This is a genomic window from Comamonas sp. 7D-2, assembly GCF_022749555.1.
Taxonomy (GTDB): domain Bacteria; phylum Pseudomonadota; class Gammaproteobacteria; order Burkholderiales; family Burkholderiaceae_C; genus Comamonas; species Comamonas thiooxydans.
In genome coordinates, this window is the sequence record NZ_CP094238.1 from 3,715,780 (window position 1) to 3,831,122 (window position 115,343).

Genomic DNA, 115,343 nt, shown 5'->3' on the forward strand with positions numbered 1-115,343 from the left:
AGATCAGCGCGCCCACTGCCTGGCTATGTCAGCCGCACGCTCGCGCGCTCGCTCATCGAGCGCCATCAACTCATCCAGACTGCCAACGACACCGGGTTGCACGGATTCCAGCGTCTGCAGATTGACGGCATGAATGCGGTCAAATGACAGCCGACGCTCCAGGAATGCGGCGACAGCCACTTCGTTCGCTGCGTTGAGCACCGTGGTCGTACCCTCGGGCGCGCGCAGCGCCTGCCAGGACAGATGCAGGCCCGGAAAGCGATGCGCATCCGCCTCCTCGAAGGTCAGCGCCGCCAGCTTGGCGAAATCCAGCACAGGTGCGCCGCTCTCGATGCGCTCTGGCCAGGCCAGACCACAGGCAATCGGCACACGCATATCGGGCGTTCCCAGCTGGGCGAGAACGGACGCATCCTTGAACTGCACCATGGAATGCACGATCTGCTGGGGATGGATCACCACCTTGATTTTCTCGGGCGCCATATCGAACAGCCAGCGCGCCTCGATCACCTCCAGCGCCTTGTTCATCATGGTGGCCGAGTCCACCGAGATCTTGCGTCCCATGGAAAAATTGGGATGCGAACAAGCCTGCTCGGGCGTGATTTCGGACAATGTCGCCGGATCGCGCTGGCGGAACGGACCGCCCGATGCCGTCAACAGCAAGGAGTCGACGCGATCAGCCCAGGTGTTGCTGTCTTCGGGCAGGCACTGGAAGATGGCCGAGTGCTCGCTGTCGATGGGCAGCAAGGTGGCACCATGACGCTTGACCGTGTCCATGAACAGCGCGCCGCCCACCACCAGGGCCTCCTTGTTGGCCAGCAGCAGACGCTTGCCGGCCCTGGCGGCCGCCAGACAGGGCGCCAGACCGGCCGCTCCGACAATCGCCCCCATGACGGCATCCACATCCGGGTGCGACGCAATCACTTCAAGAGCATCCCGCTCCTGGAGAACCTGTGTCTGAAGCCCGTTTTGCTTGATTGCCTCGGCCAGTTGACGAGCATGAGGCGCACTGGCCATCACAGCGAACTGTGGCTTGAACTGCGCACATTGCCTGAGCATCAGATCCACCTGCGTGGCTGCGCTCAGCGCGAAGATTTCGTATTGTTCAGGGTGGCGCGCCACCACATCCAGGGTATTGGTTCCGATGGAACCGGTAGAACCCAGAACCGTGATTTTCTGCTTCATGGATGCACAAAGGATGAGAGCATCATCGCCAACGGCAGTGTGGGCAGGAGGGCATCAATGCGATCCAGGACACCACCATGGCCGGGCAGCAAGCCGCTGCTGTCCTTGACACCGACGCTGCGCTTGATGAGGGATTCGACCAGGTCGCCCACCACACTCATCGCAGCCATAAACACCGCAGCCAGCAGCAGGAACCAAAGTCCGTGCGACTGCAGCACCGAATAGAAACTGGGAACACCGGCGCCGTAGTGACGATCTGCCCAGCTCCAGACCAGAGCCAGCACAATCACCCCCAGCATGCCGCCCCAGACACCTTCCCAGCTCTTGCCGGGACTGATGGAAGGAGCAAGCTTGTTCCTGGTGAATTTCAGGCCGAAAGTGCGGCCTGCAAAATAGGCGAAGACATCAGCCACCCAGACCAGCACCAGCACCGACAGCAGGAAGTTGATGCCGATATTGCGCGCCTGCACCACGGCCAGCCAGGCCAGCCACAATGCCAGCACGCCGCCGACCAGACGAACGGCAGCCGGAATATGCGGCCAGCCCGCCACGCCAGCGCGCAGCAGCAAAACGCCCCCCAGCACCCAGAGGGAACCTGCAATCAGCCACACCGTGTGCAGAGGCTGATCCACCCAGCCGGCCCACCAGGAGCCGGCGCACAGCGCCGTACAGACAGCACCCAGGCCCAGTGAGCCTGCCTGTCCAAAACCATTGAGTCGCCCCCACTCCCAGGCACCAGCCGCCATGAACAACAGCATCAGTGCGGCAAAGGGCACGATGCTGGCCGTATAAAACAGTGCCGGCAGCAAAATGGCCAGCAAAATCAAGGCGGTAATGACGCGCTGCTTGAGCATGGCACCTCTTATGGTTAAACCGTCAAGGTGACGGTGGATGATGGTTGAATCTGCTCGGAAGTCTGGCCGAAGCGGCGCTCACGACCGCCAAACACGGCAATGGCCTCGTCAAGAGCCGCCTCATCGAAATCAGGCCACAGGGCATTGCTGAAAAAAAGCTCTGTATAAGCAGCCTGCCAGAGCAGGAAATTGCTGATGCGGGTCTCGCCACCGGTGCGGATCATGAGATCCGGATCCGGCACATGGGCCAAGGCCATGGCCCTGTCCAGATTCTCGGGAGTCAACTCCAGCCCCTGGGCCACCAACTTCTGTGCAGCCTGGGCTATATCCCAGCGGCCACCGTAGTTGAAGCAGACGTTGAGAACCAGACGCGTGTTGTGAGCGGTGATGCGCTCGGCCTCTGCCAAGCCTTCCCGAACCTTGTCGCTCAGCCCCTGACGGTCGCCGACAAAGTACAGACGCACGCCGTCGCGGCTGAGTTGAGCGACTTCCTTGGCCAGGGCATTGGCCAGCAGGCTCATGAGGCCCGAGACCTCTTCCTGAGGCCTGTTCCAGTTCTCGGAGGAAAACGCAAACACAGTGAGCACCTGCACGCCACGCTCGACGCAGGCGCGAGCGCAGCGGCGCAGGGACTCCACCCCCTGCTTGTGACCGGCAAGACGTGGAAGCAGACGGCGCTTGGCCCACCGCCCGTTACCGTCCATGATGACGGCGATATGGCGCGGAACCGCGCCGTTTTTCTTGGATGTCAAAAGTGCAAGTCCTTTGGAAAGACTCAGACCGCCATGATGTCCTGTTCCTTGGCCGCCACCAGCGTATCGACCTCGGCAATATGCTTGTCGGTGATCTTCTGGATTTCGGCTTCGGAGCGCTTCTGATCGTCTTCAGAGGCTTCCTTGTCCTTGACCAGCTTCTTCACGCCTTCATTGGCATCGCGACGCAGGTTGCGAACGGCAATCTTGGCGTTCTCGCCTTCGTTGCGCGCCAGCTTGGTCATTTCCTTGCGGCGCTCTTCGCTCATGGGAGGCATGGGCACGCGAATCAGATCGCCCATGGAAGCGGGATTCAGACCCAGATCGCTCTCGCGAATGGCCTTTTCCACCTTGGCAGCCATGTTCTTTTCCCAAGGCTGCACGCTGATGGTGCGGGAATCCAGCAAAGACACATTGGCCACCTGGGACAGAGGCACCATGGAGCCGTAGTACTCGACATGAATGGCATCCAGCAGCGCGGGATTCGCACGGCCGGTACGCACGCGAGCCAGATTGTTCTTCAGAGCCTCGATGGACTGACCCATCTTGGTTTCGGTGTTCTTTTTGATTTCAGCGATCGTCATGTTCTTGTTCCTTTGCGGGCATGTGGCGGCAAAACGCTCAAGCGTACACCAGAGTGCCTTCGTCTTCACCCATGACCACGCGCTTGAGTGCGCCGGGCTTGACGATGGAGAACACGCGAATCGGCAGCTTCTGGTCGCGGCACAGCGCGAAAGCCGTGGCATCCATGATGCCCAGATTGCGCGAGATGGCCTCATCGAAAGCCAGCTTGTCGTAGCGTGTGGCCGAAGGATCCTTGACCGGGTCAGCCGTGTACACGCCATCCACCTTGGTGGCCTTGAGCACGACTTCGGCGCCAATTTCAGCACCACGCAGCGCAGCGGCCGTGTCGGTGGTGAAGAAGGGATTGCCCGTACCGGCAGCGAACACCACGACCTTGCCCTCTTCCAGGTACTGCAGCGCCTTGGGGCGCACATAGGGCTCGACCACCTGCTCGATACCAATGGCCGACATCACGCGCGCCGTCAGGCCCTGCTTGTCCATGGCATCTGCCAGAGCCAGGGCATTCATCACCGTGGCCAGCATGCCCATATAGTCGGCAGTCGCACGGTCCATGCCGACCGAGCCGCCCGCCACGCCGCGGAAGATGTTGCCGCCGCCGATCACCACGGCAACCTGCACACCCACCTTGGTCACTTCCACGATCTCAGCCACCATGCGCTCGATGGTTGCACGGTTGATGCCGAACTGGTCATCTCCCATTAACGCCTCCCCCGACAGCTTGAGCAAGATGCGCTTGTGGGCTGGAATGGCGTTGGACATGGTGTTTCTCCGATGGAAGTTGAATGAGTATGAAAACGGGAGGGGAATAAATCAATCGCGGCTCTAGGCCGCGATTGTTGCTAAGGCTTAGGTTTAAGCACCAGCCTTGGCTGCTGCCACCTGGGCAGCCACTTCAGCGGCGAAGTCATCAGTCTTCTTCTCAATGCCTTCACCCACGACATACATCGTGAACGCCTTCACATTGGTGTTGGCAGCCTTGAGCATCTGAGCCACTGTTTGCTTGCCGTCAGCAGCCTTCACGAAGACCTGGTCGGCCAGGGACACTTCCTTCAGGTACTTCTGCACGGAGCCTTCCACCATCTTGGAAACGATGTCGGCAGGCTTGCCGGATTCGGCTGCCTTGCCTTCGGCCACAGCGCGTTCCTTGGCGATCAGGTCAGCAGGCACGTCAGCGGAAGTCAGAGCCACGGGCTTCATGGCGGCCACGTGCATTGCCACGTCCTTGGCAGCAGAAGCGTCGCCGTCGAACTCGACCACCACGCCAATGCGGGTGCCGTGCACGTAGGCAGCCAGGCCAGCGCCGCTGAAAGCCTTGAAGCGACGGAAGGACATGTTTTCGCCGATCTTGCCGATCAGACCCTTGCGCACATCTTCCAGAGTGGGGCCGTAGCCGTCTTGTTCGTAGGCCAGAGCGCCCAGAGCGTCCAGGTCAGCGGGATTATGCTCGGCGACCAGCTTGGCAGCGGCATTGGCCATGGCCAGGAAGCTGTCGTTCTTGGACACGAAGTCGGTTTCGCTGTTCACTTCGATCAGGCCGCCCTTGCCGCCGTCGATGAAAGCAGCCACAACGCCTTCAGCAGTCACGCGGGAAGCGGCCTTGCCAGCCTTGGTACCCAGCTTGACGCGCAGCAGCTCTTCAGCCTTGGCCATATCGCCATCAGCTTCGGTCAGAGCCTTCTTGCATTCCATCATGGGGGCGTCGGTCTTGGCGCGCAGTTCGGCGACCATGCTTGCAGTAATTGCCATCGTATTTCTCCAGTATCAGTTCGATTCGTTACAGGATTCCGGCTAAAAAAACGGGGCTACCTAGAGCCCCGCTTTTTCTCGCGATGCGGTCGCGCAGCCGGACTTCGCTTAGGCGGCGGATTCTTCCACTTCCACGAACTCGTCGCCGTTCTCACCGGCAGCAGCCTTCACCACGTCGTTCAGACGAGCTTCACGGCCTTCCAGGATTGCGTCGGCAATGCCTTGGGCGTACAGCTGTACAGCCTTGGCGGAGTCGTCGTTACCAGGGATCACGTAGTCGATGCCATCGGGGTTGTGGTTGGTGTCAACCACGCCGATCAAAGGAATGCCCAGCTTCTTGGCTTCAGCGATAGCGATCTTGTGGAAGCCCACGTCGATCACGAAAATGGCGTCGGGCAGACCGTTCATGTCCTGAATGCCGCCGATGTCCTTTTCCAGCTTTTCCAGTTCGCGAACGAACATCAGCTGTTCCTTCTTGGACATGGATTCCAGACCGGCTTCTTGCTGAGCCTTCATGTCCTTCAGACGCTTGATGGAGGTCTTGACGGTCTTGAAGTTGGTCAGCATGCCGCCCAGCCAGCGCTGGTCAACGAAGGGCACGCCAGCGCGCTTGGCTTCTTCAGCCACCAGCTCACGGGCTTGACGCTTTGTACCCACCATCAGGATGGTGCCGCCGTTAGCAGTCAGCTGCTTGGCGAACTTCTGGGCTTCCTGGAACATCGGCAGGGACTTTTCCAGGTTGATGATGTGGATCTTGTTGCGGGCACCGAAGATGAACGGAGCCATCTTGGGATTCCAGAAACGAGTTTGGTGACCGAAGTGGACGCCGGCTTCCAGCATCTCGCGCATTGTTACTGCCATGTTAATTACCTCAAAGGTTGGGTCTAAAATCCGGCCCAACGATTGCAGCCGCCTTGAAAAAAAGCGAGCGCAACACCTTGAATAGGCCGGTTTGCTATTTGCCTTGCCGACTTAAAAGCAATTGCTGCAACACACAAAAAGCCATCACATCAACCACTTTCAGAGCTTTTCAAGTCAATCCTCACGGACTAACCCTTAGCAAAGCCGCAAAATTTTAGCACACTGCCATGCAACTCGACCTCAGTCACGTCGCTCTTGAGATCCGCGAAGGCCGCCAAAGCGCTGCAAACCTCATGCAAATGAGCATTGCTGCCGCGCAAAGCCCCTTGTGCGCCAACGTTTTCAGCCAGACTTTTTTTGACGAGGCACGCTGGGCTGCTGCAGAAACGCCACCCACTACACCCCTGGCTGGCCTGGCCATCTCGGTCAAGGATCTGTTCGACACACAAGGCGCGCGCAGTGCCGCCAGCTCCCTGGTGCTGCAGGATGCGCCCCTCGCCCGAGCAGACGCCACGGCCGTTGCCCGCCTGCGCGCGGCAGGCGCGGCCATCATCGGCCGTACGCATATGGTCGAGTTCGCTTTTTCCGGCGTTGGCGTGAACCCGCATTTCGGCACCCCCGCCGCGCTGGATGCCCGCCACCCCGCCAATCCTCAGCTGGCGCCCACATGGCCGGCCCGCATTCCGGGCGGCTCCTCGTCAGGCGCTGCTGTATCCGTCGCCAGCGGCGCCGCCTGGGCGGCTCTGGGCTCGGACACCGGGGGCTCCATCCGCATTCCCGCTGCACTCAATGGCCTGGTTGGCTTCAAAAGCACGGCCAGGCTGGTTCCCACCGAAGGAACCGTGCCACTCTCGCCCACACTGGACACTGCCTGCGCCATTACGCGTAGCGTGCGCGATGCCGTGCTGCTGCACGAGATTCTGGCCGAGCGCAAAGTCACCAAGGACGAACGCAGCCTGAGCCAGTGGCGCCTGGCAGTGCCACGCCCCGTCTTCTTCGATCAGATCGAGCCCGCCGTGCGCAACGCCTTCGAACGCAGCATCGCCAAGCTGCAGGCCGGCGGCGCACAGATCGAGTGGATTGACCTGCCCGAGCTGGAGGAGCTGGACGGGGTCAACATCATCGGGGGCTTCTCGCCCACCGAAAGCTATGCCTGGCACCGGCGCCATCTGCAGGACCCCGCCAAGGCCGCGCTCTACGACCCCCGAGTACGCTCGCGCATAGAGCGCGGCGCGAGCATGAGCGCTGCCGACTATCTGGATCTGCTGGCCGCGCGCAAGCGCTGGATTGCCAAGATGGAGAGTGCCATAGTCAGCTATGACGCCCTGCTCTCGCCCACCACGCCGATCACGGCACCCACGATTGCATCCGTCGCCCCGACCAACGGTTTCGACGCCGCAGCCGACGCCAAGCGTGACGAGGAATTTTTCCGCGTCAACGGCCTGCTGCTGCGCAATACCAGCGTGGTCAATATGCTGGACGGCTGCGCCCTGTCACTGCCGTGCCACAACCCGAACGAGCTCCCCATGGGCCTGATGATCTGGCATGCCGCCCTGCACGACGATGCCATCCTGAATATCAGCGCGGGCATCGAAGCCGTGCTCAATCGCGACTGACTTCAATTTCCGTAGCTATAACCGCTTATGGCTATTGAATTAAAAGGCAAAAATCATCAAAACCCACAAATGCGCAGCCGGAGGCTATCCTCGGGCCATGCTGCGCATTTCTCCCTCCGACACCTCGCCCGCCTCCATTTCCGCTGGTCAAGGCTGGCCGCTGTTCAGCACCGCCGCCACACGTCAGATTGAGAAGGCTTGCGCCGACCGCCTGCCGCCTCACAGGCTGATGGAACGCGCAGGCCTTGCCATCGCCAAGCTGGCAATGGCAATAGCCCCGCACGCGCAACGCATCTGGATTGCCTGCGGCCCTGGCAACAACGGCGGCGACGGCTTTGAGGCGGCAGCTCAGCTCAGGGCCATGCTGCCCCATGCGCGAATCATGGTCAGCGAAGTGCGCGCACCTGCCGAACTTCCGTCCGATGCACAGATTTCCCGGAACAAAGCCTTGCAGGCTGGCGTGCAGCGGCTCGATGACGCCCCCGTCGATCTGGGACCACAAGACCTGTGCGTTGATGCACTGCTGGGCATAGGACTGAGCCCGCGCACTTTTGGCAAGACCTCGGCTGCCGATCAGCGCCTGCTGCAGTTGCTGGCCCAGGTTCAGCATTGCACCTGCAACGTACTCTGTGTAGACGTTGCCTCAGGCCTCGATGCCGATACCGGTCAATATCTGAGGGAATTCGCACCCGGCCACATCTCCGCCGACCAACGACGCCACACGCTTGCCTTGCTGACCCTGCAGCCCGGCCTGTTCACCGGTCAGGGCCGCGATGCCTGCGGACAAATCTGGTGGGACGACCTGGGCTGCGGCATTGCCAGCGCTCCCGACGTACCGCACTCGCCCGCCCTAGTCGCTGCAGCACAGCCCACGGCATATCTGAGCAACCCAGGCCTTGCCTCCTCAAGAGCACGCCCGCACGCCAGTCACAAAGGCAGCTTTGGCGATGTGGCCGTGCTCGGCGGCGAAGGCCTGGGCATGCGCGGCCTGTCGATGACGGGCGCTGCCTGGCTGGCGGCACTGGCGGCACTGCACACAGGAGCCGGTCGCGTCATGCTGGCCTTGCTGGACGAGCAATCACCGCAAGGCACTGCGCCTTGGCCGGAAATCATGTTGCGCCAACCCGCCGCGCAGGACTGGAGCCAGGCCACCGCGGTCTGCGGCTGCGGTGGTGGCGAAGCCGTGCAGGCCTGGTTGCCTCACATACAGGCACAAGCGCCACAACTGGTGCTGGATGCCGACGCACTCAACGCCGTTGCGGCCAGCCCGGCACTGGCACAGCAGCTGAGCCAGCGCGCCGCACGCCAGCAAACCACGGTCTTGACCCCCCACCCGCTGGAGGCCGCGCGCCTGCTGCAAACCAGCACCGCTCAAGTACAAGCCAACCGCCTTCAAGCCTGCCTGCAGCTTGCCAGCAAATTTCAGTGCACGGTGCTGCTCAAGGGCTCGGGCACGGTCGTTGCCAATCCACAGCAGCAAGTCTGGATCAATGCCAGCGGCAATGCCCGCCTGGCCACGGGCGGCACGGGCGATGTGCTGGCCGGATTGATAGCGGCGCTATGGGCACAGGGTCAAAGTGCCGATATGGCAGCGACTCAGGCTGCCTTCCGCCATGGCCACATTGCAGATTGCTGGCCAGCAAACCTCCCATTCAGCGCCAGTGCACTGGCTCTGCGTCTGGGCAATCAATAAACTGCAAAAAACAAAGGCCTTGCCATTATCTGGCAAGGCCTTTCAGCTCTTGATAGGAGAGCAATCAGCGCTCGGTCTTGCGCTTGCTGGTTTTGCTTGCCGGTGCAGCCTTGGTACCTGCCGCAGGCTTGGCAGCAACCTTTACGGCTTTGGGAGCCGACTTCGCCACAGACTTCGTTGAGACCTTGGTTGCGGGCTTTGCGACCGATTTTGATTCGGGCTTGACCGCAGCCTTGGCAACAGAGATGGCCGGAGCATCAGGCGCAAGCAGAGCTGCAACCTTTTTCCTGCCTGCCGCCTTGCGAGGCTTGGCTTGCTGCACCGCAGTCACGGACTCCGTCACAGGCTCAGGCTTAGGCGCGGCGTGCTCTTGTGCGTACTCTGCCTCCAGTGCGGCCAGGTTCACGCTTTTCAGCATGGCCTTCTTGGCTGCCTTTCGGCCCTGCTTGGCGCGATCGGGCTCAGGTGCAGAAGCAGGCCCCGCAGCGGCATTGCGCTGCGCACGATTGGCCTTGGCATCGCGACGACTCCACTTGTCGGCATAGCCGCCCGCACTGCGTTCGTCACGTGACTCGCGACGGCCACGCCCCTCATCCTTGGCCTGGCCACGACCGCTGCGTGGTGTTTGTACCAAGCCATCCTCGCCATCACGAACCAGGCGGAAGTCGATGCGACGGCCGTCCAGATCCACGCGACTGACCTGCACCCGCACTCGTGCGCCGATGCCATAGCGAACACCCGAGCGCTCGCCACGCAACTCCTGCCGGGCTTCGTCGAAGCGGAAGTAGTCGCCGCCCAGCTCGGTGATATGCACCAGCCCTTCCACATACATGGCATCCAGCGTCACAAAGACTCCGAAGGTCGTGACCGAGGAAACCGTGCCCGCGAACTCCTCGCCCAGATGCTCGCGCATGTATTTGCACTTGAGCCAGGCCTCCACATCGCGACTGGCTTCATCGGCGCGGCGCTCGTTGGCGCTGCAGTGCAGGCCGGCAGCCTCCCAGGCCTGGAATTCCTTGGCCGCCGAGCGCTTGCGCGGCTTTTGCCCCGGCTCGACCACACGCGAGGAGAGGCGCTTGGCCATCTTGGCTTCGGCTTCACCCGGCGTGGGCAGGCTGGGCAGCTTGTAGTGTGTGCCGTTCAACTCAGCCTTGATCACGCGGTGCACCAGCAAGTCCGGATAACGACGAATCGGGCTGGTGAAGTGGGTATAGGCCTCAAAGGCCAGACCGAAGTGGCCCGAGCCTTCCGGCGTATAGAAAGCCTGCATCATGGAGCGCAGCAGCATGGTGTGAATCTGCTGCGAGTCAGGCCTGTCCTTGGTGGCATTGGCAATCTGCTGAAACTCCTTGGTCGAAGGGTTTTCGCTAATGCTCATGCTCACACCCATGGCCTTGAGGTAATTGCGCAGAATTTCCTGCTTTTCCAGCGAAGGCTTGTCGTGCACGCGGAACAGACCAAGCTGCCCGCTTTGGTCGATGAAATCTGCGCTGCAGACATTCGCCGCCAGCATGGCTTCTTCAATCAACTTGTGCGCATCATTGCGAGTGCGTGGCACGATTTTTTCGATGCGTCCGTTGTCGTCGCAGACGATTTGCGTCTCGGTCGTCTCAAAGTCCACGGCACCGCGCGCCTCGCGAGCCTTGAGCAGGGACTGGAAGACGCCATACAGATTCAGCAAATCCTGCACGCGCTCCTTGCGCTTGGCTGCTTCAGGGCCGCGCGTATTGGCCAGGATTGCAGCCACCTCGGTATAGGTGAAGCGCGCATGGCTATGCATTACTGCCGGGTAGAACTGATAGGCGTGAATCTCACCTTGCGCCGTGATCAGCATGTCGCAGACCATGCACAGCCGATCGACGTCGGGGTTCAAGGAGCACAGCCCGTTGCTGAGCTTTTCCGGCAGCATGGGAATCACTCGGCGCGGGAAATACACGCTGGTGGCGCGATCGTAAGCATCCACATCAATGGCGCTACCTGTGGTCACATAGTGACTCACATCCGCAATCGCAACAAGCAGACGCCAGCCCTTGCTGCGCCCCACCTTGGCGGGCTCGCAATACACGGCATCGTCAAAGTCGCGCGCATCTTCGCCGTCAATGGTGACCAGAGGAATATCGGTCAGATCAATGCGGTGCTTGTAGTCTGCGGGTCGGACTTTTTCGGGCAGCGCCTTGGCTTGCTCGAGACAGGCGTCGGAGAAGATATGCGGCACGCCATACTTGCGCACCGCAATCTCGATTTCCATGCCTGGGTCATCCACCTCACCCAGCACTTCGGTAATGCGGCCCACAGGCTGACCAAACAAGGCCGGAGCCTCTGTCAGTTCCACCACCACCACCTGGCCCGGCTTGGCCGCGCCTGTGGCGTTGGAAGGAATCAGAACATCCTGACCGTAGCGCTTGTCTTCAGGGGCCACAAGCCACACACCGCTTTCCTGCAGAAAGCGGCCAATGATGGGCTGATCGGGACGCTCCACGATTTCCACCACACGGCCTTCGGGGCGACCGCGATGGTCATGACGGGCGATACGCACCTGGACCTTGTCCTTGTGCAGCACCGCTCGCATTTCATTGGGGGGAAGGTAGATGTCACGCTCACCATCGTCACGGACGACAAAGCCGTGTCCGTCGCGGTGGCCCTGCACAGTGCCCAAAATTTCTTCGTTCATATCGGCAACTTTTGCGCGAGGGTTCATTTTCTTGATATACAATCTATGTCTTTCCTGAGATGCCCAGGTGGCGGAATTGGTAGACGCACTAGTTTCAGGTACTAGCGGGTAACTCCGTGGAGGTTCGAGTCCTCTCCTGGGCACCAAGTTTAACGACAACCTGCAAGGGTTGAAACAAACTTGGGAAACATTCCTCAAGGGAATGTTTGCAAGCCAGACGGCATCTTAGAAAATTTGAAGATTCAGATTGAATGCAAAAAATGCATTACAATACGAAGCTTCCCTGAAAGCCCAGGTGGCGGAATTGGTAGACGCACTAGTTTCAGGTACTAGCGGGTAACTCCGTGGAGGTTCGAGTCCTCTCCTGGGCACCAAACACGACAAGCCGCTGCATGCAAATGCAGCGGCTTTTTCGTTTTGGAAGCCACCTCAGCTGCCACGCAAAGTTTTCTGAAAAATCCGCGCAAACCGGCATGAGCAGTACTCAAGCCGCTATATAATTCACTCACTCTGAAATGCCCAGGTGGCGGAATTGGTAGACGCACTAGTTTCAGGTACTAGCGGGTAACTCCGTGGAGGTTCGAGTCCTCTCCTGGGCACCAAACACGACAAGCCGTTGCATGCGAATGCAGCGGCTTTTTCGTTTTGGCAGCCACCTTGGCAGCCGCACAAAGTTTTCTGAAAAATCCGCGCAAACCGGCATGAGCAGTACTCAAGTCGCTATATAATTCACCCACTCTGAAATGCCCAGGTGGCGGAATTGGTAGACGCACTAGTTTCAGGTACTAGCGGGTAACTCCGTGGAGGTTCGAGTCCTCTCCTGGGCACCAAACACGACAAGCCGTTGCATGCAAATGCAGCGGCTTTTTCGTTTTGGCAGCCATCCCGGCTGCCGCGCAAAATTTTCTGAAAAATCCGCGCAAACTGGCATGAGCAGTACTCAAGCCGCTATATAATTCACCCACTCTGAAATGCCCAGGTGGCGGAATTGGTAGACGCACTAGTTTCAGGTACTAGCGGGTAACTCCGTGGAGGTTCGAGTCCTCTCCTGGGCACCAAATACAACAAGCCGTTGCATGCAAATGCAGCGGCTTTTTCGTTTTTGCACCGCGCCTTTGAACCACGTACACCAGGAGCGAGACACTGGCGCAAGCTGCCCCCCCTCGTCTGCCGCACTCCAAATCCTGCGAGCCGAGGAAAATAGCTCAAGCCCTAGAACACTCTGCCGGCAACTTGCACAAAAAAGTGCCTCAACTCGCCTGGCAGCCACTTTGAACGCTATATAATTCGATCCACTCTGAAAGCCCAGGTGGCGGAATTGGTAGACGCACTAGTTTCAGGTACTAGCGGGTAACTCCGTGGAGGTTCGAGTCCTCTCCTGGGCACCAAACACGACAAGCCGTTGCATGCAAATGCAGCGGCTTTTTCGTTGCCCCCCGACAGTAAGCAGCACATACGAAAAAGGGAGCCCAACGGCTCCCTTTTTCTTTAGCAACCGCCTCCCACGAGGCGACATGTCGCTTACTTGCGCAGCAATTGCTTGAGTGCGGTCTGCAGGCGACGGGCAGATGCCTCATCGCTGGCACTGCCCAGCACAGTGGCCACGTCCTGACCCCAGGTCTGCTGGGGCGAAGGATCGTTGCGACGGGTCAGCATCTGCAGCTGCAGCGCACGGCGTGCCGCCAGCTGATCGGCAGGAGTGTGCACATCGGCAGCCATTTCCAGGCGCAGCAGGGCCTCTGCAGCATTGCCCTTGGGTGCAGCAGCCACAGCACCAGACCAGGAAGAGCGCACAGGCGCCGTCACCTTGCTGCCCAGTTGCTGAGCCGATGGCAGCTGCGCAGCATCACGAGCCTGCCAGGCACCGAGCAGCTGAGTCAGCGCTTCGCCGTGCGCCTGTGCCGCCAGCTTGCGCAGAGCTTCCTGGGCATGCTCCACGGCATCACGCTGGGCGCGGAAGGCCGGATCGGCCAGGCGCGGTCCGCGCTCCTCTCGCGTGAACTCGCGACGGCCACGGCCGGCATCACGGCTGTCGCGACCATCGCGGCCACCGCGCTCGCCGCGCGCTGCATCGCGTCCACGGCCGCCATCCTTGCGATCACCAGGACGACCACCTGCAGCAGCTGCCGCTTCCTTCCTCATGCCAGGGCGGTCATCGCCACGCACAGCCACCACGGGGCGTGCAGGCTTGGCCACTGCAGCGGCTTCGCTCGCTTGCGCCTCAACAGCTTCAGACGCTTGCTCTGCCTGGCCCTGGGGCTGGTTTTCATCAGACTTGGCGGGCTGAGCCTTGATGGCCGCTTCGAGCTCGGCCAGCGCTGCGTGAATCTTTTGCGCATCGCCGCTGGCATTGGCCGCCTCGACCGCCTTGGACGCATCCAGCACCCGACGATCATGCTCGGACAACTCAACCGCCACCTGGCTGCGACCACCACGCTCCACACTCTTGCGATTGAAGGCATCGTCCAGCGGCTTGCGGAATGCATCCCAGAGCTTTTGCTCATGCTTGCGATCCAGCGGCACCACCTGGGCTTCAGCCTGCCAGCGCTGCTGCAGCGCCTTCACTGCGTCGATGCGCAGGCTGGGAGCCGCCCCCAAGGCCGTGGCTTCATTGATCATGGCATGGCGACGCTCCAGGCTGGCCTTTTGTGCAGCCTGCAGAGGCGCTTCGGCAGCAGCCATGGCCTGCTTGAACAGGGGCTGCAGTTCGGCAAACAGCTTTTCGCCGATATGGCCGCTTTCACGCCAGCGCTCGCCAAACTGGCGCAGCGCGCGCAACATGCTCTTCCAGTCCTGGCTGGCCGCATTGCTTGCAGCCCAGGCCTTGATTTCTTCGATCAGCGCCAGACGCTGCGCCTTGGCCTGCGTGCTGTCCTGACGAATCTTGTCGTGCCAGGACTCGACCACCTTGTAGGCTGCGTTGCAGGCCTCGTCAAACTTCTTCCACAGCGCATGATTGGCTATGGCACCTTGGTCGGCCTGCTTCCATTGTTCGCGCAGGCTGCGCAGGGTTTCCTGGATCTTGCGACCACCCAGTGCCTGGCCTTCGGGACGGTTGAGCAAGGCTTCGGCCTTGGCCACCAGGTCCTCGCGCAGTTTCTCGGCCAGTTGGCGCTGCCAACCCTCGGCCTCACCGGCGGCCAACAGGGCGTCATGCACTTCGCCCACCAGCGCTTCGTCCACAAAACGGCCATGGGCCTTGATGGCTGCGCGCATGGCTTGCACGGCTTCGGAGCCGGCCTGGCTGTTGCCAGCTGCAGTTTCTGCCTTCAGCGCCTGCAGGGCCTGGCCCAGGCCAACCTTGGCTGCTTCCACCTGCTCGGGCGTGGGCTTGCCACGGCCGGCGGCGGCTGCGCGCGGTGCAGCGGGCTTGGCCACTTCCACAGCAGCGGCTTCGGGAGGCAGACCACGGGCCACGCGGATTTCGTCGGCCCAGACGGGGACCGTGGGCAACGGTGCTGCCTCGTCGGCGGCAGCAGCCTCGGTCTGTGCCAGTGCAGACTGGAAAGCATCCCAAACCAGCGCCAGTTGTGCAGAGGCTGCTTCCAGCTGAGGCGGGAAACGGCCGTCCACGCTGCCCCAGCTGGCGTCGCCGGTCAGCTCCTTGGCCTGCTCCTGCCAGCGCGCGACATCGACTCCCAGGGCTTCCAGCACCGCCTTGGCATCCTTCCAGGACTTTGTGGACAGCACTTCGATGCGCTGCGCCAGCAGCAGCGCCACTTCGCGCTGCACCTGGGTGCGATGCTGCAGGTCTTCCACAGCCTTCACGCGCTCGCCCAATCGGGCCTTGAACTGCGACAGAGGCTCGCGCGACAGCGCGGCACCGGCCTTGGCGGCATCACGCTGCCAGGCAGCTGCAGCCGCGGCATCGAAGGGCTCTGCAGCCAGCAGTGCCTGAGCCTTCTCGGCCCATTCCACGGAAATTTTTTCCTGATTCGCGGTGCGACGGATTTCGTCAAGGCGCTCGCGCACGGCACGGGCAGCACTCTTGTCGCCCTTGCTCAGTTCCTTGTGAACGTCCTGGAGTTGCTCGACCGTGGGCTGAGTCGCCAACCAGTCGCGAATGCGCGCGGCGCGATCACCCGACGTCTCGGCGGAGAAAGCACCACCCGTCAATGCATCCAGCGGATGTTGCTCAGTATTCTTGGCAGAGGCCGGGTTCACTTCAGATGCATCAGACATGGTGCTGCTAGGAGAAATAGATGTCATGTAAGGGTCAGAAAATGCTTGGCAGCCAGCGCAGTCAACGCTGCAACGGGCCAGTGCCAACCCACATGAGGGCAGACTTTCCAAGCGCAAGCCCAGGCACATGAGCACCTGGGCAAACCGGTATTTTCGCCTTTATTTAAAGGCAAGCCAAAAAATGCGAAATCGCAAGGTGTTTCGCAGCACTTTCATCACTGCGCAGACAGGCTCAACTGGGCACGTGGCGTCCAGTCCTTGTCCTGCACATCCAGCTTGGGAGCGCCCAGGAACAGGCGCTCCAGCGGCAGCTGTTGCGTGGCCAGATAGTCCCGCACAGCCACACCGCGCGCCAGCGCCAGCTCGCGCATGGCATCGTCAGGCACCTTGATGCTGGCCACCAGCAGCGCCGTCATCTGGTCGACAGGCAAATCCTTGGCCATTCCGACCATGTTGCGGGGCTTTTTGATATCGGCACGACCGTAAACGGCCTTGAGCAGAGCCGGGCGCTCGGCTTCGCCAAACTCCATCACCTCATCGCCACTCTTGCCTTCGCGAATCACGTTGCGGCGCTTTTGGGCCAGCAGCAGACGATTCAGCTCTTCAGTCTTCCAGGCCTCCTTGTCTTCGGCCTCACGCGACTCGCCCACCACAGTCATCTTGAGCGCGGGGCGGTCGTTGAGTGCCTTGACGATCTTGGCCAGTTGCTCCCTGGCCTTGCCGTCGAGCTTGGCGCTGCCCGGCGCAAAGTTGACTGCGCCTGACTCGTCGCCACCCGAGAACGCCCCCGACAACAGCGCAAACGGCGCGGTCACTGCCTTCATGATGATGTTGCCAATCACCTTGAAGATGATGGGCGCCAGACGGAACTGCGGGTCGTTGAGCGAGCCGCTCAGAGGCACATCGAGATCGATCACGCCGTTGCGGTCGGACAGCAGGGCCACCGCCAGCTTGACGGGCAGCGATGCGGGCGCGCCCTCCACCTTGTCGCCAAAGGTCAATTGGCGCAGCACCAGCTTGTTCGATGCCGTGAGCTGCCCATCAGGCTGCACCTTGTAGTTCACATCCATATAGAGCTTGCCGCGCTCTATGCCATAGCCCGCGTACTTGATGGAATATGGCGACAGCGGCGACAGCTCCAGGTCATTCATCTGGGCACGCACATCCAGTGCCAGAGGCTTGGCCAGCGGGTTGACCTTGCCGCTGATATCGAGCTTCGCCGTACCCTGGGCCTTGCCCTTGATTTCAAGATCGGCCATTTGCGGCTCGACCTGGCCTGCAGGAGCCTGCGAAGAGAAGGTGCTCAGACGGCCGTTCAGCTCACTCAGATCGGCCGAGTAGTTGGGCTGAATGAAATAGTCGGAAAACTGCACCTTGCCGCCCGTCAGCACAATGGGCCCGACCTTGATGATGGGCGCGGGGCCGACATCTTCGGGCTTTACGGGCTCAGCCACGGGTCTGCTGAGCTCGGGCTTCTCGCCAGCAGCCGCCTGGGCGTTCGCCTCTTCGTTCTGTGCGACGGACTGCTCGGACTTTTCGGTCTTCACAATGTCCTGCAGATTGATGCGGCCGTTGCGCTGCACGATGACGCGCGCAAAAAAGTCGCTCAGCGCGGTTTCGCGCACGCTCACCCGCAGCGGCTGAGCCGGTTGCATATTCAGGTCCAGGCCGCGCACCATCAGCGTTTTCCAGGCCAGCAAATCATCGCCCAAACCCAGACCTGTGCGCGCAGCCAGTGCCTTGGCACGGTCTGCCGTTGAGTCATTGAGCACTGCCGTCAGCGCGCCCTTGGCGGTACTGGGCTTGCCCACCTCTTCCTGCACCGGGGCCGCAAGCGTAGAGCGTACGCGCAGGTCGTTGAGCTCCACATCGCCCGACACAGACAGCTGAGGCCCCTTGGCATGGGCCAGATAGTTAAGCTTGCCCCGGAAGTTGCCGTCGGCACGCACCAGATCCACATTGAGCTTGTGACCGAAATACGGCTCCAGCGCATGCAAGGGCACAGCACGGGCCTGCAACTGCCCCTGAGCCGAAACAGGGGTCAGACCCAACTGCCCCTTGAACTGAATATGACCAGCCTGCACACGGCGACTGGCAGCCAGCTGAGCCGAGACCTCCAGCGGAGTCGGCGCTGCCTTGGCCGCCAGAGGCTCGAAAGCCCCCAGGCGTATGCGCAAGGCGCTCACATCCAGCTGCACGGGCCGTGCATTCCCGCCTTGCACAGGTGCTGCATCGCGAAACTGCAGCGCACCGCCATCCACGGCAATCGCTGCCAGCTTGACCGACCAGGGTTTGCCCGGCTCCACCTTGCTGCCCTGCGTTGCCGGCCTGGCTGCAGGCGATGCCACGGGCAACCAACGCTCGTACATCCAGTGCCCTTGTGCGTCACGCAGGGCCGCGAGTTGCGGCTTCTGCACGGCAATGGCCTCCACCTGCACCTGCCGGGCAGCAAGATCGACCTGAACGCCGCTGACCTTGATCTGTTCGATATTGACAGGGGCCTGCTTGTCCTGCAGCTGCAGCTTGTCGGCAGTCAGCTCGGCCACCTCTGCCACGACTCCGCCCTCACCCCAGGAAATCCGGGCATCGGTATTGAGCATGGCGCTGAGCTGCGGCTTGAAGTGCGCTTGCATATAGGGCTGCACCCATTGCAGCGGCAACTGCTCGAGCTTGAGATTGAGCTTGCCCGCCTTGTCCGTGGCTTCTCCATCCACAGCCAGCCTGGCAGCCCCTTCCACCCGGGCCTGCTCAGCCGTTTGCAAACCTGCAGTGGCCGTCAGTTGCAAAGGCGCATTCATGGGCCAAGCCAGATTCTTGGCCTGCAGCATCAAAGGAGCCAGGGTCAGCGCCGCAGGCGCCGCGCCTGTAGCAGCATCCCTCCAATGCACTGTAGCGCTATCAATATCGAACTGTTTCACGCTCACTGCGAGGGACTGGGCGGGCGCCTCGGCCTTGGTGCCCGCCTGGACCGAAGCCTTGGCGTCGGAGGAATCAGACTCAGGCTCTGCATTTTCGGCGGGCGCTGCTGCAGCAGTGGACGGCGCATTCAGCCCCAGCCAGTTGATCACGCCCTGCGCATTGCGGCTGGCATGAACCTCGGGCTTGACCCAGCGCACCGATTCGAGCGCAATCTGGTTCTGCAGAGGCTGAACATTCTTGAGCTGCACCTCCAGCGCCTCAAAGTTCAGCAGCGGCGCACTCTGGCGATCCTGCACCGCGACATTGCTCAAGGCCAGCTTGCCGCTGATGCTGACCACAGGCTGGTCTTTTTGCTCGAAGCTGATCTGCAGATCCGTGTCCAGCACGCCAGACAGAGGCTGCACGGGAACGCTGGCAGGCACATAGCCCAGATAAGGGGCCAGATCGATGTGCTCCCATTTGAGTTGCATCGCCGTCTGGCGGGTGTCAGTGAACGGCGTGCTCTCGCCCGAGGTATCGAACTTGCTGCCGTTGAGATCGAAAGCCAGATGCGGCAGCACCTTGATCTCGCGCTTGGAGGCCAGATTGCTGATGAAAGGAATGCTCAGCTGCAAGTCCTTGAGCTCGTGCTTGCGCTGCACGAACTCGTCATTGAGCTCGATACGGCCGTCGCGCAAGGCAATGTTGTAGAGCGCAAAGCTCAGGGGCTTGGACGGCTCCTCGTCATCGGGCTCGGAGAGCTTGGCAATCACATCGTCGATATCGAGCTTGCCCAGTGAATGCTGGGTCAGGCGCACCACCGGCGCATCGACCTCGACCGCATCCAGCACAGGAGCGAGCCTGAACAAGGACTGCGCGCTGGCATTGATGAAGATGCGCTTGATCTGCAGCTGTGGCTCGGCGGCGGATTTCAGATCTTTCTGAGCCACAGAGTTCTCTGCATCAGCGGTTTCAGCTACTTTTTTTATAGCCTTATCGATCACCAGTTCATGCAGGGTGATGGACATGGCCCAGGGCGCAAACTCGATCTTGCCCACATGGACGCCGCGCCCCAGTTTCTCGGCAGCCCGTTTTTCCAGCTGGCTTTTAGCCACCCAGGGCACTACCGCCCAGAGCAGCAGCCATAACAGCAAAAGAGCAAGAACAGACCAGATCAGCCGGCGAAGCCAGCGATTCGATGTGAGCAAGGACATGGGCAATTGTTATTGATGCAGAGATTGAAAGCCTTCCAAGACTCTCAGGGGCGGGACCCGCCGCGCGCCCGGAACACCACTGTACCTTGAGCGCACCCTGGTGTATCTAGATTGCGCTCTATATATAGATAGAGGCAAGAGGCGTTTCCAGGGAGAAGTTTGCGCCATAGGAATGCCGACCAGAGGCAGATGAGCGCGAAAAATGCAAACAATGCGCTGCAGAGAAAAGACAACGCCGGAAATGACAAAGCCCGGAAATGGCGAAACCGACTTCCGGGCTTTACGGCCGGTACCAGACCGGGCCGTTTTTCGCGGATCAAGGAGGGTGTGGTCCTTGCCGCTGGAAGCAACGATTGCTCCCTTTTGTGCCTCAAGCGAAGATAAAGAGCAAGTGCCAACAGCCCATGGAATCAAAGGCCTCGGCGGAATTTGCTTTTCCTTTCCTTTGGCAAGCACCTGCAACGTGCAGGCAGATTCACTATATCTGTGCTCGCGTAGGGCTACCAGGCTTTTTGCACTTTATTTCGCCTTGATGACAAATAAAACGATGTGAGCGTATACACCTCTTGAATCCGTGATTTTTTGCTGTAATTTTTTGAGCAAGCTGTACATTCATACAGTTTTTATATAATTTTAAAATCTAAAAAGTATTTTTGTTAGTGTTGACTGAATATTTAGGGCGCTTCTAGAATCCGCCAGCGCTCGAAATGAGCGTTTTTTGTTTCCGCTGCCTCACGACTGAGCAGACCGATCGGCGCCCCAAGGGGCGCTTTTAATCGGCCCGCAGCAAACCTCATCGGCCAGTTGTCCTGGTTGTACCGCGAGATTGATCCGGTGCGACCTCGGGCGATAGCCAAGAAAGGACAAGCTATGCCAGCGTCAGGAAAATTAATCGCCTCTGCGCGAACGTTGGGCCATAAGACGGCCCACGGTTTTCTTGCTCTTACTCACAACGGTTTCGCCCTGCTGGGCTTGGCCGTGGCCATTTCGGCCCTGATTCTGATCTCTCGTCCGGACCTGCGTCTGGCCGGTGCAACCGAGCTGCGCGAGTGGCTCGACACACGCCTGCCCGCCAGCACCGTGGTGGCTGCCGCCGAAGTGGAGGAAGCCCCTGCTTCCGCCAACATCGTCGTCGCCAGCGACCGCGCCACGGCCGTCAACCCCAAGAACCTGCCCAAGGAGCAGGCGGCTGTGGCCTATTGGCTCAGCAAAAAATACCGGGTGGCGCCCGAGCCGATTGCCGCCCTGGTCAGCGAAGCCTATGTCCAGGGCAAAGCCAACAAGCTGGACCCGACGCTGATTCTGGCCATCATGGCCATTGAATCGAGCTTCAACCCGTTTGCCCAAAGTTCGGTCGGTGCCCAGGGCCTGATGCAGGTGATGACTTCCGTGCACACCGACAAGTACGAAAGCTTTGGCGGCCAGCACGCTGCCTTCGACCCAGTGACCAATCTCAAGGTCGGCGTCAAGGTGCTCAAGGAATGCATTGCCCGCGCCGGCTCCATCGAGGGTGGCCTGCGCTATTACGTGGGTGCAGCCAATCTTCCTTCGGACGGCGGCTATGCCGCCAAGGTGCTTGCCGAACACCAGCGTCTGCGCCAGGGCGTGGGCCTGCAGGCCAGCCCGCTGATGACGGCCAAGTCCGACGAAGCCACCAAGGTCTCTCACGCTCAGCAAGTGGCACTGGCCAACTCCAACCTCTAAGCGACAGACCCCTGCATTTCTCAAGCTGGCTCCGGCCAGCTTTTTTATGCCCCGGCCAGGTCCTGCGGGAAAAACGGGCATAGGTTCTTCAGCCATGCCAGCTCAGCTACACTAGCGGGTGTACGCAACTGGCGATAGGCGCAGAATTTTCTGCCGCTGACGTGGAATCCGGCAGACTGCAAGGTCTGTGAACCACCGGGGAGCGTACCGCCCAGGGTCGCAGCGACTGCAGCCTGCAAGCGTTTCAGCCGTTCGCCTGGGCAGCCCTTGGCCTCAAGGGAATTTCTAAGTTCACAGGACTGCCATGTTTCAACGCACCGATACCGTCGCGAAAGTCGACCCCGAACTGTTTGCAGCTATTGAAGCTGAAAACCATCGCCAGCAAGAGCACATCGAGCTGATCGCCAGCGAGAACTACTGCTCGCCCGCAGTGATGGAAGCCCAGGGCTCCCAGCTGACCAACAAGTACGCCGAAGGCTATCCCGGCAAGCGCTACTACGGTGGCTGCGAGCATGTGGACGTGGTCGAACAGCTGGCCATTGACCGCATCAAGCAGATCTTTGGCGCCGAAGCCGCCAATGTGCAGCCCAATTCCGGCTCTCAGGCCAACCAGGCTGTGCTGATGGCTTTCGCCAAGCCAGGCGACACCATTCTGGGCATGAGCCTGGCCGAAGGCGGTCACCTGACCCACGGCATGGCGCTGAACATGTCCGGCAAATGGTTCAAGGCCGTCTCCTACGGTCTGAATGCCGACGAAGCCATCGACTACGACAAGCTCGAAGAGCTGGCCCGCGAGCACAAGCCCCGCATCATCGTGGCTGGCGCTTCCGCCTATGCCCTGCGCATCGACTTCGAGCGCTTCGCCAAGATCGCCAAGGAAGTCGGCGCCATCTTCTGGGTGGACATGGCCCACTATGCCGGCCTGATTGCCGCAGGCGTGTACCCCAACCCCGTGCCCCATGCCGACGTGGTCACCACCACCACCCACAAGAGCCTGCGTGGCCCCCGTGGCGGCGTGATCCTGATGAAGGCCGAGCACGAGAAGGCCATCAACAGCGCCATCTTCCCCGGCCTGCAAGGCGGCCCCCTGATGCATGTCATCGCCGGCAAGGCCGTGGCATTCAAGGAAGCCCTGACTCCCGAGTTCAAGGCCTACCAGGAACAGGTCGTGAAGAATGCCAAGGTGTTTGCCGAAACGCTGACCGAGCGCGGTCTGCGCATCGTCTCCGGCCGCACCGAAAGCCACGTGATGCTGGTGGACCTGCGCGCCAAGGGCATTACCGGCAAGGCTGCCGAAGCGGCCCTGGGTCTGGCTCACATCACCGTGAACAAGAACGCCATCCCCAATGACCCCGAAAAGCCTTTCGTGACCAGCGGCATCCGTATCGGCACGCCCGCCATGACCACCCGTGGTTTCGGCGAGGAAGAAGCCCGCATCACCGCCAATCTGGTGGCCGATGTGCTGGACAAGCCCGAAGACGAAGCCAATCTGGCTGCCGTGCGCGCCAAGGTGGCCGAGCTGACCGCCAAGTTCCCTGTCTACAGCAAGTAATTCCAGCTGCGCTGATCTGTCATGAAGTGCCCCTTCTGCAACCATCCGGACACGCAGGTTGTTGAGACCCGCGAGTCCGAGGACGGGGGCTTCATCCGCCGCCGCCGCCGCTGCGGGGGCTGCGACAAGCGCTTCACGACCTACGAGCGCCCCGAGGTCAGCTTTCCCACCGTGGTCAAGAGAGACGGCCGCCGTATCGAATACGAGCGCGCCAAGCTGCAAGGCTCTTTTCAGATCGCGCTGCGCAAGCGTCCCGTGAGCACCGAACTCATAGATGCCGCCATAGAGCGCATTGAGGACAGGCTGCTCAATCTGGGCCAGCGTGAAATCGATTCCAGCCGCCTCGGCGAGTTGGTGATGGATGAACTCAAGGGCTTGGACAAGGTCGGCTATATCCGCTTTGCCAGCGTCTACCGCAGCTTCGAGGATGTGGACGACTTCAAGAACATCATGGATGAGGTTCGCAGCCCCAAGGCCAAGGCCGCCAAAAAGCCCTAGCCCTGACCGCCGTGCCTTGCCATGCCAAAAGCCACCCTTGGGTGGCTTTTGTTTTGCGCGCTTGATGGCAGGCATAAGCTATGAACTAATGAGCATCTAGCGCCTGATCTAAAAGGAAATCAGACAAGTTTTTATCTGATCTCCTTAATGAACACGCGTAACACGCTCCTTCAAAGGTAGCGCCATCGGCCCGCTGCGGCTTTGTTCGTGTACATGCTCCGCCAGTGCATCCAGATCCAGCATGCCGCCCACCACGTCGATGCCTTGCGTGAAAATGCTGAAATTGTCGCCGCCACTGCCCAGGTAGCTCTGCAGTCCCACGCGGTAGCGCTGTGACATCTTGAGCAACCGGCCGTTGAGGCGCAGCTCGCTCACGCGCCGGCCCGCGGGCAGGCGACGGTCAAAGCGGTAGCTGAAGCCCTCGGAGACCTGCAGGATGCGTGGCGCATTCACGGTGTTGCTGCCGCTGTCGAATTGCTGCTCCAGCGCCTGGCGAATCTGCTCGCCCGTCAGACTCATCACCATCAGCGTATTGCCGAACGGCTGAACGCTGAACAACTGTCCATAAGTCACGCTGCCGTCGGCCGCGGGCAGCAGGTCGGCGCGCACACCGCCGGGGTTCACAAAGGCCAGCTGTGCCCCGCCCGCGGCGACATCGCGCGTGGCCGCAAGTATGGCGTCGGCCACGATGCGCCCCATCACGCTTTCGCCATTGGCTTGCGGCACGCGGCTGACAGGCCCGGCCAGCTGCCCTGCAACGGCCTCGGCCAGCGGCCGCGCCGCAGCCTTGTAGCGCGCCACCAATGCAGCAACAGGGGCATCTGCGTCAAAGACGGGGAATTCGGGCTGCAGGCTCACCAGACCGGCAGGGCTGCGATAGGCCTCACCCTGCACGATATGCTGGTGCGCCGATTTGCGGCTCACGCGGGCGGTGCGCGCATCCACCGTGAGCCGGATTTCGGTCAGCAGCGTGCCGTACTGACCCGCGCTGGTCAGCAAGAACGGCTTGCGGGCATTCACCCTGGCGTAATCGCACACATAGGAGCGGTGGGTATGACCGGAGATCACCACATCGACCTCGCCGGAGAGCTGCTCCAGAATCGGCACGATGGCGCCAGACAGCCCTTGGCAGCTATCGTCCTGCAGGCCCGAAGTGGTGGCCCCGCCCTCATGGATCAGCACCACGATCACATCGGCGCCCTGCGCCCTCAGCTGCGGGATCAGCGCATTCGCCGTCTGCGCCTCGTCGGCAAACGTCAGCCCCTCGACCCCGCTGGGGCGCACCATATGCGGCGTGTTCCTGAGTGTCATGCCGATGAAGCCCACGCCTATGCGCAGACCGTCCTGCTCGAAGAACTTCAGCCCGGTCGCAGGAAACAGCGGCCGGCCGTCTTCACGCAGCGTATTGGCCGCGAGAAACGGGAACTCCGCTCCCTTGAAGGGCTGGCTGATCTGGCATGGCTGCTTGCTGGTGAACTTCTCGCAGCCCCCATGCTGCATGCGCAGCAGCTCGGCCACGCCCTGGTCGTATTCGTGATTGCCGGTGGCCGCAAAGTCCACCCGCATGAGGTTGAGAACTTCTATCGTCGGCTCATCGAGAAACAGTGCAGAGACCATGGGCGAGGCCCCTATCATGTCCCCGGCTGTGACCAGCGCCACATGGCGGCTGGCCTGGCGACGCTGGGCGATGGCCCGGGCCATATAGGCCACGCCGCCGGCGGGCACGGCAACGTTCTGTCCCTGCGCGTTCTGGGCCGTCACGGCCAGTCTGGGCGGCTCCAGATGGCCGTGCAGGTCATTGAAGCCCAGCACGGTGATCTCCATGCTGGCAGGCCTTGTCACACCACCGCTGCATGCGCTCAAGCCCAATGCGAGCAGCGTAGCGCAGAGAGGAGCGGAGACCTTGCGAAAAGCACAACGCCAGCCTGGCGACAGGGCGCGAGACTGGCGTTGATCCGGTTTTTTGTCAGTTGCAACCATCAGACTCTCCTGAGTCAGAGGTTTTAACGCACAAAAAGGTCTGGGTGATGTCAGCTGGCCGAGGCAGGAATCGGAGCCAGGCCAGAATCCACATCGGCATTCTGCGCACGGTGACGCAGCGCATGGTCCATCACCACCAGCGCCAGCAGCGCCTCGGCAATCGGCGCAGCGCGGATACCCACGCAGGGGTCGTGGCGCCCCTTGGTGATGACTTCGGTGCTCTGGCCGTGCACATCAATGGACTCACGCGGCGTGATGATGGAGCTGGTGGGCTTGATGCCGATACGCACTTCCAGATCCTGGCCGGTGCTGATGCCGCCCACGATGCCGCCCGCGTTATTGCTGCGGAAACCCTCGGGGCTCAGCGAATCGCCATGCGTGGTGCCACGCTGGGCCACGCTGTCAAAGCCTGCGCCGATCTCCACGGCCTTGACGGCGTTCAGACCCATCATGGCGTAGGCGATGTCGGCGTCCAGGCGGTCATACAGGGGCTGGCCCAGGCCGACCGGCATATTGCTGGCGTTCACACGCAGCGCCGCGCCGCAGGAATCGCCGCTCTTGCGCAGCTGCTCCATGTATTCCTCGAAGCGGCTCACATCGGCCACAGGCGCGAAAAAGGGATTGTGCGGCACATGCTCCCAGCTCTCGAAACCTATGGACAGCTCGCCTATCTGGGTCATGCAGGCGCGGAACTCGGTGCCGAACTTTTCCTTGAGCCATTTCTTGGCCACGGCACCCGCTGCCACCGTGGGCGCTGTCAGGCGTGCCGAGGAGCGGCCACCGCCGCGCGGATCGCGGATACCGTACTTCTGGAAGTAGGCGTAGTCGGCATGACCGGGACGAAAGCTCTGCGCGATATTGGAGTAATCCTTGCTACGCTGGTCGGTATTGCGGATCAGCAGCGCAATCGGCGTACCCGTGGTCTTGCCTTCGTAGACGCCGGAGAGAATCTCCACGGCATCGGGCTCGTTGCGCTGCGTGACGAACTTGCTGGTGCCGGGGCGACGTCGATCCAGATCATGCTGGATGTCCGCCTCGCTCAAGGCCATGCCCGGAGGGCAGCCGTCAATCACACAGCCAATGGCCGGGCCGTGGGACTCACCGAAATTGGTGACCGTGAAAATTGTGCCGAAGGTATTGCCGCTCATAGGCTGCTGATTATCGTTGAAGTGATGATTGACGGCTGCACACTGTCCTGCCTAAAGTCTTTTCACCATGCTCAAACTTGCGTTTATTCTGGCCTCGGCCCTGGTGTCCGTGGTGATCGGCGGCGTCGGCGGTCTGCTGTTCTTCGAATTTGCACCGTCGCGCTGCGCGGGCCAGTATGCCTGCGGCTACGGCAAGGCCGTGATCGGCATGATGGTGGGCCTGGGTGTCGCCTTGCTGTGCTTTGTGGGGCTGCTGCTCAAGGGTCTGCGCAAGGCAAAGCCGCCAACAACTGTATTGCAGAGCCCGCACAGCCCAGCCGACCGACAGCCATAAGGCAGCGCTGCGTCGCCTGCAGAGCACATCAGGCTGGACATGAAAAACCCCGCCTCGGCGGGGTCTGCAGCAAAAGCTGGCTTATTCAGCGCCCTGGCGCTCGCCTTCGGGCCAGTCGCGGATATAGGCCTTGAGCATGCGGTTCTCGAAGTTCTGGCTGTCCACCACGGCCTTGGCCACGTCGTACAGCGAGATCACGCCCATCAGCATGCGCTTGTCCATCACGGGCATGTAGCGCGCATGGCGGTCCAGCATCATGCGGCGCACCTCGTCCATATCGGTTTCCATGGTGCAGGTCATGGGCGCGTCGTCCATGGCGCCGCGCACGGAGATGTTCTCCACGCCGCCGGTCTTCACAAAGCCCTGGATCACTTCGCGGAAGGTGAGCATGCCCACCACATCGCCGTGATCCATCACGACCAGCGAGCCAATGTCCTTCTCCGACATCACCTGCACCGCCGCGGCCAGGCTTTCGTCGGGCGACACCGTGTACAGGGTATTGCCTTTGACGCGCAGGATGTCACTAACTTTCATTGCTGTTCTCCGAAATCTGTTTGGCACGCTGTGGCAGCTTTTGTCCTGCATGTGTCAGCACATGCGGCATCGCTTTGCACAGAATGCAGGTGCGTGCACAAATATAGCCCACAATGGCTTGCATTGAGAAAAACTAAATCAATGACGAAACATATGAATTTCCACATATTCATTCGTCTATCCGACCAAATCGATATTTGATTGCGTGCTCGATCACACATTGCGTCGATCAAAACCAGCCATGGAGACAAAACATGCCCGGCTACTCTGACCCCGGCTTTGACACCCTGAGCCTGCATGCAGGCGCCCAGCCCGACCCCGCCACCGGCGCACGTGCCGTACCCATCCACCTGACCACGTCCTTTGTCTTCGAATCCAGCGACCACGCGGCAAGCCTGTTCAATCTGGAGCGCCCCGGCCACGTCTACAGCCGCATCTCCAACCCCACCAATGCAGTGCTCGAGCAACGCGTCTCGGCCCTGGAAGGCGGCGTGGGCGCGATTGCCGTGGCCAGCGGCCAGGCGGCGCTGCACCTGTCGATTGCCACGCTGATGGGCGCGGGCAGCCATATCGTGGCCAGCACGGCCCTGTATGGCGGCTCGCAGAACCTGCTGCACTACACGCTGGCGCGCTTCGGCATAGAGACTACCTTCGTCAAGCCAGGCGACATCGATGGCTGGAAGGCTGCGGTGCGCCCCAACACCAAGCTGTTCTTTGGCGAGACCGTGGGCAACCCCGGACTCGATGTGCTGGACATTCCCACGGTCAGCCAGATCGCCCACGAAGCCGGCGTGCCGCTGCTGGTGGACTCGACGCTGACCTCGCCCTGGCTGATCAAGCCTTTCGAGCATGGCGCGGACATCGTCTATCACTCGGCCACCAAGTTCCTGTCCGGCCACGGCACGGTGATCGGCGGCATCGTCGTCGATGGCGGCAGCTTCGACTGGGAAAAATCGGGGCGCTTTCCCGAGCTGACCCAGCCCTATGACGGCTTTCACAACATGGTGTTCAGCGAGGAGTCCACCACGGGTGCCTTTTTGCTGCGCGCTCGCCGCGAAGGCCTGCGTGACTTCGGCGCCTGCATGAGCCCGCACAGCGCCTGGCTGATCCTGCAAGGCATAGAGACTCTGCCGCTGCGCATGGAGCGCCATATGCGCAACACCGAAAAAGTGGTGCAGTTCCTCGCCAGCCACCCGCTGGTCAGCCGCGTGGGCCACCCCATGCTGGAGACCCATGCCTCGCACGCCCTGGCCAGGAAGCTGCTGCCGCGCGGCGCCGGCTCGGTGTTCAGCTTTGACATTGCCGGCAACCGCAACCAGGGCAAGAAGTTCATCGAAACGCTGAAGGTCTTCAGCCATCTGGCCAATGTGGGCGACTGCCGCTCGCTGGTGATCCACCCTGCCAGCACCACGCATTTCCGCATGAGCGACGAGGCCCTGGCCCAGGCCGGCATAGGCCAGGGAACGATCCGCCTGTCGATCGGCCTGGAAGACGCCGACGACCTGATCGACGACCTCAAGCGCGCGCTGAAGGCGGCCGAGAAAGCAGCCTGAGAGACCTGAACAAACATGGTTGCCACAACTTCTGCATCGCTGGACTGGAAGCAGTTTGAACAGACTTTATTCAGCATCTACTGGCAAGATGCTCAGGCGTTCCTGGCCGCGAACCCTCAAGAAAGCATCTACGCACTGGCACTGAACGGCCTGTACCGCGAGGAGGACGGCCCCATTTACCTGCCCACGCTGTCTGCCAATAGCGAGCAGGCTTATTCACAAATGGTGAATGCCCCCGAGCCGCAGGGTCGCTTGTCCGAATTCGACCTGGATACCGGCCAGTTGGGCACTCTGCGCTGGAACCCGCCGGATTGGGAATGGGAGGAGCTGGATTCAGCCTCGGACTCTCAGGATTTGGAGCAACTGGAACAAGCCTTGCTGGCCGAGGCCAATAAAAGCACGCCTGCCCACTGGTTGCGTACCGAGGCGCAGCTGATCAAGGCGCTGATCCGCATCTGCAAGCAACTGACCAAAGCCTGCCAAAAATCGCCCTGGTCCGGCCAGCTCACTCCAGAGTTTGCGGTGCTGATCTATGTGGAAGACACTCAGGAATGCGAAGCCATGGCACGCGAGAGCATGGGGGAGGCACGCTTTCTTGCATTGTTTCCCGGCCATGACCAGCAAGCGCAAAGACGCGCCAGAGTTGCCGCGCTCTCCCCCGCTCAACAGCTGCAATACCATCTGAGCTGTCTTGAAGGTATCGGGTGCCCGGAACTGGGACTGAGCCCAAAAGAGGCGCAATTGCTGGGGGAAGAGGCCGAGACTGCGCTGCTTGCCATGAATCACAGCCAGGTGGCCCATGCGCTGCTGCCCATGCTGAATCGGCCTGGCAAACAGTGGCGCGCGGCCATGTTGCTGGCCCAGATAGCTTACCGGGACGAACAGGTACTGACTGCACTGCGCCAACAGGTTCAGGCCCCCATCCGCAGCACCCGGGAAGAAAGCGAGCGAGGCTGGTGCGCCAGTGCCTTGGGGTCGCTAGGTGACCAGGAATGGCTGCAGCAGCAAATAGGCACCACGGCCGTGCCTGTGGACAGAATCGCGCAAGGCATTGCCTACCCCTACCGCGCCTGGAACAGCAAGCCAGGAACCACGGCCCTGCACCTTGACTATGCGCCACTGGAGCGGGCACTCGACCTCAAGCATCCGGCCTTGACCCGGGCGCTGAATGAAGAGCTATCACCCGGAACCGGTTATTGCAGCCTTCGGGTTGAGGATTTGGAGCAAGCCCTGCTCGCTCTGCAGTCCGTTCACGCTCTGGTGCGCGTTCATGCGGCATGCATCATGGGAGAGCGAAGCCTTGGGGCCGCCGCGGGCAGGCGCATCACTCCTGTACTGGCACAAGCCCTGAGTCACGACCGCAACGAAGGCGTACGTTATCAGGCCATGCTGGGCCTGCGGTATTGGAAAAAAGCCAGCGCAGCGCAGCGCGCCACGATTGAGCATGCCGCTGAACACGATGCCAGCGACGACATACGCGAGCTGGCTCAGCAATGGCTGAATGAACACTGCTGAATCACAAAGAACAGAACCGGAGACAAACATGCAAATCAATGTGCAAGGCGCAGACATCTACGCCTACACCGGCGGCAAGGCTTTCGACGCGGCCAAGCCCACGGCCATTTTCATCCACGGCGTGCTCTGCGATCACAGTGTCTGGGCGCTGCAAAGCCGCTACATGGCCAATCACGGCTGGAACGTGCTGGCCATCGATTTGCCTGGCCATTGCAAAAGCGGCGGCCAAGCACCGGAATCCGTCGAGGAGGCTGCAGGCTTCATAGGCGCGCTGATGGATGCGGCAAACCTGCAGCAAGCTGCGCTGATCGGCCATAGCTGGGGCAGCCTGATTGCCATGGAGACCGCGGCCAGGCTAAATAACCGCATCAGCCATCTGGTGCTGGTGGGCACGGCCTTTCCCATGAAGGTCTCGCCCGCGCTGCTGGAGTCGGCCCTGAATACGCCCGAGAAAGCTATCCAGATGGTCAACACCTTCTCGCGCGCCACGCTGGCACCGCCCAATGGCGCAGGCAGCTGGGTGTTTGACGCCGGCGTGGCCCTGGGCCGCCGCGTGCTGGCCAGCAACGCTCACACGAATCTGCTGCATGCAGGCTTCAAGGCCTGTGACAGCTATGCGGGCGGCGAAGCGGCCATGACGCAGGTCAGCTGCCCGCTTCTGTTTTTGCTGGGCGAGCAAGACCAGATGACACCACCCAAGGCTGCAAAAGGCTTGATAGAAGCCGCCAAAGGCGCGGGCAAAACGGTGAGCGTGCAGATCATTCCCAACGGCCACAACCAGATGACGGAGTCGCCCGACGCGACGCTGTTTGCGATTCGGGATTTTCTGGCTGCATGAGCCATTAAGCTTGGGCCATGAGCCAAACCTTCCAGCACCACGGCCAACTGGCTGCCGCCTGCGCCGAATGGGCCAAGATTTCACTGACCGGTTTGCAGCCCCGGCGCAATCTCAATCTGAGCGATAAAAAAGCCGACTGGAAGGAAGCACTGAGCGCGCTCAAGCGCTTTGCCAACAGCGATAGCTATAAAGCTCACCAGGATTTCCAGGCACATGCCGCGCTGGAGAACTACTGGAAATGGAAGGAAGCGGGCGAGCAGGCGCGCTGGCTGCTGATCTATGGTATCGATCTGGGCCTGAACGGCGATGTGCTGCGCCCCATCTACCAGGAAGTGACCGCGCTGTGGATTGATGCCGCCTCGGTGGCCGAGCATGCGCGCGCCAGCATGGCGCAGGAGACTGGCGAGGACTATGGCGTAGGTGCGCCCATCAACACACGCGCTGACGACTACGCTGTTGCCGTGACCCTGCTGTCGCTGGCCACACTGCTGGATGCACAGGATGACGTACCGGCGATTGATGAGCATGTGCTGGCCTTCGATACGGACCAGCTGCTGGATTATCTGTGCGCAGGCGGTCTGCAGTTGCAGCAGGTCAGCGAGGAGCTTTTCCACAAACGCCCTTACGGCGCCATGAAGCCTTTTTTTGAACAGCTCGAAGCCCTGCCTGACCCGCTGCTGCCCTACCTGCAAACCCAGTACCAGGAGTTTCTCAAGCTCTCGCCCAAGCAGCAGAAGAAAGGCAGTCCGTGGCTGGGCACGGGCTACTGGGCACTGGAGGTGGCCGCCTTGGCCGTGCTCTATGGCTGGGATGACAGCGCTTTGCGCAGCAGCCCGCACTACCCGGCCGATCTGGTCGACTACGCCCGCGGGCGCCTGGCTCAAACAGAGTCAGGCGATTCTTGACAGAAAACCGGCGATGCGGCTGCTGATGCGATCAGGCAGCTCGCGGTGCGGCACATGGCCGCCGCCGGCAATGATTTCCGCTTCGCAAGGGCCCTGCGCCCAGGTGCAGATGTTCTCCGGATGCACGAGGGAGCCGAATTCATCAAGCTCGCCGTGGATCGCCAGCACCGGGCAATGCACCTTTTTCAAGGCCGCATCCAGCCGGTAATGCGCGAAAGGTGGGCTCAGCCAGGTGTCCACCCAGGCTGACAGCACCCAGGCCGCCTTGTCGCCATGGTAGCGGGCAAGCCGCTCCAGTTGGCCGGGCTGGGCAAAGTTGTCGCGCGCCGCCCTGATGCCCTGCAAGGTGCGGTCTTCGACAAAGCTCTGGGCCGATTCGGTAATCAACGCCTGGCATTGCCGTCCATACGCAGCTGCCACCATGGCCGCCATGCCGCCGCCCACGCTGTGTCCCAGCATCACGAAATCGCCCAGGCCCAGCGCCTGATGAAGCGGCGTGAAGCCGGCCTCGACCTCGCTTTCCACAAAACTGGGTTGAAGCCGATGCGGATTGGGGTCCGAATGACCGAAGCCCAGGCGGTCATAGGCAATGACTTCACGCCCGGTGGCCGCGGCCAGCTGCGCGGGAAATTCGCGCCACAGATCCACGCTGCCCAGAGAGTCGTGCATCAGCACCAGCGGCGCCTTGGCCGCCCCGCCCTGCGCTTGCCAGCGTTTGACATGGAGCTGCCCGTCGGGCGCCTGAACACGGGTTTCACTGGAGCTGATCACAACGGGCGGCATGGTGTCGTCAAACATGGGCAGGGTCTGGGTTGAATGGCGATGAGGTGCACGGTCACCTTAGCAAGAGAACGCTCATGGCAGCTTAGCCAGAAGCTGGAGTGGCCGCAAAGATGACGAATCTGGCCGATTTTGCGCAGTCTTACCGTATATAGCCTGTCGTTCAGGTGACGAAGACCTCCGGCAGCAAATTGCCAGCACTCGCTAACCCGCTGGCCTGGCCTTGCTGTCGGCAGTATAAAAACAGCATCAACTTCACCGGGGTTCGCCATGTCACAGACCACGACCTCAGAACCGGACGACGCTGTCAAAGCCAGTGTGGACCCGCGCCAGTTCAAGAGCTTTGCCGAGTTCTACCCCTTCTACCTGGGCGAGCACAGCAACGCCACCTGCAGACGGCTGCACTTCATCGGCACCAGCCTGTCGCTGGTGTTCCTGCTGGCGCTGTTTTTGACGGGCGACTGGTGGTATTTGCTCGCAGGCCTGATCTGCGGCTATGCCTTTGCCTGGGTGGGGCATTTCGGCTTTGAGAAAAACAAGCCAGCCAGCTTCAAGCGTCCGCTCTACAGCTTTCTCGGCGACTGGATGATGTGGCGCGACATCTTGCTGGGCCGCATCAAGATGTAGTGCCACTCCCCCTCTGAAGCGCGCCCGCTGGCCTGCTTTGCAGGCAGCGAATCGGCGGCCCGATCTTGAGCGCAGATATTCATAGATATCCGCCCACAGCCATCAAATTCTATGAATATTGCCTACAGGCGCGGCAATCAGCTCGGCCATGGTCATGGAATCGAGCTGGGCACGCTGCCACAGCGGCCGCACGGCCTCTGAGGGCTCGAGCAACAGGCTCTGCACCAGGGGCTCGACCCGCGTGGCATGCGGATCGACCAGCAGCACATAGCGCGGCTCGGTGCTCTCAAGCGACACATAGGCATCGGGCGGCTGCACGGCCCCGACCCAGTCCAGCTTGGCCAGCGCCTGCAGCACGGGTTGAATCTGAGAGGCTTCCACGCGCAGGCGCCGCGAAAGCTGGTGCACATACAGGCCCTTGTGCGGCAGCTCGCGCTCCTTGGCCAGGCATTGCAGTACCTCGACGGCCAGCTCGAACTGCCAGCCCCGATGTCCTGTCAGCCGTTCCACCCCGGCAAGCACCGTGGGCAGATAGGCCGTGACCAGAGCCCCCAGCAGCACAATGCTCCAGGCCACATACATCCAGATCAGCAAGATGGGCAGCGTGGCAAACGCGCCGTAGATCACCGAGTAGGTCGGCACGGACGACAGATACAGGCCCAGCACCTTCTTGGCCACTTCCATGAACACAGCCACAAACACGCCCCCCACCAAGGCATGGCGCCAGCGCACCGGCGTGTTGGGCACATAGTGGTAGAGCCCGGCCATGCCGGCGGCCAGCACCACGAACTCTATGGAATCAAAGACAAAGCGCAGGCTGCCGGGCAGCGCATTGACCATGCCCTTGGAGGCCGACATCACATAGGACGACAGCACCAGGCTCAGGCCCAGCAGCAGCGGCCCCAGCGTGATGGCGGCCCAGTAGATCAACACGCGCTGGCCCAGCGGCCTGAGCTGGCGCACGCGCCAGATGTTGTTGAGCGTGCGGTCTATGGTCAGGATCAGCGCAATCGCCGTGACCATCAGTATGGAAAAGCCGACCAGGCCCAGTTGGCTGGCCTTGGAGGCAAACTGCGTGAGATAGCCCAGCACCTGGCGCGCAATGGTCTCGGGAATCAGGCTGTCCATCAGCCAGCGCTCCAGCACCTTCTGCGCCTTGCCAAAGATCGGGAAGGCCGTGAACAAGGCCAGCGCCACGGTAAAAAATGGCACCAGCGCCAGCAGCGATGTGAAAGTAAGACTGCTGGCCGTCACGCCCAGGCGGTCTTCCTTGAAGCGTGCCAGCAGCACCTGGGCCGTGTTGTGCCAGGGGAAGGTACGCAGGCGCTGCTGCGCACGGCGGCTTCTGCGGCGCAGCTCAGTCCTGAGCTCCTGCTGGCTGGGCATCTGGGGCTTGGGGATACGCCCGGCCAGATCCTTGCAGCTAGCCGCCAGCGCCCTGGCCTTGTCGAGTCTGCTGCTGCGCGGGCTCTCGGCAACGCGCTGCGAGCTGTCGTCAGGACTGTCGGTCACTCCTGAAACGCAAGCATGCACCGCTTTCTGTTCCTGAGCTGGCGTCGTATTCGGCGTGGAATAGCTGGTCCAGCCCTGAGCTGCCGTGCTGAATGCCGCCGCAGGCGTCGCGGCAGGAGCTGGCACGGGTTCGTGCCGAGCCAGATCGTTGCCAAGATCGGGCAAGGGTTCGAACACTGGCTCCAGCGGTAGGCCCGGACCATCGAGGCTGGGTTCCTGGCGCTGCTCTACCTGTCTGGGCTCGGCGGCAACGTTCGCGGCAGCAGTTGCGGCTGTCGACGCCGGCGATACCACACGGTCCCGATCTTCCGTCACCGGCCTGGCTTGCTGCGCCTTGCCTTCCAACGCAGCCCAAAAGCCGGCACGCTCGTTTTTCTTCATGACGGCACTCCTTCACGAACGCAAAAGGAGGACGGGTGCTGCGCAACATCAAGCGCAGAACGCAAAACAAAACGACCGGATTCAAACAGAGCTGGCATGACCGATATGATGCCACTGCTATGACCGACGCCCTCTCGCCCCAAGCCGCCGAAAACACTTCTTCACCAATCCAGCAGCCCGGCTCCGATGTGGCCGCCACGCGCTGGCTGGCCGTGGGCAGCCTGCTGGCACTGATGCTGCTGTGCGTGGCCTGGGAGTTGTGGCTGGCACCGCTGCGCGAAGGCGGCACCTGGCTGTTTCTCAAAGCCCTGCCGCTGGCGTTCGCCGTGATCGGCCTGCTCAAGCGCCGCATGTACACCTATCGCTGGCTCAGCCTGCTGGTGTGGCTGTACTTCACCGAAGGCGTGGTGCGGGCATGGAGCGATGCCGCACCCAGCCGCTGGCTGGCGCTGGCAGAGGTGGCGCTGTGCGTGCTGCTCTTCATCGCCTGCGCAGCCCATGTGCGCCTGCGCCAGCGTGCCGTCAAGGCGGCCCGGCTCAATCAGGCGTAATGCCTTCGAACTGCGCCAGCGTCCGCACCTGCGCCGCCAACGCATCGAAAAGCAGCTGCGCGGCCGGTGACAGCGCACGGCGCGGGCGCTGAATCAGCAGCGTGCGGCGCAGAATGCGCGGCTCGTCCAGCAGGCGAAAGCCCAGATCGCCCTGCAGGCCCAGCGAAGGGTGGCGCGCCGTCAGCGCCGGAACGATGCTGACGCCCAGACCCAGGCTCACGGCCTCGAACAGCAATTGCGGATTAGACAGGCGCAGCGGTGTCTGCAGCAGGTTCTGCGGCATGCCCGGTGCCGAAGCCAGCAACTGGCTGATGGCGGTATCGGTGGTCAGCCCCACAAAAGCCAGATGGGGCAGCTGGGCCAGATCGGCCGCCGTCAGTCGCCCCGCCTGCAGCAAAGGCTCATCGAGCCTGGCCACCAGCCCCATGGCATCGCTGATCAGCGGCTGGGTCAGCAAATCGCCGCCAGCCGGGTGTGCCGCTCCCACGCCGAAATCCACACTGCCGGCCTGCACACGCTGGGCGATGCCTTCGGCGCTGTCCTCGATCAGATCCACCTCGATGCCCGGATGCCTGGCCCGCAAGGCCGGCAGCACCGGCAGCAGCAACACTGCCAGCACCGACGGAGCGGCAGCAATGCGCACCTTGCCGCGGCGCAGTGCGGCCAGATCGCCAAGGTTCTGAAATCCCTGCTCCAGGGTCTCGAAGGCCTGGCGCACATCGAGCAAAAAGGCCTGGCCGGCAGCCGTCAGCCCCACGGTTCGCGTGGTGCGGTCAAACAGCCGCAGGCCCAGGGCCTCTTCCAGCTGGCGAATGGATTCGGACAGGGCCGACTGCGTCAGGCACAGCTCGCGTGCCGCGGGGGCAAACGCGCCCTGGCGCGCCACCTCGTCAAAGGCACGCAATTGGCGCAGGCTGACATTATTCGGAAAAACTGGCATAACCAAGCAATTTATTTCGATTGTCCCGTAGTCTGCCATGCTCTACGCTTGCAGCTTCATGGTTTTCCTGCCGCCGCCCCGTGCCTGGCTTAGGATTTCCGTCTGTCCCCCTCTCTGCCGCCCCTGCTGCGGCCTGCTTGTCATGACTTCCACCGCTTTGCTTGAATCCCTGCGCCAGATTGTGGGCGCTCCCCATGTGCTGACCGACGGCGACCTCAGCGCCTACGAACAGGACTGGCGCAAGCGCGTGCACGGCAAGTCCCTGGCCGTGGTACGCCCCGGCAACACGGCCGAAGTGGCCGGCGTGGTCAAGGCCTGCGCCGCAGCCGGCGTGCAGATCGTGCCCCAGGGTGGCAATACCGGGCTTTCCGTAGGCTCCACCCCCGACGACAGCGGCCGGCAGGTCGTGCTCAGCCTGACGCGCCTGAACGCCGTGCGCCATATCGACAAGGACAATCTGACCTTCACCGTCGAAGCCGGCTGCATTTTGCAGAACCTGCAGGAGCTGGCCGATCAGCAAGGCCTGCTGTTCCCCCTGTCGCTGGCCGCCGAAGGCAGTTGCACGATCGGCGGCAATCTGGGCACCAACGCGGGCGGCACACAGGTGGTGCGCTATGGCAACACCCGCGATCTGTGCCTGGGCCTGGAAGTAGTGACGCCTCAGGGCGAAATCTGGGATGGCCTCAAGGGCCTGCGCAAGGACAACACCGGCTATGACCTGCGCGATCTGTTCATCGGCAGCGAAGGCACGCTGGGCATCATCACCGCCGCCACCATGAAGCTGTTCCCGCAGCCGGCCGCCCAGCTCACGGCCTTTGCCGCCGTGCCCTCCATGGAAGCCGCCGTGCGCCTGCTGGGCCTCGCGCACCAGCACCTGGGCGCGGGACTCACGGGATTTGAAGTCATGGGCCAGTTCGCACTGAGCCTGGTCGTCAAGCACATGCCGCAGTTGCGCGTGCCCTTTGCCGACATGGGCGACGAAGCCCCTTATTGCGTGCTGCTGGAGAACAGCGACAGCGAGTCCGAGCAGCATGCGCGCCTGCGCTTTGAACACCTGCTGGAGCTGGCCTTTGAGGACGGCTGCGTGGTCAACGCCGTGGTGGCGGAGAGCCTGACCCAGGCCCATGACCTGTGGCATATCCGCGAGAGCATTCCTCTGGCCCAGGCCGAGGAAGGCCTGAACATCAAGCACGATATCTCGGTCGCAGCCTCGCGCATTCCGGCATTTGTCGAGCATGCCGACGCCGTGCTCAAGCGCGAGATTCCCGGCGTGCGTCTGGTCAACTTCGGCCATCTGGGCGACGGCAATCTGCACTACAACGTGCAAGTACCCGAGGGCGAGGACGGCAAGGCCTTTCTGCGCGACAAGGAAGCCCTGGTCAACCATCTGGTCTACGAGGCCGTGGACGCCTTCGGCGGCTCGTTCTCGGCCGAACATGGCGTGGGCGCACTCAAGACGGACAAGCTCGAAAAATACCAGTCCCCCGTTGCGCTGCAGATGATGCGCGCCATCAAGAATGCGCTGGATCCCCAGGGCCTCATGAACCCCGGCGTGGTGCTGACGCGCGGCTGATCCTGGCATCGCCGACAAAAAAGCCCTGCATTGCTGTGCAGGGCTTTTTGCATTGACCAGGGCTTTAGCGAGAGGCCACGATATTGCGCAGCATGTTCTCAACCGCGCTGGGCCAGGGGATGTCTGCGCCATCCACATCGGTGAACACGGTCTGCCTGCCCTCGCTGAGCAACCAGACACGCAAGCCGTTGCGCACAGGATCAATCACCACGGCTGCCATTTCCTCGCCCCCTTGATGCTGGCGATTTCCCATCACATAGAGCAGCCCTGCAGAGGGCTCCAGCGGGCCCAGGGCCTGCAGATTCTTGAGCAGCGTCTCGTACTGACTGCCGCCCATCAGCGTCTTCAGCCGCTGGGCCAGCACGCCGTCCTTCACATAGTCCACGCCATCCCAGCGGTACTTGCCCTGCAGCGGCTTGAGGCTGTCCAGGCTTGGCTCGCCGTCCTTGACCACATGGGGAACGCGTACTTCCTCGATGGAGACCGTGGCCGCCTCCTCGATCTGCGCCGTGGCAGCGGGCTCTTGGGTCTGGGGCATGGCATCGGGCGGGGCGGCAGCCGCAGCGGCCGCTGCCCGGGCATCCGCTGCAGCGGCGGTGGGAGATGGTGCCTTGGTCTTGTCGCAGGCAGCCATCAAGGCCGCAATCGCCAGCGCAACAGCCGCAGTGCTCACAAAATTGCGTGACATGAACTCACTCTCCTTGTTCGGCTCGGTTGTTTTCCATGACATTGTGAAGCCAGCGGCGGCAGATTTGAGACTGACAGGGCCGCAGGACGGGTCATTGACAGCGGGCAACTCGGCATGCTCCGGCACGTGGCACACTTCGGCTATCGCGGCCCTCGGGGCCCACCCTCTTCAAGAGCTGCGGCACCTTGTGTACGCTGCCAGCACAGCCAGTCTTTGCCAGTCTTTGACCGCTTTTTGCACCATGAACTCCAGCACCTGCACCCTGCGCCCCGTGCGCTGCCAGTACGAAACCTTTATGCGCCATGTGTACGAGCACGGTGCATCCAAGACCGACCGCACGGGCACGGGCACGCGCAGCGTTTTCGGCTATCAGATGCGCTTCAACCTCAATGAAGGCTTCCCCCTGGTCACCACCAAGAAGGTGCACCTGAAATCCATCATTCTGGAGCTGCTGTGGTTTCTGCGCGGCGACAGCAATGTGAAGTGGCTGCAGGAACGCGGCTGCACCATCTGGGACGAGTGGGCCGACAAGCAAACCGGCGACCTGGGCCCGGTGTATGGCGTGCAATGGCGCAGCTGGCCCAAGGCCGACGGCACGCATGTCGACCAGATTGCCGAAGTCGTCAAGCAGCTCAAGAGCAATCCCGACAGCCGCCGCATCATCGTCAGCGCCTGGAACGTGGCCGAGCTGGACCAGATGGCGCTCATGCCCTGCCACTCCTTCTTCCAGTTCTATGTGGCCGACGGCAAGCTCAGCTGCCAGCTCTACCAGCGCAGCGCCGACATCTTCCTGGGCGTGCCCTTCAACATCGCCAGCTATGCGCTGCTGACCCATATGCTGGCCCAGCAATGCGGCCTGGAAGTGGGCGACTTCATCTGGACCGGCGGCGACTGCCATATCTACAACAACCACTTCGAGCAGGTGCAGACCCAGCTGTCTCGACAGCCCTTCGCCTATCCGACGCTGAACATCAAGCGCAAGCCCGCATCCATCTTCGACTACGAGTACGAAGACTTCGAAGTGCTGGACTATCAGCACCATGCCGGCATCAAGGCGCCTGTGGCGGTCTGAGCTGCACTCCTGCGGATCACTATAAAAATCAAAGCTGCTTGCGCTTGCCATCCTGCGATTTCAAATACTTTCATATCTGAAGTCAATGAATAGCAAGCGCCAGCAGCTTCTTTATTGATAGCTATGGCCATTCAACTCATTTACGCCCGCGCAGCCAACGGCGTCATCGGCAAGGACAACACCATGCCCTGGCATCTGCCCGAAGACATGGCGCATTTCAAGGAACTGACCCGGGGCTGCGCCGTCATCATGGGCCGCAAGACCTGGGACTCGCTGCCGCCGCGCTTTCGTCCCCTGCCGGGCCGCAGCAATATCGTCGTCACCCGCCAGGCCGACTGGCAAGCCGAGCCGGCGTCCGATCAGGTCCTGCGCGCCGCCAGCCTGCCAGAAGCGCTGGAGCTGGGCCACAAGCTCTCGCAAGACGTCTGGGTCATCGGCGGCGCGCAAATCTATGCCCAGGCTCTGCCGCTGGCCGATGCCGTGGAAGTGACCGAAATCGGCCGCGACTTCGAAGGCGATGCCTTTGCCCCCGAACTGGGCGAGCAGTGGCAAGCCGTGAGCCGCAGCGAGCATGTCTCCGCCAATGGCCTTCCCTACTGCTTTGTGCGCTTCGAGCGCCGGGGCTGACCCTTGTCTCGTGCCGTGCGGGATCGCATCCGCACGGGGCGGCCAGCAGTCCGGCAAGAGACAAAACTCTCTTGCCTTCGCGGTGTTGCGTTGCAACAATTGTCAGCTTCATTGCATGACTGCCGTATGACAATGGCAAGGCAGCCTGCTGCAGCCTGAGCCCTCAAAACCCGCAAGCCTATCGCCCTTCATCATGAGCCTAGTCCAGCCCCTGCCCCCTGGCGCCCTCGATATCGTTGGCGATATCCACGGCGAATACGCCGCGCTGGTGCAATTGCTGGGCCATCTGGGCTACGACCTGCAGGGCAATCACCCCGAAGGACGGCGACTGGTGTTTGTCGGCGACTTCTGCGACCGTGGGCCGGACAGCCCTTCCGTGCTCGCGCTGGTCGGCGCCATGCTGGCCTCGGGCACGGCCCATGCGGTGCTGGGCAACCACGAAATCAATCTGCTGCGCGAAGATGCCAAGGATGGCTCGGGCTGGTTCTTCGACAGCCGCATCGACTCCGACCAGCCCAAGTACGCGCCTTTTGCACGCATGCCGGCCGAGCAGATTCCCGCCATGCTCGAGCGGCTCGGCCAGTTGCCGATCGCACTGGAGCGTGAGGATCTGCGCATTGTTCACGCCGCCTGGAGGCCCGAACAGATCGCCATGATTCGCCAACTGCCCAGCGGCAGCGCACGCGCCGCCTACGACCACTTCGAGACAATTGCCGAAGAACAGTCCGTCGCTCAATGCGTGGCCGAACGCATGCGCCAGGAAGAACTGAGCTGGCCCTACAGCCTGGAAGACTATCGCCACGAGCCACCCTTTTTGCAAGCGCACAGCGAGAACGAACTCAACAAGGCCATGGTCAACCCTTTGAAGGTGCTGACGGCCGGCGTGGAGCGCGAATGCCGCAACCCCTTTTACGCGGGCGGCAAATGGCGTTTTGTCGAACGCGTGGGCTGGTGGAATGAATATGAAGAAGCGCCCGCCGTCATCGTCGGCCACTATTGGCGCCGCCTGCGCCCGGCTGACGCACCGGCGCATGGCTCGCAGTTTGAAAACCTGTTTGGCGCAACGCCCCCGCTGTCATGGCACGGCCTGCGCGGCAATGTGTTCTGCGTGGACTATTCGGTGGGCGCCCGCTGGCTAGACCGCCTGCGCGGCGACAACCCTGTGCAGCGCAGCAAGCTCGCCGCCATGCGCTGGCCCGAGCGCGTACTGGTCTTTGACGACGGCACTCAGGCCATATCGGAAAATTTCGAGCACTCCGTGGTGCTGCGCGATTGAAGCCAGCTTCCACGCCTGCCAGGCCTCGCGGCATCAAGGCAGCTCTGGCCTGAGCAGCGCCTTGCCACTGCCTGAATTCAGGTCTGGGCCTAGACCTATTTCGCGGGCGGCTGCCGCGCGTGCTGCACCCATTCCTCAAAAGCAGAGCCGTCAGGCAGCACGCAGGTATTTCGATCAGCATCCGCCCCCTTCTCGGTGCGCAGCACGCCGCCCTGCTTTTTGCAGTTGGCTTCCGAGGGGTTGCCAAAATTGACCGAGACCGACTGCGCGCAGCCACCGGCTGCCGCCACGACGATCATCATCCCTGCCAGGCTTGAAGCATGTTTCATGGGCTCAATGTAGCAAACCCCTGCAGGCCCGCTTGTGAGCAATTTGCTTTTCGAAGGCATCAAGAAAGACCATGTTCCTTCGGAAAGTCCAGCCTCCCGAAGCCCTGAAAGGGATCGCTGCAAACCACCCTGCCTGCACCAGATCTTGATCTGCTGCCAGCCACAGGCTGAACCAGGTTTGAATCGCCACGCACCCCGTGGACAGTTGGCAGGCTCGCCTGTCGGGTGGCTGGAGAGGGGTCCAGCTCGCGTGAGTTTCGCAGGGGGAACATGCCCGAACTCACCATTTGCGTGCACAGCATTGATGCGCCAGATACCTATTCTGGTGTACTCCCACTCCTGCATCTGCGGCCCTCGCTATCGACCAGGGCCCCTCTATCCTTCGTCTTTTAGCTGTTTTAGCTGTGAAAGAACTGCTTGAGCCTTTCATAGAGGAAATCATTGAGCAACTTGATGCGCCGGGGCGTGTGTTCGCGCTGGGGAATGAAAACATGCACGTCGAGACGAGGACCGCTGTAGCCAAGGGGGAGCTCTACCAGCGCTCCGCTGGTGATGAGAGGTCGCGCAAAGTAATCTGTCAGTTGGCCGATGCCTGCCCCCTGCAGCACGAGCTGCCGCTGTACGGCAGGGTCCTGCGTGATGAAGGAGAACGGCGGCTCCAGCATCGTCTGCCGGCGCGTCGATTGAAAGGTCCAGGGCCAGATGCGGTTGGTGCGTGGGTGCCTCAGGCCGATGCAGCAGTGCTGCAGCAGTTCCTGCGGGCTCTTGGGTGTCCCCTTGGCAGCCAGATAGGCAGGCGCAGCGCAGAGCATGTGAGTGAAGCGCCCGACTCTGCGCGCGACCAGCGATACGTTGAGCAGTGGTCCGCCGATCACACCGATGTCCATGCCCAGGTCCACCGTGTCAGGCCAGGGGTTCTGCGTCACGAGTTCGATGCGGATATCGGGATAGCTTTCATTGAACTGTGCCAGCAGTGGCGCCACCAGCAACTGCCCGAGACTCAGGCTTGAGGCCACCTTGATCGAGCCGGTGATGCCGCTTGCGCGGTCGCGCAATTCGCGCTCGCCCTGGTCGATCGACTGAAGACCGACACGGCAACGTTCATAGAACACACGGCCGTCTTCCGTCAATGCCATGCGGCGCGTGGAGCGGTGGAACAGGCGCACGCCCAACCACGATTCGAGCTGTGATATTTGCAGACTCACAGCCTGTGGCGTCAGGTGCAGCGATTGCGCGGCACGGCTGAAATTCTCTGCCTCAGCCACGTTCATGAATGTGGTGATGAGTCTAAGCCTGTCCATGGATTTACAAATTCTGCTTGAAGCTGTTTCAATCTTGCACCCACTGTGACAGCACGCGGGCGCTAAGTAAAGTTTGGCAAACATTCAAAATCGCCGGAGACACACAGATGCCCCACCTGCTTGGACAACTATTACTTCCCCTTTGCCTCGGCCTCGGCGGGGCAGCTTGGGGCGCGGCCGCGCAAACCGGCATGCCCACACATCCGGACAGGCCCATCACCTTGGTCGTCTCGTTCCCGCCAGGAGGAGCTCCCGACCAGATAGCCCGCCTGTTGGCGCCCCAGCTTCAAGCCCGCTGGAAAAATCCCGTCATCGTGGTGAACAGGGCGGGAGCGTCGGGCAACCTGGGCAACGACTCCGTAGCCCGCGCCGAGGCCGACGGCCACACCCTGCTGGTGACACCGAATACCTTCACCATGGTCCCTCACGTGCTGCCGGCGGGCGGGCAGCATGCCGATGTCGTCAAGGACTACACTCCGATCGCTCTGCTCTCATCAGCCTCCATGCTGATGCTCGCCAACCCCAGACTCGGTGCAAAAACGGCGGGCGATGTGGCCCGGATAGCGAAGACACAGCCCGACCTGGGCTACGCCACTTCGGGCAATGGGTCTCCCATGCATATCGTGGGAGAACTCTTCAACAAGGTAGCTCGCGTGCAATTGCGCCATGTGCCCTACAAAGGCACGACACCGGCGATCAATGACGTGCTGGGCAGCCATGTGATGCTGACCTTCCTCGGCATGCCTGTTGCCAAGCCCCTGATCGATGCGGGACGCCTGGTACCGCTGGCCGTGGCAGACAAGGCCCGCAGCTCTTTTCTGCCCAGCTTGCCAACCATGCAGGAACAAGGCTTTGCAGGGGTGGAGGTCGACATTTCCTTCGGCGTCTATGGCCCCCGCAACATGGACCCGGCGCTGGCTGACGATATCAACAAAACCTTGCGCGAGATTCTGGCCAAGCCCGAGGTCGCAGCCCAGTTCAGAAACCTGTACCAGAGCGTGGAAAACCAGCCACGCAGCGCTTTCGCCGAAAAGACCCGCGCCGACTACAAGCGCTACGGCAAGCTTGTGAAAGAACTTGGCATCACTGCCGACTGAAAGCCGGCCTCATGACGAACAAGACTCCCAACGTGCTGCTGATCGTCACCGACCAGCAGCGTGCCGACCACCTGGGCTGCGCGGGCAACACGCTGCTGAGGACGCCAAACATCGACCGCCTGGCCCGCACCGGCGTACGCGCCAGTAACTTCCATGCGGCCAGCACCACCTGCATGTCCAATCGCGCCACGCTGATGACCGGACGGCTGCCATCGCTGCATGGCGTGGTGCACAACGGCATCAGTCTCTCGCGCGATCACACTACCTTTGTGGAACTGCTGCGCGCAGGAGGCTATGCCACGGCACTCATAGGCAAGTCTCACCTGCAGTCTTTTGGCTATGACGGCCCGGCACGCCGTCGCTGGAGCCATGCTGACCAAGGTGTCGCGCCGCCGCTCGAGCTACTGGACGCACGAAAGCGCCAGCGTGACGGCGACGGGTATTTGAACGAATGGACGCCCGATTGGCGCAGTGGCAAGCGCATGGCGGTGACCACCCCTTACTACGGCTTCGAACATGTGGAGCTGGCTACGTTCCACGGCGACCAGGTCGACGGTGACTATGCCCGCTGGCTGGCCCAACGCCACCCCGCAGCCGACAGTCTGCGCGGCCGTGCCAACGCCCTGCCTTCACCAGGCTACAGCGCGCCGCAGGCATGGCGCACGGCCATGCCCGAGGCACTGTACCCCTCGGCCTGGGTGGGGGAGCGCGGCTGCAACTGGCTCAGAAAACATGTGCAAGGCTCGTCCGGCAAGCCGTTCTTTCTCAACCTGTCCTTTCCCGATCCGCACCATCCGTTCACCCCTCCGGGACGGTTCTGGGATATGTACCAGCCTGAGGACATGCCATTGCCGCCCAGCTTCGGCAAGCCCGGCAACTCTCAACTGCTGGTCGACGTGCACCGCTACACCAGAGAGGGAGGCTCCCGCGAGGGTTACGGCGCCTACGCCGTAACCAGCCGTGAATGCCAGGAAACGCTGGCCCTGACCTACGGCATGGTCAGCATGATCGACGAGCAGGTCGGGCAGTTACTCCAGACTCTTCAGGAGTTGGGCATAGAGGACGACACGGTCATCATCTTCACCAGCGACCACGGCGACATGATGGGCGACCATGGCATCGTGCTCAAGGGCGCCATGCATTTCAGTGGGCTCACGCGCGTACCCTTCATCTGGAAGGACCCATGCAGCCGGGCCGCTCCTCCAGTCCTGGATCTGCCATCCGGAACCATCGACATTGCCAAGACCGTGCTGGCGCGCTGCGGGCTCGCCCCCTACAACGGGATCCAGGGACTCAATCTGCTGCCCTGGCTGGACGGGCAATCGCAAACAGTCCCATCGCGCCCTGGTGTCATTGTCGAAAGCGAGCCCGTGGTGCTGCCGCACGGAAGAACGCGCCGCTACCGCCTTCGCAGCCTCGTCAGCGAAGAATGGCGCCTGACCTTGAGCAACTTGCCCGAGCTGTGCGAGCTCTACGACCTGCACGCCGATCCGCTCGAGCAACACAACCTGTGGCATGAGCGCGCTGCCGAGCGCGGACAGTTGTGTATGCAGTTGCTGATGGAGCTCAGCGAACAGGCTGATTGCTCACCACTGCCAACGGCTATCGCCTGAGGTACGTGCGGAAGTTGGACCGCAATGCTGGAGGAGACCCCGATGAACAAGCAATTTTTCTGTGCCGCTGCATTCCTGTGGTTGGGAGGCGCCTGTCATGCCCAACCAAGTATCACGATCTATGGGTTGCTCGACACCGCTGTCGAGCACATCAACCATGTGGGCGCCACTGGTTCTGGGCTCACGCGCATCCCCAGCAATGCGGGCAACATTCCATCCAGGCTGGGATTTCGTGGCCGTGAAGATTTGGGTGGCGGAATAAGTGCCCAGTTCGTTCTCGAAATGGGCATCGCACCTGATTCGGGCGTCTTGAACCAAGGTGGGCGCGGGTTTGGGCGACAGTCGTTTGTTGGCCTGAACGGCCCCTGGGGTCAGGTTGGCCTGGGCCGGCAGTACACGATGCTGTTTTGGTCGATGCATGACGCCGATGTCATCGGGCCGGGTATGCACAGCATTGCGAACTTCGACAGCTATTTTCCGAATGCACGCGCCGACAACGCCATCTCCTACAAGGGCACATTCTCAGGACTGACCGTGGGCATGACTTACAGCTTTGGGCGCGATGCGGTCAATGCTGGCCCTAGCCCCGCCGGCACAAATTGTGCCGGCGAGAGTGGCACCGACAGGAACGCTTGCCGCGAATGGTCGATGTTGCTCAAGTACGACTCCGCCAGTTGGGGAACTGCGCTGGCTCATGACGTGCTCAAAGGAGGCTCAGGTGCATTTGGTAGTCTCAGCCAAAGCGGCATGAGTGACAAGCGCACCATGCTCAACGGTTATGTGAAATTCAACGGAGTCAAGATTGGAGCGGGATTTCTGCGCCGCGACAACGATGGCTACAAGGTCTCCCCCCGCAGCGACCTGTGGTTCGTCGGCCTTTCGTATCCCGCAGGAGCATGGACTTTCGACACCCAGTACTACCGGCTCCAGTACAAGTCCAATAGCGACAAAGGCCAGTTCATGGTGCTGCGTGGCACCTACCACTTCTCCAAACGAACCGCCGCCTACGCGTCACTGGGACACATGAAGAACAGCGGCAATGCCACATTCAGCGCTAGCAGCGGCCAGGCTGGCAGCCTGCCGGTCGCCGGAATCAACCAGACAGGCTTCGGCGTCGGTATACGTCATATGTTTTAGCCAATGGCACTCGCCCAAATACGAGCCTGACGGAGATGCCGAACCTGCCTTGTTGCTGTGACATGGCTCAACCACCTCGCTGATACAAGCCGTCAAGGCCCTGGAGCGTGTGCGTAGCCTGATCGCACTCTGGCTGTAACACCGGCACATGCACGTGATGCCACATGTGCGACGGCTCAAAGGCATGTTCATCACTCATAGGCTTGCGACTGCAACTTGGCCACCTTATTCCAAAACGCGCTCGCTCAGCGGGAACTATGTGGCTGATACGATAGAAGGAGCTGAAAGCACGACCATCTTTTGAACACCTTTTTTGGGTAGCTAGCTGGGCAGCTGGAGCTAGAAACCTAAAAATCAGATACGCAACCCATTGAAATCAAGTGGGCTTATATGACAATGAAAATTGCCACCTGGAATGTGAACTCCTTGTCCGTACGACTGCCGCAGGTGCTGGACTGGCTTGCCGCCAACCCCGTCGATGCGCTGGGACTGCAGGAGCTCAAGCTCACCGACGACAAGTTCCCGCACATGGCGTTCGAGGAAGCCGGCTACAAGGCAGTCAGCCACGGCCAGAAGACCTATAACGGCGTGGCCTGGATCACGCGCGACACGGGGCGCGATGTGGTGCGCAACATCCCTGGGCTTGACGACGAACAGGCCCGCATCATTGCCACGACCATAGACTCGCCGAACGGTGAAATTCGTCTGATCAACGGCTACTTCGTCAACGGCCAGGAACCTGGCTCGGAAAAATTTGCCTACAAGATGCGCTGGCTGCAGGCGCTGCAAGACTGGGTCAAGGAACAGATGGCCTTGCATCCGCGCCTGGTGCTGGTGGGGGACTTCAACGTGGCTCCCGAAGATCGCGACTCCTACGACCCCGTCGGCCTCAAGGACACGATCCACCACACAGTGGAAGAGCGCGACCATTTCCAGCGCCTGCTGCAGCTGGGCTTGAGCGATGCCTTCCGCATGTTCGAGCAGCCGGAAAAAAGCTACTCCTGGTGGGATTACCGCATGCTGGGCTTTCAGAAGAATCGCGGCCTGCGCATCGACCATATTCTGGTCAGCGAGGCTCTCAAGAGCAAGGTCAGCGCCTGCAGCGTGGACCGCGCTCCGCGCAAGAACAAACAGCCCAGCGACCACGCCCCCGTGGTCGTTACACTGGACTGAGGCGGTACGGATCAGACGGCGCCATGGCTCAGCCACTGCAAGGCCTGCAGCTGGCCACGCAACAGCATCACATGGCGTTTGAGCAGCTTGGCGACTTTGACCGGCAAATCCAGCTGAACAGTGTGCTCGGTGCGCTCCAGCCAGGTCTGCAAGCGCCGCAGCACATCCAGCCAGGTTTCGGCCACCGTTTCTCCCAGATAGTCAAGCCAGGTCTTGCGCACCCGCTCCAGCAGACCGCCCTCATCCAAGGCCATGGATAGCGGGGCCGCCGGAACACCATCAAGCAGCTCCTCCAGCTCGGAAACCAGCTTGTGTGAATCCTGCGAGAAGCGGCGCAGGGCATCAACAGCCATGCTGGCGTCCGCAGTCGTCAAAAACAGTCTGGAGCTTTGCGCGAAACGCAGTCCTGCCTGCAACGCCAGAGCAAGACTGTTCTTCGCCATCTGGCCCAGTACGGCCTCCGCGCAAGGCTTGGACGCGGGTGGAACAATCGCACGGCGCCAGGCTGCCTTGACGGCTGCTCTGACCTGAGACCAGTCCAACAGGCTGCCCCCGCAATGCAGCGACCAATGCTGGCGCAGCTCGGCCTCCAGGGATTCGAAACTCCTGCTCCCCCCCGAAGCCGTCTGCCGAGCCCGATATCTGCCGGCCTGCCAGCCCAGCAGATAGGCGGGGTAATACTGATCAAAGCTACGCCCTGGGACAAAGTAAGGCTCGCACATATAGCGCTCGTGCCAGAAGGCCTCCTCGGCCTCCGGCATCTGCAGCAATGGCGACAAGGCGTTCGCATCCCGCGGAAAAGACTCCGGTGCAGGTGGGAAAGAGATGGATAAAGGCAAGGCAGACAACGCAAACAGTCCAATCAACAAAAGGCCTGTTGATTTTTACCCCTGCGCCATCTGCCTCATGTCGTCAACCGTGATTGCACCATGTAGGACGGATAAAACCCACCGCGAGAGCGAGTGGCCACTTCACTGCTTCAGTCGAAATTCTCGTTTTCCAATCCCAGCTCCTGCAGCTTCCGGGTGATGGTGTTGCGGCCAATCCCCAGCCGGCTGGCAGCTTCCACTCTGCGACCATGCGTGGCTGCCAGAGCCGTTCGCAGCAACTGTGCCTCGAACTGATGGGACAGCTGATCCCATACATCGTGGTGGCCTTGCGACAACAGTTCCTCGGCCTGCTTGCCCAACCCTTCCAGCCAGCCCTCGGTCAATGTCGGAGCTTCGGTCAAAGGAGCTGCCGCAGTGCCAGGCACGGACATGGACGCCGCCTCCGGCAGGTTTACCTTGGACTGGTCAAGGCCCACACCACTGCTCAATGCGCCGGCAAAGACTGCTGTGCTCACCGATGCAGAGCTGCCTAGCACTTCGGGCGGCAAGTCCTTGAGTGCAATCTGCTGGGCCGGAGCCATGACGGTCAACCAGTGGCAGATGTTTTCCAGCTGGCGCACATTGCCCGGGAAGTTGAAGGCCTGCAGGCGGCTCATGGCGGCCGTGCTCATGCGTTTGGGCTCAACCCCCAGCTGACGCGCGCTTTGCTGCAGGAAATGCTGAGTCAGCATGGGGACGTCTTCCTTGCGCTCGCGCAGCGCGGGCAGGCGCAGGCGGATCACATTCAGACGATGGAACAAGTCCTCGCGGAAAGCACCGTCCTTGACGCGCAGCTCCAGATCCTGGTGCGTCGCCGCAATCACACGCACATGGGCCTTGACGGCCTGATGTCCGCCAACCCGGTAGAAATGGCCGTCGGAGAGCACCCGCAGCAGACGCGTCTGCAGCTCGAACGGCATGTCGCCGATTTCATCGAGAAACAGCGTACCGCCTTCGGCCTGCTCGAAACGCCCCCTGCGCTGGGTCTGCGCGCCGGTAAAGGCGCCGCGCTCGTGGCCGAACAGCTCGGACTCCAGCAGATCTTTCGGAATGGCTGCGGTATTGATGGCCACAAACGGTCCGCCGGCAACCGGAGAATGCTTGTGCAGCGCCCGTGCCACCAGCTCCTTGCCGGCACCGGACTCCCCGGTGATCAGCACCGTGACATGACTCTGGCTCAATCTGCCGATGGCACGAAACACGTCCTGCATGGCGGGTGCCTGACCCAGCATTTCCGCCTGCACCGGAGCCTGCACATCGGCCACCTCCTCGCGCTGGCTTTCCTCGACGGCGCGCCGGATCAACTCCACGGCCTTGGGTACGTCAAATGGCTTGGGCAGATACTCGAAGGCCCCGCGCTGGAATGCCGAGACTGCACTGTCCAGATCGGAATAGGCCGTCATGATGATCATGGGCAGCCCAGGCTGCTGCGCCCTGACCTGCTCCAGCAGCTCAAGGCCCGAGCCGCCAGGCATGCGTATATCGCTGACCAGCACCTGTGGAGCCTGACGCTCGGGATCGCTGTTGTCCACATCAGCCAGGGCCTTGAGCACATCGCGCGGCTGGGTAAAGCTGCGAATGGGCCAGCCTTCACGCCCCAATGCCTTTTCAAGCACAAAGCGGATGGAAGGGTCGTCGTCCACAATCCAGATTGGCTTCATTCGTGCAACATCCTTCCCTTCTTCTGCATATTGATAATGTCAGGCTTTATGGCAGCGGTATCAGGATTCGGAAATCCGTCCTCCCCGGCTGGCTCTCGCATTCGATCAGGCCATGGTGACGCTGCACAAAGGTCTGAGCCAGCGTCAGCCCCAGGCCGGATCCGCCGTCTCTGCCTGAGACCAAAGGATAGAAAATCCGCTCCTTGATGGCATCTGGCACGCCTGACCCGTTGTCGATTACATGCAATTCCAGTGCCAATCTGTAGCGCTCACGCCCCAGAGTGACCTGTCTGGCCACACGCGTCCTCAGAATGATCTCGGCATCGCCCTCTGCAATGCGCCGCCCCAGCGCCTGGGCCGCGTTCTGAACGATATTGAGCAAGGCCTGTATCAGCTGTGCGCTGTCGCCTCTGAACTCGGGGATGGAGATGTCATAGTCGCGCGTGATCCTGAGCCCCTGGGGGTGCTCGACCAGCACCAGCGAACGCACGCGCTCGCAGACCTCGTGGATGTTGACGTCGCCCACCTCATGCGGGTGGCGATGCGGGGCCAGCAATCTGTCCACCAGCGCCTGCAGGCGATCTGCCTCGTGAATGATGACCGTGGTGTATTCCAGCAACTCGGGCGTGACCAGATCCATCTGCAGCAACTGGGCCGCGCCGCGAATGCCGCCCAGCGGATTCTTGATCTCGTGCGCCAGATTGCGGATCAGTTCCTTGTTCGCCAGAGCCTGCTCTCGGATGCGCTCCTCGCGATCCTGACGGGCCTGCTGTTCCAGCGGCCACATCTCCACCATGACATGGCCGGCCTTCTCGGCCAGCGAAACCGCCGCATGAATCGGCAAGGGCTCCTGCCCCAGGCGCAGCAGGCTGGCCTCGAAGCGCAGCGCAGCAAAGTCGTTGGAACGGGCGCCGCTGAGCGCCTTGTCCAGCAAGGCAGGCTCGGCAAAGCAGGTGGCGAAGTCACTGCCCACCATGATGCGGCGCGACTGGCCCAGGGCGTTTTCCAGCGCCGCGTTGACGAAGCGCACCATGCCGTACTCGTCAAGCACGGCAATCAGGGTGCAAAGCCAGTCCAGCGACTGGTAGCCGTGAGCATTGGCCTGATCCGGATCAGGCCTGGGGATATCGGGGAGCGGGGCTGCAGTGGAACTCATTCGATAGACCAAAAATGACCAGCCCCAGGGGCCGGATTAATTGACCGCAGGCAGCCGGTCCAGCTCTCGCCTGATGCCTGCGATATCACTTTCCTGGCGTGTGATATCGGCTTTCAGCTTGGCCACCCGCTCCGGGTAGCCCTGAGGATTGCGCAGCTCCAGTGCCGTGCGCACGGGGTTGCCATCGTTGTACTCCGCCTTCAGCTCGGACAGTCTGGCCTGGGCCTTGTTCAGCTCGCCTTGCAGGATGGCTCGTGCATCGGAGTCACGCGCTTTCTGCGCGGCACTGTCGCTACGGGCCGTGGCCGGCGCGCTCGATGCAGAGCTACTTGCCGGCTTGGGCTTGACCGAAGCCGCAGCGGCATTGCCACCCGAGGGCCTGGTGCCGTGAATCACCGTCACGCCACTGCCATCGACCGGCTTGCATCCCTTGGCCTTGGCCTGCGAAACATTGTTGGTGTACTCATTGCCGCAGCGGTAGATCACATCCTGGGCAGAAACCAGCCCGGATGCAAGACACAGCAACGACAACACATAAAACTTCTTCATTCGGTCCTCTCAGGCAGACGGCGGCCGCAAGTCCGCAATACCCTGAGTATCGCTCCAAGCCTGCGGCTTTTATTGACTACTTGACCGCCACCAACCCGTTTGGTTCCTTTGCTGCCACGCCCGCCGCAGCGGGCGCTCAATAAAAAAGGCGGCTTGCGCCGCCTTTTTTGACCTCTGCTTTACAGCGAGAAGTACATATCGTATTCGACAGGGTGCACCGACTGGCGATAGCGAGTCACTTCGCCCATCTTCAGCTCGATGTAGGCATCCAGCATGCTGTCGGAGAACACACCGCCCTTGGTCAGGAACGCACGGTCTGCGTCCAGGGCTTCCAGAGCCTGATCCAGGCTGTGGCAGACGGTAGGCACCAGCTTGTCTTCCTCGGGGGGCAGGTGGTAGAGATCCTTGGTCGCGGCTTCGCCGGGATGGATTTTGTTTTCCACGCCGTCCAGGCCGGCCATCAGCAGAGCTGCGAAACCCAGGTAGGGGTTCATCAGAGGATCGGGGAAGCGTGCTTCCACGCGACGAGCCTTGGGGTTGCTGACGTAAGGAATACGGATGGAGGCCGAGCGATTCTTGGCCGAGTAAGCCAGCTTCACGGGCGCTTCAAAGCCGGGAACCAGACGCTTGTAGCTGTTGGTGCCAGGGTTGGTGATGGCGTTCAGCGCACGAGCGTGCTTGATGATGCCGCCGATGTAGTACAGGGCGAAGTCGGACAGGCCGGCATAGCCGTCGCCGGCAAACAGGTTCTTGCCATCCTTCCACACGGACTGGTGCACGTGCATACCGGAGCCGTTATCGCCAGCGTAGGGCTTGGGCATGAAGGTTGCCGTCTTGCCGTAGGTGTTGGCCACGTTCCAGATGATGTACTTCTGCAGCTGTGTCCAGTCGGCACGCTCGACCAGGGTCGAGAAGCGTGTGCCGATTTCGTTCTGACCGGCGCCGGCCACTTCATGGTGGAACACTTCGACAGGGATGCCGACCGCTTCCAGCAGCAGCGACATCTCTGCACGCATGTCCTGGGTGCTGTCGACAGGAGGAACTGGGAAGTAGCCACCCTTGACGCGAGGACGGTGACCACGGTTACCGGTCTCGAACTTGGTGCCGGTGTTCCAGGGAGCCTCATATTCTTCGATTTCGAAGAAGGGGTTGTGAGGCTCGGTACCCCAGCGCACGCCGTCGAAGATGAAGAATTCGGGTTCGGGACCAAAGTAAGCGGTATCGCCCAGGCCGGAAGCCTTCAGGTAGGCTTCAGCACGCTTGGCAATGGAACGGGGATCGCGGTCGTAGGCCTTGCCATCACCGGGTTCGATCACATCGCACTGCAGAATCAGTGTGGTTTCTTCGAAGAAGGGATCGATATTGGCAGTGTTGGGATCAGGAACCAGCTGCATGTCCGAGGCTTCGATACCCTTCCAGCCGGCAACGGAAGAGCCGTCGAAAGCATGGCCCGAGGCGAACTTGTCCTCGTCGAAGTGCGACACGGGCACGGTCACGTGCTGTTCCTTGCCGCGGGTATCGGTAAAGCGCAGGTCCACGAACTTGACCTCGTTATCCTGCACCATCTGCATCACGTCTGCAACGGTCTTCGCCATTAGATCTCTCCTGCCAACTTTGGCTGATCAAATAAAGAATGAATAGTATCTAGCAGTTTGCGTGCCAACTCGACCTCGGCGCCTCACAACAACATCTGCGCACCGAAACCGAGCCTTGGTGTAAAGATATTCGGCACAAGACATAAGCACTTACCAGAGCTGCATCTGCAAACTGCACCAAACAGACGCGCATTGTCTCACTGCCAGAGCACGCCACACAATTGCACCATCTTGGTGAATTAATTAGCACCAATTTGGTGCATTTCCGAAACAAGGTTGTTTTTGGTGCATGGCACCTGATTCAACCTGCTGCAGACGCTTTTCAGCGAGCCACCGAAGCTGCACCATCCGAATCATCTGCACCAGGTGCAAACGGGACCTGCGGGTCGGCAGCACTCGGCATGGTCTGCGCCCTCATCTGCTCCAGCGCCGCCAGACAGAAGTGGGCAAACCACAGTGCAGAGAAGGCAAATACCAGCGCATAGATCCAGATGGCAATGGGCACAAGAATCCAGAAGGCGGCCAGGAACAGCAGCCCGGAAATCCAGACCACACCGGGCGCTGCGCCCAGATAGCCGCAGATCACGCCCATCAGAATGAGCGACATGCGATGACGGGCAAACAGGGCCCGGCGCTCGTCCTTGCTGGCATGCTCAGACAAGGCGTCAAATGCCATGACCCTGTAGGTGAGCCATCCCCAGATCAAAGGCGCCACCACCAGCATCAGCGGCGGGAACACCCATAACGGCAGAGTGACAAACAAGGCCAGCAGCGCAATCAGCGTGGAGCCGCCCGACCAGACCAAGCTGGCCATGGTGGAGCCGCCATGCTTTTTCTCGAGACCGACAAAGCGTTTCTCGGCCACCAGCTGGGTGAGCACTGGTGCCATGAACAGGCCCACCAGCAGCAAAACCAGCACCACGAGTACAGGCATTGCTCCCAACACAACAAAAATGGAAGCCACCACCTCCGAGGCATACCCAAGGCCCAGCCCTTGCAGCCATAGCCACAAGGAATGCAGCCAGCCCACCCCGTCCAGCAGGCTTTGCACCTTGAGGACCGCATCGGCCCAGAAGAAGTAACCCAGAAGCCAGGCCATCAAGGCCATGGCCAGCAGCGGCAAGAGTGACCAGACAATGACCCGCTTATGCAGGCAATACGCCATGGCACGCCAAAAAGAGTCAAGTAGCAAGCTCATGCTGGCAAGCATACTCAAGGATTGACTTATGCGCGACCCATCAATCGCAGGACAGCCAGCCACTGCTGCGCCCAGAAGCCACGGCCATAGTCGCGCAATTGACCTTTTGCATTCGCTTGCACCTGATCGCGAATACCCGTGGGGTCATAGCGCAGATCAAAGTTGGCCGTGCCAAACAATATGTCCCACCAGGGCAACAATACGCCGAAATTGTTTCCATGCACCTTCTTGTTGCGCACGGGCGCCATGGGTTCGTGGCCAATACCGATGGCGTGGTGGCGGCGGTGAAAGCGTGGACTGATCCACAGGCGTTCGCCCAGTTGGCCAAACCAGATGCGCACGTTGGCATGCTGAAAGCTCTCGCTGAGCTGGGTCAGGGCCACGATGGCCACGAACTGCCCCGGAGCCACGCCAATCAGCTGTGCCACCAGCACGATGATGGCGTCATGGATCACGTCGTCGAGCAGGTGATTGCGGTTGTCGCTCCACACCGTCATCTGGCGCTGCGAGTGGTGCACGGCATGCAGCTTCCACCACCAGGTAAAACCGTGCTGACCTCGATGAATCCAGTACTCGACCAGATCGAAGACGACCAGATACATCAACAGACTGACCCAGGCGTTGTCCGTCACGCCCGGCCAGATATCGTCAAGATGAAAGCCAGGCATGCCCAAGACATGAAGCCTGCCCATGAGGGCATCCCACAAGGGATCGATCGTGAAGAACAATGCCAGCCGGAAAAATCCCAGCCGGTGAATCAGCGTGTAGAGGATGTCCACGCGAATCGCCTGGCGGTCCACCACGGGCTCGACCGGCCTCCATCGCTGCAGCGGCACGATCACCGCGACCATGACCGCTATCTGCAGCAGCCCCACCAGCAGCCAGCCCGTGGCCGTGTAGCCATCTTCGAGCAGGTTCGCCATGCCGAAATGGAACAGAAACGGCTGAACCACGCCTTCAAACAAGCGTTGCTGCGCCTCTCCAAACATCTGAACCAACCAATCCACAACTCACTCCTCTTGCCGCACTCAGCGGTGCTGCGCAATCCAGCCCTGGTACGCCGGATGCTCGGCCAGCGTACGAAAGCAAAAACCCTTATCCAGCAGACCGACGATCAGCGGCTCCAGCACCGCCGGGGCCCAGGGGTCCTGGCGCGACCAGATGCCGAGGTGGGCCAGCAAGATATCGCCACCGCCTATGCTTTTGAGTGCCTGGGCCAGCAAGCGTTCATTGGGATACCTGTCGCTGGGCAACTCGTCGCCCAGAAAGCCTGCCGGCGCCCAGCCCACATGCTGAAAGCCGCCCTGCTGCGCTGCGGCAATCAGCGCTGGCGATGTCTTGCCGCCCGGCGCACGATACAGCGGCAAGGTCTTGCGACCCGTGATCTGCGCCAGCCTCTGAGCGGAGCGGGCAATCTCCTGGCGGTACTCATCGGCAGACACCACATAGCTCTGACCGGCTCTGGGCCCGGCCGATGGCTTGACCTTGAAGTGCGTGACCTGGCCCGTGGCCTTGTCGCGGATATCGGCCAGCCAGTACATATGGTCGAAGGTATGGGATGCGAGCTGGTGACCTTCGTCGGCACGCGCCTTCCACCAGGGCGCCCAGAAGTCGCTCAGACTGCTGCCCCCCTCCTTCGTGGCCTCATTGGCCGCAAAGAATGTGACGGGCACCTTGTGCTTTTGCAGAACCTGGGCGACAAGCTGGGCTATGCCCATATGCCCGGTGTCGAAGGTCAGGTAGACCGCCTTGGAGCAAGCGCCTGAAGCCATCTTCCTTGCAGCTTCGGCAGCAAAGGCTGGGATGGCAGGCAGGCCGCCGACCAGCGAGCCGAGCATGAAACAACGTCTTTGCATCCACCCTCCTTGAGGTGGTCAACACGGAGACCAAGCCATCCCTGCCGTTTCGATGCAGCAGGGACAAGCACCTTAGCGCGCAGCGTGGGACAGCGTCCAGACACCGTGAGGCGACTTGCCCACATTGACCTGATTGACCACCTTCTTCTCCACCGTGTCGATCACCGACAGCTTGCGGGCCCAGCGCGAGGCCACGAAGATGTAGCGGCCGTCGGCCGAGACATCCATGCAGTCGGGGCCGCCAGGCGCCGGGTAATTGGCAACGACCTGGCTGCTGAGCATATCGATCTTGCTGATGGTATTGGCCACGCGATTGCTCACGTACAGATGGCGGTCATCGCCGGCGGCGCGGAAGGCATGGGCGCCGGCTGCCGTCTTGATCTGACCCAGGCTGCGTGGTTCGGGACCGGTGATGTCGAACACTTCGACACCATCGCGGCCCGTCAGGCCGACAAACAGCTTTTTGCCATCAGGGCTGCCATAGACGTCCGCAGGCATGGGGCCTGTGGGCACTCGGGCCTTGATGGTCTGGGTGGCGATATCGATGGCCACCAGGGCGTCGCTGTCCTGCATGGTGGAGTACAGCGTCTTGCTCTGCGCGTCGATGAACAAATGGCTGGGCGTCTTGCCGGTGGAGACGCGCTTGACCAGCGTCGGCGTCTGCGTGGCCGCATCCCAGCGGTAGAAATCGATGTGGTTGAGGCGGTTGGCCGCCGTGACAAACCACTTCATATCCGGCGAAAAGCGCAGGTGGTATGGGTCCACGATATCGCGGATCACGCGCTGCACGGCACCCGTGCGCGGATCCACCAGAGTCAGCGAATCGCCCAGCGCATTGGCCACCACCAGTGATTTCTCGTCTGGCGTCAGATACAGGTGGTGAGGCTCCTTGCCCGTGGGAATGCGCGACTGCTCCTTCCAGGTCTGCGGATCGATCACGCTGATGGATGCATCCAGGGAATTGAGCACAAAGATGGGCGTCGGGCCTTGCACGGCACGCGCTGCCTGTGCCGGCTTGACAGCAGCTGGCGGCAAAGGTGCACCGGTTGCAACCGCCGCCGCGGGCGCGACCACAGGAGCGGCAGGGACCGCCGGTGCGGCTGCCTTGGCAGACTTGAAACCGGGCAAGGCCGAAGCCCCCAACCATGCCGCAGCGCCCACGCCCACGACCAATGCCACAGCAGCGCCAGTGCGCCCAATAGAAAGACGTCCCACAACCACCACCTTCTCAGAATCCATGCAGTGTAGCTGCGTCAATGCAGCCGCTGCCAACACAAGCCTTCTGGTTTACAAAGCTTGTTGAAATGCCGCGCCAAGCTTGCCTGATCGGCGCAGGCCGCATCATGACAACAATTCAAAAACAGGAGCAGCTAGCTCCTGCTTTTATTACGGTACAGCTTTAAAAAAGCTTGAAACCGTTGGAATAAAGGCACATGACGCTCATCCATTGATGAACATCATTGCTCTATAAAAAAAGGAGCCCCAAAAGGGCTCCTTTGCCAACGTCGGTGACGGGTCCTCAGACCTTCCACTTCTCCGCCAGCTTTTCGGGATTCAGCGTGTCATAGCCTTCGAAAGGCTGGTGAATCCAGGGGTTGGTGGCCAGGAAGTCCACCGAATAGTCAGGCTCGAAGGTCGACACGCCCTTGGTCCAGATCACGGCGCTGCGCAGCTCCGTAATAGGTGCGTAGTTGGTCTTGAGCATGGCGATCACGGCCTTGAGCGTGGCGCCCGAGTCCGCCAGATCGTCCACCAGCAGCACGCGGCCGGAAATGTCGCCCTTGGGCGTGGCGATGAAACGGCCGATGTCCAGATGGCCCTGCACCGTGCCGGCTTCGGCGCGATAGGAGCTGGTGGACATGATGGCCAGGGGCTTGTCGAAAATGCGGCTCAGGATGTCGCCGGGACGCAGACCACCGCGTGCCAGGCACAGGATGGTGTCGAATTCCCAGCCGGACTGGTGGATCTTGATGGCGAGCTTTTCGATGAGACCGTGGTACTCGTCGTAGCTCACATACAGGTGCTTACCGTCTTCTGTCAGCATGGGCACAGTTCCTTTGAAAGTTCAGTAAAACCCAGCCCGATCAGGCGGCGCTGTACGGGTTGTGCATCAGGATGGTGTGATCGCGGTCGGGGCTGGTGGACACCATGGCGATGGGCACACCGGTCACTTCGGCAATACGGTCCAGATAGCGGCGGGCATTCACGGGCAGCTTGTCGTACTCGGTCACACCCACGGTGGAGTCGGTCCAGCCGGGAATGGATTCGTAGATGGGCTTGCAGCGCTCGATATCGTCCGCGCCCAGAGGCAGCAGGTCGATCGTCTCGCCGTCGAGCTCGTAGCCCACGCACAGTTGCAGCTCTTCGATGCCGTCCAGCACGTCCAGCTTGGTGATGCACAGGCCGGACAGACCGTTGATCTGGGCCGAGCGCTTGAGCAGCGCAGCGTCGAACCAGCCGCAGCGGCGCGAACGACCGGTGGTCACACCCTTCTCAGCGCCCACGGTGGACATGACCCAGCCGGGAGTGCCTTCCTTTTCCCATTCCAGCTCGGTGGGGAAGGGGCCGCCGCCCACGCGGGTGCAGTAAGCCTTGGTGATACCCAGGATGTAGTGCAGCAGACCTGGGCCCACGCCAGCGCCTGCGGCGGCATTGCCGGCCACGCAGTTGGACGATGTGACATAGGGGTAGGTGCCGTGATCCACGTCTAGCAGCGTGCCTTGCGCGCCTTCGAACAGCAGGTTGCCGCCTTCGGCGTGCACGGCATTGAGCTCGCGCGAAACATCGGCAATCATGGGCTTGATCAGCTCGGCATGACGCATGGCTTCTTCGTACACGGCGTCGAACTGAACTTCGCCGTCCTTCATGTAGGGAGCCAGGCCGGCGCCGAAGTCGAAGTTCTTGGAGCCCAGCACATTCACCAGAATGTGGTTGTGCAGGCTCAGCAGCTCGCGCAGCTTGGTGGCGAAGCGCTCGGGGTGCTTCAGGTCCTGCACACGCAGGGCACGGCGGGCGATCTTGTCTTCGTAGGAGGGGCCGATGCCCTTGCCGGTGGTACCGATCTTCTGCACGCCACCCTTTTCACGGGCCGCTTCACGGGCCACGTCCAGAGCCTGGTGGAAAGGCAGGATCAGCGGGCAGGCTTCGGACACGCGCAGACGCTCACGCACCTGCACGCCAGCCTTTTCCAGGCCTTCGATTTCTTCAAACAGCTTGCCCACGGAGAGCACCACACCGTTGCCGATGTAGCACTTCACGCCGGGACGCATGATGCCGCTGGGAATCAGGTGCAGAGCCGTCTTCACGCCGTTGATGACCAGTGTGTGACCGGCGTTGTGACCGCCCTGGAAACGCACGACGCCGTTGGCGCTTTCGGTCAGCCAGTCAACCAGCTTGCCCTTGCCCTCATCACCCCACTGGGTGCCGACGACGACCACATTGCGACCTTTGGATGTATTCATATTCCAATCCGATAAATCGAAGAATTAGTCAAATGCCTTAAATGGCTTGCACGACCCATTGCCCGCCGACATTGGCAAGCTCACGGTCGCAGTGGAACTCATCCACTTCGCTTTCATGCCCTGGCAGCACGCAGACCACCGTCTCGCCCTGCTGGCGCAATGCGGCAATGGCGGCAGCCACTTGCGCGTCATCACCCCAGGGGGCGCGAATGGCAGCCTTGAGCGGACGCTCGGGCACGACAGCCACCAGTTGTTTGATATCGAGACTGAAGCCGGCAGCGGGACGATTGCGCCCGAACACTGCACCGACTTCGTCGTAACGGCCACCGCGCACCAGGGCATCGCTGCCACCGGGCACATAGATCGCAAAGCGCGTGCCGCTGTAGTAGGAGTAGCCACGCAGGTCGGCCAGGTCGAAGCTGACCTTGACGCCATCCAGATGCTGCACCAGCCAGCGCAAATGTGACAGCACATTGCGCACGCCGGCAGTGCGCTCCAGCAGCTTTTCAGCTTGATCGAGCACTTCCATGCCGCCGTACAACTGCAGCAGCGCCATCAGGCCTTCACGCGAGGCTTCGGGGAAATCGCGGGTCAGCTGAGCCAACTCGGTTGCATCCTTGGAGGCCAGGGCCGCATGCACGCCACGCAGCACCTGCTCGTCCACCATCACGCCAGCCAGCAGGCTGCGCACAATGCGCACATCGGCCAGATCCACGATGACGTCCTTGACGCCCGCTCCCTTGAGGCAGTCGAGAGCCAGATGCAGGGCTTCGAGGTCGGCTTCCAGGCCTTCATGGCCGTAGATTTCAGCACCGAACTGAAACGGCTCACGCGTGGCACGCGGACGATCGGGGCGCGCATGAACGACAGGACCGCAGTAGCACAGACGGGTTACGCCCTTGCGATTGAGCAAATGTGCATCAATGCGTGCCACCTGCTGCGTCATGTCTGCACGCAGGCCCATGGTGCGACCGGAGAGCTGGTCAATCAGTTTGGAGGTTTGAAGGGCAAGAGCTTCGCCTGTACCCGTCAGCAAGGACTCCAGATACTCCAGCATGGGTGGCATGACAAGCTCATAGCCATAGCTGCGCGCAGTATCGAGCAATCCTCGACGCAATTCTTCGATGTGCCGTGCCTCGGAGGGCAAAACATCGGCAATGTGATCCGGCAGGACCCAAGCAGACATGGAGAAATGGGGAGGCTGTTAAAAATGCGATTCTACCGGCTTTGCCAGCCCTGCCCAATTTGACCGCTAAGGCCTAGCCAGTATCGGCAGTATTTAAAGCAGCACCAGCATGATGGCGCCTGCTGCGATACAGAGCAATCCGCAAAAGCGCAGCTGCCCATCCCTGAGTTGCAGCAACTGGGAAAACAGCTGGCGCCACAGCCCGGGCGCGAACAGGGGCAGCAGCCCCTCCAGCACCAGCAACATGGCGATCGCCAGTCCCAGGATCTCCCACCAGTCCATTGCCATCTCCCAATAGAAAATGGCCCTCAAGGGGCCATTGCTTGTATCGTTGTCAGAGCTTTCCGAACTTGCGCAAACAAGGATGCACAACAGGCATTTCTATCGGCAAAACACCATGCCTGATCCGAATTTGCGCAAGCCAAGGCCTATTTGCCAGCGGAGCCGCCACTGCGATAAGCCTTGAAGAAGTCGCTTTGCGAAGGATCTAACACCAGCACATCGCTCTTCTTGGAGAAGCTCTCCTTGTAAGCATCCAGACTGCGATAGAACTGCGCAAACTGCGGATCCTTGCCAAAGGCTTCTGCGTAGACCCGTGCCGCTTCAGCATCGCCCTCACCCTTGATCTTCTGTGCATCGCGGTAGGCATTGGCAATGGTGATGTCACGTTGACGGTCGGCCTCGGCGCGAATCTTTTCACCCTCAGCCGCGCCTGTGGAGCGCAGCTCGTTGGCCACGCGCTTGCGTTCGGCCTCCATACGGCGATAGACGGACTCGGTGATGGTCTCGGCATAGTCCACGCGAGTGATGCGCACATCGACGATGTCGACACCCCAGGGCTTGGAGCCGCGCACGGTTTCCAGCACTTCACGCTTGACGTCGGCCATCAGCGTTTCACGCTTGGAAGACAGCAACTCACGCACGGTACGGCGGTTGATCTCTTCCTGAAAGGCATTGCGCACCACGCGGTTGAGCTGCATGGCACCGGCAGATTCATCCAGACCCACGTTACGGATGTATTCCGAAGGCTCGGAGATGCGCCAGCGCACATACCAGTCGATGACCACGCGCTGCTTTTCAGCCGTGAGCATGGGCTCGGTATCGGTGCTGTCGAGCGTCAGCAGACGCTTGTCGATGTAACGCACGTTCTGCAGCGGTGGCGGCAGCTTGAAGTTAAGCCCGGGCTCGGTGATTACTTCCTTGATCTGACCCAGCGCATAGACCACACCGAACTGACGCTGATCCACGACAAACAGGGTCGAGCTCAGCAAGGCCAGCACCACGAGAATGCTGGTGACAAAAAATCCGATTCGATTCACTGCATTCTCTCCTAGCGTGCGTCACGGTCACGGCTGCGCGCATCGCGGCTGCGGGCATCACCGGCTGGATTGGGTACTACACGTACGTTGGCTGGAGCCGAAGCTGCGCCGCCGGCAGCTGCATCACCCGACGCAGCAGGAGCAGCGGCGCTGCCACCCACGTTTTGCATGATCTTGTCCAGAGGCAGATACAGCAGATTGGAGCCCTGGCGCGACTCCACCAGAACCTTGGTCACGTTGGTGTAGACCTGCTGCATCGCATCGATGTAAAGACGGTCACGTGTGACCTGAGGAGCCTTCTGGTACTCGGAATACAGCGAACTGAAGCGTCCGGCATCACCCTGAGCCTGGGCCACGATCTTGGACTTGTAGGCAGCAGCCTCCTCACCCAGACGCGCCGCTGCACCCGCAGCACGGGGCACCACATCGTTGGCATAAGCCTGGGCCTCATTCTTGGCACGCTCACGCTCCTGACCAGCCTTGAGCACATCGTCAAACGAGGCCTGCACCTGCTCGGGCGGCCGCACGCCGCCTTGCTGCATATTGATGCCCACCACCTCAACGCCCACCTTGTAGCGATCCAGAATGGACTGCATCAGATCGCGCACTCGCGGCGCGATCTGGTCACGCTCCTCAGCCAGAGCCGCGTCCATCTTCATCTTGCCGACGACTTCGCGCACAGCGGACTCTGCCACCTGGATCACGGCCTCGGAAGGACTGCGGCTTTCGAACAGCCAGGCTCGCGCATCGCTCAGTCGGTACTGCACGGCAAACTTGATCTCGACGATGTTCTCGTCCTCGGTCAGCATTGCCGATTCACGCAACCCCGTGCTGCGCACGATGTTGTCGCTCCCCACCTCCGCAGAGCGAATCTGCGAAACATAGACCAGCTCATGCTTTTGAACGGGATAAGGCAGGCGCCAGTTGAAGCCAGCTCCCACGGTGCTCTTGTACTTGCCGAACTGCGTGATGACGGCCTGCTGGCCTTCCTGCACGATGAAAAAGCCCGTACCCAGCCAGATCAGCACAGCCACGCCGGCAATCAGGAAAATTCCTTTGCCGGGGTTGAAAGGCTCGCCAGGCTGACCGCCGCTGCGGCTGGGCGGCACACCACGGCCGTTGCCGGAGCCACCACCAAACAGGCCGGAAAGCTTGCGATTGAGATCACGCCACACCTCTTCCAGATCAGGCGGCTGGCCTTGCTGAGGAGAGGAAGGACGGGGTCGCTGCTCGGGTGCGGGCGGCATCGGAGGACGCTCCCCTTCGGGTGCCGAGCCGTCCGGCTTGGAGCCATCTTCGTTGTTGTTGTCGCCACGACCCCAGCGCGGATCGTTCAAATTGAACATCCCGCGAATGCGTTGCGGCAGCACCGCCAGGCGATGGACGCGTTGTGAAAAATTCATGCGAGACGTCTCTGTGTTTTCAAAAAGACATGGACCATGGCAAGCATTGTGCCCAATAGGAACGCAAGCCCCTAGTATTGCGCGTCGTCATCAGGGGACATCCAGTACGTATCGTCCTGCCCCTCGACTTCTTCGCGTGCCGCCTCTTCACGTACCTGCAAAACCCGGTCAGCCAACATCTGCCGCAGCTGCGCCAGCCCCTGCCCCGAGCGAGCACTGACAAACACACGCGGCACCGGCGTGCCATCGAGCTCATACATATCCTGCAGCATGGCAGGCTGACGCTCGGGCTCAATGGCATCCAGCTTGTTGAAAACCAGAATCTGGGGCACATCATCGGCCCCGATTTCACCCAGAACTTTTTGGACTTGTTGTATTTGTTCGGGGAATCCGGGGTTCGATGCATCCACGACATGCAGCAGCAGATCGGCGTCAATCGCCTCCTGCAAGGTGGCCTGGAAAGCATCCACCAGACCGTGCGGCAAGTCACGAATAAAACCGACGGTATCCGACAGGGAAACCGACTCCTCGGCCTCCGCCAGATACATCTGCCGGGTGGTGGTATCCAGCGTGGCAAACAGCTGATCTGCGGCATAGGCGCGAGCCTTCACCATGGCATTGAACAGCGTGGATTTGCCGGCATTGGTATAGCCAACCAGGGAAATATTGAAAACTTCGCGACGCGAGCGCTGACGCCTCTGCGTAGAACGCTGCTTCTTGACCTTTTTAAGGCGCTCCTTGGTGCGCTTGATGGCATCGTCAATCATGCGGCGGTCAAGCTCGATCTGCTTTTCACCGGGGCCGCCACGGCCACCGATACCGCCAGCCTGACGCTCCAGGTGACTCCAGCGGCGCACCAGGCGCGTGCTGATGTATTGCAGGCGAGCCAGCTCCACCTGCAGTTTGCCTTCATGGCTGCGTGCACGCTGGGCGAAGATTTCCAGGATCAGCATGGTCCGGTCGTTGACCGGCATCTGGATATGGCGCTCCAGATTGCGCTGCTGCGCCGGGCTCAGAGCCTGGTCGAACCAGACTTCCTTGGCGCCGTGCATCTGGGCCAGCATGCGGATCTCATCCGCCTTGCCACTGCCCACGAACAACGCGGGATCGGGAGCTTTGCGCTTGCAGGTCAAGCGCGCCACGGGTTGCAAGCCAGCAGTCTGTGCCAGCAGGCCCAGCTCTTCCAGCTCGTCATCGAAATGGGGAACACCAAAATCCACGCCCACCAGCAGCACTGGCGCAGACGCGGAACGTTCAAAGGATTCAGAACTCAAATACCTGTCCCGTAGGGTAAGAGCCGCGCCGGACTAGCCGGCGGGCATTGACGCAAGAAAGCTTAGGCAGCAGCGGCGTCGTTGTCAGCCGGAGTAGCGGCCGAGAAGTTCACGGCGCGACCGGGAACGATGGTGGAGATGGCGTGCTTGTATACCATCTGGGTCACAGTGTTGCGCAAAAGCACCACATATTGGTCGAACGACTCGATTTGGCCCTGCAGCTTGATGCCGTTGACCAGATAGATGGAGACCGGCACATGTTCACGACGCAGTGCGTTCAGGAACGGATCTTGGAGGAGTTGACCTTTATTGCTCACGATATTCTCCGTGTTCGAAGAGTGTTGTTGTAAACCGACACATTACCACAGGGCCCGGGAAAAACAGCGAAAAGGGTTTTCCCGTAGGCACCAGCAGACAGCTATTAATCCTTGTCGGCGTAAGGATTATGGGAGGTTTTCAAGTCGATGCGCAACGGGGTGCCGACAAGATTGAACTCCTTGCGGAAACGGCCTTCCAGAAAGCGCTTGTACGCATCGGTGACCAGTTCCAGCGAGTTGCCATGGATCACGATGATGGGCGGGTTCATGCCACCCTGGTGGGCATAGCGCATCTTGGGACGATAGGCCCCCACCTTCTTGGGCGTCTGGAACTGGATCGACTCCATAAGAATGCGCGTCAGCACAGGAGTAGGCATCTTGCAGGTGGCTGCACGATGAGCCTGGATGATGGATTTCCACAGCGGCTCGAGACCCTGGCGCTTTTGTGCCGAGATGAAGTGCAGCGGCGCAAACTTCAGGAAGGACAGGCGCGTCTCGATGGAGCGCTCCAGCATCTGACGCTGGTAGTCATCCACGGCATCCCATTTGTTGATGCCCAGCACGACCGAGCGGCCGCTTTCCAGGATATATCCCGCAATATGGGCGTCCTGGTCGGTCACGCCTTGCGTGGCATCGATCAGCAGCAGCACGACGTTGGCACCTTCGATGGCTTGCAGCGTCTTGACCACCGAGAATTTCTCGATGGCTTCGAACACCTTGCCCTTGCGGCGCAGACCTGCGGTGTCGATCAGCTCGAACTTCTGGCCATTGCGCTCGAAAGGCACCGTGATCGCATCGCGCGTGGTGCCGGGCATGTCAAAAGCCACCAGGCGCTCTTCACCCAGCCAGGTATTGATCAGCGTGGACTTGCCAGCATTGGGACGACCTGCCACCGCCAGACGCACGGGCTTCTGATCTTCCTCGCCAAAGACCTCGTCTTCAGGCTCAGGCAGATTCAGCAGACCCAGGGCTGCATCGACCAGGCTGCGCACACCCTGACCGTGGGCGGCAGACACGGGCACGACCTCACCGAGGCCCAGTTCATAGAACTCGGACAGCTGCACGCCATCCTTCATGCCTTCGGCCTTGTTGGCCACCAGAATGGTGGGCTTGCCCAGACGGCGCAGGTAGTTGCCGATCTCGTGATCCTGACCGGACAGACCGGCACGCGCATCAAGCACGAAGATCACGACATCGGCTTCCGCCACGGCTTGCTGCGTCTGCTTGGCCATCTCCTTGAAGATGCCGCGCGATGCATCCGGCTCGAAGCCGCCCGTATCGATGACGATGTACTCATGCTTGCCCTGACGGCCCTGGCCGTAATGGCGGTCACGCGTCAGCCCTGCAAAGTCGGCGACGATGGCATCCCTCGACTTCGTGAGTCGATTGAACAGCGTCGACTTGCCCACATTGGGGCGCCCTACCAGGGCAATAACTGGCTTCATTCCAAAAACAACCTATCAATCCGGCTTGAAGCCATACACAGTTCCGCTTCGGCTGACGATCACCAGAGTATTGGCGGCGACAACCGGGGAAGTGGCAACTCCTGCCTTGTCAGTTTCCAAACGGGCCAGTGCAGAGCCGTCTTCACGCGAGAGCATATGCACTGTCCCCAAATCATCGGCCAGCACCACGGAGCGGCCCAGCACCAGAGGTGCCGTCAGCTTGCGGTACTGCAGCTTGTCTATGGACCACAGACGCTGACCGTCTGCACGATTCCAAGCCTGTACCGTGCCGTTGCTTTCGGCGCCAAACACGGCCTGCTCGTCGCCAGCCACGCCATCGCTACCCTTGGAGGTCTGCGTCCAGCGCACATTGGCCGTGCTCACATCCACGCACCCCACCGAGGCCTGGAACGCACGTGCGCAGACACTGCTGCCCACACGGCTGACGGGACCGACCAGATCCACCAGTCGCTCCACATCGTTGGTCCCGCGCGGTGCGGCCAGAGGAGCCATCCAGCGCACCGAGCCATTGTCAGGATCAACACCTGCCAGACGTCCGGACACGCCTACCACCAGATTATTACCAACGGCCTGCAAAACGCCTGGCTGGCGCAAAATAAGCGGTTCATTGCTGGGGCCTTCAACCGACCACAGCTCACGACCCGTATTGGCATCGAAGGCCGCCAGAGAACGGTCCGCCGCCATCACGAACACGCGGCCGCCAGCCACCAGAGGCGGCGTATAGACTGCGGCAGTCAGATTGTTCTTCCACAGCTGCTTGCCTTCGGCAAACACCATGAGCTGGTTGCTGCGTGTAACCACCGCCGTGCGCTGTCCGTCGCTGCCCACGCCGGTGGTCAGCGGCTCGCCCGCACTGAACTTGCCCAGCTGGCTGCCGGTATTGCCATCAAGCGTCGTAACGCTGCCATCCTTGGTGACCACGGTGACGGTATTGCCTTGCACCAGCGCAGGCATGGCCAGAGGCACTTCGTTGCCGAGCTTGGCCGACCAAGCCTGATGCACTGCGATCTTGCCCGGATTGGCCCCCAGGTCCAGAGGCTTGGGCTTGTCCTTGCCGCCGAACATGGAGCAGGCAGCCAGCGACGCGGCCACAGCAGTCAGCACCAGCACACGGGCTGCGGATTGCGCTGCGGGGGCAGCGAACTTCACTTGATGGGCAAAAGTCTTCAAGATTATTTCTCCGACGGCGTTGTCTTGACCAGGGTTGCGGCTTCAGGAGCCACGCCCAGCGCGTTCAGCTTGAATTCCACCAGATGGCGGTAGTCCAGATCCTTGTCCAGTGCCTTGTAGGCAGCCTGGTACTGGGCAACCGCCTCAGCCTGCTTGCCCAGCGCCACATACAGATCGCCACGGCGATCAGCCTGCAGACCGGCATAGGACTCGGGCATGGCCGCCTCAAGCACCTTCAGGCCTTCGTCATAGCTTTTTTGCTGCTCCAGCACGGAAGACAGACGAATGCGAGCGAGGGCCTTGAAGCTTTCATCGCCCTTGTCGGCCACCCAGCTCAGCTGAGCCTTGGCGTCATCGAGCTTGCCGGCATCCACTGAGGCCTTGGCCATCAGCAAAGCCGTCTGGGCGGCCTGCGCAGTGCCCGCGTACTTGTCCCGCAGCTCGCTGAAAGCCTGGTCTGCGCGCGCCGCATCCTTGGCCGTCAGCGCTTCGTCCACGGCGAACTCCAGGGCCGAGGCCTGGGTGGCCTGACGCTTTTGCCAGTACTGCCAGCCGTTCCAGCCGGCCAGTCCGAGAAAGACCACGACCAGCACGCTGGTGATCAGAGTTCCCCAGGAATTCCAGAAATGCTTGAGCTGCTCAATTTGCTCTTGTTCTTCAAGATCGAGATGATTTGCCATGGCTACTTAGATTGAGTGGAACGCTGGTCGGAAAACGAGGTGCGGAAAATCAAACCGCCGATTTTAGGCTGCCGGCCCACAAGGCCACATCCGCCAGAGCTTGCTGCACCTGCTGGCCTTCGCCGTCGCGCAGCGACTTCACGGTCACCTTGCCCTGGGCCAGCTCGTCGGAGCCGAAGATCAGGGCAAAGCGTGCACCCGAGCCATCGGCCTTCTTGAACTGGGACTTCATCGAGCCCATGCCCTCGGCCGAGCCGCCGGCCGCTGCATGCATCTGAACCGCCACACCGGCTGCACGCAGCTGCTGCACGGTCTTGAAGACCTGAGGCAGCACCGAGGCGTCGGGAATGATGGCGTAGACATCGGCTGCGGGCTGGGGAATCTCTACCCCCACCTCCTTGAGCACTTCGAGCACGCGCTCCACACCCATGCCCCAGCCCACGGCCGGAGCGGGTTTGCCGCCGATTTCCTCGATCAGATAGTCGTAACGACCGCCGCCGCAGATCGTGCTCTGCGAACCCAGCTTGTCGGTAATGAACTCGAACACCGTGAGGTTGTAGTAGTCCATGCCGCGCACCAGACGCGGGTTCAGGCTCCAGGCCACGTCGTTGGCATCCAGAATGTCCTGCACGGCCTTCAGATGCGCCTTGGATGCATCGCCCAGATAGTCCATCAGCCTGGGAGCTGCGTTGACCATTTCCTGCATGGCAGGATTCTTGGTGTCCAGCACGCGCAGCGGGTTGCTGTACATGCGGCGCTTGGCTTCCTCGTCCATCACCTCTGTGTGCTGCTCGAAGTAGGCAATCAACGCCTCGCGGTGGGTCTTGCGCTCCTCGGGCTGACCCAGGCTGTTGAGTTCCAGACGCACGCCTTCAATGCCCAGCTCTTTCCAAAGTTGAGCGGCCAGCAGAATCACTTCGGCATCCAGCTCGGGACCGGCAAAACCCAGGGCTTCCACACCGACCTGGTGGAACTGGCGATAGCGACCGCGCTGGGGTTTTTCGCGCCGAAACATCTGACCGATGTAGAACAGACGCTTGCCGCCTTCATACAGCAGATTGTTTTCCACTACCGAACGCACCACGCCGGCCGTACCTTCAGGACGCAGGGTCAGATGCTCGGCCTGGCCATGCTTATCTGCCCGGTCCTCAAAGGAGTACATCTCCTTTTCGACGATATCGGTCACCTCGCCCAGGCCGCGCACGAACAGGGCCGTGGGCTCGACGATGGGGGTACGCATATTGCGATAGGCAAAGCGGCCCATCAGATCGCGCACCTTGGCTTCAAACCACTCCCAACGCGCCGAATCGGGTGGGAGAATGTCGTTCATGCCTTTGACGGCGGTCAGTTTTTCGTTCTTGGCCACGTGAAGTCTCACACTTGGGTTACTAGCAAAACAAGAGCATATTGCGCATGGCAATCATGCCCTTCAACTAGAAACCTAATTCAAATCCATACAGATAGTGCGCAAGCAGCTATCAATTCCAAAGTCTTGGCTCGCTGGCATTGTGCCAGCAAGCGTAATCACCACCCGCATGCCGGGCCGCTGCAAGCGTTCGAGTCGCTCAGGCCTTCAGGCCGTAGCGGCGCTGCACATATTCCAGCACCAGGGTCTGGAACTCCTCGGCGATATGCTCGCCGCGCAGCGTCAAGGCCTTCTCGCCGTCAATGAAAACGGGCGCCGCTGGCGCTTCGCCGTTGCCGGGCAGGCTGATGCCGATATCGGCATGCTTGCTCTCGCCGGGGCCGTTGACGATGCAACCCATCACGGCCACCTTCATGGCTTCCACGCCAGGAAACTGGGTGCGCCAGACCGGCATTTCACCACGCAGGAAATCGTCGATCTTCTTGGCCAGTTCCTGGAAGGTGGTGCTGGTGGTGCGGCCGCAGCCCGGGCAGGCGGTGACGCTGGGCACGAACACGCGCAGGCCCAGAGCCTGCAGAATCTCGGAGGCCACCACGACCTCCTGCGTGCGCGCTTCACCGGGCTGGGGCGTGAGCGAGACGCGAATCGTGTCACCAATGCCCTCTTGCAGCAGCACCGACAGCGCAGCCGTCGATGCCACCGTGCCCTTGGTGCCCATGCCGGCCTCGGTCAGACCCAGATGCAGCGCATAGTCGCAGCGGCGCGCCAGCTCGCGATAGACCGAGATCAGATCCTGCACGCCGCTGACCTTGCAGGACAGGATGATGTTGTCGGGGTTCAGGCCGATGTTCCTCGCCAGCTCGGCCGAGCTGATGGCCGAGGTGATCAGCGCCTCGTACATGACCTGGCGTGTCTCCCAGGGCATCTCGCGACGGCTGTTCTGATCCATCAGATCGGCCATGATTTCCTGGTCCAGCGAGCCCCAGTTCACGCCGATACGCACGGCCTTGTCGTACTTTGCAGCGATCTCGATCATCTGGCCGAACTGCTTGTCCTTTTTGTCGCCCTTGCCCACGTTGCCGGGGTTGATGCGGTACTTGGACAGCGCCTGGGCGCAGTCGGGGTAGTCGGTCAGCAGACGGTGGCCGTTGTAGTGAAAGTCCCCCACCAGCGGCACATATTCGCCCATCCGGTCGAGCTGCTCACGGATATAGGGCACGGCCGCCGCCGCCTCGGGCGTGTTCACCGTGATGCGCACCATCTCCGAGCCGGCCTGGGCCAGCTGGCGCACCTGAATGGCGGTTTCAACCGCATCCACGGTGTCGGTATTGGTCATGGACTGCACGCGCACGGGCGCATCACCCCCGACAGTGACCACGTTGTTGCGCCACACCACACGGGCCTGGCGCGATTTGCGCGGCAGCGGGCTGGCGATGGCTATCGCCTGGCTGAGCTGCTGCGAGCTTTGAGAATCTTGCACTCTTGTTTACCTCGAACGGTTACTTCACCTCGAAGCGAGCCACATTGTCGCGTGTGCTCGAGATATCGAAGGGTTCGCCACGTACCGTCACCTGCGTGCCCTTGGCATTGCCCACAATCACCGACAGGGGCAACTGGCCTTCGGCAGTCGCAGATTCATCCTTGGACAGGGTCTTTTCCAGCACCACCTTGCCGGCTCCGTCCCTGACCTTGACCCAGGACTGGCCGGTATTCACCTTCAGCACCAGCAGGCCGGCAGCGCCGGTCATAGGCACAGCCGCATCGGCTGCCGGGGCTGCGGTTTGGGCAGCTGTCGCAGATGCGGGAGCGCTTGCTGCAGTTCCGTCGCCTGGCATGCTGGCAGCAGCAACCGACACAGACTCTGTCACTGCCGCCGCGGGTGTGGCAGAACTGCCCTGTGCGCCGCCCTCGGCCTGGGCAAGCGGTTCTGCAGCCGGCGCGCTCACCACTGCCGTCTGGCCGGACTGGGCCTGAGCCGGCACTGGCGCGCCTGCCCCATCGGGGCCGTCCACCATCTGCTGGAATGGCACAAAGTACACGGCAGCGGCAGCTGCCAGCAGAATCAGCACGCCTGCCGCAATCTTGCGAGAGCTGCTGTTGCCGGAGTCCAGCGGTGTACCCGTGACCTTGAAGCTGCTGCGCACCTTGACGGTCTCGTTGATGCCTGGACCCGCATTGGCAAGGCTTTTGATCTCGCTGCGTGGCAGCTTGGCCAGCACCGATTCGGCATCGATATGCAAGGTCCGGCACATTCCCATGGCCAGAGCACGCATGAACACATGATCGGGAAAGGCCGCATAGTCATCGGCCTCCAGCGCCTCCAGCTTGTGCTGTGGCACCTTCAATGTCGCAGCCATCACGGGCAACTGCATCCGGGCTGCTTCCCGTGCCTGACGCAACAAGACTCCGGCCGTGGCCTGACCCTGAGTTGGCACCTGCTCTTCGCTTTGCATAGTTTCCTCTTCCACCGCAGCCTCATTCATTGAAAGCTCCACGTTCATAGGCCAGCCACTGACGCGATTGAGGAAAACGCTCGCGCAACTGATCGGCCTGTTGACGCACTCCAATGTCGTCGTGCAATGCCCTGTCTATTTTGATCCCCAGCCAGAGGCTTTCCGCACTGGCCTGATTGCTATTGTTATTCAAGCGCCGGATGTAGAACTGCGCCTTCTTCAGATCACCTTTGAGCCAAAGCACATTTGCCAGGTTGTAGCCTGCGGCGGGGTTGCCCACATCCATCTCGTAGGCACGAAACATGTTCTGGTAGGCCTGCTCCAACTGTCCCGCCTGCTGGTAGCACATGCCCTTGGCCAGCAGGGTCCTGGGCTGTTCACGGTAGCCCGGAGCCTGCAAGGCTCTATCAAACCACTGCTGGGCTACGTCGAAATGCTTTTGCTGGCATTGCATCCAGCCGTAATTGTGAATCTGGTTGCCGTCGCGCGGATTGAGATCCACGGCCTTGCGCATGGCGATCTCCGCCTGTGTCCAGTCCTGGTTCTGCATGAGGATCAGGCCCAGCAGGCCGTATGCATCGGCGTAATCGGGCTTGGCAGCCAAGGCCTGCCCTACCTCGTCCATGGCCACATCCAGGCGCCCGGCCTGAAAGTAATTGGCAGCCAATTCCAGGCGAATCTGGGCACGGCGATTGGCATCGGCGACCTGGGTCCCGGCCGTGCCAACCACGGAAGTCTGGGGCACGGACGTAGAGGAAGTGGTGGTGGTCGTTGTCGAAGTACAACCCACAAGTGCCGCGACCGCAACCGGTACCCCCCACCGGGCCAACAAGCCCCAATGTTGCCAAACCGGTCGCTGTACCACTGCCCTCATTGATTGTCCTTTATTCAAAACTCCGTCAAGACACCTGCTTGAGCGGGATAGTACGCTGCTTGGCCATGCGCTCGGCAGCGCGAGTTCTGTCCTTCACATCGCCCGCGAGCTGACCACAGGCCGCATCGATATCGTCACCACGGGTCTTGCGCACCGTGGTCACGATGCCGGCATTGCTCAGCAACGTAGCGAACTCGGTCACACGGGCCGAAGGCGAGCGCAGCAGACCCGAAGCGGGGAAGGGATTGAACGGGATCAGATTGAACTTGCACCAGCTCTTGCCATCGCCGCGCGCGCGCACCAACTCTATCAGCTGGCGCGCATGCTCAGGCTGATCGTTAACGCCGTCGAGCATGCAATATTCAAAGGTGATGAAGTCACGCGGCGCGAACTCCAGATAGCGCTCGCAGGCGTCCAGCAGCTCGGCAATCGGGTACTTCCTGTTCAGCGGCACCAGGTTGTCACGCAGCGGATCATTGGGCGCGTGCAGCGACACAGCAAGCGCCACGGCGCAGTCCTGCGACAGTCGGTCCATCATGGGCACCACGCCCGAGGTGGACACCGTCACGCGACGACGCGACAGGCCGTAGCCATGGTCGTCCAGCATCACGCGCAAGGCAGGCACCAGCGCACTGTAGTTCTGCAAAGGCTCGCCCATGCCCATCATCACCACGTTGGAGATGATGCGATCTTCGGTGCCGAAGCGCTTGCGCAGCGAATGCTCGGCATACCAGAGCTGGGCAAGGATTTCGCCGGTATTGAGGTTGCGACTGAAGCCCTGATGCCCCGTCGAGCAAAAGCGGCAGCCCACGGCGCAACCTGCCTGGGACGATACACACAGCGTGCCTCGGTCGTCCTCAGGAATGAAAACGGATTCAACGGCATTGCCGTCACCCACATCGAACAGCCACTTCACGGTGCCATCGGCAGAGACATGCTCCGTCACCACAGGCAAAGCGGTAATGTGGGCCCGGCTTTTGAGCTTTTCGCGCAAAGACTTGGCCAGATCGGTCATCTGGTCGAAATCGGATGCGCCACGCTGGTGAATCCAGCGGAACAGCTGCGTCGCACGGAAACGCTTCTCCCCGAGCTGCTCGCAATAAGCGGTCAGTCCTTCGAGGTCAAAATCAAGCAAATTAGTAGTCATATCGGCATGTGGCGAGGCGTCTTGCGAACGGTGTTTGCCACGCCGTGGCCAGCATCTTCAAGTGCTGACACCCGCTTTGCACGAATGCAAAGCGCTGGCGTCAGCGAGAGCATGCTGTAAAGCTAGCGTGGATTAACGCGAGTACACGTTCATGCCGGGGAAGAAGAAGGCAACTTCCACAGCAGCAGTTTCAGCAGCGTCGGAGCCGTGCACGGCGTTGGCATCGATGCTGTCGGCGAAGTCGGCGCGGATGGTGCCCTTTTCGGCCTTCTTGGGGTCGGTGGCGCCCATCAGTTCACGGTTCTTCAGGATGGCGTTCTCGCCTTCCAGAGCTTGAATCATCACGGGGCCGGAGACCATGAAGTCCACCAAATCCTTGAAGAAAGGACGGGCAGCGTGCACAGCGTAGAACTGCTCGGCTTCGCCGCGCGACAGGTGCACCAGCTTGGCAGCCACGATCTTCAGGCCGGCAGCTTCGAAGCGGGCGTAGATTTGGCCGATCACGTTCTTGGCAACTGCGTCGGGCTTGATGATGGAGAGGGTACGTTCGATAGCCATGATGATTATTTCCTAATCAGGGTTACTATGGGTTTTTGCCGAAAAAGCAAAACAGTTGATTTTAACGGTGCCGCCATAGACCTTGAAGTCCGGGCAGCACTCAAATCCTTACGGACGCCTTTTTAGCGGCCGCCGCGGCGACCACCGCCACCGCCGCCACCAGGACGACGCTTGGCGCTCTGGCGGGCCCGCGACAGGCTGTCGCTGCCGATATAGCCCACCGAAGTGCGCATGGGATCGGGCTGACCGCCTCCCTGCGAACGGCCCGAGCCACCGGAGCGACCGCCGGACTTGTTGCGCGGGTTGTCACCCAGCATGCCGCTAGGTGCCGGACGATTGCCGTCCCACTCGCCTCGGCGCTGACCGCCGCCTTCACGACGGCCCTGAGGGGCGCGATCGGCGTTCATGCCATTGCCGCGGCCGCCACTGCGGCTGTTACGACCGCCACGGTTGTTGGCGCCACGGGCACCGCCGTTGTTGCGCTCGACGGGAGCGCGCTCCTTGACGCCGGCGGCCGACATCAGCGCCTGGATATCGGCCTGATCAAGCTCCACCCAGGCGCCGCGCTTGAGGCCGCGCGGCAGCATCATGGCGCCGTAGCGAATGCGGATCAGACGGCTGACGGCATGACCCACGGCCTCGAACATGCGTCGCACTTCGCGGTTGCGGCCTTCGGAGATGGTCACGCGGTACCAGCAGTTGGCGCCTTCGCCGCCGCCATCTTCCACGGCACCAAAGCTGGCTTCGCCGTCTTCAAGCTGCACGCCGTCCAGCAAGCGCTGCTTTTCTTCTTTGCTCAGCGCGCCCAGCACGCGGGCCGCGTATTCACGCTCCAGGCCGAAGCGGGGGTGCATCAGCGAGTTCGCCAGCTCGCCCGAGCTGGTGAACAGCAGCAGACCTTCAGTATTCAGGTCCAGGCGACCCACCGACTGCCACTTGCCATGCTGCAGCTTGGGCAGCTTGCGGAACACCGTGGGGCGGTTTTGCGGATCGTCATGCGTCACCACTTCGCCCACGGGCTTGTGATAGGCAATCACGCGTGCGGGCGGCGGGTCGATACGGAAGCGGATGGGCTGGCCGTTGACCTTGACGATATCGCCGAACTGAATGCGCTGGCCGACGTGGGCAGGCTCGTTGTTGACCGAGATGCGCCCTTCCAGTATCAGTTGCTCCATCTCCAGGCGCGACCCCATGCCGGCCTGGGCCAGCACCTTGTGCAGCTTGGGAGAATCGACCTGGGGCGCAAGCACGCGCTTGGCGGGCATGGCGCTGCCGTTCTCTTCCTCGTCGTCGAAGTCGCCCGAGATCACATCGGCAAAGTCGATGTTCTGACCCTTGCGTCCCTTGGACCCATGAGGAGCGGCAACGCTCTGCACAGCCACTTCGGCAACGACGGTATCTGCTGCGTCATGACCCTGGTCTTGGTCCTGGGACTGCAGCTCCTGCTCGACCACGGGCTGAACCGGCTCCTCGACGACCACGGCTTCTTCGGCACGCGGCTTGGTCACTCGCTTGCGCGCAGGCTTGGCCTCGCCAGCAGCGTCCTTTTTGACGCCGGCGCGCTTGCGCGGTGCGGCAGGCTTCTTGGCCTCGGCGGCATCCTTGGCCCCATCGGCCTTGGCTGCGCGGGGCTTGCGAGTCTTCTTGACCGGCTCGGCTTCGGGCGAAGCGGCTGCGGACTCGGGCATCGGGTTCGATGTCTCGTTGTTCATTCCAGTTTTCCTTCGGGGATGACGCCATCGCCACCCTCCACAATTCCTTGTTCTGTTGACCCGACGGCATCGTCGGCCCGCGCTTTCGTCTTTGCGTCCTCGGCCTCGTCGTCATCGCTGCCGTAGTCATCCTCGAGAAACGCCTTCAGGCCCACCCACTCGGTTCGACCTGTTTTCTTGGCCGCCGGTTTGGGCTCCGACTCTGCTGCCTTGGCAGTCCTGGCGGGCCTGGCCGCTTTGGGCTTGCTCACGGATGGAGGCTCCTCAGTCAGCCCTGGCTCCGAATTCGGCAGCTCAATCGCTATATCTTCAGTAACATCTTGCTCAATATCACTCTGCGCCTGGTCCGGATATGACTCCAACTCTGGCGCATCGGCCTCGGGCTGAAGCTCCGACACAAGCTCTGCAGGCGCTCGCGCCACTGGGTCGGCATCGGTATCCAGCAGCTCCTCGGCGCCACCTTCCTCGTCCGGGGCCCTCAGGATTTCACTCTCAGCAGCATCGGACTCTGCAGCGACATCCGCATCCTCAGCGACCTCGGCCGGCTCTGAGGCTTCCACACCCTCCTGGGGCTGGGCATCCTCTGCACCGACCTGCGGCGCTGCGGTCTGGTCGCCCTCCTCCCCATCCAGCGCCTTGAACAGACTTTGCTGGGCCTGGGTTTCCTCCAGCATGGGCAGCTGATCCAGCGACTGCAGACCCAGATCATCGAGAAACTGGCGCGTGGTGGCAAACAGCGCGGGCCGTCCCACGGTCTCACGATGGCCGATGACCTCGATCCAGCCTCGGTCTTCCAGCTGCTTGATGATCAGGCTGTTCACGGTCACACCGCGAATATCCTCGATATCACCCCGCGTGACCGGCTGACGGTAGGCAATGATGGCCAGCGTCTCCAGCGTCGCCCGCGTGTACTTGGGCGGCTTCTCGGGGTGAAGCTTGTCCAGATAGACACGCATCTCTGGCCGGCTCTGGAAACGCCAGCCCGAAGCCACCTGCACCAGTTCCACGCCCTTGAGGGCCCAGTCCTTTTGCAGGTCCAGCAGCAAATCCTTAACCGTGTCCGAGCCCAGCACATCATCAAAAAGTGAGCGCAATTCCCGCAGCGTCACAGGCTGCGGGGCACAAATCAATGCTGTTTCAAGAACCCGCTTGGCATCTACCGTATTCATGGGCGCAGCGTTTCGGGAGCGGCTGTCGCACCGACTGCGGTGGGACGCCTGATTCTAAGAAGAGAGGGAAGCGCCCCAAAGATGCCATGCGAGTGATGGTCAGAGGCTTTCCGGCAGATTGTAACGCAGACCCCATAAATCCAGTGCACCGGCCATGTCTTGTGGCAGCGGCGCATAGTGGACCAGCGGCTTTTTCGTCACAGGGTGCTCAAAGGCCAGCCTGAAGGCATGCAGTGCCTGGCGCTCCAGCCCGCCCTCGGGCTGGCCGCCATACAGCGTATCGGCTATCAGCGGATGACCAAGCGAAGCCATGTGCACCCGAATCTGGTGCGTGCGGCCGGTGTGCAGCGTGCAGCGCACCAGGCTATGCGCGGCATCGCCATCGAGCAGATCGAAGTCGGTACGTGCCTGCTTGCCGGGATGCAGATTCAGGTCCACCACCGCCATGCGCAGACGGTTGCGCGGATCGCGGCCGATCGGCGCATCGACTTCGCGGCGCTTGCGGCTGCCCCATTGCTTGTGGGCAAGCGCCAGATACTGGCGACTCACATCGCGCGCGGCAATCATCTTGATGAGCGCATCCATGGTGCTGCGATTGCGCGCCACCACCATCAAACCGCTGGTGTCCTTGTCCAGCCGGTGAACAATGCCGGCACGCGGCACCTGACGCGCTTTTTCGTCACGCGCCAGCAGGCCGTTGAGCAATGTGCCCGTCCAGTTGCCGGGCGCCGGATGCACCACCAGACCCGCAGGCTTGTTGATGACCAGCAGATCCTCGTCCTCATAGACTACCTGCAGATCCATGGTCTCGGGCTGGAAAGCCATGCTCTGCTGGGTGGGCCGCATTTCCACGCTCAGGCGGTCGCCCACGGCCACCTTGACCGAGGGCTTGAGCAGAACCTTGCCGTTGAGAGTGACCGCACCGTCGGCCAGCAACTGCTGCAGATAGCTGCGCGAGAACTCGGACACCCCCAGCGCCAGCACCTTGTCCACACGCTGACCATGATGCTCGGCGGCGACCGTGAATTCGCGGTTCTCGACCTCGGCCGAGGCAATGGCGTCTTCGGCTGCTTCGTCCCAACTCTGCTCGACCGCGTCAGAAGGCACAAGCCCCTGCGGGGCAGGGGCTTGTGCGGCTTGCTTGCGTTGCGAGGCCATGCTCAACGCGAGGGCAGATAACGCGAAGGATCGACAGGCTTGCCCTGGCGACGCACCTCGAAGTGCAGCTTGACGCGATCGGCATCGGTGCTGCCCATCTCGGCAATCTTCTGTCCCTTCTTCACGGCCTGATCTTCCTTGACCAGCAGAGACTGGTTGTGGGCGTAGGCGGTCAGATAGGTGTTGTTGTGCTTGAGGATGATGAGATTGCCGTAGCCACGCAGGCCGGCACCGGCATACACCACACGGCCATCGGCAGCAGCCAGCACGGGATCGCCGGCCTTGCCGCTGATGTCGTAGCCCTTGTTGCGCTGCTCGTCGAAGCCGGCAATCAACGAGCCGCTGGCAGGCCAGATGAAGTTCACATCATCGGCTCCCTTGGCAACAGGCGCCGGGCTTGTTGCAGGCGTGGATGGCACTGGCGTTGCGGTTGCAGCCGGGGGAGTCACGGGTGTGGTCGTCGTTGCGGCGCTGCCACCACCCACAACCACGGGCGCGACACCGCGACCCGAACCGGACGATGCGACAGGCGCCTCGCGTCCGGGTGGTACCACACGCACCACCTGACCGACTTCAATCACGTTGGGATTGTCCAGATTGCTCCAGCGAGCAATGTCCTTCCAGCTCTGGCCGTGCTCCAGACCAATCCTGATCAGAGTGTCGCCAGGCTTGATCGTGTAGTAACCCGGCTTGCCGGCATTTTCAGCGCCGGGCAGCGACTTGACGTCCACAGTTGAAGACGAGGAGGCCGACTGTCCGCGATCCTCCACAGGAGCCCTGTTTGCCTGGGCAGCACAACCGGCCAGGATGACACCTGCCAGCACAGCCGTTCCCCATGCACCAAGACTTCGCGATACCAACATAAGCTATTCCCTTCTAGGCGATCCCCGATTTTAGAGGGACAAAGTTGACTGCTTCCAAAACTGTCTGCGTAAAACCGTGTGAACTCTTGTCAATCACCAGCAGTGCCTGCTTACCCGCGCCCACCACGACCGGAGCCACCAGACGCCCGCCCACCGCCAACTGATCGCACCACTCTTGCGGCACCACGTCACCGCCAGCAGCGGAGATGATGCCCGCATAGGGCGCGCCACTGGCAAAACCTACCATGCCATCTCCGAGAATCAGATGCACATTCGACAGGCGCATGGGGCGCAGATGGCTGCGTGCTTTCTCATGCAGGCCGCGCAGCCGCTCTATCGAATAGACCTCCTTGGTGAGCATGGACAGCACTGCAGCCTGATAGCCGCAGCCCGTACCGATCTCCAGCACGCGCCCTTGCCCGTTGCGGGCCGCATCGGAGTCGAGCAGCAGCTCGATCATGCGGGCCACGATGCTGGGCTTGGAGATGGTCTGGCCCAGGCCGATAGGCAGACTGGTGTCTTCGTAGGCCTGGTTGACCAGAGCGCTGTCGACAAAGCGGTGACGCTCCACCGTGGCCATGGCCTGCAGCACGGCAGGGTTGCTGACACCGGCCGCACCGATGCGCTGGGCCATGCGGGCACGCACCGTGGATGAGTCCAGCCCCACGCCCACCGGCGAGGCGGCCACACGCAAGGGATTGATGGGCTTGGGAGCAACGGGCGGCCGTGCCGCGCCGGTGCCCGTCTGCACCGAGCGTGCAATCCAGCCCGGGACCTGAGGCGGACGACGCTCGCTCACGATGCGGCCGCCGATGTGTTGGATGGACCTGCCAGCTTGCTGGCCGTCTGCGCCCAATAGCCGAGGTTTTCATGATCGGTCAAATCGACCTTGAGCGGAGTCATGGAGACATGGCCGTGGGCCGTGGCATGGAAGTCCGTGCCTTCGGAGTCGTCCTTTGCTGCGCCGGCACTGCCGATCCAGTACATAGTCTCGCCACGCGGGCTTTGCTGCTGAATGGCCTGCTCGGCCGCATGACGGCGCCCCAGGCGACACAGCTTGACGCTTTTGAGTGCATGCAGCGGCATATTGGGAATATTCACGTTCAGCAGCCAGGGAGCAGTACCGATCAGTTGCTGGGCCTGCATCTGCTGAACCATCTGACGGGCGGTGGCAGCTGCCGCTTCCAGCTCGGCCCAGCCCTTGTCCACCTGCGAGAAGGCAATCGAGGGAATGCCGAACAGATAGCCTTCCATGGCCGCGCCCACGGTGCCCGAGTAAATCGTGTCGTCGCCCATATTGGCGCCGTTGTTGATGCCCGAGACCACCAGATCGGGCCGGTAGCCAAGCAGGCCGGTCAACGCGATATGCACGCAGTCTGCTGGCGTGCCGTTCACATAGCGAAAGCCGTTATAGGCCTGATGCACATACAGCGGTGCATTCAGCGTCAAGGCATTGGACTTGGCGCTGTTGTTGTGCTCGGGCGCCACCACTTCGACGTCTGCCACGGTGCGCAGCGCATCGTGCAGGGCCACGATGCCTGGGGCCTGGAAGCCGTCGTCATTGCAAATAAGAATCTTCATGGATGAGGCGGATTGTAGGCGGCTCCAAGGTCACGACAGAGACACGCGGCATTCGCACCACACTTCTATCATCTGCGAGCCGATTCCCCCCAATCTCACCTCAAGAAGATCAGGAGACAAGATATGCACGCATGGCTTTGCACCACCCCCACCGGCGTCGAGACCCTGAAATGGACCGAGCAGCCCACGCCACAGCCCGGCCCCGGCCAGGTGCTGCTGGAAGTCAAGGCCGCCAGCCTGAACTTTCCCGATCTGCTGATCGTGCAGAACAAATACCAGATCAAGCCGCCCCTGCCCTTTGTGCCGGGCTCGGAATATGCCGGCGTGGTGCAGGCCGTGGGCGAAGGGGTCAAACATCTCAAGCCAGGCCAGCATGTGGCCTGTCTTTCGGGCACGGGCGGGTTCGCCACGCATACGCTGGCACCCGCTGCCATGTGCATGCCGCTGCCGGCCGACTTCCCCTTTGTCGATGCCGCCGCCTTCATCATGACCTATGCCACCTCCCACCATGCGCTGATCGATCGCGGTCAGCTCAAGGCCGGCGAGACCGTACTCGTGCTGGGCGCGGCGGGCGGCGTGGGCACGGCAGCCATACAGATTGCCAAGGCGGCCGGTGCCCGGGTGATTGCCGCTGCCTCCACCGACGAGAAATGTGCGCTGTGCAAGGCCCAGGGCGCCGACCTCACCATCAACTACAGCCAGGGCGATCTGCGTGAAGCCATCAAGGCAGCGACAGACGGCAAGGGACCCGACGTGATCTACGATCCCGTAGGCGGCGATTTTGCCGAACCTGCCTTCCGCTCCATTGCCTGGCGCGGCCGCTATCTGATCATCGGATTTGCCTCCGGCCCCATCCCCTCGCTACCGCTGAACCTGCCTCTGCTCAAGGGCGCTTCCCTGGTCGGCGTGTTCTGGGGCGACTTCGCCAAGCGCGAGCCGCAGAACAATGCCGCCATGATGCAGGAGCTGGCACAGTGGTGGGCGCAAGGCAGGATCAAGCCCGTAATCGACCGCACCATGCCCATGAGCGAGCTGTTCGCGGCCTATGAGCGCATGGGCTCGCGCCAGGTACAGGGCAAGCTGGTGCTGGTCAACGCGTAAAGCTGCGGTAAATCGCGGCGATGCCTGTGGGCTCGGGGAGATACTTCCAGCCACTGGCTACAAAACCCCGACACCGCAGCATCGCCATGTTTTCTCCTGCCCACACGCCCGCGCCGGATCGCCGGCGCTTTCTGATTGCCTCCAGCCTTGCCACGGCCGTGGGTGCCCTGCCCGCCTGGGCCCGCGCCACGGAATCACTGGCCCACAACCCGTTCACCCTGGGAGTGGCCAGCGGCGACCCGGAACCCGACAACATCCTGATCTGGACACGGCTCACAGCACCTCTGGCCTATCTTGGTACGGCGGTCGCGCCCGACCTGGCAGCACGGACCGTGCATTGGGAGGTGGCGCACGATGCCCAGTTCCGCCAGCCCGTGGCTCATGGGCAGACTCAGGCCAGGGCCGAATGGGGCCATGCCGTCCATGTGCAGGTCAACGGCCTGAGTCCGGACCGCTGGTATTTCTACCGCTTCCGCTGTGGCGACGCCTTCAGCACCACCGCACGCTGCCGTACCGCCCCGGTGCCCGGGGCAGATGTACGCAAGCTGCGTCTGGCCGTGGCCTCCTGCCAGCGCTGGGAACATGGCTTCTACAGTGCCTGGGCCGATGCCGCGCAGGCCTCGCCCGATCTGGTGCTGTTTCTCGGCGACTACATCTATGAATATGCGCAACCGGCAAAGCCCGATGGACTGGCGCGTGCGCAGCCGCTGCGTACCGCCCAGACCTTGCAGGACTACCGCGACCGCTATGCATTGCACAAAAGCGATGCTCATCTGCAGGCCGCCCATGCCGTGTGCAACTGGTCGGTCATCTGGGACGATCACGAGGTTGAAAACGACTATGTAGCCCATTACGGACGAGGGGACAGCGCTCACTTTTTGGCAAGACGCATGGCGGCCTGGCAGGCTTTTTACGAAAACATGCCAATGCGTGACAGCGCATTGCAGCGCAACTTTCAAGGCCTGGCGCTGTACCGCAGCCTGCAATGGGGCAAGCTCGCCAGACTGCATCTGCTGGATGGCCGCCAGTACCGCGATCTGCAGGCCTGCCGCCCAGAGGGCAAGGCCAGCACCGGCACCGTGGACCCGGCCGAATGCCCTGCCCTGCAAGATCCGGCGCGCAGTTTTCTGGGCTGGGACCAGGAACGCTGGCTGGCCCGGCAGTTGCAGGATGATGCTCGCCAGAGAGCCGAGGCCACCCGCTGGAGCACCGTGGTGCAGACCACCTTGTTCGCGGCCCGCAGGCATCCCAATGGCAGGCAGTCGACCGACAGCTGGGACGGCTACCCCCAGGCACGCCAGCGCCTGGTGCGCCAGATTGCCGAGAGCCAGCCGCGCAACAGCGTGCTGCTCGGCGGAGACATTCACCAGAACTATGTCTGCGCCATTGCGGCCCAGGCCGATCAGACCCCGGACAGGGCCAACCCGGTGATTGCCAGCGAATTTTGCGGCACCTCCATCAGCTCGCACAGCGGCACCACACAAGCCAGGGTCGATGCCATCGTGGCCCACAACCCTCAGGTGCTTTTCGCACGCTGCGAGGAGCGTGGCTACAGCCTCGTGGATATCGCGCCGCAGTCCATGACCACGGAGCTACGCGCCGTGAGCAACCCGCTCCAGGCCGACAGCAGTCTCTATACGCTGGCACGCTTTGTGGTGGAAGATCGCCGCCCCGGCCCTGTGAAGATCGCCTGATGCGCTGCGGCATACTCGGGTCATGCAAAACACACAGGCCTCGAGACCCGAACTTCCCCTGTGGCGCGGTACGGCGGCCGCCCTTCTGATCGCGGGGCTGCTCACAGGCTGCGGCCTGCCTCCCCTGCCGGATCGCATGGCCAGCGAGGCCCTGAGCGCCGAGCAGGCCCTGCAAACCCGGCTCGGCCAGGCGCTGGCGCCGCTGCAGCAGGCACATCCTGGGCAGAGCGGCATCCATATGCTGGCCGATGCCCATGACGCCTATGCCGCCCGAGCGCTGCTGGCCCGAGCCGCGCAGCGCACGCTCGATGTGCAGTACTACATCTGGCGCAACGACACCAGCGGCCATTTGCTGCTCGATGAGTTGCTGCTTGCGGCAGACCGCGGCGTGCGCGTGCGCCTGCTCTTGGACGATGGCGGCACCGGCGGCATGGACGCCACACTGGCCGCCCTGGACCAGCACCCTCTAATCGAGGTGCGGCTATTCAACCCCTTCGCCCTGCGCACGCCCAAGGCGATTGGCTATGTGACGGACTTCGCACGCACCCAGCGGCGCATGCACAACAAGAGCTACACGGCCGACTCCTCCGCCACCATCGTGGGCGGACGCAATATCGGCGACGAGTACTTTGCCGCATCCGACGGCGTGCTGTTCGCCGACCTCGATGTGGTGGCAACAGGCTCGGTGGTGGGCGAGGTGGCCGCGGAGTTCGACCGTTACTGGAACAGCCCCTCCGCCTACCCGGCAGCCAGCCTGCTGCCCGCCATGCCACAGCAGGCCGTGGACAAGGTCTATGCAAGCCTGCACGCCGATGTGAATCGCCCCGAATCACAGGCCTATGTGAAGGCCGTCAGCCGCAGCCGCTTCAGCACCGATTTGCTGGCAGGTCAACTGCCGCTGCAATGGGCCGAGACCACCCTGGTCAGCGACGACCCGGCCAAGGTCCTGCGCGAAGCCGCGCCCGAGGACTTGCTGCTGTCCCAGCTCCAGCCTGTGATTGGCCAGCCGCAGCAGTTGCTGGAAGTGGTGTCGCCCTATTTCGTGCCCACCCAGGCCGGAGTCGACGCCTTTGCTCACCTGCGCCAGCAAGGTGTGCGAGTACGCATTCTGACCAATAGCCTGGAGGCAACCGATGTGGCCGTGGTGCATGCCGGCTACGAGAAATACCGCAAACCGCTGCTGAAGATGGGCGTGGAGCTCTACGAAATGCGCCGCCAGATCGATCTGCGCAACCAGCACGCAGCCAACGAGCCGGACAAGACCCGGAAGAGCGAGCCTGCCGAAAAGACTCCCAAGCGAGAAGCTCCGTCACCTGCAGCGCTGAGCGGCAGCTCCGCCACAACGGGCAGCTCGGGCGCCAGCCTACATGCCAAGACCTTCGCGGTCGACGGCAAGCAGCTCTTTGTCGGCTCCTTCAACTTCGATCCGCGCTCGGCCATGCTCAATACCGAAATGGGCTTGGTCATCAAAGACCCGGCCTTGAGCCAGCAGGTCAGCACCTCGCTGGATCAGCATCTGCCGTACATGGCCTACAAGGTGCAACTGGACGCGCAGGGCAAGCTGAGCTGGACAGGCCAGAGTCCGCAGCCGCCCCATGAAGCCCAGACTTTCAGTGCCGACCCCGGCACCAATTGGTGGCAGCGCTTCATGGTGCGGGTCCTGAGCTGGCTGCCCATCGAAGGATTTTTGTAACTCAGTCCAGGCGGATGGAGGGCCGCAGCCGCGCGTTCATCAGGTCGATCAGCCACAGCAGGCCGCCGCGCCAGAAGCCGTAAAGCCGCGCCTGGTGCGAGCGGTACAGCATGATGTGGCTGAGCATGGCCATGCGGCCGCGGATCACGCCGCCGTTGAACAGGCCGAACTTGCCCAGCGAGCCATAGGCGTCGTAATGCGCAAGCGACACCAGGGCTCCAAAGTCACGATAGGCAAAGCCTACGGGTTTGGCACCGGGACGCTCCAGCACATGAGGCAGAGTCTCGATCAGATAGCGGGCTTGCTGGTGGGCCACCTGGGCCGTAGGAGGCAAAGCCTCCTGCTTGCCCGGCAGGGTATAGCTGGCGCAGTCGCCCAGAGCATAGATATCGGGGTCGCTGGTCTGCATCTCGTCATTGACCAGCAGCTGATTGCTGCGCGTGGTCTGCAAACCCAGCTGCATCAAGAATTCCGGGGCCTTTACCCCCGCCGCCCAGACACGCAGGCTGGCAGGAATCAGCTCGCCATTGGCCAGCTCGAAACCTTGCTCGGTCGCACGGCTGACGCGGCCGCCGACGATCACGGAAACGCCCAGGGCCTGCAGTCGCACACGCGTGGCTTCGGAGATCTCCTCGGGAAAGCTGGGCAGCAGGCGCGAGCCGGCCTCGATCAGCACGATGCGGAACTTGGCGGCCTCGCCCAAGGCGCCGTAGGCCGTGGCACTCTCTGCAAGCTGAACCAGCTCCGCCGCCAGCTCTACCCCGGTGGCACCGCCGCCCACGATGGCCACCTGCAGTTGCTCGCCGCTGGTCATGCAGCGCACCATGCGCAAACGAATTTCCTGGTTGAAGGCATCGGCCTTGCGGCGCGAATCGATCATGAAGCAATGCTCATGCACACCGGGCGTGCCGAAGTCGTTGGCACCGCTGCCCACCGCAATCACCAGCTTGTCATAGGCAAGACGCCGACCCGCCACCAGCTCGCGGCCATCGGGTGCATAAATGGGGGCCAGCAGAATCTCGCGTGCCTCACGGTCCAGACCGCACATCTCGCCGGGCTGGTAGGCAAAGTCGGCATCGGTGGCCTGAGCAAGATAAGTGGTCTGCTGCTGGGCCAGATCGCGAGTGCCGGCTGCAATCGTGTGCAGCATGGGCTTCCAGACATGGGCGGAGTCGCTGTCCACCAGCGTCACCGTGTCAATGCTTTCACTCTTGAGCTTGCCGAGGGCCGTGGCCACCTCCAGCCCCGCCACACCACCGCCCACGACCACGATGCGGGCCGCATGCTCATTGCGTGGATGCTGTGGCTTTCGAGCTTGCGGCTCCGGGGATTCGGTGATGGGCTGCTCGCCCTGCTCTGCTTGATTGACTGCGTTTTCCATGAACGACCCTGACTCTGCGTCTGTTGTGACCGGACGCCAGAACATCTCAAGATATCTGGCACGCATTGATTGTTCTTCAATTTTTATAGCAGGAAACTCAATATGGACAAGGCAAATACTGATGATATATATCTTTTATAAGACTTGAGCTGCACGAATGCAAGGTCTGCCTTGAAAGCTTTCAATTTTCTGAATAACCCTGGCTGCAAGCAATGCCAATCAAGCGTGGCGCGCTATCAACTTCTTGAGCGCCATGTCGTACGACGTGGCCTTAAAACCCCATTCGACGAACAGCGCTTGTCAAGCAGCGGCAAAACCGCTGCTTCAACCATGCAATTTGCGTTTGTCAATATACGAAACGTATACAGACCTTATGATGCTCGGCCATGGGAATCGTCAAAATTTCAGACCAGTTGCACGACCAGATTCGTGTCTCCAGCGCGGCCCTCGGCCGCTCCATCAATGCCCAGGCCGAGCACTGGCTGCGTGTAGGCCAGCTGGCCGAGCATCACCCCCAGCTCAATTACGAAGGCATCTGCGCCCTGCTGCTGCAGCAAGCCGAGCGTGAGCTGCAGCCTGCCAGCGCTCATGAAGCCGACACAGTCGTGCGCCGCCCCCGTCCGGTGCGCCTGGTAGGAGGCATGCAATGAAGCGCGGCAAACAGAAAGTCGTACCCATTCATGACGCCACCGACATCTACCTCTCGCGCAAGGCCGGCGGCCTGGCCGCCAAGGTGCTGGCCATGCTCACCCCTCATGTGCAGCCCGGCGTAAGCACAGAGGAACTGGACAAGATCTGCCACGACTACATCGTCAACGAGCTGAAATGCACGCCCACCAATGTGGGCTACTATGGTTTTCCCAAAACCGTGTGCACCTCGGTCAACCATGTGGTCTGCCACGGCATCCCAGATACCAAGCAGGTCCTCAAGGACGGCGACATCATCAATGTCGACGTCGCAGTAACCACGCCCGAAGGCTGGATCGGCGACACCAGCCGCATGTACTACGTGGGCCAGCCCAGCAATCTGGCCAAGCGCCTGGTCAACACCACCTATGAAGCGCTGGTGGCCGGCATCCGCTCCGTCAAGCCCGGGGCCACGCTAGGCGATGTGGGGCATGCCATCCAGACCGTGGCCCAACGCGAGCGCTTTTCCATCGTGCGCGAGTACTGCGGCCATGGCATCGGCAAGGTCTATCACGACGAGCCCCAGGTGCTGCACTACGGCACGCCCGGTCAGGGCCTGACGCTGCAGCCCGGCATGATCTTCACCATCGAGCCCATGCTCAACGCCGGCAAGGCCGCCACGCGCGAACTGGCGGACGGTTGGACCGTGATCACCAATGACAAGTCGCTCTCCGCCCAGTGGGAGCATATGGTGCTGGTGACGGAGACCGGATTTGAGGTGCTGACCCCCTGGCCCGAGGGTACAGGCGACTACCCCGCCATCTGATCAAGCGCGGCGAACCGCGCATATTGCCCTCGGCTATGTGCGCACAGCCGCTGGAGTTTGGCAATAACGGCCAGAAGCGGTCCGGGGTCTTGAAACCAGCCTGGAAACAGCCCGGCCCCAGCCGCACTACAGTGCCCGGCATGACAAATTACCTGTATCTGGGTCTGGCCATCATCTGCGAGGTGATTGCCACCTCCTTCCTCGCCAGATCGGAAGGCTTCTCCAGGCTCGGCCCTACCGCGGTTTCCCTGGTGGGCTATGCGATTTCTTTCTATCTGCTGTCGCTGACGCTGCGTACCGTGCCCACGGGCGTGGCCTATGCAATCTGGTCCGGCGTGGGCATCGTGCTGGTCTCGGCCGTTGCCTACTTCTGGCAGGGCCAGAAGCTCGATGCCCCCGCTCTGGCCGGCATGGCCATGATTGTGGGGGGCGTGCTAGTGATCAATCTGTTTTCAAAGACCGCCGGTCACTGATCGCCCTCGCCCCCGAAGTCCTCCACTGACTGCGTCAGATCCTGCAACCACTGCATGCTGGCGCGCAGCTCCTCGGGCCGGATCTCATGGGCGCCCGGGTACTCGTGATAGCTCAGTTGCAAGGGCAAGGAGGCCAGGCGGTCACGCACGGCATGGGCGCTGGTCAGCGGAATCACATTGTCATAAGTGCCGTGGCTGACCCAGGCCGACTTGCCCTCAAATGCGGCAGCGGGCGCGTGCAGCGACGCGATCTCGGGCAATAGACGACTGTGCCAGACCAGTGCGGCACGCAAGGTCTGGGGCTGGGTCAGCAACTGACTCAGACTCATGATGCCGCCCTGGCTGAAGCCCCCCAGCACCACCCGCTCGGGCGGAATGTCCAGCTGCTGCGCGGCCTGCTCCACCGTCTGCTGCAGCAAGATACGCGCCTGCTGCTCCTGCGGCACATTGATATGGCGCGTACCATCGGCATCCACAGTGAACTGAAACCAGGCATAAGCACCCATACCCATGGCAAAGGGCGCACGCAGACTGAGCACATGAAATTGCGGCGGCACATAGGGCACTAGGCCGAACAGGTCCTGCTCATTGCTGCCCACGCCATGCATGAGCACCAGCAGCCAGGCAGGCTGGCCGGCGTCAAGCTGCGCGGGCCGCTCCAGATAAGTCAAAGGCAATGTGCTCATGGACAACTCCCGAAGGCAGCACGGAATTTGATGGGAAACAGGCTGTAGCGCTTTTGCATTCTGCGACTGCAGCTATCAAAACAATATAGCGCAGACCCGCAGCCGGCTGACCGATCCGTACTCGGCCCGACAGGGTGCGCGCATGCCTTTTGATACAGTTGACCGACCTGAGCGTGGCTTTGCCGCTACACAAGCTCAGTCATGCACCCGCCCGCGCAATGCCTTGATGCCGGAGCGCAGGCTTTTGCCCTGCAGGCGTCTTTGCTGCGAGCCCCAGGTCGGCTTGGTGGGCTTGCGCGGGCGTGGCGGCCTTGCAACCGTGGCTACCAACGCATTGAGGCGCTGCAGCCCATCCCACAGATTGTGTTCCTGAGTGCGGTATTTTTGCGCCTTGATGACCACCACTCCGTCGGTGGTGATGCGCGAATCGCCCAAAGCCAACAAGCGCTGCTGCACATCGGCCGGCAGACGCGAGGCTCGAACGTCAAAGCGCAGATGCACGGCGCTGGCCACCTTGTTCACATTCTGGCCGCCCGGGCCTTGAGCGCGCACGGCGCTCCATTGCACATCGGCTTCGGTCAGCTCGAAGGCGGCCGCATTGCTCACGACAGAGCCTCCTGCAGCGCGGCGCAGAAGGTGGCCGGATCCTCGTGCTGTACCCAATGGCCGACGTTCCGCATCACCTGCCAGTCCAGCGCCCCCAGGCACTGACGCTGCATCAGCAGTTGCAGCTCGGCCAGGCAGCCCGCATACAGAGGGTCATGCTCGCCATAGATCGCCGCCACCGGCACCTTGATACGGGTCAGGGCCCGGGCCAGCACATCGGTGCGCGACAGCCGTCTGCGCGGCAGTCGGTCGCGAGCCACATTGAGCGCATGCAGTGCCAGCGTCTCTTCATCGATCAGCACCTCGTCATGCAGCATGAGGGCCGCGATATTGTGGCGATGGGCCTGCATCTGTGCCTCCAGCCCCGGCAGGTGGCGCCAGCCCAGCAGGCGCACGCTGCGTCCCTCGGTCATTCCCATGCCGGGAGCGCCGACCAACACCAGCCTCCGGGCCAGCTCCGGATGCTCGGCAGCCAGCAGACCGGCGGTCATGCCGCCAAAGGAAAAGCCGACCAGGTCGCAGACCGGACCCGTATCGGCATTGCCCAGCAACTGCCGGATGCCATAGGCCAGAGGCTCCAGCATGGTGTCCACATCCATGCCGCCGGGCACTCCATCGGATTCACCAAAACCCGGCAGATCGGCCAGCCACAGGCTGTAGCCCGCCTCGGTCAACGGCTGAATCACACGCAACCAATGCGTCCAGCTGCCACTGCCGCCATGCAGCAGCACCAGGGGCAGACCGCGCTGCACCACCCCGGCCGGGGGCTGCCAGCCATGCCAGACCATCAAGCCGCTGTCGGCGGCTTCTCCAAGCCGGGTCTGCACGCGCTGCGCCGTGGCCTGCAGCCGGGCAATGGCTGCCGGCAGCTCGACCCCCAGTTCCTGCGAGACCTGCTCCAGCGAACAGGCTGCTTCAACCGCCGATGTCACCACTGCGCCACCGCATCGATGGCCAGACCGTAGCCTGCCACGCCGAAGCCGCACATCACGGCGCGCGCCGTGGCCGACAGATAGGAATGGTGGCGAAAGCTCTCACGCGCATGGACATTGCTGATGTGCAACTCCACCAGCGGCACGGCCGTGCCCTTGACGGCATCGAGAATTGCCACACTGGTATGGGTGTAGGCCGCTGCATTCATGATCAGCGCCTGCAACTCCCCCTTGGAGTGCAACCGGCCTGCCTCGTGAATCCAGTCCACCAGCTCGCCCTCATGGTTGCTCTGGCGGAACTCCAGCTTCAGGCCATGGCGTGCACAGGCCTCTTCGCAAAGCTGGCGCACATCGGCCAGCGTGGCCGATCCATAGATGGCGGGTTCGCGCATGCCCAGCAGATTGAGATTCGGGCCATTGAGGACATAGACGGTTTTCACGGAAGCACTCTCCTGATTTTTGAGGACTGCCCGGATTATGCGAGCGCTGCAACCGCCCCGCAGGCATAAAAAACGGCTGCCTGGGCAGCCGTCTGTGGTGCAGAGTCTTTCAGGGCTCCGTCATCGATGTCATCATCGATAGTGATGATGATGATGGCGATGACCACGCCAGCGCGGGCCGCCACCGTAATAGACCGGGCCGGGCACAACCATCACGGGTGCGGGACGATACACGGGAGGCGGCGGCGCATAGTAGACCGGTGCCGGAGGCGCATAGTAGACAGGGCGCGGCGGCATATAGACCGGGGCGGGCGCCACATAGGGCGTGGCGTAAACGGGAGCGCCGACGCCCACGGCCACGCCGGGCACGCCGATGCCGACCGACAGGCTGACGCCGCCATGCGCCTGGGCGCCTGCGGCAGCCATCAGGCCAGCAATAGCGATAGAGCCAGCGGCAAGCAGCCTGGCCATGCGGGGGGAAGTTGTTCTGGACATCACAATCTCTCCTCTGTTTATGTGTCACCGGGGCAAGCTTGCAAATCTGTGCTGCGCCTTCGGCCCTTGGGGATATAACGTTTCAGCGTCCCGTCAGGATGGCACGGTTCCTCCAAAACATTGTGTCCAAATGCACACGCGGCAAAGCTGCAGTGTCCGCAGATCGACATGAGGTCATGGCAGCCGGCCTAAAATGGTGCAATGAGCTCTGCTGACGCCTCCAAATCCAACAACACCGCCCCCGAAGCGGTCAAGCCCACAAACTTCCTGCGCCAGATCATCGAATCGGATCTGGACAAGGGCACTTATGCCGCCCGTCACTGGGGCGGCGCGCCCGGCGATGCCCAGCATCACCAGAGCGGCCAGATAGACGAAGCCAAGATCCGCACCCGCTTTCCGCCAGAGCCCAACGGCTATCTGCACGTGGGTCATGCCAAGTCCATCTGCCTGAACTTCGGCCTGGCACGCGACTTCGGCGGCGTCTGCCATCTGCGCTTCGACGACACCAATCCGGAAAAGGAAGACCAGGAATATGTGGACGGCATCATCGATGCCGTGCGCTGGCTGGGCTTCGACTGGAAGGATGCCGACGGACACGAGAACCTCTACTTCGCCAGCAATTACTTCGACTTCATGTACCGCTGTGCGGTCTACCTGATCGAGCAAGGCCTGGCCTACGTGGACGAGCAGTCGGCCGACGAGATGAAGGCCAACCGCGGCGACTTCACCCGTCCCGGCGTGAACAGCCCCTTCCGCGACCGCTCCGTGGCCGAAAACCTGCAGCGCTTTGCCGACATGAAGGACGGCAAGCTGGCCGATGGCGCCGCCGTGCTGCGCGCCAAGATCGACATGGCCGCGCCCAATATCAATCTGCGCGACCCTGCCATCTACCGCGTGCGCCACGCCGAGCATCACAACACTGGCAATCAGTGGTGCATCTACCCGATGTATACCTTTGCGCACCCTATCGAGGATGCCTACGAGCACATCACCCACTCCATCTGCACACTGGAGTTCGAGGATCAGCGCCCCTTCTACGACTGGCTGCTGAACCACCTGCGCGAAGGCGGTCTGATCGACGCCCCCCAGCCCCGCCAGTACGAGTTCTCGCGCCTGAACCTGACCTATGTGATCACCAGCAAGCGCAAGCTCAAGCATCTGGTGGACAACCAGTTCGTCACCGGCTGGGACGACCCGCGCATGCCCACCGTGGTCGGCCTGCGCCGCCGCGGCTACACGCCGGAGTCCATCCGCAACTTCTGCGAACGCATCGGCGTGACCAAGGACTACGCCTGGATCGACTACGGCACGCTGGACGGCTGCCTGCGTGAAGATCTGGAAAACAAGGCACACCGCGCCATGGTCGTGCTGGACCCGGTCAAGCTCGAACTCAGCAACTGGGCCGAAGTGTTTGGCAGCGCCGAACATCTGGAGGACTGCCACCTGCCCGCCCTGCCCCACGCGGCGGAAGGTGAAACCGTGCCAGAGCGCCGTTTCACCCTTGGCCGCGAAGTCTGGATCGAGCGCGAAGACTTTGCCGAAGTGCCGCCCAAGGGCTACAAGCGCCTGTTCCCCGGCAACAAGGTCCGCCTCAAGGGCGGCTATGTGATCGAATGCACCGGCGCCGAAAAGGACGCCGATGGCAATGTGACCAAGGTGCTGGCCACCGTGGTGCCCGACACCAAGAGCGGCACACCGGGCGCCGACAGCGTCAAGGTCAAAGCCGCCATCACCTGGGTGGGCGCGGCCGATGGCCTGCAGGCCGAAGTGCGCATGTACGACCGTCTGTTCACCGACCCGCAGCCCGATGCAGGCGGCAAGGACTTCCTGACCCTGCTGAACCCCGACAGCCTGAAGGTCGTCACCGCCTATGTGGAGCCTTCGCTCAAGGCGGCTCAGGCTGACGACAAGTTCCAGTTCGAGCGTTTTGGCTACTTTGTGGCCGACCGCAAGGATCACCGCAGCGACAAGCCCGTGTTCAACAAGATCACGGGACTCAAGGACAGCTGGGGCAAGTAAACACTCCAGCCGGTTTCAACAAGGCTGCCAGGATTCACTGGCGGCCTTTTTTATTGCGCAAACTGCTGCGACATTTATCCCGAGAAAAGCTATTCGGTTCTCCGATCGGAAAATGGATAGCGCCCAATGAATTCTGGTTACATATTGAAATGAATACCGCCGGTATTGATTTTCAATACTCGATAAACATTTGCATAAAATGTTCTGAAATTCAGAGCATTTGATTATTTTCTTTCTAGAATCCTACTCACCGCAACATTACCAATCCGCAATTCATTCGCGGATTTTTTATTTTCATCAAAGGTCAAGAATGAACAGAAAAGCAGGAGCAGGCATTGCAGCGGCCATCGCCGTGATCGTGGCAGGAACACTGGGCACCAGCTATTACATGGGCGGCAAACTGCAGCAAAGCTTTACCGAAGGCCTGGACAAGTGGAGCGAGCATGGCGTGAAGATTCAGGTCACCAGCTATGACCGCGGCGCTTTTTCCTCCACCGCCAAAACGGTATGGACCCTGGACAGCGGCGACGAGCCCGTCCAGTTCACCGCCGAGCACAAGATCAGCCACGGTCCGCTGCCCCTTGGCCATGCCGCCGAGATTCACACCAGCTTCGATCTGCCCGAAGACGCGGACCCGGCGCTGAAAACCGCGCTCAACGGCCGCTCTCCGCTGGAAGTCGACACCAAGGTCGGCTGGGGCCGCAGCAGCTCCAACGTCATGACGTCGCCGGCCGTGAGCAGCAAGATCAAGGACAGCGAAATGAACTGGGGCGGCATGAAGATCGTCTGGGACATGCCCGCCGACATGAAGGCCGCCAAGGGCACGGGCAGCTTCGCCGGCCTGCAGTTCAAGGACGAGGAAGGCAGCGTGACGCTGGACAAGGCCGATATGCGCTTCGACATGAAACAGCCCCCGGGCCAGCAGTTCTGGACCGGCCCTTTTGCCATGACGATTGCCAAGATTGCCGCCACCAAGCAGGAAGAGGAAGGCAAAAGCTCTGCCAGCCACTTCGAAGGCATCACCATGGATTCGGACACCATCCTCAAAGGCGAGGTCGTGGAAATGACGCTCAAGACCGGCATCAAGACCGCCAAACTCGAAGACAAACAGGCTGACGACCTGATGCTGGACATGGCCTTCAACAATGTCGATGCCAACTGGATCAACCAGGTCGTGGAAATGAGCAAGCGCAAGAACCCGCTGCTCGGCGAGGCCACTGACGACGAAGATGCCGAGGAGCAGGGCAGCGGCGATCTGCGCGAGAAAATGCTCAAGTCGCTGACACAGGCCCTGGCGCGCCAGCCCGTGATCGAGCTCAAACGCCTGTCCATGCGCACCCCCGACGGCGTGAGCGAGTTCGCGGCAGCCATTCAGTATCTGGGCGATGGCGAGAAGATGGGCACTCTGCTGCAGGATCTGAAGGTCAGCCTCAAGGCCGATATGCCCAAGCCCTTCATGGAAAACATGATGCTCTCGCGCAGACGTTCCAGCCTGCTGGCCGTGTTTGAAGACGAGAGCGAGTACAAACCCGAAGATATCGAGGAAGCCGCCAAAGCCCAGACTCAAGCCAGCCTGGACATGCTCAAGGAGCAAGGCATCTTTGAAGACAAGGACGGCAAGATGCGCACCGAGATCGTCTATGCCAAGGGGGAATTCCAGGTCAACGGCAAGCCGCTGGACGCCATGGGTACCAGCACACTCATGGGCACCATGACCGAATGATGTGACCCAGACCCGGGAGGCGTGTTGCTTCGCGGATAGCTCCAAGGCCTGCCTCGCGCAGGCCTTTTTCATGGGAAGAACGCCCCCCGAGTATGGAGATGCAGACGAGAAAGCACCGTCAGCAACTCCTGCCCGAAGTGTTCATTGTTTTCAGCCTTCAGCCCTTACCCACACTGCGAAAGAAGCTATCAAAATTCACGTTATCTCTCGGAGCATGGCCTGCAACCACACGCCTTATTTGCTTACAACACTCTGTCAACAACGGCTCAAAACTGGCGTTAAAACAGCATCCGCCAAAGCACCGTGATTTGCACGGCGCGGCGCAAGGAGCGTCAGATGTCGCATTTCCCCAGGACCCGGCCCGAGCAGCCGGAACTGCAGCCAAAAACGGTCGCCCGCCTATGGCATCCAGGCATGATTGCCCTGGCCGCCGCCATGGCGCTGAGCGCCTGCAACGACAAGGATTCGCCGATCAAGGCGGACAGTGCGCCGCCAGCCTCGGTACCTTCCGCCACGCCCGATGCCGCCCAGCCTCAGCCCGCCGCCTATGTGCCACCCGGTGCTGACGCGCTCTACCGGATGGTGGCGCCGATTGCGCTTTACCCGGACAAGCTTGTGGCCCAGATCCTGGCCGGTGCCACCTATCCAGACCAGATCAGCGCCGCCGAAACCTGGCTGGGGCAGAACCCCGGACTGCAGAAGACGGCGCTGAGCAATGCCGTCAACGCCCAGAACTGGGACCCTTCCGTCAAATCACTAACCCAGTTTCCCAATGTGCTGGAACAGATGGCCTCCAGCCTGCCCTGGACCACGGCGCTGGGCAAAGCCTATTACAACGATCCCTCGGATGTGATGAACGCCATACAGGTCATGCGCAACCGTGCCTACAAGGCCGGCACGCTCAAGACCTCCAGCCAGCTCAAGGTCAACCTGGCGTCCACGCCTGCCGCCGTGGCCTATACGCCAGGAGCCGTGGTCACACCGCTGCCCGACCCGGTCATAGAGCCGCCGGAGCAGTTCATTGAAATCAGCCCCACCCAAGTGGATACGGTCTACGTTCCTCAGTACGACCCGGCTGCAGTCTACGGTCAGCCGCTGCCCGTATATGGCGGCTACCGCTATGTAGAGGCGCCGCCTCCAGCTCCCGTGGCAGGCGTGCCCGTGATTGCCGGCCTGCTGGGCTTTGGCACCGCCATCGTGCTGGCCGGGTCCATGGACAGACATCCGTCCTGGGGCTGGAATGCCTGGAATATGCACTGGGGCGATCCCGAAAGGCCCTGGCGTCACGGCGAGCGCCCCCCGCCCCCGCAAGCCCGTCCGGCCGTGGTCTACAACAACACCACCTATATATCGCAGTCGCGAACCGTGGTGCAGAACATCCATCGCACGGACAACACCTATATCAACAGCATCCATGAAAATGCCGCAGGCGAGCGCCGCGAGCCGGCCGGGCCGCCCCAGGCGGCAGGCGTCCTTGCTGGGCCGGGGACGATGGCTGTGGGCGCTGCCGTCGGTGCCGCCGCCATGACAGCCGGTGGCCATGGCCTGAACCAGCGACAGCCAGCACAGAGCCCCCTGGCTACACAGCTACAGGGCAGGCCGGGCTTTGCCCAGGGACCCAACCATGCTCCAGGCGGGCCGCGCGCATCCAATGGCAATGCTTTGATGCCGCCGCAAGACCCCCATGATCGCCATCCACCTCAGGCGCCGCAGATGCAGGCTGCCATGGTGGAGAAAGCCATGCAGCAACGCCCACAGGAGCCAACCCAGCGCCAGCAAGCAATGCAGCAGCAAACTCCTGTGCAGGTGCAACAGCAGCACACCCTGGAGCAGGCCCAGCGTCAGCAGCCAATGCAGCAAGTCCGCGAGCAGCAGCAGCAGCAGCGCGCCCAGGAGCAAGCTCAACATCAACATCAACAGCAAATGCAACAAGCCCGTGATCAGCAAGAGCATAGGCAACAGGCACAGCTGCGGCAGATGCAACAGCAGCACGCCCAGGAGCAAGCTCAGCGCCAGCAACAAATGCAGCAGCAACAGGCCCGTGAACAACAGCAGCGCCAGCAGCAGGCCCAGATGCAGCAGATGCAACAGCAGCACGCCCAGGAGCAAGCTCAGCGCCAGCAACAAATGCAGCAGCAACAGGCTCGTGAACAACAACAGCGCCAGCAGCAGGCCCAGATGCAGCAACAACGGGCACAGGAACAGGCCCAACGCCAGCAGCAGGCACAGATGCAGGCTCAACAGCACCAGGCCGAGCAACAGGCTCGCATGCAAGCGACGCGGTCTGAGGGCCGCTCGCGCGGGGATCGCGAGCACCGCTGAAACGCCACTCGCCTTCGTACCATGCCGCCTGCCATGCAGGCGGCTTGTCAGTGCGCAGCCTGCATGACGGTATAAACAAGCTCATAGAAGTTCATTCGTTTTTGCGCCACTCATTGCAGCAGCCTTCATGTACAACCCAAGCCATTTCAAGACTGATGATCCAGCCTCCCTGCATGACTTGATCCAAGCCCATCCCCTGGGTTGCCTGGTCACCCATTCCGACTCGGGGCTGGACGCCAATCACCTGCCTTTCGAGCTGTTGCAGGACGAGGACGGCGTTTTGCGCCTTATCGCCCACGTGGCGCGCGCCAACCCTGTGTGGCAGCAGATCCGGGACGACAGCTCCGTGCTGGTGATCTTCCGTGCCGAGCAGGCCTATATCTCCCCCAACTGGTATCCCAGCAAGCACGAGAACCATGAGCAGGTCCCGACCTGGAACTACCGTGTGGTCCATGCGCACGGCCGCATCGGTGTGCGCGATGATGAAAAGTTCGTGCGCGGCGTGGTGGGCCGGCTCACCCGCCGCCATGAGGCTCGGAACAATGCCCAGGCCCCGTGGAAAATGAGCGATGCTCCGCCCGACTATCTGCAACGCATGCTCGGCGCCATCGTGGGCCTGGAAATTACCGTCGACCGCCTGGAAGCCAAGTTCAAGCTGAGCCAGAACAAGCAGCAGCGCGACCGGCTCGGTGCAGTGCAGGCCCTGGAGCAACTGGGACAGCTGGATCTGGCCCTGAGCATGCGCCTGCCCTGATCGCCGCTGCCGACCTGCAAGTCATAGACATGCGTAAAGCTCCCATCCCTGTATCGCCTTTAGCTCCGCTATCGATAGCAATACAGCACAATGCCTGCACAACCCGATAAGCACCATGCCAGCCGAAAAAATTTCCAACCCTTCTCTCCCTCCCGAGCGCCGTCGCCTGCTGCAATGGATGGCGCAATCGGCGCTGTTTGCCGCAGCACCAGCCTGGGCTGCGCGCAGCGCCAACTCGGACAGCGCGCTCTGGCCGCAGGACAGCAGGGTTCCCGGCGGCGTCGCACGCCTGTCGCTGGGCCCTGCCTCCGCACGTCCCCTGGTCACGGCAGCGGAGGCCGAGGTTCTGGTGGTGGGAGACATGATCGAATGGACCGCACTCGTGGGCATACCGCTTGCCACCACACCGGGTGAGCAAAGCGTTGGCGTGAAGGCCGACGGCCGTTTGCGCACCATGAGCTATACGGTGCGCGACAAACAGTATGTGGAGCAACGCCTCAAGGTCTCACCCAAGACGGTGGACCTGTCTGCCGAAGACAATGCCCGCTACGAACGCGAGGCCGCCCACCTGAAGACCGTGATGGCCACCTTCACAGAGCCGCTGCCTTCCGGCAGCCTGCACATGCGCGTGCCGGTGCCGGGTCGCCGCTCCAGCAGTTTCGGCCTGCGCCGAGTCTTCAACGGCCAGTCGCGCAATCCGCACAGCGGCATGGACATCGCCGCCCCTACGGGCACGCCGGTGCGTGCACCGCTACCCGGCAAGGTGGTCGATGTGGGCGACTATTTCTTCAACGGCGGCACGGTCTGGCTGGACCATGGCGGCGGCCTGCTCACCATGTACTGCCACCTGAGCCAGGTGGACTGCAAGCCGGGCGACCAGTTGCAGACAGGCGATTCCTTTTGCAAGGTCGGAGCCACAGGCCGCGTGACCGGTCCCCACCTGCACTGGAGCGTGATGCTGAACCGCGCCATGGTGGACCCGGCGCTGTTCATCTGAACGGATCTCGCAGACGAAAAAGCGGCTCAGCGAGCCGCTTTTTAAATTCTCACGACCAGCTCAGGACCTCCAACGCATACCCATCAGGCGCAACAGACCGGTTTGCTCGAAACTATGGTGCATCCCGATCCTGCTTCAGATAGTTCTCCACCAGCTCAAAGAAACTGTCGTAGAAGCTGCGTTTGGAAATGGTCTCGCTGCCCACCTTGACCAGCGAATCGTTGCTGGAGGAAAACGGCAGAGACAGCGAACCCAGAGCGCTCACCCCCACGCTGGCCGAGGTTGCACTCTTCTTTAGCGAATAGCGATCCTGCAACGCTGTCGCAAAACCCAGACTGACCAGGCCGTCGCTGGTCTGCGGCACGCAGACCACACGGAAATTGATTTCCAGATTGGTCTCCGTATTGGGCTGGAAGTTCTTGCGCCCTTCTATCAGCTCCTGCGTCCTGGCCGTTGCGATATAACCCTGGCTCAACAAGGCGCGACGTGCGGCCTCGCAAGTCTGTGCCGGTGTCGCATCAAAGCCGCGGGAAAACGTGGAACTGGAGTCGAAAGTCTCCTGTACCGGCATATGCTGAGGTGCGGTTGCCGAGCATGCCCCCAGCAAACCTGCCAATATGCCCACAGAACCCAGCCGCCCCCAATTCAGCCCAAACAAAGCAACACCACCTAAGCGCACAGAAACTCCTTGATGCCTGGGCCGTAGTTTCTTCATAGCCCGAACCTTTGAAGCGTAGCAGCTTGGCAAAGACTAATTTGACGAAGCGCTGTCTAGTCGTACGGATTTTTTCGATCTTTACAGGGGCTTCACGCCCGGGCGGCACATCTGATTTCTCCGCCCTTCCGCGTGCAGCATTTGTTGACACTCTGAGGTTGTCGAAGCGCAAAACAACCGCAACGTTGGGTTAAGGTCAGATAAAACCCGCAGGGAACTGATATGGTCAACAGAGACTCTGTTTCTGCTGACACGGTTTGCCGTATTCCTCTATTCGACCTTAAGGAAACCCTATGAAATTTCGCTGGACCTGGTGCCTTCCCCTTGTTGCTTCCATGACGCTTGCCGCCTGCGGTACGACAAGCGGTGGCGGTGCAAGCAAGCCCGGCCCTACAGGCTCCGCAGGCGATGCCGCGTCGCTGACCGCCTACCACTGGAAACTGCAGCAGGCCTACACACCGGCTGGCAATGAGGACCAGAGCTGGTTTCTGGGCTCCAGCCAGGCACCTATCGAGCTGGACTTCGTGGATCAGCGCGTCGTCGTCAAGAATCTGTGCAACGTCATCTCGTCGGCTTACACCGTTGAGGGCCAGCGCATCAATCTGCAGCGCGGCATGAGCACCCTGCGTGCCTGCAATGACAACCAGCTGATGATGCTGGAGCAGAAGGTAGCGCGCATTCTGCCTACGGCCAAGCAATGGAATGTGCAGCTCGGCGGCGCCACTACTGAACAGCCTCGCCTGACGCTGCAGTTCATTGATGGCACGCGCTGGCAGCTCAACGGCAAGCCCACTGCCCAGACCCAATACGGCAGCGCGCCCGAACGCATATTTCTCGAGGTCGGTCCCGAGCGCAAGGCCTGTAGTGCAGGTGCAGGCCGCCATCAGTGTCTGCAGGTACGCGAGATCCGCTACGGCGACAACGGCGTCAAGACCTATACCGGCCAGTGGGAGAACTTCTACAGCGAGATTGAAGGCTACAAGCACGAAACCGGTGTGAGCAATGTGCTGCGCATCAACCGCTTCAAGCGCCAGAATGTACCCGCCGATGCTTCAAGCTATGTCTATGTGCTGGACATGGTGGTGTCCTCGGCCATCGCCGACAAGCGCAAGTAAGCCGGCGCTCAGGCATTGAAAAAGCCGGCCCTGGTGCCGGCTTTTCTATTTTCATGCGTACATTCAACGCCGATGTTTCACGCACCACGTTTCATCAAACATGGTTCGTTGCCAAAGGACGATTTTCTTTTGGCAATAACTACTTAGGGAATGTTTTCTGAACGCAGTAGTTCGGAAAACAGGATTACAGGTTATGCCCAGCGTCTGTGGAGCCGCCTGTGGACAAGCCTCGGAAAAGCAGAGCGAGGCCGCACAGGCATTGACTTCGGGCCCTGCGATCAAAAAATACGCAGGGATGATTGAGCCTGCAATGTTTCACGGAGAAAAAAGCCGACACCTTTCGGATGCCGGCAAGAGAGGAAAGTCACTGACCTCACACACAAATCATTGAGCTGGCTCCTGCCCCGGCTCCATGCCCCGGGCAATAGCCGACAGATTCAACGCAGACGGAAACGACCTTCCACAAACATGGAGGAACGATGGCCGCTTTCGCACTGGTTGTCAGCGTAGGACCAGAAAGCCTGCACCGTGCCCTTGGCCGAATCTATGACCTGGCTGACCGTGAAGCCGGTTTTCTCGATCCAGTTCAAAAAATGCAGGTGGTCGCTCAGTTGCAGATAGCTGAGGTTCTCGCAGCCCTCGGAAATATGCCCTTGCGAGTCCACCACGCGCCAGCGCATCTGACCGCTGGCGGTGTAGCGGACTTGGGCCTGGCTGTCCGGGAATTCAATGACTGCTTCGCGGCCCAGAAGAGTTCCTGCGTATTGCATCGAAAGCATGGACATGATGTGACTCCTTGAGAGAAAGCTTCGCTATTCATAACGCCAAACCATTTGTGTGAAGCTATGATGAATCGCCGCCGTTTCTTTGCGTGTGGGAAAGTGACTCATGCCTTCGTCGGTAAACATTTTTTGACAAACAAGGCTTCTCTCCTGCATGGCATGAAGGTTAATCCGCAGCCTGCTTGCCGGATATGAACCGCAGCAGAAGTGAATGCTCAGAACGGCCATAGGCACTGCAGAAAACAAGGCGATCGCGCATACTCGGCCCTCTGACATTTCAGGTCGCCAAGGCAGGACGTCGGCCCAGGCCAACTCCCGCCTCCTCAGCCGCACTCACGGATCTCACCTTGTCCACCCCCGTCACCTCTACAGCGCCTCAGGCCTCCTCCATCCCGCCATTGCGCGATCCCGCTTTTGTCAATTTCGTGCTGGCACGCATGCTTGCCATGTTTGCCCAGCAGATGCAGGCAGTGGTGGTGGCCTGGCAGGTGTACGACATCACCCGCGAGCCTCTGTCTCTGGCCTATGTCGGGCTGGCGCAGTTCCTGCCCATGGCGGGTCTGCTGATTCCCGCTGGCGATCTCAGCGACCGCATGAGCCGCAAGCGCCTGCTTGGCATCAGCTGGCTGGTGGCCGCAGTCTGCTCGGGCCTGCTCTGGCTGCTAGCCGAGAGCGGCGCGCACAATGTGCACTGGATTTATGCAGTGCTGGTGCTGTTTGGCTGCAGTCGCGCCTTCAGCGGTCCGGCGCTGCAAAGCCTGTTGCCGCAGATCGTTGCCCGCGAGCAACTGGCCCAGGCACTGGCCACCAACAGCATGCTGATGCGTATCTCGGCGATTGCCGCTCCCGTGCTGGGCGGCCTGCTGTACGCGCTCGGCGGCGGCGTGCTGACCTATGCGGTCTGCGGCGTCGCTCTGCTTCTGGGAGCCGGCCTGCTGAGCCAGGTCCCCGTACATTTTGCCGGCCCCAGGATCCTCACTGACGTGCAAACCACCATGTGGCAACGCTTTGCCGAAGGTCTGCATTTCATGCGTACCCGCCCCATCATCCTTGGCACCATCTCGCTCGATCTGTTTGCTGTGCTGCTGGGTGGCGTTGTGGCCCTGCTGCCCGTTTATGCGCACGAGGTGCTTCAGGTAGGTCCGCAAGGCCTGGGCCTGCTGCGCTCCTCCATGGCTGCGGGAGAGGTCTGCATGGGCCTGTGGCTGGCATCGCGCCCCATCAACCGCCGCGTGGGCAAGGTGATGTTTGCCGCCGTAGCAGTGTTCGGACTGGCCAATCTGGTGTTTGCGCTCTCGCACTGGTTTGTACTGTCCATGCTGGCACTGGCCGTGGCCGGTGCGGCCGATATGGTCAGCGTCTATATTCGCGGCGCATTGGTGCAGTTTTCCACGCCCGACCATATGCGCGGCCGCGTGAATGCGGTGAACATGCTGTTCATCGGCTCCTCCAACGAGCTGGGCGAGTTCCGCGCAGGCAGCAGCGCGTCCTGGTTCGGTGCAGTTCCCGCCGCCATTCTGGGCAGCCTGTGCACGCTGGGCGTGGTGGGTGGTTGGATGGCACTGTTCAAGCCCCTGCGCGATGTGGACAGGCTCGAAGATGCGGCGCGCGTAAGCGGCCTCGAGCCCCCGCAAGCACTTGAAAATCAATAGCTGCCAATCATCGGGCAATTGACGCTGCAACCCGCTTCGACACAAAAAAGCCTCGCAGACCCTGCGAGGCTTTTTGCTGATCGCGGCGGCTGATTTACAGCAGCTCGGCACGCAGTTGTTCGGCGCTCTTGGGCGACAGCAGGCCAGGGGCCACGTCAAATACCGTCTTGCAGCCATGTTGGCCAGCCTGGGCCAGGCGATGCACGGCGCGTGCATAAGCCACAAGCACGCTGGAAGTGAACTCGGGGTTGCTGTCCAGCTGCAGGCGGTATTCGATGACCTGCTTGTTTTCGGCACTGGTATTGCCGCTGCGGATCACAAAGCCGCCATGGGGCATGGCAGAGTGATCGCGAGCCAGCTCTTCGGCACTGATGAAGTGGACCGTGGTGTCGTACTGGTCGAAGTAGTGAGGCATTTCCACAATGGTCTTGCGCACGGCTTCGGCGTCGGCGCCATCCTTGAGCACCACATGGCATTCACGCTGGTGCTTCTCGCGGGTGGACAGCTCGGGGCGCACGCCGGAGCGCACCTTGTTGACCGCCTCTTCCACAGGGATGGTGTACTGCACGCCGCCGGCCACGCCTTCCACGCGGCGGATGGCGTCGGAATGGCCCTGACTCAGGCCCTTGCCCCAGAAGGTGTAGGTAGCGCCGTCAGGCAGCAGGGCTTCACCCAGCACGCGATTGATGGAGAACATGCCGGGGTCCCAGCCGGCCGAGATCAGGGCCGTGCATTGACCCCCCTGAGCGGCCTTGTCCACACTGGCAAAGTGTTCGGGGATGCGGGCATGGGTGTCAAAGCTGTCGACCAGATTGAAATGAGCCGCCAGCTCGGGCGCCTGCCTGGGCAAATCGTCCTTGGAGCCGCCGCAGAGAATCAGCACATCGACCTGACCTTTGTGCGACAGCAAAACATCCATGGAATGCACAGGCGTATCTGCATTCAGGGGCTGGAGCTGGGAAGGGTCGCGACGGGTGTAAATCCCCTTGAGCTGCATATCGGGGTTCTTGGCGACAGCAGCTTCCACGCCGCGGCCCAGATTGCCGTAACCGACGATAGCAACGCGGATAGGGGATGAGGTCGATGCCATGACGAGCTATTCCTTCAAACAAAACAAAACTTCAATTATTGCCCTGTGATGCACCAACTTGGGGCTGGAACTGCAGCAATCTCAGTCCGATGTGTGTGAACGCCCACGCCATGAATGCCGCAAGCCATCGCCGATCAGCAGGCCCACGGCGGCAAAGATCAGCGCATAGCTCAGTTGCTGCTGCGGCTCCATGCTCTCGCCCAGCAGCCAGGCCACCACGACCAGCAAGGCCGGTTCCACATAGGACAGCAGACCGAACAGGCCCAGCGGCAGCCAGCGACTGGCAATCATGTACAGCGCCAGCGCCACGGCGCTGACGATGCCCAGCAAGGGCAGCAGGCCCCATAACGTCGGATGACCCGCGACCAGCGGCCAACTGTCGGGCGTGCGCAGCGTGAAGGCAATGGCCACCGGAACCAGCAGCGCCATGTCTATCCAGTGACCGGCCAGGGTATCGGTCTGCAGCCAGCGGCGCAGCGAGAAATACACCGTATAGCCCAGCGCCACCACCCAGGTCTCCCAGGACATGCCGCCGGCCTGCCAGAACTCATGCGCCACGCCCGCAGCCGCCAGGAGCGTAGCCAGGCTCTGGCCCAGCGTCAGACGCTCGGCAAACAGCACACGCCCGGCCACGACCATCACCAGCGGCAGCAGAAAATAGCCCAGCGACACTGGCAACGCACGCCCGTTCATGGGTGCCCACATGAAAATCCATAGCTGCACGCCCAGCAGCGCCGAGCTCAGCACCAGCAGCATTCCAAACCGGGGCTGGGCCAGAGCTCTCGCCAGCAAGTCGCGTACCGCCGCCACCTCCTTGAGAGCGAACAGCAGGGCAGTGGTAAAGGGCAACGTCACCAGCACGCGCCAGCCAAAGATCTGCTCGCCATCGAGCGGGGCGAGAAAAGGCGAGAGGTAATACAGCGAGGCGAACAGCACGGACGCCAGGACCGAAACCACCACCCCCTTGAACATCACAGACACAAGATCAAGCCTCCAAATGGCGGCCAGCATTGATCCGTCAAGCGCTGGCAGCTACTTCAAAAAAAAAATGAGCCGACGTCGAGCGGCCCACACCGATTCTCGGCCACGAAGCGGCCTGTCGGCAGGCAGACCCTGGTCAGCAAAGCTTTGCACTGTGCGCTAGAGTGCGGCTCGCCCTCTTCTGTCTGCCTTCCACATGCCCGATACCGCCCTGCCCGACGGCTCTGCCAATCCGCCTTTGCACATACTCTGGCAGGACGAGCATATGGTCGTGGTCTACAAACCCGCCAGCTGGCTGGTGCATCGCACGGGCCTGGATGCGCACGAGACCCGCTTTGTCATGCAGACGCTGCGCGACCAACTGGGCCATCATGTCTGGCCCGTGCACCGGCTGGACAAGGGCACCTGCGGCGTGCTGCTCATGGCACTGCACAAGCAAGCGGCCCAGGCTCTGGCTGCCAGCTTTGCAGCCCATGAAACCCGCAAGGAATATCGGGCCCTGGTGCGCGGCTGGCTACCCGAAACATTGGAAGTCGATCATCCCCTCAAGCCCGACGATGCACCCGAGGATGCCCCGGTGCAGGACGCGCACACGCACTTGCGCTGTCTGGCGCGCCTGTCCTGGCCCGAAAGCTATGACGGCCGACACCCCGAAACCCGCATCAGCCTGGTCGAAGCCCTGCCGACCACGGGCCGCAGACACCAGATACGCCGCCATCTCAAGCATGTGGCCCACCCCATCATCGGCGACGCCACCCATGGCAAGGGGCCGCTGAATCGCTGGTGGGCCGAACGCCTGGGTCAACAGCGGCTATGGCTTCATGCCAGGGCACTGGAGATTGCCCACCCCGTGAGCGGGCAGCTCATGCGCTTCGAGGCCGACTGGTCCAGTCTGACTCAGCTGCAGGAAGCGCGGGACTGGCAAAAGCTGGTGGCGCTGCCGGGCTGGCAACCCATAGCATAAGAAACAGCTGTCAGCGCTTGTATCTCAAGCGTTGACAGCTATGATTTTCTGCAACTACGCAGACTTGGGCGTAGCGCGAATCCACTTGCCCTCTTCGTCGAACTGCAGGCCTGGTGCGGCCGCAAACTCGTATTGCGCTTCGGGTTCGGCCTTGAGCTCACCCTGCAGCAACTCCACCAGACGCTCGTTGCCCATCTTGAAGCCACAGGCCTGGGCATGGCCTCCGCCGCCAAAGCTCTCTGCCAGAGGAATGCAGTTGAACTCCGAACGCGAGCGCAGGCCCACCTTGGTGCCCTTGTGATTGGCATGCCACATCAAGGCAAAGCTGCCGCTCTGGCGCGCCAGCAAATCACCCACCTGGCTGTGGAACATGCCCGGGCAGTTGACCATCAGGCCCTGCCTGCCGTTGAAGACCAGCACCTGGGCGCCGTCGGCAATATCGACGCAAAGCTTCTGGAATTTCTCGTCCATGGCGCCGCCACGGGCCATGTAGACGGTTTCCTGCTCGGGCGTGAAGGCCGCAATCTCGGCCCAGCGCTCAAAGCTGCGCACGGGCTCCATGTCCAGAGCCGCGAGAAACGCCGCGCTTTCGGGGAATTCCCATTTCCAGATATCGCGGTCCTCGATGTAGCGAATCAGGCCGGGCACGGGCTTGTCGGCCTGGAAAAACTCCCAGGCCAGACGCGCGCCGGACTTGCTCATATCGAAATGCACCACGCCGCATTGGCATTGGTAGCCGCTGAGTTTCTCGGCCGCACTCTTGTGATGGTCCAGCACCACGAGCTTGGCCACGCGCGACTCGATCTCGGCCATCAACGTGGGCTCAAAGGCAAAGTCCAGCACATAGACGGCGCGACCGGCCAGATCGCCCAGGTCGTCGGCCGCCTGAATCTCGCCGTGATCCAGACCGCGAAACTCGGCCTGACCTTCATAGAACAGCCAGGCCGCCAGCGCCGCGCCAAAGCCGTCGGGGCAGCGACGGCCATGGTAGAGGATGAGGGGCTTGGGATCGTTGCGATCGGGGCGTACCAGCAACTGCTGGAACAGGGAAATTTTGGCGTTCTGTGCGGTCATAACCGGGTATTTTCGCCGTTTGCGCCGGAGCGAGGCGACGCACGGGCATTGCGGGCTCACGGCTGACTGCTTCCGTGGCGGGTGTTTCGCCCTGCAAGACACTGCCTGCAGGGCTCATCCGGCTGCCCGCAAGAGGCTTCACGCCTGGTAAGTCACCGCTTGCTTTTTCCTCGGTTAGCACAAGCGCTGAAATCCCTGATTTCGGTATCTACCTAAGCCCCCACTCTTCGCATACGCCTATGATGGGGGTCTTGCTATTGAAATGCTGCGGTCACCGGCAGGCCCGCAACGCTTGCCTGCCACGACAGTTACAGCGCTGGGTGCTCCGCGGCCCCTGTATGCGATCTACACCCGATATCACTCCTCACCTCGGTACGCTGCTCAGTTTTCGCCGCGACCTGCACGCCAATCCTGAGCTCAAATACGAAGAGCACCGCACCGGCGACAAGGTCGCCGCATACCTCACGGCCCTGGGCCTGACCGTGCATCGCGGCCTGGGCCAGACTGGCGTTGTCGCCAGCATCCACGGCAAGGGCCGCAGCAAGGACAACCCCGGCCGCAGCATCGGCATCCGTGCCGACATGGATGCCCTGCCCGTCACGGAAATCAACACCTTCGGGCACATCAGCCAGAACAAGGGCCGCATGCATGCCTGCGGCCACGACGGCCACACCACCATGCTGCTGGGCGCTGCAACCACCCTGGCTCAGCAACCCGACTTTGACGGCACGGTGCACCTGATCTTCCAGCCAGCCGAAGAAGGAGGCGCTGGCGCCAAGGCCATGATGGATGACGGCCTGTTCGACAAATTCCCCTGCGAAGCCGTGTTTGCGCTGCACAACTGGCCATCGCTGCCGGCCGGCCAGATGGCCGTGCGCGTTGGCCCCATCATGGCCTCCACCCTGCGCTTTCAGATCAGGGTCCATGGCAAGGGTGGCCATGCGGCCATGCCCCACACCACGCTGGACCCGATTCCCGTGGCCTGCGCCATCGTCAGCCAGTTGCAGACCCTGGTCTCGCGCAGCACCGATCCGCTGGACTCGGCCGTGCTCACCGTGGGCAAGATCACCAGCGGCACGGTGGAAAACATCATTCCCGATGACGCCATCATCGCCGGCACCGTGCGCACCCTGAAGAAGGAAACGCGCGAGATGTTTGTCGAAGGCCTCAAACGCATCAGCAGCCATGTGGCAGCCGCCCATCTGTGCACGGCCGAGTTCACGCTGCGCCCCGGCTCCTACCCCAACACAACCAACCACGCCCGCGAAGCCAAGTTCATGGCCGCCGTGATGCGTGAAGTGGTCGGTGACGACAACGCCTTTGACGATGTGCTGCCCGCCATGACCTCCGAAGACTTCGGCTTCATGCTGGAGGCCGTCCCCGGCGCCTATGGCTGGATTGGCAATGCCAAGGGCGACCAGCCCGGCGTGAGCCTGCACAATCCGGCCTACGACTTCAACGATGACAACATCGGTCGCGGCTCGAGGTTCTGGGATCTGCTGGCACGTCGCTATTTTGAGCAGCCGGCCGCCTGACGACAGCCAAGAACTACGCTATTCATAGCTGATAGCCCTCAACCAGCAATGGTTGTGGGCTTTTTTCATATCTTGGCAGCGGCATCGGGCTCGCCCAACACCTCGACCAGCCAACGCTGCTGCGGCATGGGCATGCCGAGCAGCATGCCCTGAAGCACGATGTCCGGGTTCCACTGCGTCAACTGCAGCGCCTGCTCGGACAGCTCCACACCTTCTGCCACCACGCGCAGTTGCAAGCGCCGCGCCACCAGCAACATGGCTTCGACCAGGGCAGCATCTTTTTCGGAGCGATGGCTGCCGCTGACAAAGCTTCTGTCGATCTTGAGCTCCTGAATCGGCAGGTGCTGCAGGCTGTACATACTGGAATAGCCGGTCCCGAAGTCATCGAGAGAAATCTCTATGCCCAGGCCACGCAGTGCCAGCATGCGCCGACGCGCCTGATCCAGATCCCGCAGCAAGGTGCCTTCGGTGATCTCCAGTGTCAGCTGGCGAGCATTGGCACCGGTTTCCCTCAAGACCTTGTCCAGCGTGGCCATGAAATCGTCATGCGCAAATTGCTGAGCGCTGACGTTGACCGACAGACGCAGTCCACGCTCTGCCATGGCCGGCCTGGCCAGCAGCATGCAGGCCTGACGCAGCACCCAGTCGCCCAGACGCACGATGAGCTCGGACTCCTCGGCCACCGGAATGAACTCTCCCGGGCTTACCAGCCCCCATTCGGGGTGCTGCCAGCGCACCAGCGCCTCGGCACCCACGCAGCGACCGCGCGCATCGGTCTGGCTCTGCAGATACAGACGCAACTCCCCGTCGGAGATGCCGTGGTACAAATCCCTGGCAATGCGCACGCGCCGATACACATCCTGGGCCATGCGCGGCTCGAACAGCACCACGCTGCCCGGACCGCCCAGCTTGGCCTCATGCAAGGCCACGCTGGCAAAGCGCAGCACGTCATGGCTGTTGCCGCCTTTAATGGCCGGCTCCAGCACGGCACCGCCAATGCAGCAGCTGACAAACTCGGTTTCCACCCAGCTGTTGAGAGAGAACGGCTTTTGCAAGGCCTTCTTCAAGGTCTGCGCATACTGCTGCAGCTGCTCCTCCACACCTTCGGCCTGCTTGTGCAGGCTATCAAAAACAATAGCAAACTCCGCAGCCGCAACACGCGCAATCCAGGCATCGTCAGGCAGAACCTCGACCAATCTGGCCCCCATGGCCTGCACCAGCTCGTCGCTGTGCTGCATGCCATGCACATCGTTGAAGACGGAAAAGCGATCTACGTCCAGCAGCAGCAAGCCATGGCTGACATCCTGCCGAACCAGGGCCAGCTCGCGCAGATGCAAGGTCAGCGAATGGCGGTTGGGCAGCCCCGTGAGCGAGTCCAGGTAGACCAGGTCGTGGATACGGCGCTCGGCCAGAACGCGCTCGGAGAGATCGCGCTTGAGCTCCACATAATTGACGACCTCTCCCTGAGGCGTGCGAATCGGCGTCACCAGCACCGACTCCCGCAAGGCCTCACCCTTGCTCGTGCGATTGGTCATCTCGCCACGCCATAGCGTGCCCTTGGCCAATTGCTTGAGCGCACGCTGGCGGTGACTGTGGTCCATGCCCATGGTGGACACCAGCTCGGTAGACTGGCCGAGCACCTGCTCGCGCGCATAGCCCGAGCGCAGCAGAAAGGCCTCGTTGACATAGATGACCTTCAGCTCGGGATCGGTGATGACGATGCTCTCGGGGTTCTGCTCGACCGCCCGATAGAACTTGCGCAACTCGTTCTGGCTGGCCTCCAGTGCGGCCAGCATCTCCTGGCTTTTCTGCACGCGCCGCCCCAGGCTGGCTCTTGCCTGCAAGCAAATGATGAGCACCAGCATCATCATGCCCAGCAAATGAACCATCGCCAGCAGATGCTCGGCTGCCGATAGAGCTGCAAACGGCGTGCCGATATGAGGAGCCAGCCACCATAGGGCAGAAACGACGATGGAGGACAGCCCCAGCATCGTCAGGGCGGCACGCGTGCCCTGCACCCAGAGCGCAACAGCCAGCCAGGCAGGAAATGCCATCACGGCCGGCCCATAAAGCCCTCCCATGTGCCAGACCCAGAGCAAGCTCAACAGCCAGTTGCCCCAGACAAAGCAGGACACTGCCCAGACCCACTGCCTGGCCTTGGCCAGGCCCATGCACAGCAGCGACAGCAGCATGACGCCGCCGGACAGCGCCAGATCCATGTCGTCCATCGCCGGCATCAGCAACCAGACCAGACTCATTGCAGCGCCCAGAACCCACATCCAGAGACAGCCCAGCCACACCATGCGGCGCATGGGCAACCGGTATCTGGCCTCAACGAAGTGACGCTGCATGCAAGCCCTTTGGCATTCAGACTGAATGATGAATGCTAGGGGCAGTTGCCAATTAGTTCAATCGTCCGGCGAGCCAGGTCTTGAAAGCCCAGACGCACGGCCTGCCCGGCTTGAGTGCATGCCAGGCCTGGCCTGGCCTGGCCGCATCAGGCTTGTCGCCTGCAGCCTAACGCTGCTGCTGCTGCCGCCGCGCGCTTCGGCGTGCCTTGGTCTGTGCATCTTTCCTGGCCTGGCGCTCCGCATCTTTTTGCTGGCCCTCGGCAAGCCAGACCTCGAATTCGGCCGGAGTCTCCAGCGTGATGCGTCCAATGCTCACATCACGGAAGTCGGTCAGCACCAGCTCGGCCGCCTTTTGCAGGTTCACGCGGCCGCCGCTCATCACGGCGCCACGCTTTTTGCCGATCATTGTCAGCAGCTCGTCATCATGCAACGCCGCAATTTCATCGGCCGAAATGCCCAGCTTGTAGCGCGCCTCCAGCATGGAAGCGTAGTGCTTTTGCAGATACAAAAGCAGCTCCAGCGCCACCAGGTCTTCGTCGTAGGCATTGCGCCCCACGGCACCGCTGGCCGCCAGGTTGTAGCCGCTTTTCTCCACGATGATGCGCGGCCACAGCATGCCGGGCGTGTCCCAGAGGTAGAAGTCGTCGGCCAGCACGATGCGCTGCTCCAGCTTGGTCACACCGGCCTCATTACCGGTCTTGGCCTGGGTCTTGCCGCTCATGGAGTTGATCAGCGTGGACTTGCCCACATTGGGCACGCCGCAGATCAGCACCCGCATGGGC

At 61.6% G+C, this 115,343-nt stretch carries 100 protein-coding genes, 6 tRNA genes and 1 riboswitch (1 of these 107 running past the window's edge); of the genes, 41 read left to right on the forward strand and 65 right to left on the reverse strand.

Annotation, left to right across the window (positions count from 1 at the left end; genetic code table 11):
- Positions 1-3 precede the first annotated feature (3 nt).
- The 7 genes from ispC to rpsB form a co-directional block, all read right to left on the reverse strand.
- Positions 4-1,182 carry a 1-deoxy-D-xylulose-5-phosphate reductoisomerase gene (gene ispC, locus MPZ60_RS17035; protein ID WP_034358748.1) on the reverse strand — a complete coding sequence of 393 codons (1,179 nt, stop codon included), beginning with the start codon at positions 1,180-1,182 and terminating at the stop codon, positions 4-6.
- Entirely contained in the window at positions 1,179-2,036 is an 858-nt protein-coding gene (locus MPZ60_RS17040; RefSeq protein WP_034358751.1) for a phosphatidate cytidylyltransferase, read from the reverse strand. The genes ispC and MPZ60_RS17040 overlap by 4 nt, the downstream gene beginning before the upstream one ends.
- A gap of 14 nt (positions 2,037-2,050) precedes the next feature.
- Positions 2,051-2,788 carry a polyprenyl diphosphate synthase gene (gene uppS / locus MPZ60_RS17045; protein WP_034358753.1) on the reverse strand — a complete coding sequence of 246 codons (738 nt, stop codon included), beginning with the start codon at positions 2,786-2,788 and terminating at the stop codon, positions 2,051-2,053.
- Between the two features lie 23 nt (positions 2,789-2,811).
- Entirely contained in the window at positions 2,812-3,372 is a 561-nt protein-coding gene (gene frr, locus MPZ60_RS17050; RefSeq protein WP_003067379.1) for a ribosome recycling factor, read from the reverse strand.
- Between the two features lie 37 nt (positions 3,373-3,409).
- Complete coding sequence (pyrH, locus tag MPZ60_RS17055; protein ID WP_003053409.1) at positions 3,410-4,132, reverse strand: UMP kinase; 723 nt, start codon at positions 4,130-4,132, stop codon at positions 3,410-3,412.
- A gap of 93 nt (positions 4,133-4,225) precedes the next feature.
- Complete coding sequence (gene tsf, locus MPZ60_RS17060) at positions 4,226-5,119, reverse strand: translation elongation factor Ts (RefSeq protein WP_012839129.1); 894 nt, start codon at positions 5,117-5,119, stop codon at positions 4,226-4,228.
- A gap of 108 nt (positions 5,120-5,227) precedes the next feature.
- On the reverse strand, positions 5,228-5,980 hold the full coding sequence (rpsB, locus tag MPZ60_RS17065) for a 30S ribosomal protein S2 (protein ID WP_003067383.1): 753 nt from the start codon (positions 5,978-5,980) through the stop codon (positions 5,228-5,230).
- A 227-nt stretch (positions 5,981-6,207) separates the two neighbouring features.
- On the opposite strand from rpsB, the gene MPZ60_RS17070 reads away from it, so the two are divergent.
- Positions 6,208-7,596, forward strand: a complete 1,389-nt coding sequence (locus MPZ60_RS17070; protein WP_034358756.1) for an amidase — start codon at positions 6,208-6,210, stop codon at positions 7,594-7,596.
- Between the two features lie 97 nt (positions 7,597-7,693).
- A complete protein-coding gene (locus MPZ60_RS17075; RefSeq protein WP_034358759.1) occupies positions 7,694-9,289 on the forward strand; it encodes an NAD(P)H-hydrate dehydratase in 1,596 nt (531 codons plus the stop codon).
- A gap of 64 nt (positions 9,290-9,353) precedes the next feature.
- Here the strand turns inward: MPZ60_RS17075 and rnr are convergent, their stop codons facing one another.
- Positions 9,354-11,987 carry a ribonuclease R gene (gene rnr, locus MPZ60_RS17080; protein WP_034358774.1) on the reverse strand — a complete coding sequence of 878 codons (2,634 nt, stop codon included), beginning with the start codon at positions 11,985-11,987 and terminating at the stop codon, positions 9,354-9,356.
- Between the two features lie 34 nt (positions 11,988-12,021).
- On the opposite strand from rnr, the gene MPZ60_RS17085 reads away from it, so the two are divergent.
- The 6 genes from MPZ60_RS17085 to MPZ60_RS17110 all read left to right on the forward strand — a co-directional run bounded on the left by MPZ60_RS17085 (position 12,022) and on the right by MPZ60_RS17110 (position 13,348).
- Positions 12,022-12,106 (forward strand) — tRNA-Leu (locus tag MPZ60_RS17085).
- A gap of 143 nt (positions 12,107-12,249) precedes the next feature.
- Positions 12,250-12,334 (forward strand) — tRNA-Leu (locus tag MPZ60_RS17090).
- Between the two features lie 143 nt (positions 12,335-12,477).
- Positions 12,478-12,562: transfer RNA gene (locus MPZ60_RS17095), tRNA-Leu, on the forward strand.
- A gap of 143 nt (positions 12,563-12,705) precedes the next feature.
- Positions 12,706-12,790: transfer RNA gene (locus MPZ60_RS17100), tRNA-Leu, on the forward strand.
- A gap of 143 nt (positions 12,791-12,933) precedes the next feature.
- A tRNA-Leu gene (locus MPZ60_RS17105) sits at positions 12,934-13,018 on the forward strand.
- A 245-nt stretch (positions 13,019-13,263) separates the two neighbouring features.
- A tRNA-Leu gene (locus tag MPZ60_RS17110) sits at positions 13,264-13,348 on the forward strand.
- 133 nt (positions 13,349-13,481) lie between these two features.
- Here the strand turns inward: MPZ60_RS17110 and MPZ60_RS17115 are convergent.
- Together MPZ60_RS17115 and MPZ60_RS17120 are read right to left on the reverse strand one after the other, a co-directional pair.
- Positions 13,482-16,142: a DUF349 domain-containing protein gene (locus tag MPZ60_RS17115; RefSeq protein ID WP_034359284.1), complete on the reverse strand. Its 2,661-nt coding sequence runs from the start codon at positions 16,140-16,142 to the stop codon at positions 13,482-13,484.
- A 215-nt stretch (positions 16,143-16,357) separates the two neighbouring features.
- Entirely contained in the window at positions 16,358-20,254 is a 3,897-nt protein-coding gene (locus MPZ60_RS17120; protein ID WP_034359286.1) for a DUF748 domain-containing protein, read from the reverse strand.
- Positions 20,255-21,124: 870 nt separating this feature from the next.
- Here MPZ60_RS17120 and MPZ60_RS17125 point away from each other — a divergent pair.
- The 3 genes from MPZ60_RS17125 to nrdR all read left to right on the forward strand — a co-directional run bounded on the left by MPZ60_RS17125 (position 21,125) and on the right by nrdR (position 24,008).
- Positions 21,125-21,958, forward strand: coding sequence for a lytic transglycosylase domain-containing protein (locus MPZ60_RS17125; RefSeq protein WP_034359288.1), 834 nt, complete (start codon positions 21,125-21,127; stop codon positions 21,956-21,958).
- A 114-nt stretch (positions 21,959-22,072) separates the two neighbouring features.
- Positions 22,073-22,227: riboswitch (ZMP/ZTP riboswitch) on the forward strand.
- Positions 22,228-22,262: 35 nt separating this feature from the next.
- Positions 22,263-23,510, forward strand: a complete 1,248-nt coding sequence (gene glyA / locus MPZ60_RS17130) for a serine hydroxymethyltransferase (protein WP_003053390.1) — start codon at positions 22,263-22,265, stop codon at positions 23,508-23,510.
- 21 nt (positions 23,511-23,531) lie between these two features.
- On the forward strand, positions 23,532-24,008 hold the full coding sequence (gene nrdR / locus MPZ60_RS17135) for a transcriptional regulator NrdR (RefSeq protein WP_003053388.1): 477 nt from the start codon (positions 23,532-23,534) through the stop codon (positions 24,006-24,008).
- Positions 24,009-24,152: 144 nt separating this feature from the next.
- Here nrdR and MPZ60_RS17140 read toward each other — a convergent pair whose 3' ends face one another.
- Entirely contained in the window at positions 24,153-25,988 is a 1,836-nt protein-coding gene (locus MPZ60_RS17140; RefSeq protein WP_034359290.1) for a bifunctional UDP-sugar hydrolase/5'-nucleotidase, read from the reverse strand.
- A gap of 50 nt (positions 25,989-26,038) precedes the next feature.
- Positions 26,039-27,136, reverse strand: coding sequence for a chorismate synthase (gene aroC, locus MPZ60_RS17145; protein ID WP_019043197.1), 1,098 nt, complete (start codon positions 27,134-27,136; stop codon positions 26,039-26,041).
- A 67-nt stretch (positions 27,137-27,203) separates the two neighbouring features.
- Here aroC and MPZ60_RS17150 point away from each other — a divergent pair, with 67 nt between their 5' ends.
- Positions 27,204-27,470 (forward strand): hypothetical protein, encoded by a 267-nt coding sequence (locus MPZ60_RS17150; RefSeq protein WP_003063747.1) that lies wholly within the window; start codon positions 27,204-27,206, stop codon positions 27,468-27,470.
- An 81-nt stretch (positions 27,471-27,551) separates the two neighbouring features.
- On the opposite strand, the gene MPZ60_RS17155 is transcribed toward MPZ60_RS17150, so the two are convergent.
- Positions 27,552-28,004, reverse strand: coding sequence for a CBS domain-containing protein (locus MPZ60_RS17155; protein WP_003053381.1), 453 nt, complete (start codon positions 28,002-28,004; stop codon positions 27,552-27,554).
- A 254-nt stretch (positions 28,005-28,258) separates the two neighbouring features.
- Here MPZ60_RS17155 and MPZ60_RS17160 point away from each other — a divergent pair, with 254 nt between their 5' ends.
- The 4 genes from MPZ60_RS17160 to MPZ60_RS17175 are packed head-to-tail and all read left to right on the forward strand — an operon-like array spanning position 28,259 to position 32,815.
- Entirely contained in the window at positions 28,259-29,557 is a 1,299-nt protein-coding gene (locus MPZ60_RS17160) for an O-acetylhomoserine aminocarboxypropyltransferase (protein WP_034359293.1), read from the forward strand.
- Between the two features lie 15 nt (positions 29,558-29,572).
- Positions 29,573-31,072 carry a DUF4303 domain-containing protein gene (locus MPZ60_RS17165; protein WP_034359295.1) on the forward strand — a complete coding sequence of 500 codons (1,500 nt, stop codon included), beginning with the start codon at positions 29,573-29,575 and terminating at the stop codon, positions 31,070-31,072.
- 28 nt (positions 31,073-31,100) lie between these two features.
- Entirely contained in the window at positions 31,101-31,910 is an 810-nt protein-coding gene (locus MPZ60_RS17170; RefSeq protein WP_034359296.1) for an alpha/beta fold hydrolase, read from the forward strand.
- A gap of 17 nt (positions 31,911-31,927) precedes the next feature.
- Complete coding sequence (locus tag MPZ60_RS17175; protein ID WP_034359298.1) at positions 31,928-32,815, forward strand: PoNe immunity protein domain-containing protein; 888 nt, start codon at positions 31,928-31,930, stop codon at positions 32,813-32,815.
- Here MPZ60_RS17175 and MPZ60_RS17180 read toward each other — a convergent pair.
- Positions 32,801-33,613: an alpha/beta fold hydrolase gene (locus MPZ60_RS17180; RefSeq protein ID WP_034359299.1), complete on the reverse strand. Its 813-nt coding sequence runs from the start codon at positions 33,611-33,613 to the stop codon at positions 32,801-32,803. The two genes, MPZ60_RS17175 and MPZ60_RS17180, sit on opposite strands and share 15 nt — an antisense overlap.
- A gap of 252 nt (positions 33,614-33,865) precedes the next feature.
- Here MPZ60_RS17180 and MPZ60_RS17185 point away from each other — a divergent pair, with 252 nt between their 5' ends.
- Positions 33,866-34,222, forward strand: a complete 357-nt coding sequence (locus tag MPZ60_RS17185; protein WP_003063755.1) for a DUF962 domain-containing protein — start codon at positions 33,866-33,868, stop codon at positions 34,220-34,222.
- Between the two features lie 102 nt (positions 34,223-34,324).
- On the opposite strand, the gene MPZ60_RS17190 is transcribed toward MPZ60_RS17185, so the two are convergent.
- Complete coding sequence (locus MPZ60_RS17190; protein WP_241781209.1) at positions 34,325-35,608, reverse strand: YhjD/YihY/BrkB family envelope integrity protein; 1,284 nt, start codon at positions 35,606-35,608, stop codon at positions 34,325-34,327.
- A gap of 542 nt (positions 35,609-36,150) precedes the next feature.
- On the opposite strand from MPZ60_RS17190, the gene MPZ60_RS17195 reads away from it, so the two are divergent.
- Positions 36,151-36,666 carry a DUF2069 domain-containing protein gene (locus MPZ60_RS17195; RefSeq protein ID WP_003063757.1) on the forward strand — a complete coding sequence of 172 codons (516 nt, stop codon included), beginning with the start codon at positions 36,151-36,153 and terminating at the stop codon, positions 36,664-36,666.
- Here MPZ60_RS17195 and MPZ60_RS17200 read toward each other — a convergent pair.
- On the reverse strand, positions 36,653-37,606 hold the full coding sequence (locus MPZ60_RS17200) for a LysR family transcriptional regulator (RefSeq protein WP_034359303.1): 954 nt from the start codon (positions 37,604-37,606) through the stop codon (positions 36,653-36,655). The genes MPZ60_RS17195 and MPZ60_RS17200 overlap by 14 nt on opposite strands.
- Positions 37,607-37,748: 142 nt before the next feature.
- On the opposite strand from MPZ60_RS17200, the gene MPZ60_RS17205 reads away from it, so the two are divergent.
- The gene (locus MPZ60_RS17205; RefSeq protein ID WP_003063759.1) at positions 37,749-39,179 is read left to right on the forward strand and encodes an FAD-binding oxidoreductase; all 1,431 of its coding nucleotides are present in this window, start codon (positions 37,749-37,751) and stop codon (positions 39,177-39,179) included.
- 64 nt (positions 39,180-39,243) lie between these two features.
- Here the strand turns inward: MPZ60_RS17205 and MPZ60_RS17210 are convergent, their stop codons facing one another.
- Complete coding sequence (locus tag MPZ60_RS17210; RefSeq protein ID WP_034359305.1) at positions 39,244-39,867, reverse strand: hypothetical protein; 624 nt, start codon at positions 39,865-39,867, stop codon at positions 39,244-39,246.
- A 241-nt stretch (positions 39,868-40,108) separates the two neighbouring features.
- On the opposite strand from MPZ60_RS17210, the gene MPZ60_RS17215 reads away from it, so the two are divergent.
- From MPZ60_RS17215 to MPZ60_RS17225, 3 genes are all read left to right on the forward strand, one after another.
- Positions 40,109-40,939, forward strand: coding sequence for a thymidylate synthase (locus MPZ60_RS17215; RefSeq protein ID WP_034359309.1), 831 nt, complete (start codon positions 40,109-40,111; stop codon positions 40,937-40,939).
- Positions 40,940-41,062: 123 nt separating this feature from the next.
- Positions 41,063-41,566, forward strand: coding sequence for a dihydrofolate reductase (locus tag MPZ60_RS17220; protein ID WP_034359311.1), 504 nt, complete (start codon positions 41,063-41,065; stop codon positions 41,564-41,566).
- Positions 41,567-41,759: 193 nt separating this feature from the next.
- Positions 41,760-42,842 carry a metallophosphoesterase gene (locus tag MPZ60_RS17225; RefSeq protein WP_012839153.1) on the forward strand — a complete coding sequence of 361 codons (1,083 nt, stop codon included), beginning with the start codon at positions 41,760-41,762 and terminating at the stop codon, positions 42,840-42,842.
- 95 nt (positions 42,843-42,937) lie between these two features.
- On the opposite strand, the gene MPZ60_RS17230 is transcribed toward MPZ60_RS17225, so the two are convergent.
- Together MPZ60_RS17230 and MPZ60_RS17235 are read right to left on the reverse strand one after the other, a co-directional pair.
- Positions 42,938-43,171, reverse strand: coding sequence for a DUF333 domain-containing protein (locus MPZ60_RS17230; RefSeq protein ID WP_012839154.1), 234 nt, complete (start codon positions 43,169-43,171; stop codon positions 42,938-42,940).
- Positions 43,172-43,569: 398 nt separating this feature from the next.
- Positions 43,570-44,472 carry a LysR family transcriptional regulator gene (locus MPZ60_RS17235; protein WP_242882037.1) on the reverse strand — a complete coding sequence of 301 codons (903 nt, stop codon included), beginning with the start codon at positions 44,470-44,472 and terminating at the stop codon, positions 43,570-43,572.
- 191 nt (positions 44,473-44,663) lie between these two features.
- Here MPZ60_RS17235 and MPZ60_RS17240 point away from each other — a divergent pair, with 191 nt between their 5' ends.
- The 4 genes from MPZ60_RS17240 (at position 44,664) to xth (ending at position 49,492) form a co-directional block, all read left to right on the forward strand.
- The gene (locus MPZ60_RS17240; RefSeq protein ID WP_052057691.1) at positions 44,664-45,569 is read left to right on the forward strand and encodes a tripartite tricarboxylate transporter substrate binding protein; all 906 of its coding nucleotides are present in this window, start codon (positions 44,664-44,666) and stop codon (positions 45,567-45,569) included.
- Positions 45,570-45,580: 11 nt separating this feature from the next.
- Positions 45,581-47,182, forward strand: a complete 1,602-nt coding sequence (locus MPZ60_RS17245; protein ID WP_034359321.1) for a sulfatase — start codon at positions 45,581-45,583, stop codon at positions 47,180-47,182.
- Between the two features lie 42 nt (positions 47,183-47,224).
- Entirely contained in the window at positions 47,225-48,319 is a 1,095-nt protein-coding gene (locus MPZ60_RS17250; protein WP_034359474.1) for a porin, read from the forward strand.
- A 396-nt stretch (positions 48,320-48,715) separates the two neighbouring features.
- On the forward strand, positions 48,716-49,492 hold the full coding sequence (xth, locus tag MPZ60_RS17255; RefSeq protein WP_034359323.1) for an exodeoxyribonuclease III: 777 nt from the start codon (positions 48,716-48,718) through the stop codon (positions 49,490-49,492).
- 11 nt (positions 49,493-49,503) lie between these two features.
- Here the strand turns inward: xth and MPZ60_RS17260 are convergent, their stop codons facing one another.
- From MPZ60_RS17260 to surE, 32 genes are all read right to left on the reverse strand, one after another.
- Complete coding sequence (locus MPZ60_RS17260) at positions 49,504-50,271, reverse strand: hypothetical protein (RefSeq protein WP_231905928.1); 768 nt, start codon at positions 50,269-50,271, stop codon at positions 49,504-49,506.
- 200 nt (positions 50,272-50,471) lie between these two features.
- A complete protein-coding gene (gene ntrC / locus MPZ60_RS17265; protein ID WP_034359327.1) occupies positions 50,472-52,022 on the reverse strand; it encodes a nitrogen regulation protein NR(I) in 1,551 nt (516 codons plus the stop codon).
- A gap of 46 nt (positions 52,023-52,068) precedes the next feature.
- Positions 52,069-53,178, reverse strand: coding sequence for a nitrogen regulation protein NR(II) (glnL, locus tag MPZ60_RS17270; protein ID WP_034359329.1), 1,110 nt, complete (start codon positions 53,176-53,178; stop codon positions 52,069-52,071).
- 36 nt (positions 53,179-53,214) lie between these two features.
- On the reverse strand, positions 53,215-53,727 hold the full coding sequence (locus MPZ60_RS17275) for a hypothetical protein (RefSeq protein WP_034359332.1): 513 nt from the start codon (positions 53,725-53,727) through the stop codon (positions 53,215-53,217).
- Between the two features lie 179 nt (positions 53,728-53,906).
- Positions 53,907-55,322, reverse strand: a complete 1,416-nt coding sequence (gene glnA / locus MPZ60_RS17280; protein WP_003063782.1) for a type I glutamate--ammonia ligase — start codon at positions 55,320-55,322, stop codon at positions 53,907-53,909.
- Positions 55,323-55,644: 322 nt separating this feature from the next.
- Positions 55,645-56,532: an EI24 domain-containing protein gene (locus MPZ60_RS17285; RefSeq protein WP_034359334.1), complete on the reverse strand. Its 888-nt coding sequence runs from the start codon at positions 56,530-56,532 to the stop codon at positions 55,645-55,647.
- 14 nt (positions 56,533-56,546) lie between these two features.
- Positions 56,547-57,527, reverse strand: coding sequence for a sterol desaturase family protein (locus tag MPZ60_RS17290; RefSeq protein WP_034359337.1), 981 nt, complete (start codon positions 57,525-57,527; stop codon positions 56,547-56,549).
- A gap of 21 nt (positions 57,528-57,548) precedes the next feature.
- Positions 57,549-58,376: a polysaccharide deacetylase family protein gene (locus MPZ60_RS17295; protein WP_034359339.1), complete on the reverse strand. Its 828-nt coding sequence runs from the start codon at positions 58,374-58,376 to the stop codon at positions 57,549-57,551.
- Positions 58,377-58,448: 72 nt separating this feature from the next.
- A complete protein-coding gene (locus tag MPZ60_RS17300; RefSeq protein WP_034359341.1) occupies positions 58,449-59,615 on the reverse strand; it encodes a YncE family protein in 1,167 nt (388 codons plus the stop codon).
- A 280-nt stretch (positions 59,616-59,895) separates the two neighbouring features.
- Positions 59,896-60,420: a phosphoribosyltransferase gene (locus MPZ60_RS17305; protein WP_003063794.1), complete on the reverse strand. Its 525-nt coding sequence runs from the start codon at positions 60,418-60,420 to the stop codon at positions 59,896-59,898.
- Between the two features lie 40 nt (positions 60,421-60,460).
- Positions 60,461-61,837 carry an adenylosuccinate synthase gene (locus MPZ60_RS17310; RefSeq protein WP_034359345.1) on the reverse strand — a complete coding sequence of 459 codons (1,377 nt, stop codon included), beginning with the start codon at positions 61,835-61,837 and terminating at the stop codon, positions 60,461-60,463.
- Positions 61,838-61,874: 37 nt separating this feature from the next.
- A complete protein-coding gene (locus MPZ60_RS17315) occupies positions 61,875-63,023 on the reverse strand; it encodes an ATP phosphoribosyltransferase regulatory subunit (RefSeq protein WP_003063798.1) in 1,149 nt (382 codons plus the stop codon).
- Between the two features lie 93 nt (positions 63,024-63,116).
- Positions 63,117-63,305 (reverse strand): DUF2065 family protein, encoded by a 189-nt coding sequence (locus tag MPZ60_RS17320; RefSeq protein ID WP_012839168.1) that lies wholly within the window; start codon positions 63,303-63,305, stop codon positions 63,117-63,119.
- A gap of 146 nt (positions 63,306-63,451) precedes the next feature.
- Positions 63,452-64,342, reverse strand: coding sequence for a protease modulator HflC (hflC, locus tag MPZ60_RS17325; RefSeq protein WP_003063801.1), 891 nt, complete (start codon positions 64,340-64,342; stop codon positions 63,452-63,454).
- 11 nt (positions 64,343-64,353) lie between these two features.
- Positions 64,354-65,745, reverse strand: coding sequence for an FtsH protease activity modulator HflK (gene hflK, locus MPZ60_RS17330; protein WP_034359349.1), 1,392 nt, complete (start codon positions 65,743-65,745; stop codon positions 64,354-64,356).
- A gap of 71 nt (positions 65,746-65,816) precedes the next feature.
- On the reverse strand, positions 65,817-66,980 hold the full coding sequence (gene hflX, locus MPZ60_RS17335) for a GTPase HflX (protein ID WP_182287255.1): 1,164 nt from the start codon (positions 66,978-66,980) through the stop codon (positions 65,817-65,819).
- Positions 66,981-67,081: 101 nt separating this feature from the next.
- A complete protein-coding gene (hfq, locus tag MPZ60_RS17340; protein WP_012839170.1) occupies positions 67,082-67,336 on the reverse strand; it encodes an RNA chaperone Hfq in 255 nt (84 codons plus the stop codon).
- A gap of 104 nt (positions 67,337-67,440) precedes the next feature.
- Positions 67,441-68,781, reverse strand: coding sequence for a ribosome biogenesis GTPase Der (gene der / locus MPZ60_RS17345; RefSeq protein ID WP_012839171.1), 1,341 nt, complete (start codon positions 68,779-68,781; stop codon positions 67,441-67,443).
- A gap of 15 nt (positions 68,782-68,796) precedes the next feature.
- Complete coding sequence (gene bamB / locus MPZ60_RS17350; RefSeq protein ID WP_052057692.1) at positions 68,797-69,972, reverse strand: outer membrane protein assembly factor BamB; 1,176 nt, start codon at positions 69,970-69,972, stop codon at positions 68,797-68,799.
- Between the two features lie 2 nt (positions 69,973-69,974).
- Positions 69,975-70,652 (reverse strand): tetratricopeptide repeat protein, encoded by a 678-nt coding sequence (locus tag MPZ60_RS17355; protein ID WP_034359353.1) that lies wholly within the window; start codon positions 70,650-70,652, stop codon positions 69,975-69,977.
- 49 nt (positions 70,653-70,701) lie between these two features.
- Entirely contained in the window at positions 70,702-72,018 is a 1,317-nt protein-coding gene (gene hisS, locus MPZ60_RS17360) for a histidine--tRNA ligase (protein ID WP_012839174.1), read from the reverse strand.
- Positions 72,019-72,217: 199 nt separating this feature from the next.
- A complete protein-coding gene (ispG, locus tag MPZ60_RS17365) occupies positions 72,218-73,498 on the reverse strand; it encodes a flavodoxin-dependent (E)-4-hydroxy-3-methylbut-2-enyl-diphosphate synthase (protein ID WP_034359355.1) in 1,281 nt (426 codons plus the stop codon).
- Between the two features lie 19 nt (positions 73,499-73,517).
- Positions 73,518-74,501, reverse strand: coding sequence for a helix-turn-helix domain-containing protein (locus MPZ60_RS17370; protein WP_052057693.1), 984 nt, complete (start codon positions 74,499-74,501; stop codon positions 73,518-73,520).
- On the reverse strand, positions 74,494-75,345 hold the full coding sequence (gene pilW, locus MPZ60_RS17375) for a type IV pilus biogenesis/stability protein PilW (RefSeq protein ID WP_224648526.1): 852 nt from the start codon (positions 75,343-75,345) through the stop codon (positions 74,494-74,496). Before pilW ends, MPZ60_RS17370 begins: the two co-directional genes overlap by 8 nt.
- Positions 75,346-75,370: 25 nt before the next feature.
- Positions 75,371-76,492: a 23S rRNA (adenine(2503)-C(2))-methyltransferase RlmN gene (rlmN, locus tag MPZ60_RS17380; RefSeq protein ID WP_034359357.1), complete on the reverse strand. Its 1,122-nt coding sequence runs from the start codon at positions 76,490-76,492 to the stop codon at positions 75,371-75,373.
- A gap of 132 nt (positions 76,493-76,624) precedes the next feature.
- Positions 76,625-77,050: a nucleoside-diphosphate kinase gene (gene ndk / locus MPZ60_RS17385; RefSeq protein ID WP_003053316.1), complete on the reverse strand. Its 426-nt coding sequence runs from the start codon at positions 77,048-77,050 to the stop codon at positions 76,625-76,627.
- A gap of 122 nt (positions 77,051-77,172) precedes the next feature.
- Positions 77,173-78,762, reverse strand: a complete 1,590-nt coding sequence (locus MPZ60_RS17390) for a pseudouridine synthase (RefSeq protein ID WP_034359360.1) — start codon at positions 78,760-78,762, stop codon at positions 77,173-77,175.
- Positions 78,759-79,931, reverse strand: a complete 1,173-nt coding sequence (scpB, locus tag MPZ60_RS17395) for an SMC-Scp complex subunit ScpB (protein ID WP_034359362.1) — start codon at positions 79,929-79,931, stop codon at positions 78,759-78,761. Before scpB ends, MPZ60_RS17390 begins: the two co-directional genes overlap by 4 nt.
- Positions 79,932-80,030: 99 nt before the next feature.
- Positions 80,031-81,089: an RluA family pseudouridine synthase gene (locus tag MPZ60_RS17400; RefSeq protein WP_034378391.1), complete on the reverse strand. Its 1,059-nt coding sequence runs from the start codon at positions 81,087-81,089 to the stop codon at positions 80,031-80,033.
- Between the two features lie 2 nt (positions 81,090-81,091).
- Positions 81,092-81,952: a peptidoglycan DD-metalloendopeptidase family protein gene (locus MPZ60_RS17405; RefSeq protein ID WP_034359366.1), complete on the reverse strand. Its 861-nt coding sequence runs from the start codon at positions 81,950-81,952 to the stop codon at positions 81,092-81,094.
- A 13-nt stretch (positions 81,953-81,965) separates the two neighbouring features.
- Entirely contained in the window at positions 81,966-82,751 is a 786-nt protein-coding gene (locus tag MPZ60_RS17410; RefSeq protein WP_034359483.1) for a protein-L-isoaspartate(D-aspartate) O-methyltransferase, read from the reverse strand.
- On the reverse strand, positions 82,748-83,533 hold the full coding sequence (gene surE, locus MPZ60_RS17415; protein ID WP_034359368.1) for a 5'/3'-nucleotidase SurE: 786 nt from the start codon (positions 83,531-83,533) through the stop codon (positions 82,748-82,750). Before surE ends, MPZ60_RS17410 begins: the two co-directional genes overlap by 4 nt.
- 123 nt (positions 83,534-83,656) lie before the next feature.
- Here surE and MPZ60_RS17420 point away from each other — a divergent pair, with 123 nt between their 5' ends.
- From MPZ60_RS17420 to MPZ60_RS17430, 3 genes are all read left to right on the forward strand, one after another.
- A complete protein-coding gene (locus MPZ60_RS17420) occupies positions 83,657-84,634 on the forward strand; it encodes an NADPH:quinone oxidoreductase family protein (RefSeq protein ID WP_034359370.1) in 978 nt (325 codons plus the stop codon).
- 86 nt (positions 84,635-84,720) lie between these two features.
- Positions 84,721-86,328 carry an alkaline phosphatase gene (locus tag MPZ60_RS17425; protein WP_034359373.1) on the forward strand — a complete coding sequence of 536 codons (1,608 nt, stop codon included), beginning with the start codon at positions 84,721-84,723 and terminating at the stop codon, positions 86,326-86,328.
- Positions 86,329-86,350: 22 nt separating this feature from the next.
- Positions 86,351-88,021 (forward strand): phospholipase D family protein, encoded by a 1,671-nt coding sequence (locus MPZ60_RS17430; RefSeq protein ID WP_034359375.1) that lies wholly within the window; start codon positions 86,351-86,353, stop codon positions 88,019-88,021.
- 1 nt (position 88,022) lies between these two features.
- Here the strand turns inward: MPZ60_RS17430 and MPZ60_RS17435 are convergent, their stop codons facing one another.
- Positions 88,023-89,402 (reverse strand): NAD(P)/FAD-dependent oxidoreductase, encoded by a 1,380-nt coding sequence (locus MPZ60_RS17435; protein WP_034359378.1) that lies wholly within the window; start codon positions 89,400-89,402, stop codon positions 88,023-88,025.
- 386 nt (positions 89,403-89,788) lie between these two features.
- On the opposite strand from MPZ60_RS17435, the gene MPZ60_RS17440 reads away from it, so the two are divergent.
- The 3 genes from MPZ60_RS17440 (at position 89,789) to MPZ60_RS17450 (ending at position 91,328) form a co-directional block, all read left to right on the forward strand.
- Entirely contained in the window at positions 89,789-90,052 is a 264-nt protein-coding gene (locus MPZ60_RS17440; protein WP_003063854.1) for a ParD-like family protein, read from the forward strand.
- Positions 90,049-90,855: a type I methionyl aminopeptidase gene (gene map, locus MPZ60_RS17445; RefSeq protein ID WP_034359380.1), complete on the forward strand. Its 807-nt coding sequence runs from the start codon at positions 90,049-90,051 to the stop codon at positions 90,853-90,855. The genes MPZ60_RS17440 and map overlap by 4 nt, the downstream gene beginning before the upstream one ends.
- A 140-nt stretch (positions 90,856-90,995) precedes the next feature.
- The gene (locus MPZ60_RS17450) at positions 90,996-91,328 is read left to right on the forward strand and encodes an SMR family transporter (protein WP_034359382.1); all 333 of its coding nucleotides are present in this window, start codon (positions 90,996-90,998) and stop codon (positions 91,326-91,328) included.
- On the opposite strand, the gene MPZ60_RS17455 is transcribed toward MPZ60_RS17450, so the two are convergent.
- The 5 genes from MPZ60_RS17455 to MPZ60_RS17475 form a co-directional block, all read right to left on the reverse strand.
- Entirely contained in the window at positions 91,322-92,014 is a 693-nt protein-coding gene (locus MPZ60_RS17455; RefSeq protein WP_034359385.1) for an alpha/beta hydrolase, read from the reverse strand. The two genes, MPZ60_RS17450 and MPZ60_RS17455, sit on opposite strands and share 7 nt — an antisense overlap.
- 195 nt (positions 92,015-92,209) lie before the next feature.
- Positions 92,210-92,620 (reverse strand): alternative ribosome rescue aminoacyl-tRNA hydrolase ArfB, encoded by a 411-nt coding sequence (gene arfB, locus MPZ60_RS17460; protein ID WP_034359387.1) that lies wholly within the window; start codon positions 92,618-92,620, stop codon positions 92,210-92,212.
- Positions 92,617-93,555 (reverse strand): alpha/beta fold hydrolase, encoded by a 939-nt coding sequence (locus MPZ60_RS17465; protein ID WP_034359390.1) that lies wholly within the window; start codon positions 93,553-93,555, stop codon positions 92,617-92,619. Before MPZ60_RS17465 ends, arfB begins: the two co-directional genes overlap by 4 nt.
- The gene (aroQ, locus tag MPZ60_RS17470; RefSeq protein ID WP_034359392.1) at positions 93,549-93,992 is read right to left on the reverse strand and encodes a type II 3-dehydroquinate dehydratase; all 444 of its coding nucleotides are present in this window, start codon (positions 93,990-93,992) and stop codon (positions 93,549-93,551) included. Before aroQ ends, MPZ60_RS17465 begins: the two co-directional genes overlap by 7 nt.
- Positions 93,993-94,124: 132 nt before the next feature.
- Positions 94,125-94,463, reverse strand: coding sequence for a hypothetical protein (locus tag MPZ60_RS17475; protein WP_034359394.1), 339 nt, complete (start codon positions 94,461-94,463; stop codon positions 94,125-94,127).
- Between the two features lie 225 nt (positions 94,464-94,688).
- Here MPZ60_RS17475 and MPZ60_RS17480 point away from each other — a divergent pair, with 225 nt between their 5' ends.
- From MPZ60_RS17480 to MPZ60_RS17500, 5 genes are all read left to right on the forward strand, one after another.
- Positions 94,689-96,506: a glutamine--tRNA ligase/YqeY domain fusion protein gene (locus tag MPZ60_RS17480; RefSeq protein ID WP_034359397.1), complete on the forward strand. Its 1,818-nt coding sequence runs from the start codon at positions 94,689-94,691 to the stop codon at positions 96,504-96,506.
- A gap of 310 nt (positions 96,507-96,816) precedes the next feature.
- Positions 96,817-98,229 carry a YdgA family protein gene (locus MPZ60_RS17485; protein WP_034359399.1) on the forward strand — a complete coding sequence of 471 codons (1,413 nt, stop codon included), beginning with the start codon at positions 96,817-96,819 and terminating at the stop codon, positions 98,227-98,229.
- Positions 98,230-98,565: 336 nt separating this feature from the next.
- On the forward strand, positions 98,566-100,551 hold the full coding sequence (locus tag MPZ60_RS17490) for a DUF3300 domain-containing protein (protein WP_034385575.1): 1,986 nt from the start codon (positions 98,566-98,568) through the stop codon (positions 100,549-100,551).
- Positions 100,552-100,678: 127 nt separating this feature from the next.
- Positions 100,679-101,305, forward strand: a complete 627-nt coding sequence (locus tag MPZ60_RS17495; protein ID WP_034359404.1) for an FMN-binding negative transcriptional regulator — start codon at positions 100,679-100,681, stop codon at positions 101,303-101,305.
- A 115-nt stretch (positions 101,306-101,420) separates the two neighbouring features.
- Positions 101,421-102,302 (forward strand): M23 family metallopeptidase, encoded by an 882-nt coding sequence (locus MPZ60_RS17500; RefSeq protein ID WP_034359406.1) that lies wholly within the window; start codon positions 101,421-101,423, stop codon positions 102,300-102,302.
- Positions 102,303-102,414: 112 nt separating this feature from the next.
- Here the strand turns inward: MPZ60_RS17500 and MPZ60_RS17505 are convergent, their stop codons facing one another.
- Positions 102,415-102,873, reverse strand: a complete 459-nt coding sequence (locus MPZ60_RS17505; RefSeq protein ID WP_224648528.1) for a DUF2242 domain-containing protein — start codon at positions 102,871-102,873, stop codon at positions 102,415-102,417.
- 437 nt (positions 102,874-103,310) lie between these two features.
- Here MPZ60_RS17505 and MPZ60_RS17510 point away from each other — a divergent pair, with 437 nt between their 5' ends.
- Entirely contained in the window at positions 103,311-104,132 is an 822-nt protein-coding gene (locus MPZ60_RS17510; RefSeq protein ID WP_034359409.1) for an META and DUF4377 domain-containing protein, read from the forward strand.
- A 437-nt stretch (positions 104,133-104,569) separates the two neighbouring features.
- On the opposite strand, the gene MPZ60_RS17515 is transcribed toward MPZ60_RS17510, so the two are convergent.
- Both MPZ60_RS17515 and MPZ60_RS17520 read right to left on the reverse strand, forming a co-directional pair.
- Complete coding sequence (locus MPZ60_RS17515) at positions 104,570-104,917, reverse strand: hypothetical protein (protein WP_003053278.1); 348 nt, start codon at positions 104,915-104,917, stop codon at positions 104,570-104,572.
- 27 nt (positions 104,918-104,944) lie between these two features.
- Entirely contained in the window at positions 104,945-105,226 is a 282-nt protein-coding gene (locus tag MPZ60_RS17520) for a hypothetical protein (RefSeq protein WP_131367682.1), read from the reverse strand.
- Between the two features lie 35 nt (positions 105,227-105,261).
- Between MPZ60_RS17520 and MPZ60_RS17525 the strand changes: the two genes are divergently transcribed.
- Positions 105,262-106,566, forward strand: a complete 1,305-nt coding sequence (locus tag MPZ60_RS17525) for an MFS transporter (protein ID WP_034359411.1) — start codon at positions 105,262-105,264, stop codon at positions 106,564-106,566.
- 94 nt (positions 106,567-106,660) lie between these two features.
- Here MPZ60_RS17525 and MPZ60_RS17530 read toward each other — a convergent pair whose 3' ends face one another.
- Both MPZ60_RS17530 and rarD read right to left on the reverse strand, forming a co-directional pair.
- Positions 106,661-107,656: a diaminopimelate dehydrogenase gene (locus tag MPZ60_RS17530; protein ID WP_034359413.1), complete on the reverse strand. Its 996-nt coding sequence runs from the start codon at positions 107,654-107,656 to the stop codon at positions 106,661-106,663.
- An 81-nt stretch (positions 107,657-107,737) separates the two neighbouring features.
- Complete coding sequence (gene rarD, locus MPZ60_RS17535; protein WP_034359486.1) at positions 107,738-108,628, reverse strand: EamA family transporter RarD; 891 nt, start codon at positions 108,626-108,628, stop codon at positions 107,738-107,740.
- Between the two features lie 205 nt (positions 108,629-108,833).
- Here rarD and MPZ60_RS17540 point away from each other — a divergent pair, with 205 nt between their 5' ends.
- The gene (locus MPZ60_RS17540) at positions 108,834-109,601 is read left to right on the forward strand and encodes a pseudouridine synthase (RefSeq protein ID WP_242882036.1); all 768 of its coding nucleotides are present in this window, start codon (positions 108,834-108,836) and stop codon (positions 109,599-109,601) included.
- Positions 109,602-109,655: 54 nt separating this feature from the next.
- Here the strand turns inward: MPZ60_RS17540 and MPZ60_RS17545 are convergent, their stop codons facing one another.
- Positions 109,656-110,675: a DHH family phosphoesterase gene (locus MPZ60_RS17545; protein ID WP_034359418.1), complete on the reverse strand. Its 1,020-nt coding sequence runs from the start codon at positions 110,673-110,675 to the stop codon at positions 109,656-109,658.
- 338 nt (positions 110,676-111,013) lie between these two features.
- Here MPZ60_RS17545 and MPZ60_RS17550 point away from each other — a divergent pair, with 338 nt between their 5' ends.
- Entirely contained in the window at positions 111,014-112,210 is a 1,197-nt protein-coding gene (locus MPZ60_RS17550; RefSeq protein WP_034359420.1) for a M20 aminoacylase family protein, read from the forward strand.
- Between the two features lie 65 nt (positions 112,211-112,275).
- On the opposite strand, the gene MPZ60_RS17555 is transcribed toward MPZ60_RS17550, so the two are convergent.
- The gene (locus MPZ60_RS17555) at positions 112,276-114,561 is read right to left on the reverse strand and encodes a bifunctional diguanylate cyclase/phosphodiesterase (RefSeq protein WP_034359423.1); all 2,286 of its coding nucleotides are present in this window, start codon (positions 114,559-114,561) and stop codon (positions 112,276-112,278) included.
- A gap of 166 nt (positions 114,562-114,727) precedes the next feature.
- Positions 114,728-115,343 carry the 3' portion of a ribosome biogenesis GTPase YlqF gene (gene ylqF, locus MPZ60_RS17560; RefSeq protein ID WP_034359425.1) on the reverse strand. It continues 338 nt past the right edge of the window, so 616 of the gene's 954 nt are visible here — the last part of the coding sequence; its start codon lies off the right edge, out of view; its stop codon occupies positions 114,728-114,730.

Excerpts from the sequence above, each read along its gene's own strand:
- MPZ60_RS17405 (WP_034359366.1), bottom strand. The coding sequence starts at position 81,952 with ATGTTGGTATCGCGAAGTCTTGGTGCATGGGGAACGGCTGTGCTGGCA.
- MPZ60_RS17215 (WP_034359309.1), top strand. The coding sequence starts at position 40,109 with ATGAACTCCAGCACCTGCACCCTGCGCCCCGTGCGCTGCCAGTACGAA.
- MPZ60_RS17505 (WP_224648528.1), bottom strand. The coding sequence starts at position 102,873 with ATGCCGGTACAGGAGACTTTCGACTCCAGTTCCACGTTTTCCCGCGGC.
- rnr (WP_034358774.1), bottom strand. The coding sequence starts at position 11,987 with ATGAACCCTCGCGCAAAAGTTGCCGATATGAACGAAGAAATTTTGGGC.
- MPZ60_RS17240 (WP_052057691.1), top strand. The coding sequence starts at position 44,664 with ATGCCCACACATCCGGACAGGCCCATCACCTTGGTCGTCTCGTTCCCG.
- MPZ60_RS17165 (WP_034359295.1), top strand. The coding sequence starts at position 29,573 with ATGGTTGCCACAACTTCTGCATCGCTGGACTGGAAGCAGTTTGAACAG.
- MPZ60_RS17370 (WP_052057693.1), bottom strand. The coding sequence starts at position 74,501 with ATGAATGAGGCTGCGGTGGAAGAGGAAACTATGCAAAGCGAAGAGCAG.
- ndk (WP_003053316.1), bottom strand. The coding sequence starts at position 77,050 with ATGGCTATCGAACGTACCCTCTCCATCATCAAGCCCGACGCAGTTGCC.
- glyA (WP_003053390.1), top strand. The coding sequence starts at position 22,263 with ATGTTTCAACGCACCGATACCGTCGCGAAAGTCGACCCCGAACTGTTT.
- MPZ60_RS17040 (WP_034358751.1), bottom strand. The coding sequence starts at position 2,036 with ATGCTCAAGCAGCGCGTCATTACCGCCTTGATTTTGCTGGCCATTTTG.
- pilW (WP_224648526.1), bottom strand. The coding sequence starts at position 75,345 with ATGAGGGCAGTGGTACAGCGACCGGTTTGGCAACATTGGGGCTTGTTG.
- pyrH (WP_003053409.1), bottom strand. The coding sequence starts at position 4,132 with ATGTCCAACGCCATTCCAGCCCACAAGCGCATCTTGCTCAAGCTGTCG.
- MPZ60_RS17320 (WP_012839168.1), bottom strand. The coding sequence starts at position 63,305 with ATGGACTGGTGGGAGATCCTGGGACTGGCGATCGCCATGTTGCTGGTG.
- MPZ60_RS17400 (WP_034378391.1), bottom strand. The coding sequence starts at position 81,089 with ATGGCCTCGCAACGCAAGCAAGCCGCACAAGCCCCTGCCCCGCAGGGG.
- MPZ60_RS17210 (WP_034359305.1), bottom strand. The coding sequence starts at position 39,867 with ATGTCACGCAATTTTGTGAGCACTGCGGCTGTTGCGCTGGCGATTGCG.
- MPZ60_RS17220 (WP_034359311.1), top strand. The coding sequence starts at position 41,063 with ATGGCCATTCAACTCATTTACGCCCGCGCAGCCAACGGCGTCATCGGC.
- MPZ60_RS17490 (WP_034385575.1), top strand. The coding sequence starts at position 98,566 with ATGTCGCATTTCCCCAGGACCCGGCCCGAGCAGCCGGAACTGCAGCCA.
- MPZ60_RS17275 (WP_034359332.1), bottom strand. The coding sequence starts at position 53,727 with ATGAAGAAGTTTTATGTGTTGTCGTTGCTGTGTCTTGCATCCGGGCTG.
- MPZ60_RS17455 (WP_034359385.1), bottom strand. The coding sequence starts at position 92,014 with ATGAGCACATTGCCTTTGACTTATCTGGAGCGGCCCGCGCAGCTTGAC.
- MPZ60_RS17485 (WP_034359399.1), top strand. The coding sequence starts at position 96,817 with ATGAACAGAAAAGCAGGAGCAGGCATTGCAGCGGCCATCGCCGTGATC.
- MPZ60_RS17390 (WP_034359360.1), bottom strand. The coding sequence starts at position 78,762 with ATGAACAACGAGACATCGAACCCGATGCCCGAGTCCGCAGCCGCTTCG.
- frr (WP_003067379.1), bottom strand. The coding sequence starts at position 3,372 with ATGACGATCGCTGAAATCAAAAAGAACACCGAAACCAAGATGGGTCAG.
- surE (WP_034359368.1), bottom strand. The coding sequence starts at position 83,533 with ATGAAGATTCTTATTTGCAATGACGACGGCTTCCAGGCCCCAGGCATC.
- MPZ60_RS17510 (WP_034359409.1), top strand. The coding sequence starts at position 103,311 with ATGAAATTTCGCTGGACCTGGTGCCTTCCCCTTGTTGCTTCCATGACG.
- MPZ60_RS17155 (WP_003053381.1), bottom strand. The coding sequence starts at position 28,004 with ATGAAAGTTAGTGACATCCTGCGCGTCAAAGGCAATACCCTGTACACG.
- MPZ60_RS17160 (WP_034359293.1), top strand. The coding sequence starts at position 28,259 with ATGCCCGGCTACTCTGACCCCGGCTTTGACACCCTGAGCCTGCATGCA.
- MPZ60_RS17480 (WP_034359397.1), top strand. The coding sequence starts at position 94,689 with ATGAGCTCTGCTGACGCCTCCAAATCCAACAACACCGCCCCCGAAGCG.
- MPZ60_RS17200 (WP_034359303.1), bottom strand. The coding sequence starts at position 37,606 with ATGCCAGTTTTTCCGAATAATGTCAGCCTGCGCCAATTGCGTGCCTTT.
- MPZ60_RS17530 (WP_034359413.1), bottom strand. The coding sequence starts at position 107,656 with ATGGCATCGACCTCATCCCCTATCCGCGTTGCTATCGTCGGTTACGGC.
- MPZ60_RS17305 (WP_003063794.1), bottom strand. The coding sequence starts at position 60,420 with ATGCTGACAGAAGACGGTAAGCACCTGTATGTGAGCTACGACGAGTAC.
- MPZ60_RS17540 (WP_242882036.1), top strand. The coding sequence starts at position 108,834 with ATGCCCGATACCGCCCTGCCCGACGGCTCTGCCAATCCGCCTTTGCAC.
- MPZ60_RS17115 (WP_034359284.1), bottom strand. The coding sequence starts at position 16,142 with ATGTCTGATGCATCTGAAGTGAACCCGGCCTCTGCCAAGAATACTGAG.
- MPZ60_RS17310 (WP_034359345.1), bottom strand. The coding sequence starts at position 61,837 with ATGAATACATCCAAAGGTCGCAATGTGGTCGTCGTCGGCACCCAGTGG.
- tsf (WP_012839129.1), bottom strand. The coding sequence starts at position 5,119 with ATGGCAATTACTGCAAGCATGGTCGCCGAACTGCGCGCCAAGACCGAC.
- MPZ60_RS17475 (WP_034359394.1), bottom strand. The coding sequence starts at position 94,463 with ATGGCCAGGCTGCTTGCCGCTGGCTCTATCGCTATTGCTGGCCTGATG.
- MPZ60_RS17205 (WP_003063759.1), top strand. The coding sequence starts at position 37,749 with ATGACTTCCACCGCTTTGCTTGAATCCCTGCGCCAGATTGTGGGCGCT.
- MPZ60_RS17500 (WP_034359406.1), top strand. The coding sequence starts at position 101,421 with ATGCCAGCCGAAAAAATTTCCAACCCTTCTCTCCCTCCCGAGCGCCGT.
- der (WP_012839171.1), bottom strand. The coding sequence starts at position 68,781 with ATGAAGCCAGTTATTGCCCTGGTAGGGCGCCCCAATGTGGGCAAGTCG.
- MPZ60_RS17425 (WP_034359373.1), top strand. The coding sequence starts at position 84,721 with ATGTTTTCTCCTGCCCACACGCCCGCGCCGGATCGCCGGCGCTTTCTG.
- MPZ60_RS17120 (WP_034359286.1), bottom strand. The coding sequence starts at position 20,254 with ATGTCCTTGCTCACATCGAATCGCTGGCTTCGCCGGCTGATCTGGTCT.
- MPZ60_RS17150 (WP_003063747.1), top strand. The coding sequence starts at position 27,204 with ATGCTCAAACTTGCGTTTATTCTGGCCTCGGCCCTGGTGTCCGTGGTG.
- glnL (WP_034359329.1), bottom strand. The coding sequence starts at position 53,178 with ATGAGTTCCACTGCAGCCCCGCTCCCCGATATCCCCAGGCCTGATCCG.
- scpB (WP_034359362.1), bottom strand. The coding sequence starts at position 79,931 with ATGAATACGGTAGATGCCAAGCGGGTTCTTGAAACAGCATTGATTTGT.
- MPZ60_RS17180 (WP_034359299.1), bottom strand. The coding sequence starts at position 33,613 with ATGTTTGACGACACCATGCCGCCCGTTGTGATCAGCTCCAGTGAAACC.
- MPZ60_RS17555 (WP_034359423.1), bottom strand. The coding sequence starts at position 114,561 with ATGCAGCGTCACTTCGTTGAGGCCAGATACCGGTTGCCCATGCGCCGC.
- glnA (WP_003063782.1), bottom strand. The coding sequence starts at position 55,322 with ATGGCGAAGACCGTTGCAGACGTGATGCAGATGGTGCAGGATAACGAG.
- MPZ60_RS17300 (WP_034359341.1), bottom strand. The coding sequence starts at position 59,615 with ATGGATTCTGAGAAGGTGGTGGTTGTGGGACGTCTTTCTATTGGGCGC.
- MPZ60_RS17450 (WP_034359382.1), top strand. The coding sequence starts at position 90,996 with ATGACAAATTACCTGTATCTGGGTCTGGCCATCATCTGCGAGGTGATT.
- MPZ60_RS17355 (WP_034359353.1), bottom strand. The coding sequence starts at position 70,652 with ATGGCAAATCATCTCGATCTTGAAGAACAAGAGCAAATTGAGCAGCTC.
- xth (WP_034359323.1), top strand. The coding sequence starts at position 48,716 with ATGAAAATTGCCACCTGGAATGTGAACTCCTTGTCCGTACGACTGCCG.
- rlmN (WP_034359357.1), bottom strand. The coding sequence starts at position 76,492 with ATGACTACTAATTTGCTTGATTTTGACCTCGAAGGACTGACCGCTTAT.
- MPZ60_RS17545 (WP_034359418.1), bottom strand. The coding sequence starts at position 110,675 with ATGACCGCACAGAACGCCAAAATTTCCCTGTTCCAGCAGTTGCTGGTA.
- MPZ60_RS17435 (WP_034359378.1), bottom strand. The coding sequence starts at position 89,402 with ATGGAAAACGCAGTCAATCAAGCAGAGCAGGGCGAGCAGCCCATCACC.
- aroC (WP_019043197.1), bottom strand. The coding sequence starts at position 27,136 with ATGAGCGGCAATACCTTCGGCACAATTTTCACGGTCACCAATTTCGGT.
- hflK (WP_034359349.1), bottom strand. The coding sequence starts at position 65,745 with ATGAATTTTTCACAACGCGTCCATCGCCTGGCGGTGCTGCCGCAACGC.
- MPZ60_RS17125 (WP_034359288.1), top strand. The coding sequence starts at position 21,125 with ATGCCAGCGTCAGGAAAATTAATCGCCTCTGCGCGAACGTTGGGCCAT.
- nrdR (WP_003053388.1), top strand. The coding sequence starts at position 23,532 with ATGAAGTGCCCCTTCTGCAACCATCCGGACACGCAGGTTGTTGAGACC.
- MPZ60_RS17420 (WP_034359370.1), top strand. The coding sequence starts at position 83,657 with ATGCACGCATGGCTTTGCACCACCCCCACCGGCGTCGAGACCCTGAAA.
- MPZ60_RS17140 (WP_034359290.1), bottom strand. The coding sequence starts at position 25,988 with ATGGTTGCAACTGACAAAAAACCGGATCAACGCCAGTCTCGCGCCCTG.
- MPZ60_RS17250 (WP_034359474.1), top strand. The coding sequence starts at position 47,225 with ATGAACAAGCAATTTTTCTGTGCCGCTGCATTCCTGTGGTTGGGAGGC.
- MPZ60_RS17075 (WP_034358759.1), top strand. The coding sequence starts at position 7,694 with ATGCTGCGCATTTCTCCCTCCGACACCTCGCCCGCCTCCATTTCCGCT.
- rpsB (WP_003067383.1), bottom strand. The coding sequence starts at position 5,980 with ATGGCAGTAACAATGCGCGAGATGCTGGAAGCCGGCGTCCACTTCGGT.
- ispC (WP_034358748.1), bottom strand. The coding sequence starts at position 1,182 with ATGAAGCAGAAAATCACGGTTCTGGGTTCTACCGGTTCCATCGGAACC.
- MPZ60_RS17295 (WP_034359339.1), bottom strand. The coding sequence starts at position 58,376 with ATGCAAAGACGTTGTTTCATGCTCGGCTCGCTGGTCGGCGGCCTGCCT.
- MPZ60_RS17495 (WP_034359404.1), top strand. The coding sequence starts at position 100,679 with ATGTACAACCCAAGCCATTTCAAGACTGATGATCCAGCCTCCCTGCAT.
- MPZ60_RS17515 (WP_003053278.1), bottom strand. The coding sequence starts at position 104,917 with ATGTCCATGCTTTCGATGCAATACGCAGGAACTCTTCTGGGCCGCGAA.
- MPZ60_RS17175 (WP_034359298.1), top strand. The coding sequence starts at position 31,928 with ATGAGCCAAACCTTCCAGCACCACGGCCAACTGGCTGCCGCCTGCGCC.
- MPZ60_RS17185 (WP_003063755.1), top strand. The coding sequence starts at position 33,866 with ATGTCACAGACCACGACCTCAGAACCGGACGACGCTGTCAAAGCCAGT.
- map (WP_034359380.1), top strand. The coding sequence starts at position 90,049 with ATGAAGCGCGGCAAACAGAAAGTCGTACCCATTCATGACGCCACCGAC.
- MPZ60_RS17190 (WP_241781209.1), bottom strand. The coding sequence starts at position 35,608 with ATGCCCAGCCAGCAGGAGCTCAGGACTGAGCTGCGCCGCAGAAGCCGC.
- MPZ60_RS17315 (WP_003063798.1), bottom strand. The coding sequence starts at position 63,023 with ATGTCTGCTTGGGTCCTGCCGGATCACATTGCCGATGTTTTGCCCTCC.
- MPZ60_RS17235 (WP_242882037.1), bottom strand. The coding sequence starts at position 44,472 with ATGGACAGGCTTAGACTCATCACCACATTCATGAACGTGGCTGAGGCA.
- MPZ60_RS17225 (WP_012839153.1), top strand. The coding sequence starts at position 41,760 with ATGAGCCTAGTCCAGCCCCTGCCCCCTGGCGCCCTCGATATCGTTGGC.
- rarD (WP_034359486.1), bottom strand. The coding sequence starts at position 108,628 with ATGTTCAAGGGGGTGGTGGTTTCGGTCCTGGCGTCCGTGCTGTTCGCC.
- MPZ60_RS17170 (WP_034359296.1), top strand. The coding sequence starts at position 31,101 with ATGCAAATCAATGTGCAAGGCGCAGACATCTACGCCTACACCGGCGGC.
- MPZ60_RS17440 (WP_003063854.1), top strand. The coding sequence starts at position 89,789 with ATGGGAATCGTCAAAATTTCAGACCAGTTGCACGACCAGATTCGTGTC.
- MPZ60_RS17245 (WP_034359321.1), top strand. The coding sequence starts at position 45,581 with ATGACGAACAAGACTCCCAACGTGCTGCTGATCGTCACCGACCAGCAG.
- MPZ60_RS17430 (WP_034359375.1), top strand. The coding sequence starts at position 86,351 with ATGCAAAACACACAGGCCTCGAGACCCGAACTTCCCCTGTGGCGCGGT.
- MPZ60_RS17070 (WP_034358756.1), top strand. The coding sequence starts at position 6,208 with ATGCAACTCGACCTCAGTCACGTCGCTCTTGAGATCCGCGAAGGCCGC.
- MPZ60_RS17230 (WP_012839154.1), bottom strand. The coding sequence starts at position 43,171 with ATGAAACATGCTTCAAGCCTGGCAGGGATGATGATCGTCGTGGCGGCA.
- MPZ60_RS17550 (WP_034359420.1), top strand. The coding sequence starts at position 111,014 with ATGCGATCTACACCCGATATCACTCCTCACCTCGGTACGCTGCTCAGT.
- MPZ60_RS17285 (WP_034359334.1), bottom strand. The coding sequence starts at position 56,532 with ATGCTTGCCAGCATGAGCTTGCTACTTGACTCTTTTTGGCGTGCCATG.
- ntrC (WP_034359327.1), bottom strand. The coding sequence starts at position 52,022 with ATGAAGCCAATCTGGATTGTGGACGACGACCCTTCCATCCGCTTTGTG.